The 114,463-nt window shown below is 55.3% G+C and carries 104 protein-coding genes and 2 pseudogenes (2 of these 106 only partly in view); 48 read left to right on the top strand and 58 right to left on the bottom strand.

The window, feature by feature from the left end; genetic code table 11:
* The 5 genes in view from Q7C21_RS07630 to Q7C21_RS07650 are tightly spaced (at most 32 nt apart) and all read left to right on the top strand, a layout consistent with a single transcriptional unit that may run on beyond the window.
* Nucleotides 1-237, top strand: partial view of a substrate-binding domain-containing protein gene (locus tag Q7C21_RS07630; protein WP_003853575.1) — the 3' portion only. Its footprint begins 804 nt before the window's first position; the window shows 237 of its 1,041 coding nt (coding positions 805-1,041); its start codon lies off the left edge, out of view; the stop codon is at nt 235-237.
* 15 nt (nt 238-252) lie between these two features.
* A complete protein-coding gene (locus tag Q7C21_RS07635; RefSeq protein ID WP_008925180.1) occupies nt 253-1,755 on the top strand; it encodes a sugar ABC transporter ATP-binding protein in 1,503 nt (500 codons plus the stop codon).
* Between the two features lie 32 nt (nt 1,756-1,787).
* Entirely contained in the window at nt 1,788-2,759 is a 972-nt protein-coding gene (locus tag Q7C21_RS07640; RefSeq protein ID WP_003853579.1) for an ABC transporter permease, read from the top strand.
* Nucleotides 2,759-3,616, top strand: coding sequence for a MurR/RpiR family transcriptional regulator (locus Q7C21_RS07645; protein ID WP_008925181.1), 858 nt, complete (start codon nt 2,759-2,761; stop codon nt 3,614-3,616). Before Q7C21_RS07640 ends, Q7C21_RS07645 begins: the two co-directional genes overlap by 1 nt.
* A 2-nt stretch (nt 3,617-3,618) precedes the next feature.
* On the top strand, nt 3,619-4,479 hold the full coding sequence (locus Q7C21_RS07650) for a PfkB family carbohydrate kinase (protein ID WP_140033449.1): 861 nt from the start codon (nt 3,619-3,621) through the stop codon (nt 4,477-4,479).
* A 58-nt stretch (nt 4,480-4,537) separates the two neighbouring features.
* Here Q7C21_RS07650 and Q7C21_RS07655 read toward each other — a convergent pair whose 3' ends face one another.
* Nucleotides 4,538-5,569, bottom strand: a complete 1,032-nt coding sequence (locus tag Q7C21_RS07655) for an NADP-dependent oxidoreductase (protein WP_003853584.1) — start codon at nt 5,567-5,569, stop codon at nt 4,538-4,540.
* 319 nt (nt 5,570-5,888) lie between these two features.
* On the opposite strand from Q7C21_RS07655, the gene Q7C21_RS07660 reads away from it, so the two are divergent.
* Both Q7C21_RS07660 and Q7C21_RS07665 read left to right on the top strand, forming a co-directional pair.
* Entirely contained in the window at nt 5,889-6,287 is a 399-nt protein-coding gene (locus Q7C21_RS07660; RefSeq protein WP_003853586.1) for a VOC family protein, read from the top strand.
* Between the two features lie 126 nt (nt 6,288-6,413).
* Nucleotides 6,414-6,932: a glutamate racemase gene (locus Q7C21_RS07665; protein ID WP_375150616.1), complete on the top strand. Its 519-nt coding sequence runs from the start codon at nt 6,414-6,416 to the stop codon at nt 6,930-6,932.
* Here Q7C21_RS07665 and Q7C21_RS07670 read toward each other — a convergent pair.
* Nucleotides 6,925-7,674, bottom strand: coding sequence for a DeoR/GlpR family DNA-binding transcription regulator (locus Q7C21_RS07670; protein ID WP_375150617.1), 750 nt, complete (start codon nt 7,672-7,674; stop codon nt 6,925-6,927). The two genes, Q7C21_RS07665 and Q7C21_RS07670, sit on opposite strands and share 8 nt — an antisense overlap.
* 83 nt (nt 7,675-7,757) lie before the next feature.
* On the opposite strand from Q7C21_RS07670, the gene Q7C21_RS07675 reads away from it, so the two are divergent.
* Nucleotides 7,758-8,342, top strand: a complete 585-nt coding sequence (locus tag Q7C21_RS07675; RefSeq protein ID WP_003853592.1) for an NUDIX domain-containing protein — start codon at nt 7,758-7,760, stop codon at nt 8,340-8,342.
* 42 nt (nt 8,343-8,384) lie between these two features.
* On the opposite strand, the gene Q7C21_RS07680 is transcribed toward Q7C21_RS07675, so the two are convergent.
* Entirely contained in the window at nt 8,385-9,485 is a 1,101-nt protein-coding gene (locus tag Q7C21_RS07680; RefSeq protein ID WP_003853594.1) for an NADH:flavin oxidoreductase/NADH oxidase, read from the bottom strand.
* A 249-nt stretch (nt 9,486-9,734) separates the two neighbouring features.
* A pseudogene (locus tag Q7C21_RS07685) lies at nt 9,735-10,019 on the bottom strand (SDR family NAD(P)-dependent oxidoreductase); the annotation flags it as partial.
* Here Q7C21_RS07685 and Q7C21_RS07690 point away from each other — a divergent pair.
* Nucleotides 10,004-10,795, top strand: a pseudogene (locus Q7C21_RS07690) (LysR substrate-binding domain-containing protein); the annotation flags it as partial. The pseudogenes Q7C21_RS07685 and Q7C21_RS07690 overlap by 16 nt on opposite strands.
* A gap of 16 nt (nt 10,796-10,811) precedes the next feature.
* On the opposite strand, the gene uraH reads toward Q7C21_RS07690, so the two are convergent.
* Nucleotides 10,812-11,234 carry a hydroxyisourate hydrolase gene (uraH, locus tag Q7C21_RS07695; RefSeq protein WP_003853600.1) on the bottom strand — a complete coding sequence of 141 codons (423 nt, stop codon included), beginning with the start codon at nt 11,232-11,234 and terminating at the stop codon, nt 10,812-10,814.
* Between the two features lie 490 nt (nt 11,235-11,724).
* On the opposite strand from uraH, the gene Q7C21_RS07700 reads away from it, so the two are divergent.
* Complete coding sequence (locus tag Q7C21_RS07700; RefSeq protein ID WP_375150578.1) at nt 11,725-12,744, top strand: alpha/beta hydrolase; 1,020 nt, start codon at nt 11,725-11,727, stop codon at nt 12,742-12,744.
* A gap of 389 nt (nt 12,745-13,133) precedes the next feature.
* Here Q7C21_RS07700 and Q7C21_RS07705 read toward each other — a convergent pair whose 3' ends face one another.
* Nucleotides 13,134-14,459 (bottom strand): type II toxin-antitoxin system HipA family toxin, encoded by a 1,326-nt coding sequence (locus tag Q7C21_RS07705; protein ID WP_375150579.1) that lies wholly within the window; start codon nt 14,457-14,459, stop codon nt 13,134-13,136.
* 4 nt (nt 14,460-14,463) lie between these two features.
* Complete coding sequence (locus Q7C21_RS07710; RefSeq protein ID WP_008925195.1) at nt 14,464-14,760, bottom strand: helix-turn-helix transcriptional regulator; 297 nt, start codon at nt 14,758-14,760, stop codon at nt 14,464-14,466.
* Between the two features lie 307 nt (nt 14,761-15,067).
* Here Q7C21_RS07710 and Q7C21_RS07715 point away from each other — a divergent pair, with 307 nt between their 5' ends.
* Nucleotides 15,068-15,403: a gamma-glutamylcyclotransferase family protein gene (locus Q7C21_RS07715; protein ID WP_003853609.1), complete on the top strand. Its 336-nt coding sequence runs from the start codon at nt 15,068-15,070 to the stop codon at nt 15,401-15,403.
* Nucleotides 15,404-15,742: 339 nt separating this feature from the next.
* Here the strand turns inward: Q7C21_RS07715 and Q7C21_RS07720 are convergent, their stop codons facing one another.
* The 5 genes from Q7C21_RS07720 to hipB form a co-directional block, all read right to left on the bottom strand.
* Nucleotides 15,743-17,788 carry an FUSC family protein gene (locus Q7C21_RS07720; RefSeq protein ID WP_375150580.1) on the bottom strand — a complete coding sequence of 682 codons (2,046 nt, stop codon included), beginning with the start codon at nt 17,786-17,788 and terminating at the stop codon, nt 15,743-15,745.
* Nucleotides 17,789-17,902: 114 nt separating this feature from the next.
* Entirely contained in the window at nt 17,903-19,285 is a 1,383-nt protein-coding gene (locus Q7C21_RS07725) for a M24 family metallopeptidase (protein WP_375150581.1), read from the bottom strand.
* A gap of 301 nt (nt 19,286-19,586) precedes the next feature.
* A complete protein-coding gene (locus tag Q7C21_RS07730) occupies nt 19,587-19,793 on the bottom strand; it encodes a type II toxin-antitoxin system MqsA family antitoxin (protein WP_003853616.1) in 207 nt (68 codons plus the stop codon).
* A gap of 101 nt (nt 19,794-19,894) precedes the next feature.
* Nucleotides 19,895-21,205 carry a type II toxin-antitoxin system HipA family toxin gene (locus Q7C21_RS07735; protein ID WP_375150582.1) on the bottom strand — a complete coding sequence of 437 codons (1,311 nt, stop codon included), beginning with the start codon at nt 21,203-21,205 and terminating at the stop codon, nt 19,895-19,897.
* Nucleotides 21,205-21,453, bottom strand: a complete 249-nt coding sequence (gene hipB, locus Q7C21_RS07740; RefSeq protein WP_003853619.1) for a type II toxin-antitoxin system antitoxin HipB — start codon at nt 21,451-21,453, stop codon at nt 21,205-21,207. The genes Q7C21_RS07735 and hipB overlap by 1 nt, the downstream gene beginning before the upstream one ends.
* Before the next feature lie 176 nt (nt 21,454-21,629).
* Here hipB and Q7C21_RS07745 point away from each other — a divergent pair, with 176 nt between their 5' ends.
* Nucleotides 21,630-22,067 (top strand): GNAT family N-acetyltransferase, encoded by a 438-nt coding sequence (locus Q7C21_RS07745; protein WP_375150583.1) that lies wholly within the window; start codon nt 21,630-21,632, stop codon nt 22,065-22,067.
* 29 nt (nt 22,068-22,096) lie between these two features.
* Here Q7C21_RS07745 and Q7C21_RS07750 read toward each other — a convergent pair whose 3' ends face one another.
* The 4 genes from Q7C21_RS07750 to Q7C21_RS07765 all read right to left on the bottom strand — a co-directional run bounded on the left by Q7C21_RS07750 (nt 22,097) and on the right by Q7C21_RS07765 (nt 27,309).
* A complete protein-coding gene (locus Q7C21_RS07750) occupies nt 22,097-22,891 on the bottom strand; it encodes an inositol monophosphatase family protein (protein WP_008925202.1) in 795 nt (264 codons plus the stop codon).
* Between the two features lie 23 nt (nt 22,892-22,914).
* Entirely contained in the window at nt 22,915-23,976 is a 1,062-nt protein-coding gene (locus tag Q7C21_RS07755) for an ABC transporter ATP-binding protein (RefSeq protein ID WP_003853623.1), read from the bottom strand.
* Nucleotides 23,973-26,198, bottom strand: a complete 2,226-nt coding sequence (locus Q7C21_RS07760) for an iron ABC transporter permease (protein ID WP_187512603.1) — start codon at nt 26,196-26,198, stop codon at nt 23,973-23,975. The genes Q7C21_RS07755 and Q7C21_RS07760 overlap by 4 nt, the downstream gene beginning before the upstream one ends.
* Before the next feature lie 88 nt (nt 26,199-26,286).
* Nucleotides 26,287-27,309 (bottom strand): ABC transporter substrate-binding protein, encoded by a 1,023-nt coding sequence (locus tag Q7C21_RS07765; RefSeq protein WP_008925204.1) that lies wholly within the window; start codon nt 27,307-27,309, stop codon nt 26,287-26,289.
* A gap of 223 nt (nt 27,310-27,532) precedes the next feature.
* On the opposite strand from Q7C21_RS07765, the gene Q7C21_RS07770 reads away from it, so the two are divergent.
* Nucleotides 27,533-28,567, top strand: a complete 1,035-nt coding sequence (locus tag Q7C21_RS07770) for a LacI family DNA-binding transcriptional regulator (protein ID WP_003853628.1) — start codon at nt 27,533-27,535, stop codon at nt 28,565-28,567.
* A gap of 263 nt (nt 28,568-28,830) precedes the next feature.
* On the top strand, nt 28,831-29,724 hold the full coding sequence (locus Q7C21_RS07775) for an SDR family oxidoreductase (protein WP_003853629.1): 894 nt from the start codon (nt 28,831-28,833) through the stop codon (nt 29,722-29,724).
* Between the two features lie 143 nt (nt 29,725-29,867).
* Here the strand turns inward: Q7C21_RS07775 and Q7C21_RS07780 are convergent, their stop codons facing one another.
* The 5 genes from Q7C21_RS07780 to Q7C21_RS07800 form a co-directional block, all read right to left on the bottom strand.
* Nucleotides 29,868-30,338, bottom strand: a complete 471-nt coding sequence (locus Q7C21_RS07780; protein ID WP_003853630.1) for an RES family NAD+ phosphorylase — start codon at nt 30,336-30,338, stop codon at nt 29,868-29,870.
* Nucleotides 30,338-30,790 carry an antitoxin Xre/MbcA/ParS toxin-binding domain-containing protein gene (locus Q7C21_RS07785; RefSeq protein ID WP_003853631.1) on the bottom strand — a complete coding sequence of 151 codons (453 nt, stop codon included), beginning with the start codon at nt 30,788-30,790 and terminating at the stop codon, nt 30,338-30,340. Before Q7C21_RS07785 ends, Q7C21_RS07780 begins: the two co-directional genes overlap by 1 nt.
* 89 nt (nt 30,791-30,879) lie before the next feature.
* Nucleotides 30,880-32,031: a class C beta-lactamase gene (ampC, locus tag Q7C21_RS07790; protein ID WP_182629795.1), complete on the bottom strand. Its 1,152-nt coding sequence runs from the start codon at nt 32,029-32,031 to the stop codon at nt 30,880-30,882.
* Between the two features lie 31 nt (nt 32,032-32,062).
* Nucleotides 32,063-32,308 (bottom strand): hypothetical protein, encoded by a 246-nt coding sequence (locus tag Q7C21_RS07795; protein ID WP_003853633.1) that lies wholly within the window; start codon nt 32,306-32,308, stop codon nt 32,063-32,065.
* 91 nt (nt 32,309-32,399) lie between these two features.
* A complete protein-coding gene (locus Q7C21_RS07800; RefSeq protein WP_003853636.1) occupies nt 32,400-33,557 on the bottom strand; it encodes a glycosyltransferase family 4 protein in 1,158 nt (385 codons plus the stop codon).
* A 619-nt stretch (nt 33,558-34,176) separates the two neighbouring features.
* Between Q7C21_RS07800 and hpxO the strand changes: the two genes are divergently transcribed.
* On the top strand, nt 34,177-35,334 hold the full coding sequence (gene hpxO, locus Q7C21_RS07805; RefSeq protein WP_008925208.1) for an FAD-dependent urate hydroxylase HpxO: 1,158 nt from the start codon (nt 34,177-34,179) through the stop codon (nt 35,332-35,334).
* A gap of 40 nt (nt 35,335-35,374) precedes the next feature.
* Here hpxO and dcp read toward each other — a convergent pair whose 3' ends face one another.
* From dcp to guaD, 5 genes are all read right to left on the bottom strand, one after another.
* Nucleotides 35,375-37,420 (bottom strand): peptidyl-dipeptidase Dcp, encoded by a 2,046-nt coding sequence (dcp, locus tag Q7C21_RS07810; protein ID WP_039660219.1) that lies wholly within the window; start codon nt 37,418-37,420, stop codon nt 35,375-35,377.
* A gap of 62 nt (nt 37,421-37,482) precedes the next feature.
* Complete coding sequence (gene xdhC, locus Q7C21_RS07815) at nt 37,483-38,259, bottom strand: xanthine dehydrogenase accessory protein XdhC (protein WP_375150584.1); 777 nt, start codon at nt 38,257-38,259, stop codon at nt 37,483-37,485.
* On the bottom strand, nt 38,246-40,612 hold the full coding sequence (gene xdhB / locus Q7C21_RS07820; protein ID WP_187512598.1) for a xanthine dehydrogenase molybdopterin binding subunit: 2,367 nt from the start codon (nt 40,610-40,612) through the stop codon (nt 38,246-38,248). Before xdhB ends, xdhC begins: the two co-directional genes overlap by 14 nt.
* Nucleotides 40,602-42,044 (bottom strand): xanthine dehydrogenase small subunit, encoded by a 1,443-nt coding sequence (gene xdhA, locus Q7C21_RS07825; protein ID WP_187512597.1) that lies wholly within the window; start codon nt 42,042-42,044, stop codon nt 40,602-40,604. The genes xdhB and xdhA overlap by 11 nt, the downstream gene beginning before the upstream one ends.
* On the bottom strand, nt 42,041-43,369 hold the full coding sequence (gene guaD / locus Q7C21_RS07830) for a guanine deaminase (RefSeq protein WP_039660214.1): 1,329 nt from the start codon (nt 43,367-43,369) through the stop codon (nt 42,041-42,043). The genes xdhA and guaD overlap by 4 nt, the downstream gene beginning before the upstream one ends.
* Before the next feature lie 401 nt (nt 43,370-43,770).
* Between guaD and ydfG the strand changes: the two genes are divergently transcribed.
* Nucleotides 43,771-44,517, top strand: coding sequence for a bifunctional NADP-dependent 3-hydroxy acid dehydrogenase/3-hydroxypropionate dehydrogenase YdfG (gene ydfG, locus Q7C21_RS07835; protein WP_187512596.1), 747 nt, complete (start codon nt 43,771-43,773; stop codon nt 44,515-44,517).
* A 31-nt stretch (nt 44,518-44,548) separates the two neighbouring features.
* On the opposite strand, the gene Q7C21_RS07840 is transcribed toward ydfG, so the two are convergent.
* Nucleotides 44,549-44,875, bottom strand: a complete 327-nt coding sequence (locus Q7C21_RS07840; protein WP_033743086.1) for a YnfA family protein — start codon at nt 44,873-44,875, stop codon at nt 44,549-44,551.
* Between the two features lie 273 nt (nt 44,876-45,148).
* Here Q7C21_RS07840 and Q7C21_RS07845 point away from each other — a divergent pair, with 273 nt between their 5' ends.
* Both Q7C21_RS07845 and Q7C21_RS07850 read left to right on the top strand, forming a co-directional pair.
* Entirely contained in the window at nt 45,149-45,472 is a 324-nt protein-coding gene (locus Q7C21_RS07845; RefSeq protein WP_003853649.1) for a DUF1283 family protein, read from the top strand.
* 45 nt (nt 45,473-45,517) lie between these two features.
* Nucleotides 45,518-45,814 carry a DUF1161 domain-containing protein gene (locus tag Q7C21_RS07850; RefSeq protein WP_078804413.1) on the top strand — a complete coding sequence of 99 codons (297 nt, stop codon included), beginning with the start codon at nt 45,518-45,520 and terminating at the stop codon, nt 45,812-45,814.
* Between the two features lie 39 nt (nt 45,815-45,853).
* Here Q7C21_RS07850 and Q7C21_RS07855 read toward each other — a convergent pair whose 3' ends face one another.
* Nucleotides 45,854-47,320, bottom strand: coding sequence for an MDR family MFS transporter (locus Q7C21_RS07855; RefSeq protein WP_140915605.1), 1,467 nt, complete (start codon nt 47,318-47,320; stop codon nt 45,854-45,856).
* Nucleotides 47,321-47,712: 392 nt separating this feature from the next.
* Here Q7C21_RS07855 and Q7C21_RS07860 point away from each other — a divergent pair, with 392 nt between their 5' ends.
* Genes Q7C21_RS07860 through osmV form a run of 4 tightly spaced genes read left to right on the top strand, consistent with a single transcriptional unit; the run spans nt 47,713 to nt 51,151 of the window.
* Nucleotides 47,713-48,429, top strand: coding sequence for an ABC transporter permease (locus Q7C21_RS07860; RefSeq protein ID WP_003853657.1), 717 nt, complete (start codon nt 47,713-47,715; stop codon nt 48,427-48,429).
* A gap of 17 nt (nt 48,430-48,446) precedes the next feature.
* On the top strand, nt 48,447-49,358 hold the full coding sequence (locus Q7C21_RS07865) for a glycine betaine ABC transporter substrate-binding protein (protein WP_039660211.1): 912 nt from the start codon (nt 48,447-48,449) through the stop codon (nt 49,356-49,358).
* Between the two features lie 9 nt (nt 49,359-49,367).
* Complete coding sequence (osmW, locus tag Q7C21_RS07870) at nt 49,368-50,015, top strand: osmoprotectant ABC transporter permease OsmW (protein WP_003853661.1); 648 nt, start codon at nt 49,368-49,370, stop codon at nt 50,013-50,015.
* Nucleotides 50,015-51,151 (top strand): osmoprotectant ABC transporter ATP-binding protein OsmV, encoded by a 1,137-nt coding sequence (gene osmV / locus Q7C21_RS07875; RefSeq protein ID WP_003853663.1) that lies wholly within the window; start codon nt 50,015-50,017, stop codon nt 51,149-51,151. Before osmW ends, osmV begins: the two co-directional genes overlap by 1 nt.
* A gap of 301 nt (nt 51,152-51,452) precedes the next feature.
* Here the strand turns inward: osmV and Q7C21_RS07880 are convergent, their stop codons facing one another.
* From Q7C21_RS07880 to Q7C21_RS07895, 4 genes are all read right to left on the bottom strand, one after another.
* The gene (locus Q7C21_RS07880) at nt 51,453-52,829 is read right to left on the bottom strand and encodes a nucleobase:cation symporter-2 family protein (protein WP_375150585.1); all 1,377 of its coding nucleotides are present in this window, start codon (nt 52,827-52,829) and stop codon (nt 51,453-51,455) included.
* A 180-nt stretch (nt 52,830-53,009) separates the two neighbouring features.
* Nucleotides 53,010-53,708 (bottom strand): dethiobiotin synthase, encoded by a 699-nt coding sequence (bioD, locus tag Q7C21_RS07885; RefSeq protein ID WP_192377593.1) that lies wholly within the window; start codon nt 53,706-53,708, stop codon nt 53,010-53,012.
* Nucleotides 53,709-53,821: 113 nt separating this feature from the next.
* The gene (locus Q7C21_RS07890) at nt 53,822-55,039 is read right to left on the bottom strand and encodes an ROK family transcriptional regulator (protein WP_003853668.1); all 1,218 of its coding nucleotides are present in this window, start codon (nt 55,037-55,039) and stop codon (nt 53,822-53,824) included.
* 130 nt (nt 55,040-55,169) lie between these two features.
* Nucleotides 55,170-56,063, bottom strand: coding sequence for a LysR family transcriptional regulator (locus Q7C21_RS07895; RefSeq protein WP_154926272.1), 894 nt, complete (start codon nt 56,061-56,063; stop codon nt 55,170-55,172).
* Nucleotides 56,064-56,158: 95 nt separating this feature from the next.
* Between Q7C21_RS07895 and Q7C21_RS07900 the strand changes: the two genes are divergently transcribed.
* The 3 genes from Q7C21_RS07900 to Q7C21_RS07910 all read left to right on the top strand — a co-directional run bounded on the left by Q7C21_RS07900 (nt 56,159) and on the right by Q7C21_RS07910 (nt 59,298).
* Entirely contained in the window at nt 56,159-57,409 is a 1,251-nt protein-coding gene (locus tag Q7C21_RS07900; RefSeq protein WP_039660206.1) for an MFS transporter, read from the top strand.
* Nucleotides 57,410-57,566: 157 nt separating this feature from the next.
* The gene (locus Q7C21_RS07905) at nt 57,567-57,827 is read left to right on the top strand and encodes a hypothetical protein (protein ID WP_375150586.1); all 261 of its coding nucleotides are present in this window, start codon (nt 57,567-57,569) and stop codon (nt 57,825-57,827) included.
* Between the two features lie 286 nt (nt 57,828-58,113).
* Nucleotides 58,114-59,298: a sugar transporter gene (locus tag Q7C21_RS07910; RefSeq protein WP_003853676.1), complete on the top strand. Its 1,185-nt coding sequence runs from the start codon at nt 58,114-58,116 to the stop codon at nt 59,296-59,298.
* A 77-nt stretch (nt 59,299-59,375) separates the two neighbouring features.
* On the opposite strand, the gene Q7C21_RS07915 is transcribed toward Q7C21_RS07910, so the two are convergent.
* Complete coding sequence (locus tag Q7C21_RS07915) at nt 59,376-59,633, bottom strand: DUF1471 domain-containing protein (protein WP_003853679.1); 258 nt, start codon at nt 59,631-59,633, stop codon at nt 59,376-59,378.
* A 37-nt stretch (nt 59,634-59,670) separates the two neighbouring features.
* Entirely contained in the window at nt 59,671-59,928 is a 258-nt protein-coding gene (locus tag Q7C21_RS07920; RefSeq protein WP_003853680.1) for a DUF1471 domain-containing protein, read from the bottom strand.
* A 308-nt stretch (nt 59,929-60,236) separates the two neighbouring features.
* On the opposite strand from Q7C21_RS07920, the gene Q7C21_RS07925 reads away from it, so the two are divergent.
* On the top strand, nt 60,237-60,887 hold the full coding sequence (locus Q7C21_RS07925; protein WP_003853682.1) for a TetR/AcrR family transcriptional regulator: 651 nt from the start codon (nt 60,237-60,239) through the stop codon (nt 60,885-60,887).
* Nucleotides 60,888-60,921: 34 nt separating this feature from the next.
* Here the strand turns inward: Q7C21_RS07925 and rhaM are convergent, their stop codons facing one another.
* The 4 genes from rhaM to rhaB are packed head-to-tail and all read right to left on the bottom strand — an operon-like array spanning nt 60,922 to nt 64,800.
* Nucleotides 60,922-61,236, bottom strand: a complete 315-nt coding sequence (gene rhaM / locus Q7C21_RS07930) for an L-rhamnose mutarotase (RefSeq protein WP_003853684.1) — start codon at nt 61,234-61,236, stop codon at nt 60,922-60,924.
* Nucleotides 61,226-62,068, bottom strand: coding sequence for a rhamnulose-1-phosphate aldolase (gene rhaD, locus Q7C21_RS07935; protein WP_008925223.1), 843 nt, complete (start codon nt 62,066-62,068; stop codon nt 61,226-61,228). Before rhaD ends, rhaM begins: the two co-directional genes overlap by 11 nt.
* A gap of 10 nt (nt 62,069-62,078) precedes the next feature.
* Entirely contained in the window at nt 62,079-63,335 is a 1,257-nt protein-coding gene (locus tag Q7C21_RS07940; RefSeq protein WP_003853686.1) for an L-rhamnose isomerase, read from the bottom strand.
* A complete protein-coding gene (rhaB, locus tag Q7C21_RS07945; RefSeq protein WP_375150587.1) occupies nt 63,328-64,800 on the bottom strand; it encodes a rhamnulokinase in 1,473 nt (490 codons plus the stop codon). The genes Q7C21_RS07940 and rhaB overlap by 8 nt, the downstream gene beginning before the upstream one ends.
* Before the next feature lie 291 nt (nt 64,801-65,091).
* Between rhaB and rhaS the strand changes: the two genes are divergently transcribed.
* Together rhaS and rhaR are read left to right on the top strand one after the other, a co-directional pair.
* The gene (rhaS, locus tag Q7C21_RS07950; protein ID WP_003853688.1) at nt 65,092-65,913 is read left to right on the top strand and encodes an HTH-type transcriptional activator RhaS; all 822 of its coding nucleotides are present in this window, start codon (nt 65,092-65,094) and stop codon (nt 65,911-65,913) included.
* A gap of 11 nt (nt 65,914-65,924) precedes the next feature.
* Nucleotides 65,925-66,791, top strand: coding sequence for an HTH-type transcriptional activator RhaR (gene rhaR / locus Q7C21_RS07955; protein ID WP_008925224.1), 867 nt, complete (start codon nt 65,925-65,927; stop codon nt 66,789-66,791).
* Nucleotides 66,792-67,100: 309 nt separating this feature from the next.
* On the opposite strand, the gene rhaT is transcribed toward rhaR, so the two are convergent.
* Nucleotides 67,101-68,135 (bottom strand): L-rhamnose/proton symporter RhaT, encoded by a 1,035-nt coding sequence (gene rhaT, locus Q7C21_RS07960; protein WP_039660203.1) that lies wholly within the window; start codon nt 68,133-68,135, stop codon nt 67,101-67,103.
* A gap of 359 nt (nt 68,136-68,494) precedes the next feature.
* Between rhaT and Q7C21_RS07965 the strand changes: the two genes are divergently transcribed.
* Nucleotides 68,495-68,818, top strand: coding sequence for a hypothetical protein (locus tag Q7C21_RS07965; RefSeq protein ID WP_003853693.1), 324 nt, complete (start codon nt 68,495-68,497; stop codon nt 68,816-68,818).
* A 43-nt stretch (nt 68,819-68,861) separates the two neighbouring features.
* Entirely contained in the window at nt 68,862-68,960 is a 99-nt protein-coding gene (locus Q7C21_RS07970) for a YoaK family small membrane protein (RefSeq protein ID WP_008925225.1), read from the top strand.
* Nucleotides 68,961-68,963: 3 nt separating this feature from the next.
* Here Q7C21_RS07970 and Q7C21_RS07975 read toward each other — a convergent pair whose 3' ends face one another.
* Nucleotides 68,964-69,230, bottom strand: a complete 267-nt coding sequence (locus Q7C21_RS07975; protein WP_003853696.1) for a DksA/TraR family C4-type zinc finger protein — start codon at nt 69,228-69,230, stop codon at nt 68,964-68,966.
* Nucleotides 69,231-69,425: 195 nt separating this feature from the next.
* On the opposite strand from Q7C21_RS07975, the gene aldA reads away from it, so the two are divergent.
* Nucleotides 69,426-70,862 (top strand): aldehyde dehydrogenase, encoded by a 1,437-nt coding sequence (aldA, locus tag Q7C21_RS07980; protein WP_375150588.1) that lies wholly within the window; start codon nt 69,426-69,428, stop codon nt 70,860-70,862.
* 76 nt (nt 70,863-70,938) lie between these two features.
* Here aldA and Q7C21_RS07985 read toward each other — a convergent pair whose 3' ends face one another.
* Both Q7C21_RS07985 and Q7C21_RS07990 read right to left on the bottom strand, forming a co-directional pair.
* A complete protein-coding gene (locus Q7C21_RS07985; RefSeq protein WP_375150589.1) occupies nt 70,939-72,207 on the bottom strand; it encodes an MFS transporter in 1,269 nt (422 codons plus the stop codon).
* Nucleotides 72,204-73,625, bottom strand: a complete 1,422-nt coding sequence (locus Q7C21_RS07990; protein ID WP_375150590.1) for a M20 family metallopeptidase — start codon at nt 73,623-73,625, stop codon at nt 72,204-72,206. Before Q7C21_RS07990 ends, Q7C21_RS07985 begins: the two co-directional genes overlap by 4 nt.
* Before the next feature lie 140 nt (nt 73,626-73,765).
* Here Q7C21_RS07990 and Q7C21_RS07995 point away from each other — a divergent pair, with 140 nt between their 5' ends.
* Nucleotides 73,766-74,680: a LysR family transcriptional regulator gene (locus tag Q7C21_RS07995; RefSeq protein ID WP_375150591.1), complete on the top strand. Its 915-nt coding sequence runs from the start codon at nt 73,766-73,768 to the stop codon at nt 74,678-74,680.
* A 43-nt stretch (nt 74,681-74,723) separates the two neighbouring features.
* Here the strand turns inward: Q7C21_RS07995 and Q7C21_RS08000 are convergent, their stop codons facing one another.
* Nucleotides 74,724-76,319, bottom strand: a complete 1,596-nt coding sequence (locus tag Q7C21_RS08000; protein ID WP_375150592.1) for an ABC transporter substrate-binding protein — start codon at nt 76,317-76,319, stop codon at nt 74,724-74,726.
* Nucleotides 76,320-76,446: 127 nt separating this feature from the next.
* Here Q7C21_RS08000 and pepT point away from each other — a divergent pair, with 127 nt between their 5' ends.
* From pepT to Q7C21_RS08015, 3 genes are all read left to right on the top strand, one after another.
* Nucleotides 76,447-77,673: a peptidase T gene (gene pepT / locus Q7C21_RS08005; protein ID WP_375150593.1), complete on the top strand. Its 1,227-nt coding sequence runs from the start codon at nt 76,447-76,449 to the stop codon at nt 77,671-77,673.
* A 294-nt stretch (nt 77,674-77,967) separates the two neighbouring features.
* Nucleotides 77,968-78,501, top strand: coding sequence for a hypothetical protein (locus Q7C21_RS08010; RefSeq protein ID WP_375150594.1), 534 nt, complete (start codon nt 77,968-77,970; stop codon nt 78,499-78,501).
* 401 nt (nt 78,502-78,902) lie between these two features.
* On the top strand, nt 78,903-79,382 hold the full coding sequence (locus Q7C21_RS08015; protein ID WP_375150595.1) for an Hcp family type VI secretion system effector: 480 nt from the start codon (nt 78,903-78,905) through the stop codon (nt 79,380-79,382).
* A 79-nt stretch (nt 79,383-79,461) separates the two neighbouring features.
* Here Q7C21_RS08015 and Q7C21_RS08020 read toward each other — a convergent pair whose 3' ends face one another.
* Both Q7C21_RS08020 and Q7C21_RS08025 read right to left on the bottom strand, forming a co-directional pair.
* On the bottom strand, nt 79,462-80,238 hold the full coding sequence (locus Q7C21_RS08020) for a transporter substrate-binding domain-containing protein (protein WP_003853710.1): 777 nt from the start codon (nt 80,236-80,238) through the stop codon (nt 79,462-79,464).
* Between the two features lie 60 nt (nt 80,239-80,298).
* Nucleotides 80,299-81,465: a methionine aminotransferase gene (locus Q7C21_RS08025; RefSeq protein WP_375150596.1), complete on the bottom strand. Its 1,167-nt coding sequence runs from the start codon at nt 81,463-81,465 to the stop codon at nt 80,299-80,301.
* Between the two features lie 125 nt (nt 81,466-81,590).
* On the opposite strand from Q7C21_RS08025, the gene Q7C21_RS08030 reads away from it, so the two are divergent.
* Nucleotides 81,591-82,472, top strand: coding sequence for a LysR family transcriptional regulator (locus tag Q7C21_RS08030; protein ID WP_105099151.1), 882 nt, complete (start codon nt 81,591-81,593; stop codon nt 82,470-82,472).
* Here the strand turns inward: Q7C21_RS08030 and Q7C21_RS08035 are convergent.
* The 4 genes from Q7C21_RS08035 to Q7C21_RS08050 all read right to left on the bottom strand — a co-directional run bounded on the left by Q7C21_RS08035 (nt 82,430) and on the right by Q7C21_RS08050 (nt 89,007).
* A complete protein-coding gene (locus Q7C21_RS08035) occupies nt 82,430-84,094 on the bottom strand; it encodes a methyl-accepting chemotaxis protein (RefSeq protein ID WP_105099150.1) in 1,665 nt (554 codons plus the stop codon). The two genes, Q7C21_RS08030 and Q7C21_RS08035, sit on opposite strands and share 43 nt — an antisense overlap.
* A 217-nt stretch (nt 84,095-84,311) precedes the next feature.
* A complete protein-coding gene (locus Q7C21_RS08040) occupies nt 84,312-85,832 on the bottom strand; it encodes a carboxylesterase/lipase family protein (protein WP_039660193.1) in 1,521 nt (506 codons plus the stop codon).
* A gap of 429 nt (nt 85,833-86,261) precedes the next feature.
* Nucleotides 86,262-87,605, bottom strand: a complete 1,344-nt coding sequence (locus Q7C21_RS08045; protein ID WP_375150597.1) for a VOC family protein — start codon at nt 87,603-87,605, stop codon at nt 86,262-86,264.
* A 67-nt stretch (nt 87,606-87,672) separates the two neighbouring features.
* On the bottom strand, nt 87,673-89,007 hold the full coding sequence (locus Q7C21_RS08050) for an MFS transporter (RefSeq protein WP_375150598.1): 1,335 nt from the start codon (nt 89,005-89,007) through the stop codon (nt 87,673-87,675).
* A gap of 320 nt (nt 89,008-89,327) precedes the next feature.
* Between Q7C21_RS08050 and Q7C21_RS08055 the strand changes: the two genes are divergently transcribed.
* Nucleotides 89,328-90,248, top strand: a complete 921-nt coding sequence (locus Q7C21_RS08055; protein WP_003853723.1) for a LysR substrate-binding domain-containing protein — start codon at nt 89,328-89,330, stop codon at nt 90,246-90,248.
* Here the strand turns inward: Q7C21_RS08055 and smrA are convergent.
* Nucleotides 90,245-90,811 (bottom strand): DNA endonuclease SmrA, encoded by a 567-nt coding sequence (gene smrA / locus Q7C21_RS08060; RefSeq protein WP_003853725.1) that lies wholly within the window; start codon nt 90,809-90,811, stop codon nt 90,245-90,247. The two genes, Q7C21_RS08055 and smrA, sit on opposite strands and share 4 nt — an antisense overlap.
* A gap of 316 nt (nt 90,812-91,127) precedes the next feature.
* Here smrA and Q7C21_RS08065 point away from each other — a divergent pair, with 316 nt between their 5' ends.
* Both Q7C21_RS08065 and uspE read left to right on the top strand, forming a co-directional pair.
* Complete coding sequence (locus tag Q7C21_RS08065; RefSeq protein ID WP_003853727.1) at nt 91,128-91,880, top strand: FNR family transcription factor; 753 nt, start codon at nt 91,128-91,130, stop codon at nt 91,878-91,880.
* 117 nt (nt 91,881-91,997) lie between these two features.
* The gene (gene uspE, locus Q7C21_RS08070; protein WP_003853729.1) at nt 91,998-92,954 is read left to right on the top strand and encodes a universal stress protein UspE; all 957 of its coding nucleotides are present in this window, start codon (nt 91,998-92,000) and stop codon (nt 92,952-92,954) included.
* Nucleotides 92,955-93,003: 49 nt separating this feature from the next.
* Here the strand turns inward: uspE and pntB are convergent, their stop codons facing one another.
* Together pntB and pntA are read right to left on the bottom strand one after the other, a co-directional pair.
* Nucleotides 93,004-94,392: a Re/Si-specific NAD(P)(+) transhydrogenase subunit beta gene (gene pntB / locus Q7C21_RS08075; RefSeq protein WP_375150599.1), complete on the bottom strand. Its 1,389-nt coding sequence runs from the start codon at nt 94,390-94,392 to the stop codon at nt 93,004-93,006.
* A gap of 3 nt (nt 94,393-94,395) precedes the next feature.
* Nucleotides 94,396-95,928 carry a Re/Si-specific NAD(P)(+) transhydrogenase subunit alpha gene (gene pntA, locus Q7C21_RS08080; protein ID WP_375150600.1) on the bottom strand — a complete coding sequence of 511 codons (1,533 nt, stop codon included), beginning with the start codon at nt 95,926-95,928 and terminating at the stop codon, nt 94,396-94,398.
* Nucleotides 95,929-96,467: 539 nt separating this feature from the next.
* Here pntA and ydgH point away from each other — a divergent pair.
* Entirely contained in the window at nt 96,468-97,421 is a 954-nt protein-coding gene (gene ydgH / locus Q7C21_RS08085; RefSeq protein WP_003853736.1) for a DUF1471 family protein YdgH, read from the top strand.
* Nucleotides 97,422-97,624: 203 nt separating this feature from the next.
* Nucleotides 97,625-99,016 (top strand): basic amino acid/polyamine antiporter, encoded by a 1,392-nt coding sequence (locus tag Q7C21_RS08090; protein ID WP_375150601.1) that lies wholly within the window; start codon nt 97,625-97,627, stop codon nt 99,014-99,016.
* Between the two features lie 133 nt (nt 99,017-99,149).
* Here the strand turns inward: Q7C21_RS08090 and Q7C21_RS08095 are convergent, their stop codons facing one another.
* Nucleotides 99,150-99,563, bottom strand: a complete 414-nt coding sequence (locus tag Q7C21_RS08095) for a hypothetical protein (RefSeq protein WP_375150602.1) — start codon at nt 99,561-99,563, stop codon at nt 99,150-99,152.
* A gap of 178 nt (nt 99,564-99,741) precedes the next feature.
* Between Q7C21_RS08095 and rstA the strand changes: the two genes are divergently transcribed.
* The 5 genes from rstA to Q7C21_RS08120 all read left to right on the top strand — a co-directional run bounded on the left by rstA (nt 99,742) and on the right by Q7C21_RS08120 (nt 105,066).
* Nucleotides 99,742-100,467, top strand: coding sequence for a two-component system response regulator RstA (gene rstA, locus Q7C21_RS08100; protein WP_003853741.1), 726 nt, complete (start codon nt 99,742-99,744; stop codon nt 100,465-100,467).
* A complete protein-coding gene (rstB, locus tag Q7C21_RS08105; RefSeq protein WP_003853743.1) occupies nt 100,464-101,765 on the top strand; it encodes a two-component system sensor histidine kinase RstB in 1,302 nt (433 codons plus the stop codon). Before rstA ends, rstB begins: the two co-directional genes overlap by 4 nt.
* 18 nt (nt 101,766-101,783) lie before the next feature.
* On the top strand, nt 101,784-103,271 hold the full coding sequence (locus Q7C21_RS08110) for a carboxypeptidase M32 (protein WP_375150603.1): 1,488 nt from the start codon (nt 101,784-101,786) through the stop codon (nt 103,269-103,271).
* Nucleotides 103,272-103,430: 159 nt separating this feature from the next.
* Nucleotides 103,431-103,961, top strand: a complete 531-nt coding sequence (asr, locus tag Q7C21_RS08115; protein WP_003853747.1) for an acid resistance repetitive basic protein Asr — start codon at nt 103,431-103,433, stop codon at nt 103,959-103,961.
* A gap of 295 nt (nt 103,962-104,256) precedes the next feature.
* Nucleotides 104,257-105,066, top strand: coding sequence for a serine protease (locus tag Q7C21_RS08120; RefSeq protein ID WP_003853749.1), 810 nt, complete (start codon nt 104,257-104,259; stop codon nt 105,064-105,066).
* A 56-nt stretch (nt 105,067-105,122) separates the two neighbouring features.
* Here the strand turns inward: Q7C21_RS08120 and hrpA are convergent, their stop codons facing one another.
* Complete coding sequence (gene hrpA / locus Q7C21_RS08125) at nt 105,123-109,025, bottom strand: ATP-dependent RNA helicase HrpA (protein ID WP_375150604.1); 3,903 nt, start codon at nt 109,023-109,025, stop codon at nt 105,123-105,125.
* Nucleotides 109,026-109,280: 255 nt separating this feature from the next.
* Here hrpA and azoR point away from each other — a divergent pair, with 255 nt between their 5' ends.
* Nucleotides 109,281-109,880: an FMN-dependent NADH-azoreductase gene (gene azoR, locus Q7C21_RS08130; protein WP_039660180.1), complete on the top strand. Its 600-nt coding sequence runs from the start codon at nt 109,281-109,283 to the stop codon at nt 109,878-109,880.
* 63 nt (nt 109,881-109,943) lie between these two features.
* Here azoR and Q7C21_RS08135 read toward each other — a convergent pair whose 3' ends face one another.
* The 3 genes from Q7C21_RS08135 to Q7C21_RS08145 are packed head-to-tail and all read right to left on the bottom strand — an operon-like array spanning nt 109,944 to nt 113,109.
* On the bottom strand, nt 109,944-110,282 hold the full coding sequence (locus Q7C21_RS08135) for a YdbL family protein (protein WP_039660490.1): 339 nt from the start codon (nt 110,280-110,282) through the stop codon (nt 109,944-109,946).
* An 11-nt stretch (nt 110,283-110,293) separates the two neighbouring features.
* Complete coding sequence (locus tag Q7C21_RS08140; protein WP_003853757.1) at nt 110,294-110,482, bottom strand: YnbE family lipoprotein; 189 nt, start codon at nt 110,480-110,482, stop codon at nt 110,294-110,296.
* Nucleotides 110,479-113,109: a YdbH family protein gene (locus Q7C21_RS08145; RefSeq protein WP_140915443.1), complete on the bottom strand. Its 2,631-nt coding sequence runs from the start codon at nt 113,107-113,109 to the stop codon at nt 110,479-110,481. The genes Q7C21_RS08140 and Q7C21_RS08145 overlap by 4 nt, the downstream gene beginning before the upstream one ends.
* 146 nt (nt 113,110-113,255) lie before the next feature.
* Here Q7C21_RS08145 and Q7C21_RS08150 point away from each other — a divergent pair, with 146 nt between their 5' ends.
* Nucleotides 113,256-114,248: a 2-hydroxyacid dehydrogenase gene (locus tag Q7C21_RS08150; protein WP_003853762.1), complete on the top strand. Its 993-nt coding sequence runs from the start codon at nt 113,256-113,258 to the stop codon at nt 114,246-114,248.
* A 45-nt stretch (nt 114,249-114,293) separates the two neighbouring features.
* Here the strand turns inward: Q7C21_RS08150 and Q7C21_RS08155 are convergent, their stop codons facing one another.
* A protein-coding gene (locus Q7C21_RS08155; protein ID WP_003853763.1) for a DUF333 domain-containing protein crosses the window boundary here: on the bottom strand, nt 114,294-114,463 show its 3' portion. Its footprint extends 106 nt past the window's final position; only the last 170 of its 276 coding nucleotides appear in the window; its start codon lies off the right edge, out of view; its stop codon occupies nt 114,294-114,296.

A 114,463-nucleotide genomic window follows, 5' to 3' on the forward strand; every position in this document is an offset into this window, starting at 1 on the left:
ACTGACGGCATTTCGGATGCGTACGCCTCAATCAAGCGCGGCGAGCTGACCGGCACGGTGGACAGCTTCCCGGTGCTGACCGGTGAAGTGGCGATGGACGTCATGATCCGGCTGATCAATGGACAGAAACTGTCGCGCGTTATCTCCACGCCACAGGCGTTGATCACTAAAGAGAACGTCGACGCGTTCTCGACCAAAGACAACAACCGGTTGCGTGAGCTGCTGGCTCAGCAATAGTCGGCGGAGGCGGGTATGGAACAGTTTCGCTTAATGATGCGCGGCATCAACAAAAGTTACGGTAACGCCGCCGCACTGCAGGAGGTCGATTTTTCAGTGCGACCCGGCGAGGTGCATGCGCTGATTGGGGAAAACGGCGCGGGTAAATCGACACTGCTGAATATCCTCTCAGGCGTGCGCGGCGCTGACAGCGGAGAGATCAGCGTTAATGGCAACAGAGTGCAGATTCGCAGCCCGCTCAGTGCACGTCAGGCCGGTATCGCCATGATTCACCAGGAGTTGCAGCATGTTCCTGAGCTTTCCGTGGCGCAGAACATGTTCCTGGGTCGCCCGCTGACCCGTGCCGGTGGCTGGTGGGTGGATAAAAAAGCGCAGCTGGCGCGGGCGACGCTGATTCTGAAGACGCTGGATCCCACTATCGATCCCGATACGCCGATCAGAAATCTCAAGGTGTCGCAGCAGCAGATTGTTGAGATCGCCCGTGCGCTGCTGGATGACGCAAAAATCATCGCCATGGATGAGCCGACTTCCAGTCTGACGCCCCGCGAGTTCGACCGGCTGGCGGAGCTGATAGGCGATCTGAAGTCGACCGGCGTCTCGCTGATCTATGTGTCGCACAAGATGAATGAGATTTTCCGGGTCTGCGACCGCGCCACCATTATGCGTGACGGAAAGCAGGTGGGTGTGGTCAACATCAGTGATGAGGATGAAGAGAGCATTGTCGCCAAAATGGTCGGACGGAAGATCGACAAACTCGACCATCAGGCGTTTGTCAGCGAACGCGAGGTGCTGCGGGTAGAGGATCTGACGCGGGGCAATGACGTGGTAGCCGCCAGTTTCAGCGTGCGAGCTGGTGAAGTACTGGGCATTGCCGGGCTGGTGGGTGCGGGGCGGACCGAACTGCTCAAGCTGATTGCCGGCATCGACAGGCGTACCGGTGGCACGGTGAGCGTCAACGGCACCGCAGTGCAGAACCACAACGTGCGTGCGGCGATCAAAGCAGGTATTGGCCTGGTGCCGGAGGATCGCAAGAAAGAGGGCATCATTAAAGAGCGGGCGGTGAAGATGAACATGGCGCTGCCGTCGATGCACCGCTTCACGCTGGCGGGGCTGATGAACCATGCCCGGCTCGACCGTGAGGCGCTGAGGGTGATGGGCGACCTCAAACTGCGTCCGCTCGACATTGAGAAAACCATCGGAACGCTGAGCGGCGGCAATCAGCAAAAAGTGATTATTGGCCGCTGGGTGGCGGCGGATGCCAACGTGTTTCTGTTTGATGAGCCGACGCGTGGCATCGACATTGGCGCTAAGTCTGAGATCTATCACCTGATTGAGAAACTGGCGCAGGCGGGTAAAGCCATTGTCGTGGTGTCGTCAGAGATGACCGAGATTATGCGCATCTCTGACCGGGTGCTGGTGATGCGCGAGGGGCGTATCACCAAAGAGCTCACTGGCAGCGCGATCACCGAAGAGAACATTGCCCGCTATGCCATTAAAGATATCGACCAGACCGCCTGACCGCTTACCTGACACTATTTAAGGTTAATATTATGACGACTCAGACCTCCACCGCGCCAGGTACCCGACCCGCGCTGCGGCTTAAATTTAACGTGCGTGATGCCGGTACTTTAATTGGCCTGTTGATTATCGTGGTGACATTTTCGTTTCTGTCGCCGGTCTTTTTCACGCTGCCAAATCTGCTGAATATATTGCAGCAGTCTTCGATCAACGCCCTGATTGCTCTGGGCATGACGCTGGTGATTATCTCCGGCGGGATTGACCTTTCGGTTGGCCCCACCGCGGCGCTCTCAGCGGTGCTGGGTGCCACGCTGATGACCCTGGGTGTGCCGGTGCCGCTGGCGATTCTCGCGACGCTGGGCGTCGGCGCGATGTGCGGGCTGTTCAGCGGTTCGCTGATTGCCTATGCCGGGCTGCAGCCGTTTATCGTTACGCTGGGCGGCCTGTCGCTGTTCCGGGCTATCGCGCTGATTTATACCGGCGGCAATCCGGTCTTTGGCATTCCGCTGGCGTTCCGCAGCCTGATCAATAGCACGGTGCTGGGTATTCCGACGCCGATTGTGATTGTGGCGGTGATTGCGCTGCTGCTCTGGACGGTGATGAATAAGACCCCGCTGGGGGAATATATTCTGGCGATCGGTGGTAATGAAGAGGCGGCGCGGGTCGCTGGTGTGCCGGTGAAGCGCACCAAGGTGACGGTTTACATCTTCTCCGGTCTGCTGGCGTCACTCGCTTCGCTGATTCTGATTGGTCGTCTGGGCGCTGCCGAGCCGACTATCGGCAACCTGTGGGAGCTGGACGCTATCGCGGCGGCGGCCATTGGCGGTGCATCATTGATGGGCGGCAAGGGCAGTATTTTCGGCACGCTGATTGGCGTGGTGATCCTCGGGGTGTTACGTAATGGCCTGACCTTACTGAACATTCAGGCCTTTTACCAATTGCTCGCTACCGGCCTTATTATTATCATAGCGATGTTGATTGACCGGGCGACCCGAGGCAAGTAATGAAGCAAGATCCGCGAGCCATTGGCGCTCAGATTCGTATGCGTTTGCCCCAACTGACGCCGTTAGAACGCCGTGTGGCGGAGGCGATAATTGCCCGAACCGACATGACTGAGCAGTCGTCTTTAAAGGAGATTGCGCAGGAGAATAATGTCTCTGAAGCGATGATCGTTAAGATTACAAAAAAACTTAACTTCACCGGCTTCAGGCATTTCAGAAGTGGTCTGATCTATTACAACCAGTCTGAAGTGGCGGGACTGCATGCGGAAATTGAGCCGGATGATTCGTCGGAGCAGTTGCTGGCCAAAGTCTTCAGAACCTCTATCCAGGCCATCGAAGAAACATTATCGATTCTGGATGTCTCTGAATTCAATCGTGCGGCGGATATCATCTTTAAAGCGCGTCATATCGATCTCTATGCTGTCGGCGGCTCTGCCGCTGTGGCGCGGGACCTGTCGCACAAGATGCTGAAGATTGGCATCAAGTCGACCGCCTATGACGACGCCCACATCATGCTGATGTCAGCCGCCGTGTTATCTGATGACGATGTGGTTATCGCCATCAGCCATTCGGGTGCGACACGTGCAGTGAACGATCCGGTTAAACTGGCGGGAAAGAATGGCGCGAAAGTGATCGCCATTACTAACTACGCCGAATCCCCGATCGCGCAGAGTGCGCATGTGGTCCTCAATTCAACCTCTCAGGGATCGCATCTGTTGGGTGAAAACGCCGCGTCACGCATCGCCCAGCTCAATATTCTGGATGCGCTGTTTGTCGCTATCGCCAAGAAAGATCTGAAGCGGGCGGAGAAGAACCTGATGAAAACCCAGCATGCGGTTCAGGATCTGCGGGAATTCTAGCTATGAGCAAAATTGCAGTCACCGGCAGTCTTCATTACGACATTATGCTGGACGCACACCATCGCCCGGAGAAAGGCGAAACGGTGATGGGCAGCGCCTGTCACTATAAGTTCGGCGGCAAGGGCGGGAATCAGGCGGTCGCGGCGGCCCGTGCGGGCGCAGCAGTGCGTTTTGCCGGGTCGGTGGGGCGCGATCAGCAGGGGAAATTCCTGCTGGATCATCTGCAGCAGGCCGGTGTCGATTGTACGCAGGTGAGTGTGACCGATGCGCTTCCCTCCGGCATGAGCGTGGCGATTACCGATGCTGAAGGGGATTACGGCGCGGTAGTGGTCTCTAATGCCAATCAGCAAATCCCGCTGGCAACCTTTGCACAGCCAGGCTTCTGGCAGGATGTTTCGCTGCTGGTGCTGCAAAACGAAGTCCCGGAGGCGGTAAATCTCTGCGCGGCACAGGCGGCACGGCAGCGGGGGATTACGGTCTGTGTGAATGCTGCACCTGCCCGGACATTGTCGGCGGGGTTTGAGGGCTGTATCGATCTGCTGGTGGTGAACGCCATCGAAGCGCGCGATATGTGCGGGATTAACGTGCAGGATCTGACTTCAGCGCGTGCTGCTGCGGCATCGCTGGCGGGACGCTTTGCCCGCGTGGTGGTGACAGCAGGTGAACACGGAGTGGCTTACAGCGAGGCAGGAGAGACGCACACGCTGGCGGCGCAAAAGGTGACGCTGGTCAGTACACACGGTGCCGGGGATTGCTTTGTCGGGGTGTTGTGTCAGCGCCTGAGTCTTGGCGCAACGCTGGGAGAGGCGGTCAGTGACGCTAATCGTGCGGCTGCCGAACACGTTTCACGACAGCCGCATTGATTCATCGCGTTGATTAATAGATAGCGTGCCACGTCACTGACGCGGCACGCTAACGCGATTACTCGCTGACTTTCACCACGGTTTTACCGAAGTTTTTGCCATTCAGCATGTCGATAAACGCCTGTGGTGCATTCTCTAATCCCTCAATCATATGCTCGCGATAGTGGATTTTTTTGCTCTCCACCAGCGGGCTCATTGCTTTGAGGAACTCAGGATAACGGTCACCGTAATCCTGGAAGATGATAAAGCCCTGCATACGGATACGACGCTTAAGGATACCTGCCATGATCAGCGAGGTTCTGTCCGGACCGTCCGGCAGCTCACGCTGGCTGTACGCGGAGACCAGACCACAGACCGGCACGCGTGCCGCGGTGTTCAGCAGCGGGAATACGGCATCAAACACTTTGCCACCGACGTTTTCGAAGTAAATATCGATGCCATCCGGGCAGGCGTTTTTCAGTTGCTCTTCAAAGTCTGCGCTGTGGTGATCGAGGCAGGCATCAAAACCCAGCGTATCGACCGCATAACGGCATTTTTCTTCGCCACCGGCGACACCGACTACGCGGCACCCTTTCTGTTTGCCCAACTGACCGACCGTTGCGCCCACTGGACCGGTTGCGGCGGCAACCACCAGGGTTTCGCCCGCTTTCGGCTGACCGATATCCATCAGACCCATATAGGCGGTAAAGCCAGGCATACCGAGAATGCCCAGCGCCCATGAAGGATGTGGCATATCGTTGTCCAGCTTCGCAATCTCTTTGCCATCGGAAACGGCATATTCCTGCCAGCCGCTCTGCGCCAGCACCCAGTCACCGGTTTTAAAGTTGCTGTTTTTCGATTCTGCAACCTGACAGACGGTGCCGCCCACCATTGGCTCATCCAGCTCTGCGGGCGCAGCGTAGGATTTACCCTCATCCATCCGGCCACGCATGTAGGGGTCAAGCGAGAGGTAGATGGTTTTCAGCAGCACTTCACCCTCTTTGATTTCCGGAACGGGCTGAGCCACATGGCGGAAATTCTCTTTGGTCGGCTCACCGTGAGGGCGTGATGCCAGTAACCAGGCGTGGTTCTGGGTAGCGTGTTCAGTCATATTGTCTTCCTTTTATAGCCAGGCAATGCACAGGACATTGCCGTATGAATACCGGGAAAGTGTAGATGACCGCAGCGGGAATGCGTTTAGCGCTGTGAGCGGTAAGGTGATTTTCCGGATAACCGGAACAGGGTGCCGACCGCAGCGGCACGCCGACTGCAGAGCGATTTCAGGGTCAGGACTGCGCGGAAGGGTATTCACATCTTTTTGCAAAAAACGGTGGTTTGATGGAAGTGCCGGGGAAGTGGTTACGCATCCAGCGTCACGGGAAGCTCAGAGGATTGTGATAAATATCAGTGAACTCAACAAGGAGAGAAGCATGACTATCCCGCATCTGCGTATTGCCCGTCCAGTGACTGACCTGACGCAAAGCTGCCAAATCTATTGCCTTGGGCTGGGGTTGCAAAAAATCGGTGAGTTTACTGACCATCAGGGGTTCAGTGGTGTGATGCTGGGCGCTGACGGGCTGGCCTGGCATCTCGAATTCACGCTCTGTCACACGCATCCCGTCCGGCCATCGCCAACGGATGACGATCTGCTGGTGCTCTACATCCCACAACAGCCTGACTGGCTGGCTCGCTGTAACAGCATGGATGAGGCAGGCTTCCGGCGGGTGCCATCATTTAATCCCTACTGGGATCAACGGGGCGTGACATTTATGGATGGGGATGGTTATCGTGTCGTTATCCAGCAGGCCGCATGGTCGCCCGCACGCTAACTTTATGAAGAACCGGAGCTCACCCTGAACATTCTTTGCTTCCATACCGCCGCCAGTAATATCGCGATTTTTGATGATGCCGCCCGCGCACTGGCTCTTGATATTCTGCCCCTGAATCATCTGGTGATGCCTGCGCTGCTGACTGAGGCGGAGCGCAGCGGCGGGATGACAGTGGAATTACGCCGACGTATTGCACAGCTGATTGAAACACTGCTGCCGCAGTTTGATGCGGTTCTGATCACCTGTTCGACGCTGGGGCCGGTTGCTGATGATTTCAGTACGCATGCTGGGGTAATGCGCACTGACCGGATGTTAGCGGAGACACTGCGGCGTCTTACGGGGCCGACGGTGGCGCTGTGTGCAGCAGAATCGACGCTGGCTGCGACACGGACACTCTTCTGTCATCCAGACAGTCAGATCGAGGTCATGCTGGTGGAAGATGCGTGGGCAGCGTTTAAAGCGGGAGATACAGCACGCTATTTTGCCCTGATTGGGGCAGCAGCAGAGCAGGCTTATCAGCAGGGCGCGGTTGCCGTTGCCCTGGCACAAAGTTCAATGACGCCCGTTGCACAGCAGTTTCCCCCTGCGCAGAGACCGCTGACCGGCCCGTATCTTGCGCTGCAGGCTTGCTGCGATCTCAGATGATCGTCACACCATGCTGGCTGAGCGCCTTTTTCAGCGCCTCGTCCGGCTCTGTTTCCACTACCAGCGTACTCGTAAGTGACAGATCGCCAATGGCAAATGCCGACGCTGAATTGAGCTTTTCGGCGGACGCCAGTACCACGGTTTCTGCTGCGCGTCCTGCCAGCGCCCGCTTCACCGTCGCTTCTTCAAAATTCCCGGTTGTCAGGCCCGCCGCCGGATGCACACCGGTAACACCCATAAAAAAGAGATCGGCGTTAATGCGGTTTATCGACTCCAGCATGGCTGCGCCTACCGCCACCACCGAATGCTTATAAAGTTGCCCGCCAATCAGTATAACCTCCACGAGTGGGTGATCGGCTAACGCCAGCGCCACGCTGGGACTGTGTGTCACGGCGGTAAAGCTCAGCGTTGTCGGCAACTGTCGTACCAGTTCTGCGCTGGTGGTCCCGCCATCAATCAGCACAATCTGGCCTGGCTGGATCAATGAGGCCGCTTTTCTGGCGATAATCTGTTTAGACGCCGTCTGCACGCTTTTTCGTGTTTCAAAGGTGCCCAGTGCAGCGGATACCGGTAACGCACCGCCATGCACCCGTTGCAGTAATCCTTCCGCCGCCAGTTCACGCAGGTCACGCCGGATAGAGTCTTCGGAGAGACCAAATCGCTGGCTCAGGTCGCGCGACTGAACCTGTTTTTCCTGGGCGAGCAGGGCGAGAATTGTCTGTTTTCGTTGGCTGGATAGCATCATTCCATTCTGCATGTTTTTTCTTGAATTTGCACGATTGTGCATGATAGCGTGTGGGCTGTCCACTTATCCTGGAGAGTATCATGCAGCAGAATCATCCCCGCGTACGCATCATCAACGAGCAGTTGCTGTCAGATAACTGGTATACCCTGAAGAAGTACACCTTCTCGCTACTGCGCAGCGATGGACGCTGGCAGGAGCAGAGCCGTGAAGCCTACGATCGGGGAAACGGCGCGGTGATTCTGCTCTATAACCGTGATAAACGCACAGTCGTGTTGACCCGGCAGTTTCGCTTTCCCATTTTCCTGAACGGGCATGATGGCTTTCTGATTGAAGCGGCAGCTGGTCTGCTGGATAACGCCTCGCCTGAGACGCGTATTGTTGCCGAAGCGGAAGAGGAGACGGGCTTTCGCGTCAGTCGCGTAGAAAAGGTTTTTGAGGCTTTTATGAGCCCCGGTTCAGTGACGGAAAAACTCTACTTCTTTATTGCTGAGTATGACGATCAACAGCGCAGCGGTGAAGGCGGCGGAATAGTTGAAGAGGGCGAAGATATCGAGGTACTGGAGATCGGTTTCGACAAGGCCTTACAGGCGATTGATCAGGGTGAGATCGTGGATGCCAAGACCATTATGCTGCTCCAGCATCTGCGGCTGAAAGGCATTCTTTAAAATCGCGGGCAGACCACGGTAACGCGGCCTGCCCGTTAACGCTTACTGATCCTGCGTCAGGATGCCTTTGACATCGTGCGGTTCAGAACGCAGATACTGCGGCGGAACCTGCACTTTGCCATCCAGTGCGGCGGCGGCGTGCCACGGCCAGCGGGGATCATAGAGAATGCCGCGCGCCAGCGCCACCAGGTCAGCGTCGCCCTGTTGCAGAACACCTTCTGCCTGCTGAGGTTCAGTAATCAGGCCAACAGCAATCACCGGGATTGACACCTGCTCGCGAATATCGCGGGCGAAAGGCACCTGATAATTGGGTCCGACGCTGATTTCCTGTTTTTCCGACAAACCACCACTGGAAACATGAATATAGGCGCAGTTAAGCGCTTCCAGCTCACGTGAGAGGGCGATCGACTGCTTGATTTCCCAGCCGCCTTCCACCCAGTCCGTCGCGGAAATACGCACACCCACCGGAATGGCAGCGGGAACGGCTTCACGGACGGCTTTGAACACCTCAAGCGGGAAACGCAGTCGGTTTTCCAGCGAGCCGCCATATTCATCACTGCGCTGATTCGAGAGCGGTGACAGAAACTGATGCAGCAGATAGCCGTGCGCGGCATGCACTTCAATCAGTTGAATACCCAGGCGCACTGCACGGCGGGCACTCTCAACAAAAGCCTTTTTTACCCGCTGCAGATCGTCAATGCTCATGGCAACCGGTTTAACTTCATCCGCGCTATAGCTCAGTGCCGACGGGGCTACGGTTTGCCAGCCGCCTGCATCGGGTGCAATCTGCTTACCGCCTTCCCAGGGAACCGCACACGACGCTTTACGTCCCGCATGGCCCAGCTGCATACCAATCGGGATAGAGGAGTAGCGGCGCACATCATCCAGAACTGTTTTTAGTGCGGCTTCATTATCATCATTCCACAAACCGAGATCGCCGGGAGAGATACGGCCAATGTCCTCAACGGCAGTGGCTTCAATAATCATCAGACCGGCGCCGGAAAAGGAGAGCTGGCCAAGATGGATCCGATGCCAGGCGGTCGCATTGCCTGCTTCAGCGGAGTACTGACACATCGGGGCAATCACAATGCGGTTATCCAGCGTAAGTTCGCCGAGCGAGACAGTGGAAAAAAGTTGGCTCATGTTATCTCCATGGTGTTATGACGGACGTGACAGGCAATAACTATAGCGGGGGATTTACCGGACGGGATGACTGCAACGTGACATTTTATGACTGCGTGCCGGACGACGGAGAGATCGCAGCTTTTCCTTCGGGTTATGAAACAGGGAGTGACTGGCTAGCGGTCAGCCAGCCAGCCAGGCTGTGCTGGTCTGGCTGAACCGGGATTTCGGGTTATCACTGTTGTGGCAGCGTTCAGGCTGGCTTAAACCTCAGACCTGTGCCATGCCGCCATCGACAAACAGCTCTGTCGCGTTAATAAAGCTGGCGGCATCAGACGCCAGAAACGCAACGGTACGGGCAACCTCCTGTGGTTCACCCAGACGGCCAAGCGGTATCTGTGCCGCCAGCGCATCAAACAGACCCTGACGCTGCTCTTCACTCACCAGATCACCCAACCCAGGCGTGCGAACCGAGCCAGGACTCACGACATTAACCCGGATGCCGCGATCTTTCAGATCCAGCGCCCACGAACGGGCAACATCTCTCCGTGCGGCTACTGCAACGCACCACCCGGCGCGTGACCGTCACCGCAGAAGGGCAGGAATACTATGAGAAAGCACTGCGTATCCTGCACAATCTCGAGGATATTGATGCCTGTTTTAATGCGCGGCGCAGTAAACCGCGCGGGCAGTTACGCGTTGATATCGGCGGGTCTACCGCACGGGATATTCTTATTCCGCTGCTGCCCGATTTCTTTGCCCGCTATCCGGACATTACGCTGGATCTTGGCGTCTCGGACCGCCCGGCTAATCTGATTAGCGACAACATTGACTGTGTCATTCGTGGCGGTCCTTTGGCCGATTCCTCACTGGTGGCGAGTCTGATAGGGCACGCCACGCTGATCACCTGCGCGACACCCGCCTATCTCAAAGCATTTGGGATTCCTGCTTACCCTGATGAACTGCGCAACGGACACCGGCTGGTGAGTTATCTTTCGCCGCAAACCGGCAAACCGTTTCCGCTAAAGTTTGAACGTCAGGGTGAGAAAATAGAGATCACCAGCGCGCATCGCATTGGCGTTAATGAAAGTAATGCACACCTGGCGGCGGGTCTGGCCGGGCTGCGGATCATTCAGACGTTCAGTTATTCACTGTCGTCGATTCTGCGGCAGGGCGATATGGTGGAGATACTGCGCGACTGGCGGCCTGCGGGTTATCCGTTTCATCTGGTTTATCCGCAAAACCGGCACGTAACGCAACGGCTGCGGGTGTTTATCGACTGGCTGGTGGCGTGTTTTCCGGCTCGCGTCGCGGGGGAATCCGGCACCTGAGTGCCGGATTAGCAGATTAGTTGCCGCGATAGGTTGAGTAACCAAACGGGCTCAGCAGTAACGGGATATGGTAGTGCTCGCCACTGGCTTCCATGTTGAATTCAACCGGAATCTCCGGGAAGAAGGTTTTCTGGTTGGTTTTTTTGTAGAAGTCACCGGTTTTAAACACCACACGGTAGCTGCCCGCACTGGCCATCTTGTCCTGCGGGAACAGGGCGCTGATACGACCGTTATTGTCGGTAACGCCTGAGGCCAGTTTTACCCAGTTATCCTGCTGCTTTTGATCCAGCTCGACTTCGATGCCCGCTGTAGGCTGACCGGTTTGCAGATTAAGAACGTGTACGCTCAGCGGATTTTTAGCGGCAGCGGGCTGAGCTGCGATAGCGGACGCGCCAGAGGTCATCAGTAATGTTGCGATCAAAGCGTATGATGTTTTCATCAATGTTTCCTTTATTGATTGGTTGAAGTCGTGTAGCAGTGCAGAGAGAGTAAAGGGCCTGAGACCAAAGCGAAAATCAGCCGCGGTAAATGTGAAATTTCTGAGGGAATTAATCTATTTAGTTACATCATACAAAAGTTGTTTTTTTAATTAATAGTCCGGCATTTGTGCGATAAAAGTTGATCAGAGAAAAGTGCCGCCAGGTTGAATTCACCGGGATTGGCAGCCAAAGCAGGGCACCAGGAGTTCAGTGCTGAGCAGAGAGCTGGATCAATTCAGGATTTTTCCGCTTCTGAAATGTCGCGCTCAATGACTGCAATTCGATACAGATAGCTGCAATTTGCCACGTTAACCCCGATGATTTCCAGGAAGACTGGTTCTGCCATTTAAATGGCGCGCTATTTAGTTGTTTACAATGAAGAGGTGCCGTGTCATTGTCCGGCCAACCAGATAGCACACTATTAAATAGCAAGTTAATCGGAGTCCTGTAATGAAAATGAAACTGATCGCCAGTGCATTACTGTTAAGCAGCCAGATAAGTAGCGCGTTTGCTGCGCCAACTGAAAACAGCCCGCAACCGACCGTAGGTGTTGCCGCCTTTCTGAAAGCGCTCAACAGCGGAACGGGTAAACCAATTGAGCAACTCTCTGTCAACGATGCCCGGGAAGTATTGACCGGAGCACAAAAGGGCGCAGAACTGCCGCCGGCACAGATTTCACAGAAGATCATTACTGTACTGGGCAAGCCTCTGACGCTGACCATCGTTAAACCTGAGCACGCCAGCAGCACATTGCCGGTGTTTATGTTCTTCCACGGCGGCGGATGGGTGCTGGGCGATTTTCCAACCCATGAACGTCTGGTTCGTGACATGGTGAATGCATCCGGTGCTGCAGCGGTATTCGTTAACTATCAACCTTCGCCAGAAGCCCATTTCCCGGTGGCAATCACTCAGGCCTATGAAGCCACTAAATGGGTCGCCGACCATGGTGCTGAAATTGGCGTTGACGGAAAACGTCTGGCGCTGGTTGGTAACAGCGTTGGCGGTAACATGGTGGCGGCAGTTGCGTTACAGGCGAAGCAGTTTAAAACGCCAGCTATCCGTTATGATGTGATGCTATGGCCGGTTACCGATGCGCGTTTCGACACGCCGTCATATGAGCAGTTTGCTGACGGACATTTCCTGACGAAGAACATGATGAAGTGGTTCTGGGATAATTACACGACGTCGGAAAAAGATCGTAATAACATTCTGGCATCGCCGTTGCGCGCCAGCACTGAACAGCTGAAGGGGTTACCGCCAACGCTGATTCAGACTGCAGAGCTGGATGTATTACGGGATGAAGGTGAAGCATTCGGTCGTAAGCTGGATGCAGCAGGCGTGCCGGTGACCGTTACACGGTACAATGGCATGATTCATGACTTCGGTTTGCTGAACGCCTTGAGCCAGGAACCGACAGTCAGAACAGCCATTGACCAGGCGGGTGAAGCACTGCGTTCGCATCTGAAATAATCTGATGACAAACCCCGGACTGCATCGTTGTTCGGGGTTTTCAGGCGATCTGTTTGAAGGCATCACTATGAAGGTGCAGGGCAGTGGCAGTAACGTAACTGCAGGTCGGAAGTACAGGAATGAATGACGCAGTATCACAGCGATAAGTGCACTGTTAATCTCTTATTTAACATAATATACATTATGCGCTCTTTGGTCAGGTGTCTGTCTTATCCTGTTTTCCACCTTTCCCAGGGAATCTCTGCGGATGCCTGATGATTCTGTCTGACAATGAATCTCTCCGTCTTTTCATCATTCAGGCTGTAATCGATAAACATCTGCGTTGCCGTGTTGCACCTCTCAGCCTGTTCTCTTCTGACACTGTGTTCAGTGGGAAATTTTAATCGGCGCTAATTTCCGGCCAGACGCCTGCATTGCTGCGTTATGCCATCAAACACGCGTTCTGCCAGTTCTGACGGGAACTGATCTGGCAGTTGCGCGCGAACACGCTCGATGACGTCCGGTGCGTCAGAAATTATTTCATCCATCATCATCTCAACCTGCTTTTTACTCAGGCCGGTCTGCTCACCGTGGTTAATCCAGTGCCGTCTTTGTATTCTGTAGAGTTTGTAATAGTTGTTGCTGCCGCGAGCGGCCATCGCCAGTTTGCATTTTTGCCAGGCTATCTGATTATTGCCATTTCCGATGAGCGGCCATGCCGATAAAACATCATAAAGTGGCGTAAGGCAATAATGCCCCTGAGGCCCTATCGCAATACTGAAATTTTTAGCATGGCCATCTGTGGCCGCCAGTACCCAGAAAATTATCTGCGCTTTAAAGAAATGCAATCTGTCCTGTTCTGCGTGATCTGAATGACTCAGAATCTCCATAATTTCAGAGATACCTGGCCCGCCGTCGGCCTGATATTTGCGTAATGGTGACATCCCCGCAGCCTGACACATATCTTCCTGAGGTAAACGAATGATCCAACGCTGATCACCTGACCATTTGCGGTCAAAACGTTCAACCACCAGGACTTTCTGATCTTCGAATTGAGCGATTTCTGTTCTTGCGACCGGGATGCCGAATTGTTCAAGTAGCAGCGAACAGAGCCATTCGTTTTCCACGGATGTACTCATATCAGCTTTCATATTGCCGACCAGGCCAAGCGGCAACTTGAAAATATGCGTCGTTGGCGTATTCCCTTCAGGCCTGCACCACCGATCGTCATGCCATAATAACGCTGTTTTTTCCTGCGCACCGGCAATGGATAGCCGTAAGTCGCCTGTATCACTCTGTCTGCCGGGTAATGATGCCGCCGTGGTATTTCGCAATGTCATTGCGATCTCTGATTCAGAGAGCGGCCGATATTTTACGCAATATAAATCCGTGGGTTCATCGCCCTCTTTCAGTAACTGTATCGCGCCTACGCAATCTTTTCCCAGCTCGGTCAACAGGTCAAAAGGGTCGAGACTTTCTGCCTGATACCGCATTGCCAGACGCCTGCGAATCCCTTCACTATCCGGTAATAAATTATCAAAGTAGTCACGTACCACATTTCCGCGCCAGATTTGATCGCCGGGGGTAAAAGGCAAAGAGAGCGATAACGGTCTTCCTTGCGCGTCGGCACTCCATTCAGGAAGATATTGCAGCGTATCTTCTCCTTTGCTTTTGTTCCAGAATCCAACCTGGATACCGTTCATCCATATCACTAAACGCTGCTGTCTCCGGCTCATAGCGTCACCATTTCTCCCGTCTCGCAGGTGAATTTTCTAATGTCCCCTTTTCTTCTGTCTGCTTTCCTGCGGATGAGCTTATTCCCGAAGAGAGAGTCATCTCCACGCCCAGCAGTGTGAAGATTTTGAAGAGGCGTTCAATGCTGGCTCTGGCCGGGTTGGCTTCCAGACGCGCATAAGTCTGCTGAGTGACGCCTAATCGTTCAGACAGATCTTTTTGCGTCAGTCCATTTGCTTTGCGAAAACCAATAAGCAAAGGACGCAACTGGCTGAGTGTTTTTATCGGATAGACATTTTTCATCGTGCGCTGACCGCTTTAACAGGTGATACAGCCTGTACGCTGTTTAATCAAAATACACTCTAAAAGCTGTTAAAGCAATATAACAGCTTAAAAGCTGTAATTTGCTAATACAGCCTTCAGGCTGTTAACGTCGGCTTTCCTGTTTTACATGCGTACTCCAGGGCCGGGATGCGTGCGCTAACTGTAGAATTTTTGTGCTCCGCAGGCGCTGCTACGTCAATTCTGAATAACTGGCGTGACGTCAGGGCTGCAGAATTTATCACAACGCGTTAAAGTAACCGGCTTTGAGTCTGGAAAACGAGGAAAAATGGAACGCTTATTTGTCTATGGCACGCTCTGTCCGGGCCGGGAGAATGCCCATATTCTTGAAAACATTAGCGGCGAATGGCTGGCCGGCTCGGTAAACGGCACCTTCTATGAGCGTGGCTGGGGTGCAGCGGCTGATTTTCCTGGCATTGTTCTGGATGAACATGGCCCCGCTGTACCAGGATACTTGTTTATCTCTGAGCAGCTGGATGCGCACTGGCCAATGCTGGATGCGTTTGAAGATGGCTATGATCGCGTCGAAGTTCGCGTAACTGCCGGGGATAACCAGTATTACACTGCGTGGATTTATCAGTTACAGCCACAGGTAAACAGCTAATTCTCTCAGCCTGTAATGCGCCAGGCGCACCCTGCTCTTATTGCGGGTTTCAGCCGCTGCGTGATGCGAATTTGACGAATCCCCAAATGACGGCAACAGTGTCAGGCTGACATGAAAAAGTATGCAACACACTGATTTTAAATGGGTATAATTTCCGCTTTACTCAGCAATCCACCCCAGCGTTTTCCCATCATCCCGGCTCGTGTTACTGTAAGACATGACAAACAGGCACCCTGTCTGACATCTGTTTTAGATTAAGATCTTATGTATGATGTAACTAAAAGGTATTCTCTTTACTACACTTCAATCCCGGTTCGAAACACCACCAGCCAGCCCCTGTTACTCCGGCCAGCGCTGATGGGGAAAAAGTGATACCCGAATATTAAAAAGATGGATTAATGGCGCGACAGCTGCACTCTCCTCGCGGGCAATTCTTTCTATCCGCAGCAGTAACAGATCCAGTTCATCCAGCAGATCCTGATGCGGCGCTAATTGCAGTGACTTCATTTTGCGTTTGAGATAAAGCGCCAGCTCGTGAAACATCTGACCGCTATCAATCCGATGGCTCTCCAGCACTTCCCTGTATCGTGCGTAAAAGTCATAACAGTTGGCACCCAGCCAGGTTTCGGTAATCAGATACCCACCCACCACGATATCCGGCACCGGATCGAGACGCTTACGCGGCAAAATAATGTTCACCCTGTCGAGCATTCGGGCAATAAATTGTTGCCGTGACAGCAGCGTGGCGGAATTACGTTCCACCATTTTGATAAATCCTAACAGGTCGCGCAGTCCCCGTTGCACCGCTCTTCTGGCAATCCAGGAGGGCCGCTTATTGCGAATCAATGCCGTCAGCACCACAGCAAACATAATCCCCACCATTGAGGAGATGGCCGCGTTCAGCGTGACGATCAGGTTTGGCACATAGTGATGGCTTAAGCCGATAAAGCCGGGGATCTGAATAGCGACACTCAGCCCCACCATATTGGTTGCCGGATTAGCGATCACCAGACTTAGCAGCATCAGGCCAGGCAGCAGACAGATCATCAACGCCTGTAAGGTATTGGCCTGTGGAATCAGGAACGCGATATAAAACAGGCTGACCACCAGTGCAATCACCACCCCTTTCACGAAGAGCTTCATCGGCGTCACCGGGGAATCAACACCCGCGAAAAAAGAGCTGATAATCGCCGCCATCAAAGGCGCATTCGCCCCATCAGCCCAGCCGCTGCCAATCCAGAACAGGCTGGAGAGAAAGGTGGCCAGAAAAGCGGTCAGCGCGGACAACCGCAGCAGGCCTTTATCAATATGACGATGTTCCCGGATATTGCGGATCGCCGCCCCATCCCCGTGGCTGTAGAGATCCCCGGCTCGCGCGCTGACATTTTCATAGGCATCGGCAATACGTACAAAGTTAGCCAGCCGCTCCAGCAGACCAATCAGCAGCAGACTCTCTTCAGTTGGCAGACGCCCTGCCCGCCATTCCTCTTCCAGCGTCGCCTGACTGGAGGCAATCGCCTCACGCAGTCCGGCAATATCGTTAATACGGTCATGATGCAGCCACAACAGAAATTCCTGAAACACGTCGGTGACGCACGGCGGAAAACGAATGTTCAGTTCGGCCAGTACGCCCAGCCGTGACTCAATCGCGGTCAGCGTCGGCAGCAGATAACTCAGATGCTGATACTGCACGCTGACCAGACGGATGACATTACCCGCCGCTTCGCCCTCATAAACACAGTGTGTCAGCAATGTTTCAACATTCAGCGGATAGCCCGCCATCTGAATCAGGATATCTTCCCGCTCCAGCGATTTGTTCTTCGCCATTCCGCTGATCAGTTCATCACAGAGTTTGCGCGCGTTGAGAAACCAGTGATTAACGCTCTGCCCCAGCAGATGGTGCATCGAAACCGGAAATACCAGCCGGTGAACCAGCGTACTGCAGAGGATACCCAGCGTAATCTCCTCAATACGTGAAATGACGGTATTAATAATCGCCGACGGCGTATCCACATCAGGAAAGCCCATTATCGCCGCACTGTAACCCGCCAGCATAAAGACATAACTCTTCGGCGTGCGGTCATGCAGAGAAAGATAAAGGCAAACCGTTACCCACAGTGACACACAAAGACTGAACAATACGGGTGACTGCACGGTTTCAGGATAGATCAGCAGAATGAAGATGCCGCCCAGCAGCGTGCCCATCAGACGAAACAGTGATTTCGAGACGGTCGATGCCGCATAAAGCTGTGACGTGACAAAAACGGTGGTCAGCGCCCAGGCGGGTTTTTCGAAGTTAAGAAAGAGTGCGACAGAGAGTGCGATAAACGCGGCAAGAGAGGTTTTGCAGGCAAACAAAACCGCGTTTTTGGTAAACCATTTCATCGAATGAGAGCAACCAGGAACTTTCTGAGGCGCGTATCCTGACAGATGCGCCTCTGTTTTACTCTCAGTTAAATTTTACAAATTATTACCGGCCTCGTCAGGCCGGGTAATCGTCTACTGACGCACCAGCGCGCGGCGCTTATCCAGTAAAAAAGGGCGTAAATACCCTACCGTATTTGAGAGCAAAATCACCTCTTCCGGCAACCGGATCCTCAGCACCTCCGCCAGGTAGGTTTTGCGCTGCGTCATACGCTGCCAGACATCCGGATAAGCGCGCGCCAGCTCATCACGCAATGCCGCATCTGCCAGCCCGACCGTATCCTCAATACTGCAGCCTCCGTAACCCGGCACCGACGGGATGATATCAATCTGCAGCAGCATACCGCTCTTTAGTGTCACGGCAGAGTCGGGATAGACAGGTGAGCTTAACCACTCCTCGTCAGCCACCAGATGCCCCGGATTCAGATGCCAGCCATACTCTGCTTTGGGCAACACGCTCTCAATAAGTGAATAGAGTTCGCCGCCGGTCATACCGATGTGCAGATCTTCCAGCCAGCTGACCACCGCATGATAATAGGGGATCGCCAGACGGGTTAACCAGTCCGAAACGTTACACTGTAACTCAGAAGCCTCGCTGACTACATAAGCGGAACGACTTGTCAGCCCGCCTTTATAGCCGGTAGTAAGAGAAAGCTTATCGCCAGTGACGAGCTGTTTATCCGATGGATAAAGCCGGGCATGCGCAAAACGATCGCCGGTTGCCGCAATCGTCATCACCGTATTAGGCTGACCTTCTGCGTTAAGCTGTGCGCCTAACGCCTTCTCCGTGTTGCCTAGCTCTACGCTATCCAGCGCAGCCAGCATGGCGGTTGACGCAAGATTTGCCCCAGCCTCATAAAACGCCACTTCATCGGCGCAATTCACGCAGCGCGCACCGTTATCCGGCGAAATAAACAGCCCGGTCGCGTTAACCAGCAGCGCATCACTGCCCGTCGCCTGCGCCGCTGCAGCGTAAACGAACTGCGGCAAATCACACATTCCTTGTTGCCTGCCGGTAAACAACTTCCAGCCCACCAGCCCGGTGCGTTCTCCCGCGACAATCCCGGCCTCATTTAACAGCTGATCCAGTGGCTGCTCACCGCGCATCGGCTGATTAGGCAACGAAAAGAGCGGCGCATGCAGACAGCGCCCCGGATTGCGGGCAAAAGGCACCAGCTTTAGATTCTCATTACCCATGATATAAGTGAGAGCGCCCTGCTGATTCACCACCAGCAGCGCCTCCTCGAAGCGAGGAATGAATCCCGCCAGATACTCAAAATTGCTGCCGTGCTCTTTGTCGGCATAGATAATCAGCTGTGCAATCTTCTGCTCCTGCATGCGCTGAATAATAGCGGCCAGACGACGATGCAGCGTTTCATCAGACAACACAGGACTGGCGACACCGGGAAACACCGGCGGTGAAGCAATGACTTCCAGGGCATAGCGATTGGCATCCATAACGCACTCCAGTGTCCGCATTGACAGAGTCAGGTTCCCGTTCCCAGGGTAAACCTAATGTTTCTCCTGTAGGGTGCCACCATCACACAACTTACTCGTTGCGTGTTATCAAAAGATGGACATTCCCTTATAACGATTTGCCTGCCTTGTGCAGGCTTTTTTATGGGTGATTCGTCGCAGGAAACATTGTTCGCCGGGACCGGCGACAAAATGGTCAGCGACGCAGGACCCAATAAGAGTGAGCCGATCAGAAGAGTACATAAAGCGATAAGCAGAGCCCGCTTTACGCGGGCTCCTGATATTATTTGATGGGAACGCCGGCATTCTCCAGCGCTTCAGCCTTTTCGGGATACTGCTCTGCCGTGCCGGCATTCATGATCACAGCCCCGCAACGGATGCAGTGATCGCCCTTCACATCGTGCACAACATCATCCGGATTACCGGTATTGAGACTGACATCACGCGTGGCGTAAACAAACGCCTCTCCTTCACATCCCGGACACTTCATACCCATACTCCTTTGTTATGCCTGTCAGATAAGCATAGCTGACCCGCTTTTAACGAGACATGGGCAGACTGGCTTTTCAGCATAGTGCCAGCTCCGTGCCCTCACTCTCCATGCCGTAACCGCTCCAGCATAATCAATGCATGGCTGAAAATGGCGTCGGCGATATGCTGAGGAAAGTCGGGCGGCAACGCATCACGCACCAAAACGATTGCCTGGGGAAGCGCTTTAATGAAGAAGTCAAAGATCTGCTGCAGGCTGTCACGATCAAAACTCACCTGCTTCGCCGTGGCGATAAAATGGCGCGGGTAAATTTTGTCGATCTCCGTCCTCTTCTCCTGAGTGGCACCCAGCCCCATCGCCAGTGTCAGCGTTTGCGTGTTCATGCCGGAACCCGACTGCACCGGGTACGCGGAGATCACATCATAAAAAGGGGTCAGACGGTAACTGCCGCCGCGCTCAATAAACAGTGAGAAATTCCTGGCGTGACCGTCGGTGGCACCAATCAGCCACTGAAATACCTGGAACATCATAAAGCGATAGCGATCTTCAATGGCGTGACGTGATCCCATCAGTATCTGCATGATCTCTGCGATGCCCGGCCCGCCATCCGATTCATATTGGGTTGACGAGGTCAGTCCCAGCGCCTGACAGAAATCCTCCTGTGGCAGGCGAATCAGCCGGGTTTTGTCACGTGACCAGCGGCGATCAAAGCGTTCAACGGCGAGGGCGCGCATCTTTCCGGCCCGGATAATGGTCGCCTGCGGCACATTGATAGCGAGTGCGCGGGCCAGCGTCAGACAAAGATACTCATTCTCTACGCTTTCACGCATATCCAGCGTAGCGGTCGGCTGTTTAATCTCACCGACTGGCAGCTTAATGATGTGTGAGGCAGACGTGCCACCGGCAGGAATGCTCCAGCCTTCCTGCGTCAGCAGCAGCGCGGTTTTCTCCTGTGCACCCGCAACTGAGAGGCGGAAATCGGGCTCCTCATGCAACATTCCCAGCGGAATATCGTACCTGGCCGACAGTACGCTTTCGAGCCGGGCTTCATCCAGCACCTCATAACGAGCCTGCACGGCAGGCAATGGCCTGTCGGGCGGCAACAGCATGATTGCTCCGACGGTGTCACGTCCCACCTCCTGCAGTAAATCAAAGGGCTCACAGGATTGAGTCTGGTAACGCGCTGCGATTCTCTCACGAATCAGTGGGCTGTCCGGCAGCAGGTTATCGAAGAAGTTAATCACAGCGTGTGATGTGATCGCCTTAACCTGCAATGGCATTGAGAGTGACAGCGGCCGGGAGAGCGGATTACTCAGCCAGCCGGTATCATACTGAAACGCATGGGTGCCGTTTCGCTGCCGTGTCAGTACACCCACCCGTTCGCCGTTCATCCACGCAATCAGCCTTTGCATTACCACTCATCCTCATCATGCAAATGAGTCGCCGTGACCGCCTCTTTTTCCTGAACGGCCAGACTCACTTCCAGCGCCTGTAACAGCTTAAACAGCGTGGCCAGTGAGGTGCTGTCAGGCGCATTTTCAAAATGAGAAATGGTAGCCTGTTTCAGGCCGACCTTTTTTGCCAGCTCACTCTGCGTCCAGCCATTGCGCTGGCGGATAAACTTGAGCTGGTTTGCCAGCTGTATCGGGCTGTATATCATGGGGTGACTCCTTAAGGATCACAGGCTGTCAGCATAACGCAGATGCATTATCCTTTACAGGGGATAAAAAGAGATTATACCCGCAAAGGGATAATCAGTCATTTATACCCCATAGAGGATAATCGCCCGTATATCCCCTGCAGGGGATAAAAACACGCAAATAGAAGAGGAACAGAATGCGCACATTTACCCTTACCCATCAGGAAAACGATAATGATCGGGACGCGTTGCTGACAGGATTAGGCGCTTACAACCGGCAGTTTATCAGCCGCGAGAACTGGGGCCCGCTGTCGGTTTATCATAAAGATGCAGAAGACGTGTTGCGCGGTGGAGTCATCGCATCGCGCAAAGGCAACTGGCTCTGCATTGATTTTCTCTGGGTGGACGAAACTGTGCGTGGCAGTGGTCTGGGTCGCGCGCTGATGGAAGCCGCGGAACAGGAGGCGGCTAAGAGGGGATGTCTCTTTGCGCTGGTGGATACCTTCAGCTTTCAGGCTCTGCCGTTTTATCAGAAGCAGGGGTATCAGCAGCAGATGTCCCTGCCCGACTTTCCAGAGAACGGTATGCAGCGTCACTATCTGACGAAAACGCTCAGGGTAACAGACTCACGCTGACCGCCATTAAAGCAGTCAGCGTGACAGGGTCACAAACCCGCAATACGCCGAAGGTCTGCTTCGGCGCCGGGAGCAACGGCCAGAACCTGCGCCCCTTTGATGATGCGGTCGCCTTCGGTATTGAACGGGTGGTACCAGCCGCCCGCCTCTTTCACCAGACAGTAACCCGCCAGGCAATCCCAGGCGTGCATATAGGGTTCGTAATATCCCACAACCCGACCGGCGGCGACCCACGCCAGCATCAGCGCGCCCGAACCAATGCGGATAAAGTTACCGCCCGCCGACAGCAGCGCCGCCACAATCTCGCCAACCTGCTGCGGACTGACATAACTGTTAGCGCCAAAGCCGGTAACATGGTTTTGCAGTGTGCGGGTGGGATCAACCTGCAGACGACGACCGTTCAGCGTCGCGCCCTGCCCCAGTGCCGCCACATAGCACTCCTCATAAGTGGGTGCGAAAATCACACCGATAACCGGCACATCGCCACGCAGCACTGCCACCGAAACGCACCAGCTCGGCATCCCATTGAGAAACGGGCTGGTGCCATCGATCGGATCAACCACCCAGGTGTAGTCAGAGTGTCCCGCCTGCAGCCCCGACTCCTCACCCAGAAAGCCATCATCGGGAAACGCATCCTTTATGCGGCTGGCGATCAACTGCTCTACTTCACGGTCGGCAATTGACACCACATCCTGCAAATCGTACTTGGTCTCTACCACCAGCGTGTCGCGACGGTTAAACCAGCCTAGCGCGGTCGCGCCACCTTCGCGGGCCACAGCCTCCGCTAAAGCCAGTCGCGCCATTATTTCATCATGCGATGCCATGCAAACTCCTCGGGTTAATCAGATTAACGGGCAATCAGGGCAAGGCCCTGCGGCTTAAAGTTGACGCCTACCAGGGTGGCGAGAGGCAGACGCTGTTCCATCTGCGGATCGATAATGAACAACGCGCCCAGCTCGGTCGCGACTTCATATTCAATATGGTCACCCAGCCAGGTGCTGTGGATCACTTCACCCTGCAACGCGCCCTGGCCATCGCCAGACAACGTAATAAACTGGGGTCTCACCGCCAGCTGGGCACTGCCGGTTTTAGCGCCCGCACCCCGCACCCGAAAGCGCTGGTTACCCAGACGAACCAGTGCGTCATCTGCATCCGCCTGCTCCACTTCACAGGGCAGAATATTGGCTTCCCCCATAAAGTCCGCAATAAAGACCGAGTTGGGCGAATGATAAAGCGTCTCCGGCGCGCCCTGCTGGGCAATATCCCCCTCTTTCATGACAATAATCTTATCGGAGACTGCCAGCGCCTCTTCCTGATCATGGGTGACATAGACCGCCGTAAATCCGAGCCGCTGCTGCAAATCACGGATATCGGTGCGCACCCGACGGCGCAGACGCTCATCAAGGTTCGACAACGGCTCATCGAGCAGCAGCACCTGCGGTTCCAGCACCAGCGCACGCGCTACCGCAATACGCTGCTGCTGTCCGCCAGAAAGTTCAGACGGCAACCGCTCTCCCTGACTCTCTAACCCCACCAGCTTCAGCCCCTCACGCGCCCTGTCCTGCGCTTCGCGTTTGTTCATGCCCGAGGAGAGCAGCCCGTAAAGAATGTTGTCGATAGCGTTCATGTGGGGAAACAGCGCGTATGACTGAAACACCATCGCCACATCCCGTTCGTTAGCGGGCAGATGCGTTACCTCTTTGCCGCCAATCAGAATCCTTCCCGAGGTGGGATGCTCCAGCCCGGCCAGTAGCCGCAGCGTGGTAGTCTTGCCGCAGCCGGACGGCCCGAGCAGCGTCACCAGCGTGCCTGGCTCTACGGTGAGCGACAGATCCGGCACGGCGGTAAAACCAGCAAAACGCTTCGCGACATGTTCAAACACCACCGATCCGGCGTTAATGGTCGTCATAGGGCTCTCTCCTGAGTCAGTGTGGAGGCAGAAGGTGCGGTAACCATCACCGCCGGTTGGGTTGTACGGCGCAGGCGACGTTCGCCCACCAGCAGCTGGAACAGGCCTATGATTAGCAGCATCACGACAATCAATACCGACGAGTAGGCAATGGCGACGCCATACTCACCGTTCTCCACCAGCCCGACGATGTAAGAGGTCGCCATGTTGTACTGGGCGCTGACCAGGAAAATCACCGCGCTGATCGAGGTTATCGCCCGCACAAAGGCATAGACCAGCGCGGCGCTGATCGCCGGTTTCAGCAACGGCAGCACGACTTTGCGCAGCGTCCGAAAACTGTTAGCGCCCAGCGTCAGTGAGGCTTCATCCAGGCTTTTATCCAGCTGGCTCATCGCCGCAATCCCGCCACGCACGCCGACCGGCATATTACGGAAGACAAAGCAGGCGATCAGGATCATCGCGGTACCGGTCATCTCCAGCGGCGGCAGGTTATAGGCCATGACATAACTCACGCCGATGACCGTACCGGGAATGGCAAAGCTCAGCATCAGCATGAATTCAAAGGTCTGACGGCCGGCAAACTTCTGCCGCACAATCAGCCAGGCCGTCAGCAGCCCCACAATGGCCGTGAGCGGCGCAGCGATCAGGGCAATCTCCAGCGTGGTCCAGAAGGAGTTCCAGGCGACGCCGCGCCAGACCAGTTGCCCCTGATTGACGCTGACGCTGAAGGCGCGAATGTAGTGATCCAGCGTCAGGTTGTTATTCAGCCCCCACGACTGTACAAAGCCGCCAATCATGATCATGCCGTAGATCACCAGCGTGAAGAGTCCCCACGGGATGACCATGCCATAGACGCTGTAGCGCACCGGACGCGGCAGCATCACGTGACGGCCACCGTCGCCTTTGCCGGTGACGGTGGCAAAGCTTTTTCCGGCGAGCCAGACGCGCTGCACCAGAAATGCAGTCAGCGTAAAGCCCAGCAGGATCATCGCCAGCACCGCCGCGCGGCTCGGGTCGTTCTGTGCGCCGACCACAGAGAAGAAGATTTCGGTGGAGAGCACGCCATGACTGCCACCCAGCACCATCGGGTTACCGAAATCGGCCATGCTTTCGATAAAGCTGATCAGGAAGGCGTTGGCCAGACCGGGCGCCATCAGCGGCAGCGAGATGCGGGAGAAGGTGCGCCAGCGACTGGCGCGCAGCGTCTGAGAGGCCTCTTCCAGTGACGGACTGACACCCTCGACCACGCCAATCAGCACCAGGAAAGCGATAGGGGTAAACGACAGCACCTGCGCAATCCAGATGCCGGTCAGGCCATAGAGCCAGCGGCCCGGTTCGATGCCGAACAGCGTTGCCAGTGATTCTGTTACGACACCGGAGCGGCCAAACAGCAGGATAAGCGCCAGTCCGATAACAAACGGTGGCGTGATAATCGGCAGAATGGTCAGCATCCGCAGCGCTTTCTTGCACGGCAGCGACGTGCGCGTAGCCGCCAGCGCAAACGCCAGCCCCAGCAGCGTCGAACCGCTGGCGGTCATCAGCGCCAGTCCCAGCGTGCGCCAGGCCGTGCCGCAGGTGCCACCGGTGAAACAGGAGAGACTCCAGATCGCAGGGTCCTGCATATTGGCAATCAGCCCATCCGGTTTGAAGCTGCCATCAATATCCTGCACCGAGGCGACAAACAGGCTCAGCACCGGATAGAGCACAAAGGTGGTCACCAGCGCCACCAGCAGTACAATCGACGCCACGACAAAGGCATCACCTTTCAGCACACCCCGCTCCGCCAGGGCAAATGCGAAGATCAGCAAAAACACGGTCAGCAGCAGCAACGCGCCCGCGCCCATTGCTGGCTGGCCCAATGCCTGCGGACCCGCGATATGTTCCAGCCACAGCCAGTTCCAGCCACTGAAACCAATGGCATGCCCTTCCAGCACCAGAAACAGGATGCCCGTGACGCTGAAAAGCAGCAGGAGCGTGCTACGCGTGCGGCCCGGCGGCAGAAAGACGCTGGCCGCAGAGAGCAGCCACAGCGCGACAGCAATACTCAGCCAGCGGCGTAACGCGAGCTGCCCCAGCGCCGGTGCACTGTTCTCATCGGTCCATAAGCTGAACAGCCACTCCCCGCTGAAGAAGCCCTGCTCCAGGCTGTACCAGGGCAGCAGCGTCAGCGCGACGGCGCCCGCCAGCAGCGCCGCGGTTAAGCGACGATTGTGCGCATTCATAAATTACCTCGATCAGGAAGCGGGCATCAGGCTTACGCCACCGCGGTCTGGCAACGGCCCGGCTCAGGCGGCCGGGACAACCCCACTGTTATTGCGCGCTGGCACCAATCTCTTTATCCCAGCGGCCCAGCAGCGCTTTACGTTTTGCCGAATCGCCATAGGTTTTGAAGTCATAATCGATCAGTTTGATGTTCTCGAAACGCGGCGCATATTCAGAGATCTCCGCCTGACGGTTGGAAGGGAGCTGGAACGATTTCGCCTCTTTCATGTGTGATTGCGCCTCAGCGCTCAGCGCCCAGTCATACCAGACTTTGGCATTTGCCAGATTTCGTGCTCCTTTGATGATCGACATTGAACCAATCTCATAGCCAGTGCCTTCACAGGGCGCGACGGGCTTAATCGGGAAGCCATCCACTTCCATCGCTACGGCATCGTGCATAAAGACAATCCCGAGGGTGGTTTCACCGCGCGCAGCGGCTTTGACCGGCGCAGAGCCGGACTTGGTGTATTGCGAGATGTTGGCGTTAAGCTTCTTCAGATAATCGAAGGCTTTGTCTTCACCCATAATCTGCACCAGCGTCGCCAGGGTGTTATAGGCCGTGCCGGAGGAGTTGGGATTGGCGATCTGAATCTCACCTTTAAAACCCGGGTCGAGCAGGTCAGCCCAGCAGGCCGGGACCTTCAGCTTTTTCTCCGCCAGCAGCTTCGTGTTATAGCCCCAGCCCAGCGCACCGGCGTAGACGCCCACGGTGCGATAACCGGAGATTTCCGCCACTTTTTGTGACCAGGGTTGTTGCTGATCGAGCAAAGGGGATTTATAGGCCTGGGTTAAGCCCTCTTCGGCAGCCTGCATGTGCGGATCCCCGGTGCCGGCCCACCAGATATCGGTACGGGGATTGCGTGCTTCACTGCGGATACGGGCATAGGCTTCACCGGCAGAGAGCCGCACCATGCTGAGTTTGATATCAGGATGGCTCTGGCTGAACAGCGTGGTCATCTGTTCACACACCACCACATCCGCTGAGCAGATCATGTTAAGGCCGGCCGCCGAGGCAGCAAACGGCATCATAGGGCAGACAATGACAGCAGCGAGCAGAGAGGAATAACGCATGATGTTCTCCTGGGGCTGGATGACGCAGGTGCGCCAGCTATTGCACATGTGTGCAAACGTATGCGCAAAGTAGTACGGCGAGCTGTTGACACTGTCAATTCGGTTGTTACGCAATTGTCAGGCGCTGTCACAAATTTGAAACACTTTACGTGCAGCCATGTTTTGCACAGCCTTGCAATTTCAGGCAGACTCAGTGCAGACAACGGTGGGACGGGGAAATAAGATGCAGCAGCTTAAAGCGGTGGTAAGCGCACAGGATGTCGCAGACCGGGCGGGCGTTTCCCGTTCAGCGGTCTCCCGCACCTTTACGCCAGGTGCCAGCGTGTCGGAGGCCACCCGTCAGCGGGTGATGAAAGCGGCAGAAGAGCTGGGCTATCACGTCAACCATCTGGCACGGGGTCTGGTTCGCAACCGCAGCGGCATTGTCTGTTTAATTGCCTCCGAAGTGGATACGCCCTACCGTGCCAGCCTGGTGCGCTGGATGACCCAGTACCTGCAGGAAGCGGGAAAAGTGGCGATGCTGATTAACACCGACCGCTCGGATGCGCGCGTTTCCGCCGCGCTGCAACAGGCGATTAATTTTCGCGCCGACGCCTCCATTATTCTTTCAGGTATGCCTGACAGCGGCATTACCCGCCTCTGCTACAAACATGGACAGCACCTGGTGCTGATTAATCGCGATGAGTCTTTGCCCGGTACGCTCAATATTAATCTCGACTCCGGCCCGGCAGCGGAAATGGCGGTCAACGCATTTGTGCGGGCGGGCTGCAACCGCATCGCTTTCGTGAATTCGCTGGCGGGAACACCCAGCCTGCTGAAGCGCGAAGCCGATTTTCTGGCCGCGGCGCAGAAAGCGGGCGTCGCGGTTCAGGTCGAGCGGTTCGGCTCCACCTCCTATGAAAGCGGACAGATTCTGGCTCAGCGTCTGCTGACCCGAAAAGTTCGCCCTGACGCGGTTTACTGCGCCACCGACCTGCTCGCCTGTGGCTTTATGGATGAAGCGCGTCACCGCTTTGCGCTGCGTATTCCGGAGGATCTCTGCATCATGGGGCACGACAATATTCCGCAATCAGGCTGGTCCTCTTACAACCTCACCACCTTCGCGCAGCCGGTGGAGCAGTTCGCCCGCGATGCGATTGCCTGGCTGGTGGAGACGGAAGCGCAACCGGAGACACTGATGCCGAAGAATGAACAGCAGCAGGAGCGCAGAATATACCCGGTGGATGTCGTCTGGCGGGGTTCAGTACGCGGCGGATAACCGCCTTTTTTTATTTTCTGCCGATGCGCTTTATTCGCTGTAATAATGACCAAAACCCGCCACGCTTCGTTTTAAATATCCCCTTCCCGCGCAGAAAAATAATCGGAGGCTCCGGCACAGTTTTCTGATTTCATGACTACGCTTTATCAGCATTATTAATTTCTTCTGGTTTTACCTGCTCAATGAATCAGCAGTCAGATGTGACAAATATCACATTTGTGCCAGGCTTAATGTCTCAGATAACGTTGTTCAAGGAGCATACAATGGCGACACCCACTAACAAGACGCTCGATCTGGATCAATTCCCTAAACCTCCTTTTGAGGATCAGCCACAACAGGCACCAGGCCTGGCCAGCAAAATGATCCCGGTTCCCGATCACGGTGAAACCAGCTATCGCGGCACAGGCAGACTGACTGGCCGTAAGGCGCTTATCACCGGCGGTGACTCCGGCATTGGCCGCGCGGTAGCTATCGCTTATGCCCGCGAAGGCGCAGACGTAGTGATCAATTACCTGCCTGAAGAACAGCCCGACGCTGATGAAGTGGTTAAATTAATCGAAGCGGAAGGCCGTAAAGTTTTCGCTATTCCGGGCGATATTCGTTCTGAAGAATTTTGTCAGCAATTGGTTAAAGACGCAGCCGATAAATTAGGCGGTCTGGATATTCTGGTGAATAACGCCGGTCGTCAGCAATTTAATGAGTCCATCCGTACCCTGAGTACGGAAGATTTTGATGCGACGTTTAAAACTAACGTGTATGCCATGTTCTGGATCACCAAAGCGGCGCTGGAATATCTGCCACGCGGTGCATCCATTATTAATACTTCTTCGGTTCAGGCGTTTAAACCCAGCGATATTCTGCTGGATTATGCGCAGACCAAAGCCTGCATTGTCGCCTTTACGAAATCACTGGCTAAACAGCTGGGTGGCGAGGGTATCCGGGTCAATGCTGTTGCCCCAGGTCCTTACTGGACGCCGCTGCAGTCCAGCGGTGGACAGCCAATGGAGAAAGTGAAACAGTTTGGCGCCGATTCACCGATGGGTCGCCCGGGCCAGCCGGTTGAAATCGCCCCGCTCTATGTCACGCTGGCCTCAACCGAAAGCAGCTACTCTTCCGGTCAGGTCTGGTGCTCTGATGGCGGTACCGGCACGCTGTAACAATATCCCGATGGCCGCGTTATGCGGCCATTTTTTTGTCCCGCTTTCTTTCGTTTCGTTACCCAGCCGCCACGGTGGCAACCGAATGGCATTGGTGTGCCTGTTCAGATTGCGCGAGGTGACCGGGAAAGCCTGTTAGCGCCCTACTGCAGCCGGAAGCGGGGATCGAAGAAAAACGGCTCCACCACCACCTTGCTGACGATGCCGGCCGCCGCCGGATGACGGGGATTGAACAACGCATTCCACTCACCGGTCAGCGTGCTGGGCACCTTGAGCACCAGGCCGTTGTCCGGGCTGGCGAGCCAGTCGTCTCCAATCTGCCGTGTAGAGGCGGGTGCAGGATCGGTCTGCCAGTCGTCGGGCAATGCCGACAGCGAGAGCTCGGTGATCAGAGCCTCTGGCACACTAATCGCCAGCATAGCGTAGTCATGCGCCAGATCCTGAATGGTGAGATGCACTAAGGCCTCCAGCACACACAGCGCCCGGCTCGATCCCATATAAACACAAACCGTGCCCACAGAGTTCCAGCGCCCGCCATAAGTACGGGCACCAAACCCATCAAAAGCGGTCATTGCATATTCACGCTTCACCAGACGGTAAAAAGGCACCGCCATCAGGTAATCACGCCATGCTCAAGCTGACCAATCAGGTTAATGACCGCTTCTGCACCCGCTACCGTGGTGGTCATTTCCGCCGGTTTTTTACCTCCCAGCGCTTTAGCCGGCGTTTCCAGCCACTGCACCAGGCGCTGCCTGTCGTCGCGGAACAGTTTACTGGCGGCAGAGAGAACACGAATCAGCATGTAGATGCGTCCGCTCTGGTCGGGCGAAAAGGTCTGATCAGGATCTTTCACTTTGCGGTTATAGGTGGTGCGGTCAATGCCCGCCAGACGGCATAGCCAGCCTTCGTCAAAGGTGGACAATGACGCCGTGCGTTTCAGCACGCCGCTGCTGAACCCCACTGCAATTCGCTGGTGCGCATCGGGCAGCGTATCCGGCAGGTTCAGTGCATGCAGCAACGACGTATCGCGACGATGCTGAGCGGGTGTATAGATGGCGATGGACATAGCAGCCCTCCTGTTCATTTGATTTTTATTTTAGCTCAAATGAACAGGAGGTGCCAGCCTTACCCCGTCGCAGAGTAAGCAGATAGGTATTAAGGCGTGCCCTGATGTAACGCCTGCAGAATCTGCCAGGCGGCCTTTATGCGCAGCGGATTGGGGTAATTTTTGTTGGCGAGCATCACGATGCCGCTGTTCTGCTCAGGGATAAACGCGATATAAGCACCGAATCCATTGGTGGCACCGGTCTTATGCACCCAACTGGCGTTCAGTGAAGGCCCGACCGGATTTAGCAGGGTCGCTGGCCGCGGTTGTAACGCAACACCATTGTCACTGTCGCTGATGATGGTGTCGGCAGTGGCAGGCAAATCATAGATCTCCCAGCCCAGTCCCTGCCAGAAACTGCCGATTTTGAAATAGCGCGACTGTGCGGTGCGGATAGCATTACGCAACACAGTGTTGCCCGAGGAGAGGCGATTAGGATCGACGTTGGCCTGCATAAAGGTCAGCATGTCACGCGCGGTGGATTTAACGCCGTACGCTTCGGCATCCAGCATGCCGGGGGAAACCCGAACCGGCTGACCATTTTTATAGCCCCACGCGTAGTCCAGCATCATTGAGGGCGGCACGGTGATATAAGTGCGCGTCAGCCGCAGCGGCTGAAACACATTGCGCGCCATCGCCTGCTCATAATCCCCCTTCACCATCAGCGAGCCAAACAGACCGATACTGGCGTTAGAGTACTGACGAAGCGTGCCTGGTGATGCTTTTGGCTGCCATTCCTGATAAAAGCGCAGCAGTGAGGCCTGATCGGTAACCTCATCCGGCAGCTGTAAAGGTAAGCCACCGGCGGTATAGGTCGCCAGGTGCAGCATCCTCACCGGACGCCATTGTTCACCGGTCAGCTGCGGCCAGTATTTCTGTACGGGATCATTGAGGCGAATGTCACCGTTGCGGATCAGGATACCTGCCAGCGTACCGGTAAACGTTTTGCTCACCGAACCCAGCTCAAACAGCGTATTTTCCGTCACCTGGCGGCCTGATGCGAGATCGGCCACGCCGAGGTTCACAAACTGCGCCCGGCCCTTGTAAAGCACCGCCACCGACATGCCCGGGATCGCCTGCTGCTCCATCAGCGGTTCGATCGCGGCTTTAACCAGAGAAGTGACCTGCTGTGAAGAGAGATCGGCGGCAACACAGCTGGCAGAAAGAGACAGTAAAGCAAAATAAAACACAGACTTTTTCATTGGCAACTAAAGGCTTCTTCACTGAAATGAATTATTTACACTGGCTGGCACACGCCTGTACGCACATCTGCGCCTCTGAACTGCAGGCACCGTTTTCACGGGTGTTGCAGTGTGACTGTTCGACGTAGCAGTTGGTCTGACAGGCGGAGACATCACAGCGGGCTGCCGCAGGGGTCAGCTGAACCAGAGGCGCGCGGGCCGGAAAAACCGGTGCGGGCTGAGCGAAGGCGCTGCTGCCCAGTAATCCGGACAGCAGCAGAGTGAGGATAATTTTCATAAGAGTTCTCCAGTGGGACGCTGCGCTAAGTATGGCTAGTCTGGCGCGCGCCGTCAGAGAAATCTAATCAAATTGAGACACCAGGAGGATGTTAAGTGGCATTCACTACGCCACGACGGTAAATATCGTTGAGCCGGGCAATGTAGCGCCCGGTATCATGCTGCTCTTTGATGCGCAGAATCGCCGCCTCGCCTTTCTCCTGCAGCATCTCAGGCCGTTCGATGATGGCGAGCAGCGTGGATTTAAGCCCTTCCACCAGGGACTGTCGCAGCTGCGTTTTCTGCTCTGTTGACGTAATGCTGTATTCACGGTCCGCGTTCAGCGGACTCGCCAGCACCCAGCCCGCGCTATCCGGGTTAATTTCTGGCAATGCACGCACGTTGCTGGTGATCACCGGGCAGCCATTAGCCTGCATTTCCAGTACAGAAAACCCGTAGGTTTCCTGCCAGGTCGGTAACAGGCCGGCATCGCTCTGGCGGAACAGCTGCATTAGCGCACTGTTTTCCATCTGGGTATGATGCGTAAAGCAGCGATGGCGTTTGATGCGATTCTCAATGTCGCGGTAAAAAGCCTCGTCATCCTGGAACTGGCGGTGAGCAACGTTGCGGCGCTTAGCGAGATCACCAATCAGCTGCACATCCAGCTGCGACGCATCCAGCCGCTTCTCTTCAATCAGCTCACTGATAGCCAGCACCACTTCGGCTCCGCCTTTGCGGTAGAACTCGTTACCGGCAAAAATCAGCCTGAGCGTACCTGACTGGCGTGGCGCTTTTTGCTGAACAAACAGCGTCTGTGGCGGATGCAGCACCACGGTTTTACGCTGAATCTGCCGGGCGACATCCGCTTTGAACAGCTTCATCTGAATGTTCAGCGTGGCGTCGGAAATGGCAATCAGCCCCAGGCAATTGTCTTTTAACAGATAGGGGATCAGGCGTTGCAGCTCAGGGTTATCCTGCTTGGCTACGCCAGCCACCGGCAGCACGCGCGGCAGCTCAGTCTCAAATGAGGCGACCCACTTCTGTCGGGTAATCGCAACCTCATTAAACAGATGCAGGATGTCAGCCCGCGCTGCCCCTGAAAAAGGCACAGGCTGAAAGACAAAGGTTTTGTTTTTCTTGAGCAATCGGGTTCGTAACGGGTTGATAAAATAGAAAAGATTGCTCTTTTTCAGATTGATGTACTGGTTTTCCGGATTAACTAAAATATTACGTTGCTCCGGATACTGGTTATTCGTGATTCCAACTTTCATGGTCGTTTTCCAGAGTCCTTTATGTCCAGAGTGATCTATATCACGCGATCGTGCCAGATGCGTTTGAGCAATATCCTAAAAGACCGTTTCGCCTCGAAATAATTAACTTTACTAATCATTAAAAGCCATAACCGGAAGGCCTTCGTCGTGCCTGCGCGCCTGTACTGAACAAGGCTTTCTGATAACGTCACAGCGCATTATTGTCCGATAAAGAGGCAAAGCCACGGAAAAGGGTGTGCTGTGTGTCATGAGAATATGACGCTGCCCGGGCGGGCTGATTTCAGGGAAGCGGGTGATTTAGTTTATAATTTTTAAACAAATTAAAACGGGTATAAGGCTAAGCCGCCGACAATGCACGCTGAAGGATAAATGGCTCTGAAACTGACCGACTGCACCTGATGAATGATGAAACAATCGATGCAGAAAAAATGATCACTGCACCCTTTTGATTCGACCTTTTGCCACATTTAAGTGCATGAGGTCAGCAATCAGACGACGCAGCCACCTCAGAGATTATATGTCAACGTACTGATTAACCTGTTTTTTCTACTCACTCTCCCTGTAGGCCTCCCTCTGGTACAAAAGTTGCAGGAAAAGTCTATGCAGACAGGAGAGCATTATGAAAGCAATCGTGATTGGTGGCGGTATTGGCGGAATGAGCAGCGCCATTGCGCTGGAGAAAGCCGGAATTGACGTGGAAGTTTACGAAGCGGTGCAGGAAATGAAGCCTGTCGGCGCGGCGATTTCCATCTGGCCCAACGGCGTTAAATGCCTGAATGCGCTGGGAATGAAAGCCGCGCTGCGTGAGCTGGGCGGTAACATGGCCTTTATGGCTTATCACGACGGCGCGACCGGCGTACCTCTGACCCGCTTCAGCATGGCGCCGTTGGTTCAACAGGTTGGTGAATACCCTTATCCGGTAGCGCGTGCAGAGCTGCAGGCGATGCTGATTGATACCTTTGGCCGTGAACGGGTGCAGTTTGGTAAGCGGGTGATCCAGGTTGAACAGACCGCAGACGGCGTGATCGCCACCTTTTCTGACAACAGTCAGGCCACCGGCGATTTTCTGATTGCTGCCGATGGCACCCATTCGGTGATTCGTGAATATGTGCTGGAAGAGAAGCTGGAGCGCCGTTACGCCGGTTACGTTAACTGGAATGGGCTGGTCACCATTGACGAACGGATTGCACCCGCCGATCAGTGGACTACCTTTGTCGGTGACGGCAAACGCGTTTCGCTGATGCCGGTCAGCGGTAATCGCTTCTACTTCTTCTTTGATGTGCCGCTGCCGAAAGGTCTGCCGCAGGATCGCAGCACCGTGAAAGCCGATTTAACCGGCTACTTCCAGGGCTGGGCGGAGTCGGTACAGCAGCTGATCGCGGCGATTAATCCCGACACCACCAACCGGGTTGAGATCCACGACATTGAACCCTTTAGTCGCTTTGTGAAAGGACGCGTTGCTCTGCTGGGTGATGCAGCCCACAGCACCACCCCCGATATTGGTCAGGGCGGCTGCGCGGCGATGGAAGATGCTGTGGTGCTGGCGTCGACGCTGGCCTCACATTCGCTGGGCATCGAAGATGCGCTGCTACGCTATCAGGCGCGCCGCGTTGAGCGGGTCAAAGATCTGGTGCTGAAAGCGCGCAAACGCTGTGATGTCACCCATGCTCGCGACCCGGCGGTCACGGCAGAGTGGTATCAGTCACTGAAAAACGAAACCGGTGAGCGGGTGCTGGCCGGAATGTGCGAAACCATTGAAGGTGGCCCGCTGGGCTAGCCCCAATAACAAAAGGGCTGTCATGGTGACAGCCCTTTTGTTATGAATCCGCCAGACCGCGATTTTTCAGCATCGGCTCAAGCTGTGGGGCCGCGCCCCGCCAGCTTTCATACAGCGTTTTAAGATCGCTGCTGTTCCCACGTGACAGAATTTTCTGTCGGAAGATATCGCCGTTCTCACGCGTCAATCCGCCATGCTCCGCAAACCACTGATAGCCATCGTCGGCGAGCATCTGCGTCCAGATATAGGCGTAATACCCTGCGGCATAACCGCCGCCCCAGATGTGCTGGAAATAGCTGGAACGATAGCGCGGCGGCACCGCTGTCAGCGCCATATTGTCGCTCTGCAACGCCTGCTGCTCGAATCCCTCCACGCTTTGCGGCGCGGCATCACGGTTAAGGCTATGCCAGTGCAGATCCAGCAGCGCGGCAGCCAGCAACTCGCTCATCTCATAACCTTTGTTGAACGTTGCGGCCCGGACAATCTTTTCATGCAGCTCAGCGGGCATCAGCTCATGCGTCTGATAGTGGCGAGCGTAGTTGCGGAACACCGCCGGCTCGCTGGCCCAGTGCTCATTGATCTGCGAAGGAAACTCGACAAAATCGCGCGGGGTCTCCGTGCCTGACAGGCTCGGATAGCGCTGGCTGGCAAACAGGCCGTGCAGCGTGTGGCCGAATTCATGAAACATCGTAATGACGTCGTCCCAGCTCAGCAGCGCCGGTTCACCGGCGGGCGGTTTGGTGTAGTTACAGACGTTATAGATCACTGGTTTGGTGTCGAGCAGCGTCGACTGGTTGACGAAGTTGCTCATCCAGGCACCGCCGCCTTTGCTGTCACGCTTAAAGAAGTCGGTATAGAACAACGCCAGCGGCGTCTCGTCCGCATCGAAAATTTCATAGACCTGCACGTCAGGATGATAAACCGGCAGATCCTGTCGCGGGGTAAAACGGATGCCATAGAGCTGTGTCGCCGCCCAGAATACCCCGTTCTGCAGCACCGAGTTAAGCTCAAAGTAGGGCTTAATCTGGCTCTCATCGAGGTCATAGCGTGCGCGCCGCACCTGTTCAGCATAAAAACGCCAGTCCCAGGCCTGCAGGGTAAAGCCGCCCTGCTGCTTATCGATAGTCTGCTGGATAGCCGCGGCTTCGCGTTCGGCACGGGCGCGCGCAGCGGGCACGATGTTGTGCATAAAGGCCAGCGCTGCTTTGGGGGTTTTGGCCATCTGATCCTGCAGTTTCCACTCCGCATAGCTGGCAAATCCCAGCAGCCGGGCCTGCTCCGCCCTGACCTGCGCCAGCCTTAACACCAGCTCGCGGGTGTCGTTTTCATCCCCTTTTTCCGTGCGCGTCACGCCCGCCTTAAACAGCGCTTCACGGGTTGCGCGATCGGCGAGACTCTGCAGCGCCGGTTGCTGCGTGGTGTTCTGCAGCACCAGCAACCCGCTTTTTTCCAGCCCGCGCGCCTGCGCTTCCGCCTGTGCTACGGCCAGATCGGCCGGCGACAGACCCGCCAGCTGCTGCAAATCATTGACGACAAGTCCACCCGCTTTGGTGGCAGCCAGCAGTCTGTTGGTGAAGCGCGTACCGAGGCGTGCGGCCTCCTGATTCAGCGCTTTAAGCTGCTGTTTTTGCGCCTCAGGCAGATTGGCCCCCGCCAGCTGGAAGCGCTGCCAGATCACTTCAACCAGACGTTTTGATTCAGCATCCAGTTTAGCGCGCTGCAGATAGACCGCGTCGAGCCGTGAAAACAGCGGCCGGTTCAGCATGATGTCATCGTTGAGCGCGGTAAGCTGGGGCGCTATCTCCTCATCCACCTGCTGCAGATACGGGCTGGTATGGGCCGAGGTCATGGCACCAAAGACCAGATTGACCCGGTTAAGCAGCTGTCCGCTCTTCTCCAGTGCTTCAAAGGTGTTAAGAAAGGTGGGCGCTTCGCTATTCAGGGCGATCGCCTCGATCTCCTGACGCTTCTCTTCGATGCCCGCCTGCAGCGCAGGCAGGAAATCCTGCTCCTCTATCTGGTCAAAAGGCGGAGCATGATAAGGCAGTGTGCTGACGCTAAAGAAGGGATTCTGACGGGCGTTCATGGTTCGCTCCTGATGGGGCATCGCAAAGTCTTATCCTGACAGGTTGCCGCGCAGGCCACAACTCAGGTGATATGTTGCTGATAAACGCAGATAATTTCACCGGCAATCGCCACCGCAATCTCGGCGGGTAGCTTGCCTTTAACATCCGGCAGACCAATCGGGCAGCGCAGGCGCGCCAGTGATTCGCTCTGAACGCCCCTGCCTGCCAGCCGGTAGCGAAAACGCTGGTTTTTCGTCGCCGAACCGATTAATCCGGCATAGCGGAAATCCCCGCGTTTCAGCACCGCTTCACACAGTTCAAAGTCCAGCGGATGATGGTGGGTCATGATAATAAAGTAGCTGCCCGCAGGCGCCTGCGCCACGCAATCGAGCGGATCATCGGGCTGCCAGGTCACTACGCCCGCAGGGACGCTGGAAAATTGCGCCGGACGGCTGTCAATCCAGTTTATGTGACAGGGTAACGTCGCCAGCAGGTTAACCAGTGCCTGTCCGACATGACCTGCACCAAACAGAAATATCTCCGGCTGCGCCTGCAGCAGCGGCTCAAACAAAATCTTCGTTTTGCCACCACAGCATTGTCCAAGCCGCGCGCCGAGGCTGAAATCTTCGGTATGGGGCGCGGTCGCCCCATCCTGCAGCATCGCCCTGGCCTGGGCGATACACGCAAATTCCAGATGACCGCCACCGATGGTGAGAAAGCTCTCCTGCTGTGTGACGACCATTTTGCTGCCGCTGTCACGGGGCACCGAACCGTGCTCGCTAAGCACGGTAATCAGCACGCAGCTTTGCCGTTTTTCACGCAACTGGTGAAGCACGCCTATCCAGTCATGATAGATCATCAATGGCTCCCGACAGACGCTGCACGCCCCAGAAAATGCGCTCCGGTGTAGCGGGCGCATCCAGCAACGGATGCTGGCGGTAATCCGCCACGCTGGCGACCGCATCCTGCAGCGCACACCAGGCGGCTATCCCTAACATAAACGGCGGTTCGCCAACGGCCTTGGAGTGGAAGACCGTGTCTTTCGGGTTTTTGCGGTTCTCCATCAGTGTGACCCGCAGATCCGCCGGCACGTCACTGATGGCGGGAATTTTATAGCTCGCGGGACCGTCGGTCAGCAGCTGACCTTTGTCATTCCACACCAGCTCTTCGCAGGTGAGCCAGCCGACACCCTGGACAAAGCCTCCTTCGACCTGACCGATGTCGATGGCCGGGTTCAGCGAGGCACCAACGTCATGCAGGATGTCGGCGCGCAGCAGGCGGGATTCGCCGGTTAAGGTGTCGATGACGACCTCGCAGCAGGCCGCGCCATAGGCGTAGTAATAGAATGGCGTGCCGCGCCCGGCAACGCGGTCGTAATGAATGCCTGGTACGCGATAGTAGCCGGTGGCAGAGAGCGGCACCTGATTCAGCCACGCCAGTTTCGCCACCTCAGCGAAGGTGTAATGTTTTTCTCCGGCACGTACCACGCCATTGCGGAAGCTCACCGCCGCAGCGTCGCACTGATGCAGTTCGCAGAGCATGGCGGTCATGCGATCGCGCAGGATTTCAGCCGCATTCTGCGCCGCCTTACCGTTGAGGTCAGCACCGCTGGAGGCCGCTGTTGGCGAGGTATTGGGCACTTTACCGGTGTCGGTGGGGGTAATCTGGATTTTATCGGTCTCTATCTGCAGTACTTCGGCGACAATCTGGATCACCTTGGTGTTCAGGCCCTGGCCCATCTCGGTGCCGCCATGATTCAGCTGCACCGTGCCATCGGTGTAAATCAGGATCAGCGCGCCCGCCTGATTAAGGAAGCTGGAGGTAAATGAGATGCCAAATTTTACCGGCGTCAGCGCCAGACCGCGTTTCAGCAGCGAACTGCGGGCGTTAAACGCCGTGATTTCCGCGCGACGCGCCTGATAGTCGCTGCTCTGCTCCAGCTGTTCGGTAATCTCATCCAGCAGATTGTCCTCGACCTGCTGGTGGTAATGGGTGATGTTGCGATCCTGCTTGCCATAATAGTTACGCTTGCGCAGCGCCAGCGGATCCAGCCCACGGTGGCGGGCGATGTGATCCATGATCTGTTCAATCGCCACCATACCCTGCGGTCCGCCAAAGCCGCGATAGGCGGTGTTGGAGGCGGTATTCGTGCGGCAGCGATAGCCCGTGACCAACGCATCGCCGAGGTAATACGCATTATCGGCGTGGAACATGGCGCGATCGACAATGGATCCGCTCAGATCCAGCGAATAACCGCAGTTACCGGCCAGATCGATTTTGATGCCACACAGCCGGCCATCCTCCTCAACGCCTGCCTCGTAACGCACAAAGAAAGGATGGCGCTTGCCGGTCACGCGCATGTCGTCGCGGCGTGAGAGTCGCATCTTTGCCGCCCGCCCCGTCTGACGGGCTACGATGGCGCAGAGACAGGCGACACCGGCGGCCTGCGTCTCTTTGCCACCAAAGCCGCCGCCCATACGGCGCATATCTATCGTCACCTTATTCAGGCTGATGCCCATGACTTCCGCCACCAGCTTCTGCACTTCCGTGGGGTTTTGGGTGGAAGAAAAGACCTGCAGCTGCTGATCTTCGCCAGGAATGACCATTGCCGTCTGGGTTTCCAGATAAAAATGCTCCTGACCCCCGATATGAAACGACCCGCTCACCCGATGCGGCGCACGCGCCAGTGCCGCGTCCACATCACCGCGCTGATGGATGTGCGGTTCCTGTACAAAGCTGCCCTGCGCCAGCGCCTGCTCTACATCCAGCAGCGGTTCCAGCACCTCATATTCGATCACCGCTGCGGCCGCGCCAAGACGTGCAGCGTCAGGGGAGTCCGCCGCGACGGCAATCACGATCTGCCCCAGGTACTCGACTTTGTCATGCGCCAGCAGCGGATCGCCCGGCTCCAGCGGCCCGACATCATTGATGCCCGGCACATCCTGCCAGGTTAATACGCTGACGACACCCGGCACGGCATAACAGGGCTGCACATCAATATTCACGATGCGCGCATGCGCGTGTTCACTCAGACGCGGGCAGAGATGCAGTAAACCCGGCAACTCCGGTTTATCGTCGATAAAATGCGCCTCGCCAGAGACATGTTTCTCCGCGCTTTCATGGCGGTTACTCCGGCCTACGCCGCTCTGTAAATCGGCGGCATACTGGGCCTTGATGACCTCTTCGTTGAGTTCCGGGCGGTTATGAGACATAGCGAGAGACCTCAAGGCAGGTGATTTCGCCGTTATGGCGATGCCAGTAGCGGCGAAGCAGGTTACGGGCGACCTGCAGACGGTAGTCACTGCTGGCGCGAAAATCGGAAAGCGGCTGGAAATCAGACGCAAGCGCGGCAGCGGCACGTGACACCGTCACGGAATTCAGTGGCTGACCCATCAGCGCCTGTTCACAGTGGTGGGCGCGTTTTGGCGTCGCCGCCATACCGCCAAAGGCGATGCGGGCACCACTCACCACGCCCTGTTCGATTTGCAGGTTAAAGGCAGCGAAGACGGCGGAGATATCATCATCCAGCCGTTTGGAGACCTTCCAGGCGACAAAATCAGGTGACACCGTCACCTTATCAATGCGAATTGCGCGGATAAACTCCCCTTTTTCCAGCTGTGTCTGCCGATAGCCGGTAAAGAACTGGTCCAGCGGCAGGCTGCGTTGTTCTTCACCGCGCTGCAGCAGCAAACTTGCATTGAGGGCCAGCAGCACCGGCGACGCATCGCCTATCGGGGACGCATTAGCGATATTACCGCCCAGTGTGCCCTGCAGACGAATTTGCAGTGAGGCAAACCGCTGCAGCATCTCGCTGACACCAGGAATGCGGGTGGCAAGAAACTCACTGACCTGCTGCAGTGAGGCACCTGCACCCAGCAGGTAATGATCGTCAAATTCACTGCAGACCTTAAGCGCGGCCACCTGCTCCAGCGCAATCAGCAGCGGTATTCTCTTATGCTGCTGGGTAATCTGCAGGCTGAGGTCGGTACCACCGGCAATCAGTTTCGCATCGGGATGCGCCAGGTAGATCCCTGCCAGCTGAGCCGGCGTTTTGGGCAGGAAACAACGGCGGCCTTCACCGTCTATCTCCTGCATGTCCGGGGTAGCCAGCGCCTCCAGCCGCTGCACGGTGGCGGCGGCACTGTGATCGAACTGGTCAGTAACCGGCTGGGAGCAGAGCTGTTCTGCGGCAGCCATAATGGGCCGGTAGCCGGTGCAGCGGCAAAGATTACCGGCCAGCGCCGTTTCCGCCTGATGGCGATCCCAGCCCGCTGCGTTTTTTTGCAGGCTGAACAGCGACATGACAAAACCCGGCGTGCAGAATCCGCATTGTGAGCCGTGGCAGTCGACCATCGCCTGCTGCGCCGGGTGCAGTGCACGACCGTGACGCAGATCCTCTACGGTGATCAGCTGTTTACCCTGTAATGACGAGACCAGCGTCAGACAGCTATTGACCGTTTCATACTGCATCTCACCCCTGACGGCTTTTCCCAGGGTGACACTGCAGGCGCCACAGTCACCAGAGGCGCAGCCCTCTTTGGTACCAGGACGATGCTGACGGGTGCGCAGATAGTTGAGCACCGTAAGATTGGGGTCAAGTGCCTCTTCCCTGACCAGCTGGTTGTTTAACAAAAACTCAATCATGCGGCTTGCTCCTGTGCGTCGCGCTGCCAGACCGGACGACCATTTACCCAGGTCTGGGCAATATTGCGATCGTCGCCTAGCGTCATTAATACAAACAGCTTTTCCCAGATATCTTTGCTATTGCCAATACGCAGCTGCTGCAGCGCAGAGACTGCCGGATCGAGCACGACAAAATCGGCTTCTTTGCCGATGTTAAAATTTCCGATGGCGTGGTCGAGATCCAGCGCACGCGCTCCGCCCAGCGTGGCGTGATAAAAGGCTTCAGCGGCACTGAGCCGGTAGTGCTGCAACTGGCCTACTTTGTAAGCCTCACCCAGCGTCTGCAGGATATTAAAGGTGGTGCCCGCGCCGACATCCGTGCCGATTCCCACTTTCACGCCCTGCTGCCAGCTGCGTTTAATGTTAAACAGGCCGCTGCCGAGGAAGAGGTTTGAGGTTGGGCAAAAAGCAATTGAAGAATCAGTATCGTGCAGACACTGCCACTCTTTATCCTCCAGATGCAGACAGTGCGCGAAGACGCTGCGACGCCCGGTTAGCTGGTGATGATGATAAACATCCAGATAGCCCTCACGCTCCGGGAACAGCGCTTTTACCCAGGCCACCTCCTGTGGATTTTCGCTGAGATGGGTATGCAGCCAGGTATCCGGAAATGCCTGGCGCAACTGCTGCACTTTTTCCAGCAGTTGCGGGGAGGAGGTCGGCGCAAAACGCGGCGTCAGGGCGTAGCTCAGCCGTCCACGATTATGCCAGCGCTCAATCAGCGCCCGTGTCTGCTGGTAGCTCTGCTCCGGGGTTTCGGTAAGATTGTCGGGCGCATTGCGATCCATCATCACCTTCCCGGCAATCAGTCGCATGTTCAGGGCTTCTGCGGCACTGAACAGCGCCTCCACCGATTGTGGATGGACAGTACCAAACACCAGTGCGCTGGTAGTGCCATTTGAGAGCAGCTGATGCAGGAAAAAGGCGGACATTTTGGCCGCATGGTCAGGACAGTGATACTGCGCTTCAACCGGAAAAGTGTAGTGATTCAGCCACTCCAGCAGCTGTTCACCAAACGCACCAATCATCTCTGTCTGTGGATAGTGAATATGCGTATCGACAAAGCCAGGTACGATCAGTTTGCCGCGCAGATCGGTAATCGGATGGCCTGCCAGCATCGCCTCGCTGTTCTCCCAGCTATCCAGCCCTGCTACGCGTCCGTCACGCAGCAACAGCACCGCATCTTCCAGATAGCGCGCCTTACCGGCCAGGTCGTCGGGCTGATCCACGACACCAGTAAAGTCAAAGAAGCTGGCGCGAATCGCCGTGTCGGTTGCTGATAGCATGGGTTGTCCTTTCTGAAAGCGCGATAGAATAGTTGCAGGGAAATCTCCTGTTATAGCCTTGCAACCTGCGTGCCAGAACTGGTGAGCCGTAAAATCCTTATAAATCAATCAAATAAATCATTCACTGCCTGTTGCGCAACATAAATCACCATAGATGGCTTAGCAACCGTTTGCGGAACGGAGGCAAACGGTTGCGCCTCAATTTTATGTAAACTGATCATACTGAGTATGGCCTGCCGGAGGGAAACGTGCCCTTTTTAGGTGCAGCCTGCCCTGAAAAGGCGCAGTCAGTTAACCGGTAAATTCCATTTACAGGCCTGGCGATTTTTCAACGCGCAGAAGCGGAAATGAAATGCTATGGTGAAGTCATCGACTCTGAAAATGGCATAAGGAACAGTGAGATGATTATTTTTGTCACCGGCGCGACCGCCGGTTTTGGTGAAAGCATCACCCGCCGCTTTATTGAGAATGGTCACAAAGTCATTGCCAGCGGACGCCGCGCCGAGCGTTTAAAAGCGCTGAAGGAGGAGCTGGGCGAGAATCTTTATACGGTGCAGCTGGATGTGCGTAACCGTGCAGCCATTGAAGAGATGGTCATGCACTTACCGGCAGAGTGGCGCAATATTGACGTACTGGTTAACAACGCTGGTCTGGCGCTGGGGATTGAACCTGCGCACAAAGCGAATGTTGAAGACTGGGAAAACATGATCGACACCAACACCAAAGGCCTGGTTTACATGACCCGCGCCCTGCTGCCCCACATGGTAGAGCGCGATATCGGCCACATCATCAACATTGGCTCGATTGCCGGTAGCTGGCCTTATGCCGGCGGCAACGTGTATGGTGCAACCAAAGCGTTTGTCCGTCAGTTCAGCCTTAACCTGCGAACCGATCTGCACGGTACGGCACTGCGCGTCACCGATATCGAGCCCGGCCTTGTCGGCGGCACGGAGTTTTCCAATGTGCGCTTTAAAGGCGATGATGACAAAGCGGGCCAGGTCTATGAAGGCGCAAAGGCTTTAACACCCGAAGATGTGACAGAAGCGGTCTGGTGGGTTGCCACGCTGCCTAAGCATGTCAACATCAACAGTCTCGAAATGATGCCGGTCAGCCAGACGCTGGCAGGCCTGAAAGTCCATAAGCCTTAAGCCTCTGCAGCGCCAGTCCGTCCGGCTGGCGCTACCCGCGTCCCCAGCCCATAACGATGATCAGCATGCCGCTGAAGGCGATCACTGCCCCGCTCCAGTCCCAAGCGCTTAGCTTCACGCCATCCACTACCCGCAACCAAAGCAGCGCAGTCAGCACATAGACGCCACCGTAAGCAGCATAGACCCGTCCACTGGCGGCAGGATGCAGGGTCAGTAGCCAGACAAACAGCGCAAGACTCGCCGCTGCAGGCAGTAACAGCCAGGCTGAGCCCCCCTTTTTTAGCCATAACCAGGGCAAAAAACAGCCGATGATCTCCGCCAGCGCGGTAATAAAAAACAGCAAGGCGGTTTTAATCAGCACCCTAACCTCTCCTGAACGTAAACAAATGACTCACCACTGGTGAGCGAAGAAACGGCGATGATATAATAAGAATCTCTGTCATCGGGCTATTTTATTTTTAGCCTGAACCCGGGCAGTGCTCACCATCACCACGCGTATATGCCGGATTGCTTCGCGCTTTCCCTGTCCGGACTTACAGCAACAATGACGGCTGGTGGGCCAGGCTTAAAGCATACCCGCTGCAACAGACGTCCCGGAAGGCGATGTTTGCGTTAACTTAAGGATATTGTGATGAAAAAAATGATCCCTGCCGTGCTGTTGGTTCTGATCTCCTCTGCGGCATTCACTGCCAGTGCGAATACGAATCGTCTGATCATTGAAGATGGCAGCACCGCGCTGGGCAATGAAGCGGCGCGCCAGGATAAAGAGCAATGGAATGACACGCGCATGCTGCGTAACAAAGTGAACACCCGCGTCGAAAAAGAGTTTGATAAGGCCGATCGCGCCTATGACACCCGCGACAAATGCGAGCAGAGCCTTAATCTCAACGCTTACTGGGAACCCAACACCCTGCGTTGCCTGGACCGCCGTTCAGGTCGCCCGGTTGCGCCTTAATTTTGAGCTATAGTAATGACGGACGACTAACATAAGGAAGACGTGATGAAGATACAGAGGGTTTTGTTAAGCGCGGCGTTTTTAGCTCTGCCGCTGATGGCACAGGCATCCTGTGAGTCGGTGAAAGCCGATATCAGCCAGAAAATTATTCAGAACGGTGTGCCTGAGTCAGGTTTTAGTCTCGACATCGTCGCCAACGATCAGGTTGATCAGGCGGGCGGTCAGGTCGTCGGACATTGTGAAAACGACACACAAAAGATTGTTTATAAGCGTACAGGCCGTGACGACGAAGCCAGTGTCCCCGCCAGTGCAGGCAGTTCACAGGACTCGCCTGCTCAGTAGTCAGCGTCAAATCAGGGCGACATCCTGTCGCCCTGCCTGCTAGTCCGCCTGTTCCGGCCGCTGACGTGGCATCATCCAGGCCACACCCACCGCAAACAGCGCAATCACCAGTGCCACCACAAATACCCAGTGCAATGACGTCGCGATGGACGCAACCATCTGTTGCAGCGTTTCCGGCTGCAAATGCTGACGACTGGATTCTGACATAATCTGCTGCACCGGATCCTGTACCTGTGGCAGTCGCCATTGCAGATTCAGATTCAGCACTGCGCCCATAATCGCCGTTCCCACCGCCGAGCCGATCATCCGGCTGAACATGATTGAAGCGGTGCAGATGCCACGAATCTGATAGTCCGCCTGATTCTGCACAGAAACCAGGAACGTGGTGCTGGTCATCCCCATGCCAGTCCCGATCAGAAACGCCGTAAAGCCCGCCTGATAGAGAGAGCTTGCGGGCTGTAAGAACAGTAGCAGGGCGCTGCCCGTCACCAGCAAGAGCGCGCCAAGCTGGGCGGTAAAGCGGTAGGAGGTGTGCAGCATCAGTCTGCCGCTGAGGGTACTGGCCAGCGGCCAGCCAATCGACATCATCGCCAGCACACTGCCCGCCTGCAACGGTGAGCCGCCGCGGATCCCCTGAATCCATGTGGGTAAAAACGCGCTGATGCCCATCATGGCCGCCCCGATAATCAGATTGCCCGCATTACCCGCCACGATAAGCCGGCTGCGCCAGATGATCAGCGGAAACAGCGGTGCTGCTGAACGTTGCTCATGGCGTTTAAGCTGCCAGCCCGCAAACAGCGAGAACATCAGAAACGGCACCAGCCAGATGCCCAGCTGTTCTGCCTGCAATAGCGCCACCAGCAGGGCCGTCACGCAGAGCATCAGCCAGCCGCTTCCTGCCAGGTTCAGCGGCTGTGATTTCTCCTCCTTCTGGTGCGACGGTAGCCAGCGCGCCAGCATCAGCATGCTCATCAGGCCAATCGGCAAGTTAACCCAGAAAATCACCGACCAGCTAAAGTGCTGCACCAGCCAGGCCCCGGTCAGTGGCCCGACGATGGCCGCCACACCCCAGACGCTGGAGAGCCAGCCCTGCACGCTGGCCCGTTCGCGCGGTGAATAGATATCCGCCACGATGGTCGAGCTGAGCGGCATAATCGCGCCCGCGCCCAGGCCCTGAAATGCCCGGAACAGGATCAGCCAGGTCATCGTATGGGCAAACCCACACAGCACCGATCCCATCAGGAAGATGGCGGTCCCGACAAAAAACATCGTTTTGCGCCCCACCATATCCGCCAGCCGCCCATAGAGGGGTACGCTGACCGCCTGAGTCAGCAGATAGATGGAGAAGACCCAGCCAAACTGCGAAAAACCGCCAAGGTCAGCAATGATAGTGGGCATTGCGGTAGCCACAATCGTCACTTCAATGGCCGCCATAAACATCGCCAGCATGCAGGCAATTAAGATCCAGTGGCGATGTCCGGTCTGGAGTTGTGCGCTTTCAGTCATAGGGTTCCTTTTTTTATCTGCAAGGCTAGCTCAAAAACAGCCAGTGCAGTTTCCCGCGCGTGCGCATCTTTTGCGTCATCTGTGACGTTGTCACCAAATGTCGATGAATTTTTTTTATTGTCGCATTAACCCAGCGGCTATGCGGCTTTAACACCATTTTAACCTGTTTCTATCTGCCTGATATATGGCTTAAAAGCTGGCTTGTGCAAAAAAGGCCTGCTATAGCATTACCCCATCTTATTCGGTATTCGCTGAAAAAGAGTGGGTAAACAGTCATTTTATCTACATTTTATCGCAGTTTCGGTTTTGGGTGCGGTGGCAGTTTTTGTCGCGCCTGTCGGACTGTTTATGGTTGTTATAACAAATGAGATCGTCATCAGGGAGATTCTCCTATGCAAAATGCTTCACTGGCCCAACGCGCCGGTCTGGCAGTGCTTGCAGTGGTCGCGGTGATCGCAGCACTGATCTGGGGCTTAGGCTGGGATCAACTGGTCGCACGTAAAGTCGATCTGCTCTATCTCGGGCAGCAGCACCTCTTCTTAGTTTTCTGGTCAATGTTATTCGCTCTGCTGGTCGGTATTCCCAGTGGCATCCTGCTCAGTCGCCCGTTTGCGCGTCGCTGGGCCGAATATGTGATGCAGATTTTCAATGTGGGAAACACACTGCCACCGCTCGCGGTGCTGGCGCTGGCGATGGTAATCATCGGCATTGGCGATCGTCCGGCGCTGATTGCGCTGTTTCTGGCGTCATTGCTGCCCATCGTTCGAAACACCTTCTCTGGCCTGAGCGCGGTTCCTCCGTCGCTGATTGAGGCCGCCAACGGCATCGGCATGACCAAATGGCAACGTCTGCGTCAGGTTGAGCTGCCCAACGCCCTGCCGGTCATTCTCGCAGGCGTGCGCATCGCCACCGCCATCAACGTCGGTACTGCTCCACTGGCCTTCCTGATTGGTGCCAGCAGCTTTGGTGAGCTGATCTTCCCGGGCATCTATCTGAATGACTTTCCGACGCTGATTCTGGGCGCCGTTGCCACCGCACTGGTGGCACTGGTTCTGGATATGCTGCTGGCCGCACTGGGCCGCTTTCTGAGTCCGCATGCTGCGGCCTGACCACAAGGAGCTTTGTAATGCTAACGAAGTGGATTAAGAAAAGCGTTGTCGCGCTGACTGCGACGCTGCTGCTAAGCCAGACGGCGCAGGCTGCCACCCCGCTGGTGATGGCAACCAAAAGTTTTACCGAGCAGCATATCCTGTCCGCGATGACGGTGCTGTGGCTGCAGAAGAAAGGCTTTGAGGTGGTCCCTAAACGTAATATCGCCACTACTATTGGTCGTAATGCACTGCTGAACAAGCAGATTGATATGACCTGGGAATATACCGGCACCTCACTGATTATCTTCAACCATATCAACAAGCCGATGTCTTCGCAGCAGGCCTATGAAACGGTCAAAAAGCTGGATGCAAAGCTGGGACTGGTGTGGCTTAATCCGGCACCGATGAATAATACCTATGCCTTTGCCATGACCCGTGAGCGGGCCGAAAAAGAAGGCATCACCACCCTCTCGCAGCTGGTTGCGAAAATTGAGCAGGTGCGGAAATCTGACCCGGATCATAACTGGCGTCTGGGGCTGGATCTGGAGTTCGCCGGTCGTTCTGACGGCCTGAAACCCCTGCAGAAAACCTATAACCTGGCGCTCGATCGGCCGCAGATCCGCCAGATGGACCCGGGTCTGGTTTACAACGCCATTCGCGATGGATTCGTCGATGCCGGTCTGATCTACACCACCGATGGACGGGTTAAGGGCTTCAACCTGAAAGTGCTGGAGGATGATAAACACTTCTTCCCGAGCTACAACGTGACGCCGGTCGTGCGTCAGGATGTGCTGGCGAGCCATCCGGGGCTGGATACCGCGCTTAATCAGCTTTCTGCTCAGATCACTGATGAGGCGATCACAGAGCTGAACAAGCGGGTCGATATCGATCATGAGTCACCGGAAACCGTGGCGCGTGATTTCCTTCAATCCAAAAACATGCTGTAAGGAGGCACTGTGGATACCCTTCACTACATCATGGATAACTGGAGCACCCTGCTCACCCTGAGCTGGCAGCACAGCTGGCTGGTGCTGGTGGCGGTCGGCCTGGCCATTGTGATTGGCGTGCCGCTGGGCATTCTGATCGTGCGTGTCAGATGGCTGGCAACGCCGATACTCGGTATCGCTACCGTGGTGCTGACCATTCCTACCATTGCGCTGTTTGGTCTGATGATTCCGGTCTTTTCGCTGATCGGTCAGGGCATCGGCGCGCTGCCAGCGATCACCGCGGTGTTCCTCTACTCACTGCTGCCGATTGTGCGCAACACTCACACCGCGCTGGAGAATCTGCCGGATGGATTGCGTGAAGCGGGCCGTGGCATCGGCATGACCTTCTGGCAGCGTCTGCGCTGGGTTGAAATCCCGATGGCGCTGCCGGTGATTTTTGGCGGCATCCGTACCGCCGTGGTGATGAACGTTGGCGTGATGGCGATTGCTGCCGTCATTGGCGCGGGCGGTCTGGGCCAGTTGCTGCTCGATGGGATCAGCGGCAGTGATATTCGTATGTTGATTGCCGGGGCACTGATGATTTGTCTGCTGGCTATTTTTCTTGACTGGCTGCTGCACCGTTTGCAGCAGGCGCTGACTCCAAAGGGGATTCGATAATGATTACGCTGGAAAACCTGACGAAAACCTTTACCCAGAAAAACGGCACTACTAACAAAGCCGTCGATAACGTCAGCCTTCACGTACCCGCCGGTGAGATGTGTGTACTGCTGGGGCCATCGGGCTGCGGTAAGACTACCACGCTGAAAATGATTAACCGTCTGATCCCCGCCACCAGTGGCCGCATCCTGATCAACGGCGAAGATACCAGTACCCAGGACACCACCACTTTGCGTCGCAACATTGGCTATGTCATCCAGCAGATAGGTCTGTTCCCCAACATGACCATTGAGGAGAACATTACTGTAGTGCCACGCATGCTGGGCTGGGACAAGAAGCAGTGTCGTGAACGTGCCACTGAGCTGATGAGCATGGTCGCGCTGGACCCGACTAAGTTCCTGCATCGCTATCCGCGTGAAATGTCCGGCGGTCAGCAGCAACGTATCGGCGTGATTCGCGCCCTGGCCGCGGATCCACCGGTGCTGCTGATGGATGAGCCGTTTGGTGCCGTTGACCCGATTAACCGCGAAGTGATCCAGAACGAGTTCCTCGACATGCAGCGCCAGTTGAAGAAAACCGTGATGCTGGTGAGCCACGACATCGATGAGGCGCTCAAGCTCGGCGACCGCATCGCCGTCTTTGGTCAGGGTAAAATCGTGCAGTGCGCCAGCCCGGATGAGTTGCTGGCGACTCCGGCCAATGATTTCGTTGGCTCGTTTGTGGGTCAGGACCGCACGCTTAAGCGTCTGTTACTGGTGCAGGCGGGAGACGTGACCGATCAGCAGCCGACCATCACCGTGCGCCGCTCAACGCCACTGGATGAAGCCTTTGGCACCATGGATGAGAACGATATGCGGTCGATTACCGTGGTCGATGAGGATGGTAAGCCGCTGGGCTTCGTGAAACGACGCGAGGCGCGTAACGTGAGTGGCCGTTGTGAAGAGAAGCTGCACACCTTTAAGGTCACCGGTAAAGCGGAAGAGAACCTGCGCGTGGTGTTGTCCAAACTCTATGAGCACAATACAGTCTGGATGCCAATAGTCGATGAAGAGGGTCGCTACAGCGGGGAGATTTCGCAGGATTACATCGCGGATTACCTCAGCTCGGGTCGAACCCGTCGTCGTCTGAATCCATAATGTCGTAATAGTGATATAAGTCAGAAAAAGGGCCGCTCTGGCCCTATTCCCCTCGCCGACTCCATATTAAAGCCAGTTAAGTCACGGCGTATTATGACTGTTAATTTATTACCAGCTCAGGGAGCATACGCCCTCCACAAAGACGCAAACCACGCCATCCCTGGCGGGCTCAGCGCGGCCCATCCCTGGTCCGCGATGCTTTGCTACTGGCGTATGCTCCCATCGCTTTGAATTTCTGAGCCGTCTGTCAGAGCAACTTCAGCGGTTGTGCGTTATTCAGCGGTTGTGCGTTATTCAGCTTTTAACTTTCAGTCAGTGTTTCCGCCTCAACCTCTTCCACGGCAGATGCCTCGTCTGGCAGTACCAGATTGAGCATAATCGCCAGAATACCGCCGGTCGTTACCGCATGACCAAACAGACTGTTAATCAGCGGTGGGAACTGCTTCAGTACCTCCGGCACCGCTTCCACGCCAAGACCAATCCCGAATGAAATTGCGACAATCAGCATCTCACGGCGGCCCAGCGGCGTCTGTGTCATCACCCGGATACCCGCAGCGACGACGCTGCCAAACATCACAATAGTGGCTCCGCCAAGGACTGGCGGCGGGATCTGCTGCAGCAGCGAGCCAACAAAAGGAAAAAGCCCCAGTAGCGCCAGCATAATGCCTAAGAGCATGCCTACGTAACGGCTGGCAACGCCCGTCATCTGGATAACCCCATTATTTTGCGCAAACGTGGTGTTAGGAAAGGCGGAGAAAACCGCCGCCAGCACACAGCTCAGGCCATCAGCGACAATACCGCCCTGCAGCCGCTGCTGAAAAGGCTTGCCAGCGATGGGCTGCTGTGAAATCAGGCAGTTGGCCGTGAGATCCCCAACGGCTTCAATTACGGCGATGACCGACACGAGTGCAATCGGCAGAAAGATAGTCCAGTCAAAGGCGAAACCAAACCGGAAGAAGGCTGGCAGTACCATCCAGCTGCTCTCCGGCGCGGCGTGCAGTTGTAAATGTCCGGTTAAGATTGCCGCAACGCATCCCACCGCGATGCCGGCCACCACTGCCACCAGCCTTGCCCAGCGGTTGCGCGAACGGTTAAGCGCCACAATCACCAGCAGCGTCAGCGCTCCCAGCGCCAGATTCCCCGGCGAACCAAAATCTGTGGCGTTGTGACCGCCAGCCCAGTCGGTGATGCTCACCTTGATCAGGCTGATGCCGATGAGAGTAATCACTGTGCCGGTCACAACCGGCGTCAGGACTTTGCGCAGTGAGCCCACACAGCGGCTAATCAGAATCGGAATCAGCGCTGCCACCAGGTTGCAGCCAAACAACATCGCCATAATCTCTTCTGGCGATCCGCCGCGCCCTTTCACCATCAGCCCACCGGAGAGAATCACACCGAGAAACGCGAAACTGGTGCCCTGCAGGCAGATCATGCCCGCGCCAATGCCATAAAAGCGTCTGGCCTGCATAAAAGTGCCTAACCCTGAAACAAACAGCGACATGCTTATCAGATAAGGAATGTAGGCATTTAATCCCAGAACTGAACCAATAATCAGCGGTGGCGTGATAATCCCCACTACGCTGGCGAGCAGATGTTGCAATGCGGCCAGAAACGCCGGGGCGGGACCAATGCGGGCCTCAAGCCCATATAACAAACCTTTCTCGTGCGAATGCGACATGATGATACTCCGGCTCACTGTGATAAGCGGAGTTAATGCATTTTTTGCGCCATGACGTTGTTGTTTCGCGTTAACTGCGTCAGGCCATTCAAATATAAACAGAAATTTTTGCAGAGAGTCGAAAACGAGCCTGAAACTTTAGGATCACTTCCGACTCAGATGACTTGTTTTGTTTCATAATCAGGCGATCTTTGCACTCACAGCGTGCAAACTGTCCGGATCCAGCAGGGAAATATCGATATAAGGTGTGAGATCGCGTTGTTCGGCACGCGGTAAATAAGGCAGTTCGCCCAGCAGCGGGGCGCCGATTTTTTCGCGCAGAATCCCGATAATGTCGCTGTAGTGCGCCAGTCCTGGGTTAATTCGATTGCCTACCCAGCCCAGCAGCGGGAGACCATCCTGCGCAATCGCTTCTGCCGTCAACAAGGCGTGACTGATACAGCCCGACTGGATGCCGACCACCAGCACCACCGGCAGTTGCTGCTCAACGACCCAGCAGGAGAGCGGACGTCCATCGTTCATCAGGCTGCGCCAGCCGCCTGTGCCCTCAACGACCACGCGACTGGCCTGCTGCATCAGGCGGGTTAAGCCCTGAGTCAGCAACCCATAGTCGATGATCTGCGTGGGATGGGTGCAGATCTCCTCTTCCTGGAAAACCAGCGGATTGATCGCCTGATAAGGCAAGTCGATGGAGGACGCGCTTTGCAGAACCTGTGCATCTTTGTTACGCAGGCCATCCGGGGTTTTAACTGCACATCGTGCAATAGGCTTATAGCCGACTGCACTGTGTCCGGTCTGTATAAAACTCTGTAACAGGGCGCGTGACACCACCGTTTTGCCCACTGCGGTATCGGTGCCAGTAACAAATAATCTGTTCACTCAACTTCTCCTCTAAAACCGTTGCGATTAATCAGGGATTAACCTTGCTGCGAAACGGCATTTTAAGGAATGAAGGAGGGGAACAGATTGCGTTAGCGCAAGTTCAGGTCTGCTTAACCTTGCAACAACTTCACTAACAGATGTCCGTTATAGAGGGCGTCTTTGATTAGTGCGGCACCGCCCAGTGTTCCCGGCTCGCTAAATTCAGTGGGGGCCAGCTCAATACTCGCGCTGTAAGCGGGCAGTGACTGCTGCAGAATCGTATTGCTGACCGCCGGAAACAGCACATCAGCGGCGGCATTGAGCGGAGAACCGATAAGAATATGTTGTGGATTGAAGATGTTGACCATCATCGCCAGGATCCGGCCAACGTGGTGCCCGACGCTGGCAATGGTGTCGCGCGCCAGACGGTCGCCCGATTGCGCCGCCGCGCACAGTGACTGAAGCGTCAACGGCTGGTTATTTAGCAGGCTGTCCGGCTGGGCTGGCAGACGCTGCGCTGCCAGCGCGAGCAGACTGCCGGTACTGGCTACTGTCTCCAGACAGCCATGATTACCGCAGTAGCACTGCTGACCATAAGGGTCTATCTGGGTATGGCCGATTTCGACCAGTGCCCTGCCACTTTTGTGCAGCAGCTGACCGCCACTGATCACGCCAGCACCGACGGTTTCATCAATCACAATCTGAATAACGTCCTGCGCACCGCGTGAGGCGCCAAACAGCGATTCCGCCAGCGTCCAGGCTGAAATGTCGTGCTGCACAAACACCGCTAAGCCGGTTCGCGCTGCCAGCGCATCGCCCAGCGGCATATCGCGTACCGCATAACCTGGCAAACGATGCACCACGCCGGAGGCGGCGTTAATCAGTCCTGGCAGGGTGATAGCGATAGCCGTCAGGCGTTCCAGCTTCTTTTGATGACGAATGAAAAAAGCATCGACCTGTTCTATTAGCGCGGAGAGTAATGGCTGAGCAGATTCATCAGGCAGCGGCAGGCTGTCTTCTGCCAGCGCCCGACTGCTGAGATCGCGCAGCGTGAAGGTCATTGCGCCGCGATGCAACCGAATCGCCAGATAGTGCCAGGCATCGGTGTCCAGTATCAGGCCAATCGCCGGACGGCCACGACTGCCGGGGTCCTGGTACTCGGTCTCCTGCACCAGATGCGCATCCAGCATTTCACGCACAATTTTGGTGATGCTGGCCGGCGCGAGCTGGGCACGGCGGGAAAGTTCGATACGCGAAATGGGACCGTAGCGATCAATTAATCGATATACGACACCTGCATTGGTCTGCTTAATCTGGTCAATGTGGCCAGGTTGACTGTCCGGATTCACAACCCTGCTCCCGGTTATTTTCGCGCTTCTAAATAAACATGCGCCATGGTGAGACAGATCAGGCAACAGCGTCAAATATTTGATTAGAAATGTGATTTGTCGCACAAATTGATGCGGTGACAGGCAGGGTTCAGCGCTGCTTCTCCTGCAGCAACGCCATCATGTTCTGCATCTGGGCATTTAATTCACGTCCGGCAGACCAGACCAGCCACAACTCTGAAATGGCATCCTCTTCCGTTAACGGTAGCCAGACCACATCTGACAGCCGCGCCCGACGAAACGAGGCAGGCAAAATAGAGACACCCAGACCGGTTGCCACCAGCCCCAGAATAGTCATCGCCTCACCGACCTCCTGAGTGATATAGGGCTTAATGTGATAGCGATGCAGCAGCGCCAGAATATCGCTGTAAAGCGCGGTGCCGCCCTGAGGATCGAAGAAGACAAAGGGTTCGGCCGCCAGCGCAGTCACCGAAATTTTTTCGGCGCCCGCCAGCGGATGGGCCTTATGCACCACGGCATAGAGCGGCTCACTCAGCAGCAACTGATGCCGCAAATCGGCCGGCAGCGGCGTATTGCGCATCACACCCAGATCAAGCTGTCCTTCGTGCAACGGGACCAGTTGCTGACGGGTGTTGATCTCCTGCATCTTTATATGCACCTGTGGCCAGCGCTGACGAAACCGGAACAGTGCATCTGAGACCACCGCGGTAAACGGCGCCGAAGAGGTAAAACCAATTCTTAACTCTCCCTCTTCGCCACGATGCAACCGGGCTGCGCGGTCAGACGCCTGCTCAACCTGTAAAAGAATCGCGCGAGCATCACTCAGTAATTGCTCTCCGGCTGCGGTCAGTTGCACGCTGCGGTTGGTGCGATTAAATAGCCTGGCACCTGTTTCCGTTTCGAGCTGCATTATCTGCTGGCTGAGCGGCGGCTGAGAGATATTCAGACGCAGGGCTGCCCGCCCGAAATGTAACTCTTCGGCGACCGCAATAAAGTAACGCAGGTGACGCAGCTCGATATTCATATTTTAAACGTCTTATTTGAGATTATTAATATATTAGACATCATAATTCCACTTTCCTATGCTGACCACTGGTTTTCTGACTGAAAGGATGATGTGTGAGTCGCTCAATACAGGCTGCCGTGGATGAGAGTGCGGTGTCTGCACCGCCAGAATCTGCGGCAGCTTCAGGATACATTCGCCGCGGAACGCCCGCGTTTATGCGCGTGACGCTGGCACTCTTCTCGGCCGGACTGGCCACCTTTGCCCTGCTCTATTGTGTGCAGCCGATTCTGCCAGTCATGTCACAGCAGTTTGGGGTTTCTCCGGCGACCAGCAGCCTGTCGCTCTCCATCTCTACCGGTCTGATGGCGCTGGGCCTCCTCGTCACCGGCCCACTCTCTGATGCTATCGGGCGTAAATCGGTGATGGTGACCGCCCTGATGCTCGCCGCCATCTGTACGCTGATCTCGGCCACGATGACCAGCTGGCACGGCATTCTGATCATGCGTGGGCTGATGGGCCTGTCGCTTAGCGGCGTTGCGGCGGTGGGCATGACCTATCTCAGTGAAGAGATAGATGCACGGGTCGTTGCCTTTTCCATGGGGTTGTATATCAGCGGTAATTCCATAGGCGGAATGAGCGGGCGTCTGCTCAGCGGTGTCCTGACCGACCTCTTCTCATGGCGGATCGCCGTGGCGGTAATCGGCTGTTTTTCACTGGCCTCCGCGCTGATGTTCTGGAAGATCCTGCCCGCATCGCGTCATTTCAGACCCATCACCCTGCGCCCGCGTAATCTGTTAATTAACTTCCGGCTGCACTGGCGCGATCCAGGCCTGCCGTGGTTGTTTGCCGAAGGCTTCCTGCTGATGGGCGCCTTCGTCACCCTGTTCAACTACATTGGCTATCGTTTACTGGACGCGCCCTGGCATCTCAGTCAGGCCGTGGTCGGGTTGTTATCCGTGGTCTACCTGACCGGCTCATGGAGTTCGCCTAAAGCGGGCGCGCTGACCAGCCGCATTGGGCGCGGGCCGGTAATGCTGGGCGCGACAGCCATCATGTTACTGGGCCTGCTGGTAACGGCCTTTAACTCCCTCTGGCTGATCCTGCCTGGGATGATGCTGTTCACTGCCGGTTTTTTTGCTGCTCATGCCGTTGCCAGCGGCTGGATCGGTCCCCGGGCGCGTCGGGCGCGGGGACAGGCTTCCTCGCTTTATCTTTTCAGCTATTACGTGGGTTCCAGCGTGGCGGGTACGCTGGGCGGTCTGTTCTGGCATAACTTCGGCTGGGGCGGTATTACGCTATTTATCAGCGTCCTGCTGATACTGGCGTTAGCGGTTGCCTGGCGCCTGCACAGTAGAAAACTCTGACAGCCTGCACGTTTGCCAGGCCCCGCCGGGTCTGGCAAACCGCCTCCAGAACGTTTGATTCAGATCCACAACAAACAAAGTGTGCGTTTCCCGCTATAATCATTTTATTGTCATAATTCATCTGTTTTGCCTTTCAGCACGGCAACAAGGAACGCCTGTGGCTCTCTACTATTACGTTAATAAACAATCAGGATATAACGATAATCATGTCGTCCATGCTGCGGGTTGCCCTCATCTTCCCGACATGGATAACAGACTGTTTCTGGGCAGTTTTTACCACGTTAACGCCGCTATTCTTCAGGCGAAAAAATATTATGTGGGTGCAATAGGCTGTGAAAATTGCTGTCCGCTCAATCATACGACCCATCCGGCACCTCAGCTCAGTGTGGCCCTGAAGCACACGCCAACGTCGCGTTAAGCGCAGGGCTTTTAACGGTGATGGTGTTCTCTCCGGCGTGCTGCTCCGTCACATTTTGCTTATAGATTATGCTGCTGCACAGGATCTCCTTGCGTTGTCGCGGGTAATAACCTCTGGCTATCGCCCGGTGCCAGGGCGATAAAAAAAATTCAGTATTAAAAGCGCGTTATCAGGTTTCTCTTCCCGGTTTATTGACTACAATAGCGGTTAATTTTGTGACGCAGGTCACTTTCACTGGGTGTGTCTGTCACATCCACATTCGCTATTCTGACTGGCTTGACTCCTCATGCAATCAACAACTGTTTCACGTAAGACTGCCTGGCTACGCGTGGTATTGCTGGCTATTGCTGCGTTTGTCTTCAATACCACCGAATTTGTCCCGGTTGGCCTGCTGTCCGATATTGCCGCTGACTTTTCAATGCCGACGGCTGATGTCGGGATCATGCTGACTATCTATGCCTGGGTCGTCGCGCTGCTCTCACTGCCGCTGATGCTGCTAACCCGTAATATCGAGCGACGCCTGCTGCTGGGCGTGCTATTCCTGATTTTCATCGTCAGCCATATACTTTCAACCGTCGCCTGGGATTTCCGCTCGCTGATGGTGTCACGTGTGGGCATCGCCCTGTCTCACGCGGTGTTCTGGTCGATTACAGCCTCACTGGCGATTCGCGTTGCACCCGCCGGCAAGAAAACACAGGCTCTGAGTATGCTGGCGACCGGTACTGCGCTGGCAATGGTCCTGGGCGTGCCGATTGGGCGTGTGGTCGGTCAGTATCTTGGCTGGCGTACCACCTTCGGCGCGATTGGCCTCTCGGCGCTGGTGCTGATGATTATGCTGGTGCGGATCCTGCCGCGCCTGCCGAGTGAGCATACCGGCTCGCTGAGCAGTGTGCCGATGCTGTTTCGCCGTCCCGCGCTGGTCAGCATGTATCTGCTGGTGACGCTGGTGGTGACCGCGCATTACACCGCTTACAGCTATATCGAGCCGTTTATGCAGAATGTGGCGCACTCCAGCGGCAATTTTACGACCCTGCTGCTGTTGCTGTTTGGTTCAGCGGGTATTGTGGGCAGCGTGCTGTTCAGTACCCTCGGCAATAAATTCCCTTCCGGACTGCTTATTGCCGCCATCGCACTGATAACCCTTTGTATGGGGCTGCTGATTTTTGCTGCCGTCCGACCTGCCGCTATTTCAACACTGTGCGTTGTCTGGGGCATGGCAATGATGATGATTGGACTGGGTATGCAGGTGCGGGTGCTGTCACTGGCACCCGATGCCACGGATGTGGCAATGTCGCTCATGTCAGGGATTTATAATATCGGGATTGGCGCAGGTGCGCTGCTGGGGAATCAGGTCAGTCTGCATCTGAGCATGGCGGAAGTCGGGAACGTCGGCGGGATGATCGGGCTGGTGGCGTTACTCTGGTGTATTTACATCTTCCGTCGTTATCCCCAGTTGCGGAGCAACGGATAAGGCTGTGACTTAAGAATAAAAAAGGCTTCAGATAAGTGGGTTTATCTGAAGCCTGTTTATGAATATTTATCGTGCTTTTACTTATAAAGAATGGCTGTGCCATGCAGGTTGTTGTTGCCAGAGGTCGAAGTGATGCGGAAAGACTTTGCCCCGACATCGCTGGCCTTTTCTGACAGTTGCTGCTCCAGCGAGGTCAGATTAGTACTGCCCGTCGCGCTGATGACACCGATTTTTTGCGCATCAGGCGGTGTACTGCTGACCTGCTGAGCCGCGACACTGGCAAATGAGATGCTGCTTAGCAAAGCCGCTGTCACCATCAAGCTAATACGTTTCATAACAAATCCCCTCTCACTGATTCTGTCGACACCCGATTTACTGATAAATCACTGCCGTGCCGTGCAGTTTGTTCTGGCCGCTGGTTGAGGTGATACGGAACGATTTCGCACCCGCTTCATCCGCTTTAGCACTCAACTGTGATTCAAGGGAGGTCAGGTTAGTGCCGCCCTGTACAGAGATGGTGCCGACTGGCTGCTGATTAGACGGTTCGCTGGTGACGAGGTCAGCGGCATATGCGCCAAAAGTCAGAGTGGTAAGTGCCAGTGCTGCCAGGGTGGTTTTAATGGTTTTCATCATCTTCTCTCTATTCGGTAGTTGAATTTGGTTGGTCTGAATTAGGTTGTCGCTATTTAATTAACGACCGTTAAACAAATGATAGACCCCGCCGGGGCTCGCCGTCAATATTTATTTAATGAGCGTTATTTTAATCGCGAAGTGGCGTGATTATGGGCTTCAGCCCCTTTTCTGACTTAACCATAGGGGCGATAACACTGCGCTGGCGCACAAAATGGCAACCCTGGCCGAGGGCATGCATAGCGGACCTTGCACATTTTTATAATGATCGGTAATTTAATAGGATGTTTTACTGTCAGTGAGGATGTATGAGCCAGGTTCAGGATTGTGATGTAAAGAAATGCCGTGGCCGACCTAAAGTGTTTGATCGTGACGCTGCGCTTGATAAAGCACTCACCCTGTTCTGGACACACGGTTATGAGGGAACGTCCCTGTCCGATCTTGTCGCCGCAACCGGTGCAAAAGCACCGACCCTTTACGCAGAGTTTGTGAATAAAGAAGGGTTGTTCCGTGCGGCGATGGATCGCTATATAGAGAAGTTCAGTGCCTGGCGAGAAGCGGTGTTAGGCGACGATACGTTACCCGTAGATCGCGCAATTGAAGCCTATTTCCGTGCCACCGCCGCCTGCTTTACTGAGCGTGACTCTCCCGGCGGCTGCTTCTTTATCTGCACCTCAACCGCCCTGTCGGCGGCGTCGAAGGAGATTGCCACTATGCTGCAACAGCAGCATCAGTCGCAGGAGCATGTATTAAGCGATTTTCTGCTGGCGCGTCAGCAGCGTAACGAACTGAGCGCGTCAGTCAATGTTCCGGCGCTGTCCCGTTATCTGGGTTGTATGCTGCAGGGCATGTCGGTGCGGGCGCGTGAAGGCGCTGAGCGCGACGATCTTGATAGTATTATTGATACGTTGATGGCGATGTGGCCAACGCTGACCGGCCTGTGTCAGACTAAACGGTAGAGCATCAGGGCGGCGATGCCGCCCTTTCCCTCCACTACTCCAGAAAGAACACCGGTTTCAACGGCTGACTGATTGGGCTGTTATCGGCATTCGACGGCATTAAATCTTTCATTGATGCCCACCAGCGCTGGCACACCTCCGTCTTTGCCACCGCGTGCCAGCGCTCCTCAGATTCAATCTCAACGCTGGCGAAGAGCAGATGCCGTTCGGCGTCCAGCCAGATAGCATAGTTGTGTGCGCCATGCGCTTTCAGCGTCTCAGCCAGTTCCGGCCAGATCGGGGAGTGGCGGCGCTCATACTCTGCATGAGCGTCGGCATTCACCTGCATCACAAAAGCTTTACGCAGCATTAGCAGGCCCCACATCCAGCGCGGGTTGCCACGGCTTCACCCCGAAGCGCTCACCCAATGCGACCAGCTGTTCTGTGGTAATGCTCTGGCGAATCCCGCCCATAGACAGCACTTTGACGATCACTTCGGACGATTTCTCCGCTGTGTCTATCAGACCAAAAGTCTCATCGAGCGTCGGGCCTGTACCAAAGACGCCGTGGAACGGCCACATTACCAACGTGTGCGACTGCATCTGCCCGGCCGTCGCCGCGCCGATTTCATCGGTGCCGGGCACCATCCATGGCAGCACACCCACGCCATCCGGGAAGACCACCAGACATTCAGTGCTGCCTTCCCATAACAGGCGGGTAAAGCGGGCAGAATCCATCTCCACCACATAGCTCAACGCCATAAAGTTGGTGGCGTGACAGTGCATGATCACCCGATCTGCGCCCTTGCTGACCGCTTTACGCACCGCGTGAGACTGGAAGTGTGACGCCAGCTCGGAGGTCGGCAATCCGCCATTCGACAGGCCCCAGTGAATGGTATAGGAGAGCCCTTTGTCATCGACCTGCAGCAGCGCCAGGCAATCCGCCGGATCAAGCTGAACGTTGCGCATGAATTTTCCAGACCCGGTCACCAGAAACCAGTCGTTTGCCAGCGAAGGTGCCGGTTGAGTCAGCTCAATGCAGCGAGGTGCTTTACAGAAGTCGTGGACGAAGGGTTTGACCTCCTCCTCCAGCAGACGCAGGCTGACGTTGCCGCCGTTGCGTTCGTCCCAGCCCTTCAGCCACATATCACTGGTCGCTTTGACCATTCCCTTAACAAACCCGGAAGAAAGAATGTTTTGCATCATGAAATCCTTAACGTTGGCTCAAGATCTGTTGTTCATAGTGACGGACATCACCTAACCAGCTGGCATCAGCCGGGACATCATGGCGCAGGCACCACGCTTCCCATACTGCCTGCCACGGCAGCGATTTTTGCTCTTCCAGCAGGGTCAACCGTGCGGTGTAATCACCGCTGTTTTCGGCCTGCCGCAAACGGTCGGTGGGCTCCAGCAAGGCACGCAGCAGCGCTTTTTTCGTGTTGCGTGTGCCGATAACCCAGGCGGCAATGCGGTTGATAGAGGCGTCAAAGAAATCGAGCCCGATATGGACTTTATCGAACAACTGGTGACGAACGATCTCATTCGCGATCGCCTGAGTTTCATCGTCCAGCAGCACCACATGGTCGCTGTCCCAGCGCACCGGACGGCTGACATGCAGCAGCAGACGCGGCACATAGAGCATCGCGGCAGAAATTTTGTCGGAGATCACTTCGGTGGGATGGAAATGGCCTGCATCCAGGCACAACGCCGTCTGGCGGCTGGCAGCGTAGCCGAGACAAAACTCACTGGAACCTACCGTATAGCTCTCTGCGCCAATGCCAAACAATTTGCTCTCTACCGCATCGATATGGTGCTGCGGGTTGAGTTTTTCTGAGATGACCTCATCCAGTGCGCTCATCAGACGCTGACGCGGAGCCAGTCGATCCACGGTGATATCTTTCATGCCGTCTGGCACCCAGATATTCATCACTGATGGCGAGCCCAGTTGCTCACCAAAATAGGCGGAAATACGGCGACTCGCTTTGCAGTGATCGATCCAGAACTGACGCACGGTTTTATCACTGTGCGACAGCGTAAAACCGTCTGCGCTCATCGGATGCGAGAAGCAGCTGGGATTAAAATCCAGCCCTAAATTGTGCTCTTTCGCCCAGTCAACCCAATGGGCAAAATGGGCAGGTTCAATCGCATCGCGCGTCACGGGTTTGTCGCTTTCCAGATAGATGGCGTGCAGATTCAGGCGTTTTGCACCGGGAATCAGGGACATCGCTTTGTCGATATCTCTGCGGAGTTCATCGGCGTTACGTGCTCGCCCTGGATAGTTACCCGTCGCCTGAATACCGCCGGTCAATGGGCCCTGTGGGTTTTCAAATCCCCGGACGTCATCCCCCTGCCAGCAGTGCATCGAAACCGGGATGCGGTCCAGCTGACGAATAGCCTGTTCAACATCAACCCCCATGTCGGCGTAGCGGTGTTTAGCCAGTTCAAAAGCCTGTTCAATCTGCTTAGTCATAAATGGGTTCCTTAGCGGGTTGAGTCAGCGTCGCGAAGCGTGCCTGACTGGCACTCAAGACGCTGTGAGTTTGCGGTTCGAATTTTTCGAGCGGAAAGTTGTTAATAACGCTGCAGCGAAAATCCGCCACATCCCTCAGCTCGCCCAGCGCAATCAGCTGGCACCCAATATTGCCCAGCGTGGAGGCCTCAACCGGACCGGCCAGCACCGGAATCTGGCAGGCATCGGCGCAAAGCTGGTTCAGAAAACGATTCTGACTGCCACCACCCACTACGTGCAGCTGGCTGAAAGATTTGCCACGTAGTTGTGCAAGTTCGTGAATCACGTCGCGATAGAGGAGTGCCAGGCTGTCAAAAATGCAGCGCGCCAGCGCAGCGGCAAATTGCGGCACCGGCATGTCCTGCTCTGCACAGGCATTCTGAATTTCGCTTACCATGCTGTCGGGATTAATAAAGCGGGCATCGTTGGGATTGATCAGTGAGACACAGGCGGGCTGGCGGGCTGTTTCTTCAATCAGCGCGTTAAGATCGTCAATCTGCAGTTCGGCACAGATGCGCTGCAACAGCCACAAGCCCATAATGTTTTTAAGTACGCGATAACCCTCTGCGCCCCCCTCATTGGTGATATTGGCGCGCAGCGCGGCGTCGCTGGCATAGGGCTGCAGACTTTCAAAGCCCATCAGCGACCAGGTCCCGGAGCTCAGATAGGCGGCGTCATCCTGCATCAGCGGCGTTGCCAGCACTGCGCTGGCCGTGTCGTGCGTGGCGACCGCGATGACCGGAACCGGTATGCCTGCGCGGTTAATCCAGTGGCCGACGGTATTGCCCGGTGCCTGCGGCTGTCCGAACCACTGCGCATCCACCCCCGCCCAGGCGAGCAAATCACGATCCCACTCGCCGCTGTGAATATTGAGCATCTGCGTGGTAGTGGCGTTGGTGTATTCCCAGTTAAGGTTGCCGGTCAGACGAAAATGCAGGTAATCGGGAATCATCAGTGCATGTACTACGCGGGCCTGCCAGTCGGGCTGTTGCAGATGCAGGGCGCGCATCTGATAGAGCGTGTTAAATGGCAGAAACTGAATGCCGGTGCGGGCATAGATAGCACTGCGGCCCAGTTCCTGATGCGCCTGCTCCATCACACCGTGAGTGCGCGCATCGCGGTAGCTGACCGCCTCACCCACCGGCTGGCCCTGTGCGTCCAGCAGCACCATATCAACGCCCCAGGTGTCGATGCCGAGACTGTCCGGCACAATGCCTTCTTCATCTAACTGAGCCAGCCCGGCGCGGATCTCCTGCTCCAGCAGCATCAGATCCCAGCAGTCATAACCGGCACGATGTTGACGCGTATTGTTAAAGCGCCGGACCTCACGCAGCATCAGCTTGCGCTGCGCTGCCTCCCAGCTGGCGAGCATAACCCGTCCACTGGAGGCGCCGAGATCGATAGCAACAAAACTTCTCCTGGTCATAGCGGCGGTTTCCTGTGATTGCGTCGTCACAGCGTAAAAATCTTAGGGGTTTCACACCTTCCCCGGAGTGCCAGCGGCGGACAGGCCCTGGCAGACTGGCAAAGAACTTCGTGAGAGAGATCACAGAGGCGGCAGTGAGGAGGATGTGACCCCTGCCGCAAAATGATTAACTGCTGAGGATATCTTGAAAAATCAGCGTGATTCCTGCTGAGTCAGGATGAAAATTCAAGGTAAGGTGTTGGCGGGCTGATTAGACTGCGTTACGGTTTTGTAAAGTAGCGAGAGAAGATCATGACCATTTTACACAGTGCGGATTTCTTCCCCGAAGGTGATTACGCCATAGCAATTGAACCCCGACACCCGCAGGCAGCCTTTCCGGAACATCATCATGACTTCCATGAGATTGTGCTGGTTGAACAAGGCGCCGGCATTCATGTATTCAATGGTCAGCCACAAACGCTTTGCGCGGGGTGCGTCTGCTTTGTTCGGGATCACGATCGTCATCTCTATGAGCAGACAGATAATCTTTGCCTGACCAACGTGCTCTATCGCAGTCCCGGCGCGTTTCGCTTTCTCTCCGGGCTACAGGCCTTACTGCCCCGCGATCAGGATGGGCAATATCGCTCTCACTGGCGCATCAATCACAAAGTGATGACGCAGGCGCTGTGTGTGGCATCGCAAATGCAGCCCGATGAGAGCTGGTCGCTGGAGAAGCAGGCACGACAGGAGCAGCTTTTTTTACAGCTGCTGGTGCTGTTGCGAGAAGCATGCATTGACGGACAGAGTCAGGATCTGGAGGCACGGTTGCATCGCCTGCTTGACTGGCTGGGTGATCACTACAGTGACGAGATTGTCTGGGATGAGCTGGCCGATCGCTTCTCACTGTCGCTGCGTACGCTGCATCGGCAAATGAAGCAGCAGACCGGCAGCACGCCGCAGCGCTATCTTAACCGTCTGCGGCTATTACAGGCCCGTCATCTGCTGCGTCACAGTGATATGCGCATTACTGATATTGCCTTCCAGTGTGGATTTGGTGACAGCAACCATTTCTCAACGCTGTTCAGGCGCGAATTTGGCTGCGCACCGCGAACGGAGCGTCAGCAAATGCTGTAATGGAGGCGAACATGGCGTTGATACTCAGTCGGGATGACTATTTTCCCGCCACTACTTTGCCGGTGGCGGTGGCTGAAAGGATGCCACAACCCTCTTTCCCGCCGCACCGACACACGTTCAGCGAAATCGTGATTGTCTGGCGCGGCAACGGCCTGCATATCCTCAACGATCGTCCCTGGCTGATAACCTGCGGCGACGTTTTTTACATCCGCGACAGTGATTGCCACAGCTACGACAGCGTCAATGATTTGGTGCTGGATAACATCCTCTATTGCCGCGATCGCTTTGGTCTTGCCCTTGACTGGAACCAGTTGCTGCCGCAACAGGGCGCGGATGAACCGGGCGGCTGGCGGCTGACCACGCGAGGGATGGCGCTGGCACGGGGCGTGATCAGCCAGCTGGAACGAGAAAGCCGCAAAAGCGATCCGCTGTCCGTGCAGCTCTCAGAGGCGCTGTTTTTACAGCTGGCGCTGATTCTGCGTCGCCACGGCTACGCCGCTGACCGTCCATGGGCGTTACCGGAGGGTGAACAGCTGGATCTGCTGATGTCGGCTTTACAGGGTGCGATTGCCCGCCCCTTCGATCTGGCGGCGTTTTGCCAGCAGAATCGACTCAGCGAACGGGCGCTGAGGCAGCTTTTCCGTCAGCAGACCGGCATGACCATCGGTCATTACCTGCGTCAGCTTCAGCTCTGTCAGGCAAAATATCTGCTGCGCACCCAGGATTGTCTGATTAGTGAGGTCGCCGCCCGCTGCGGTTTTGATGACAGTAACTATTTTTCTGTCGTCTTCACCCGTGATACCGGGTTAGCGCCCAGCGCCTGGCGCCAGCGATTTATCGCGCCCCGGCAGGCACTGAAGAGTGCCGAGTCTGACTAAAAAGGGCCTGCATAGCAGGCCCTTTCAGGTTACAGACAAAAGCAGCCCTGCATTGTTGTGAAACAGTGTTTTTACAGGGAACAGGATCAGACTGGAAAGACGCTAGAGCCGTGATCCGTGACATGCCCGGTCCGCGCGATTACGCACCTCATGGATGAGGTGCGCCCGTGGCCGGGCCAACGCGTTGCGTTGTTCAAAAAAGCTCCCGGCGTTTTTGTCCAGGGCGGCGGGACGCTTTCCTCTTCTGACCCCGTCTCCTGCACGTTCTGCTAATAGGTTGCTGTAACTTAACTCCGACGGAGTGAGCAATCAGGCCGCCATGCCCAGACCGACTATATTGGCGGCAATGATAATCACCACACAGCCGAGCGACAATACGCTCACCGGGCGACGTCCCGCTGACTTCCACTCTTTCAGCAGCAGCCCAACCAGCCCCCCACATAAGACATAAAGACTCATGTGCAGCATCCAGCTGACATAGTCATACTGTGCCGGGATTCGCGCATGTCCCCAGGCGTAGAAGAAGAACTGCAGATACCACATGGTGCCGCCAAGCACGGCAAACGCGGTATTCGCAATCAGCAGTGACTTCCCGACGGAAAAGTCTTTATGCACTGACAGCTCCGGCCGGGTGGCCAGCCGCCAGAAACAGAAGCCCAGATTGACCAGCGCCCCGCCGCCCATGATGACCACGTAACTGGGTAAGGCCACATAAAGCGGATCGATGCCGAGATTAGCGGCAGCCTGATGCATCGGTTTCGCCGCATCCATCGCAAACGACATGCCTGCCGAGAAAATGCCGCACATCACCGCCAGCACCAGTCCCTTTTTGAGATTGAATTCCTCAGCGTTGATCCCCAGCGCGCGCTCCTTTAACAACCCGGCGCGTGTCACAATCCCCACACCAATCAGCGCCACCATGACACCCAGTAGCGTTAACCGGCCACCCGACGAGGCGAACAGCTCACCAAAGCGCCCTTGCAACAGCGGCGTCATCAGCGTACCAACCACCAGGGTGATGCCAATCGCGATACCAATACCCATCGACATCCCGAGATAGCGCATGGTCAGACCATAGTTGATATTGCCTATTCCCCACATCGCGCCAAACAGAAATACCGGCGTGAGTTGCGACAGCGTAAAACTGCTGTAATAGGCCATAACGTTCGGCAGCAAAATGGCACTCACCGTCCAGGGCAGGATTAGCCACGACATCAGGCCGCCAATTGACCACATGGTTTCCCATGACCATCTTTTCACCTGTTTAAACGGCGCATAGAAACACGCCGCGCTGGCTGCGCCGACAAAATGCCAGAAGATACCCGCAATAATGGCACTGTTCATTGTTATTCCCCGGTTTGGTTGAGGCCTGTCGGAAACCTGTCTGCTTCCGCTCAGCAGGCAGTCTACGTTTTGCAGGAATTCCTCAGCCTTTGGATAAATGCCGGAAACCGCAGCAGCGTGGCAATTTCTGACCGTTATTCCTGTCAGGGATCACAATTTCACAGTTGTTATAAAACTGGACCAGCGCAAAGGTAACTTACTTATTATTCACTGTTTTTTACTGTTCTGCTGTGTAGCGCAGCACAATTCTGTTATGGCTGCCATAAAGGCTGATGGAGTGGCAAGTCTGCAAAGAAGCCTTTTATAAACCCAGCCAGGATTGTATAAACTGGGGAAAATTGATCGGATCAGGGATTGGGATGACATCAAAATGGTTAACACTGTTTCTTTCGCAGTCAGTCAGCCGGGTGATGCTGGATGACATCAGGGCAATATTACCCGCAGATGCGATAAAGGTGTTTGTGAATGGCCTGGATGAAACGCACTATGCCACCATCGAGTGTCTGCAGTCAGAACAGCATTGCGCTCTCATCGCTTCAGCGATTGTAGTCTGGCGCCAGCTCGGCCATGTGCATCATATTGTCTATAAAAAAGGGGAAGTGTTGCGCGAAGAGAGTGATGCAACGCAGTTTCAGCTCTTTACCCTGCTGAAAACCCATCGCGCCGTTCTCCAGATCTCATGATAAGATCGTGGTCCCTGAAAACGCTGTTTGCAGCAGGTTGAATATGAGAATTGGAATTTTGTTTCCGATCGCCATCATTGTGGCGGGTGTAGGGTTTCTGGCATGGTTTATTGGCAGCGGCCTGGCGATGCCAGGCTCCTGAGGGTTAGCGCAGCTGACTATCTTTACTGCCCCGACGATTATACAGGCTGGTGCTCTGCTGCTGTTTGTCGATTTTTTCCTGACACGCCACGCAATAGTGCACGCCTTTAAGTGCCTGACGACGTGCTTCAGGAATTGGCTCGCCGCAGAGTTCGCATTCTGTGGCGCTTTCGCCCTGCCCGATTGACTGCCTTACCCGCTCAATACCGTCGTTCACGGTGCTATCAATCTGTTCCTGTACTGCGCCTTCTGCAGCCCATCCGCTTGCCATTATTTAACCCCTTTTCACGACTTCACTTCTTTAAATCTACAACAGATTAACGTTTTTGCCTCAGAACTCACCGATATCTGTGATTGGCTGCCAGCCGATTACGGCACCTGGCACTCAGCTAAAGGTCACGCTTAACGATCTGTTTCACTCTGCGATTACATCACTGCAACATATCGATAGCGGAGAGCAAAGCGAATGACAACACATCATCAACATTACATTAATGGCGAGTTCGTCGCCCATCACGGTGACCAGTGGATTGAGGTGATCAACCCGGCCACTGAGGCGCTGCTGTCACGTATTCCCGAAGGCACTCGTCAGGATGCCAGCCGTGCCATCAACGCCGCAGAAGCGGCTCAGCCAGCGTGGGAGGCTCTGCCTGCAGTGGAGCGTGGCACCTGGCTGCACAAAATCGCGAGCGCCATCCGCGATCGGGAGCCTGAACTGACGGCAACGATTGTGGCCGAGGGTGGAAAAACCCAGGGACTGGCGAAGACCGAAGTGCTGTTCACCGCCGACTACCTTGATTACATGGCAGAGTGGGCGCGGCGTTACGAAGGTGAGATCATCAACAGCGACCGACCCAATGAAAACATCTTTTTGTTCAAAAAAGCGATTGGCGTTACCACCGGGATTTTACCGTGGAACTTCCCCTTCTTCCTGATTGCCCGCAAAGCGGCGCCTGCCCTGATTACTGGCAACACCATCGTGATTAAACCCAGTGAACTGACGCCAGACAATGCGGCCATTTTTGCCGACATCATTCACACGCTGGGTCTGCCAGCGGGCGTGATTAACATTGTCTACGGTCTGGGTCCGGAAGTGGGACAGGAGCTGGCGGCAAACCCCAAAGTCGGGCTGGTGAGCCTGACCGGTAGCGTCGGCGCAGGTATCGCTACCATGGAAGCCGCTGCTAAAAATGTCACCAAAGTGTCGCTGGAGCTGGGCGGCAAAGCCCCGGCTATCGTGATGGATGACGCCGATCTCGATCTGGCGGTTCAGGCAATTGTCAGTTCGCGGATGATCAACAGCGGTCAGGTCTGTAACTGCGCAGAGCGTGTCTATGTGCAGGAAGGCATCTACGCGCGCTTTATCAGCGCGCTGACCACGGCGTTTCAACAGGTTACGTTTGGCGATCCCGCCGAACGCAGTGATATCGACATGGGGCCACTGATTACGGGCGCGGCAAGGGATCGGGTTGAGCAGAAAGTAGCAGACGCCGTCGCCGCCGGCGCCAGAGTGGTGCTGGGCGGCAAGCGAGCCGGCGATAAGGGCTTCTTCTTTGAACCGACGCTGCTTACCGATGTGCGTCAGGAGATGGCGATTATGCAGGAGGAAATTTTTGGCCCGGTGCTGCCGGTGATGAAGTTCAAAACGCTGGATGAGGCGATCGCTTTGGCTAACGACTGCGAGTATGGGCTGACTTCTTCGATTTATACCCGGAATATCAATACCACCATGACCGCGTTGCGAAAGCTGAAGTTCGGCGAGACCTATGTTAATCGTGAGAACTTTGAGGCGATGCAGGGCTTTCATGCCGGATGGCGCAGGTCGGGTATCGGCGGTGCCGATGGGAAACATGGCCTGGAGGAGTATCTGCAGACCCATGTTGCTTACCTGCAGTTCAGTTAAACGCAGGCTCGATCTTACCGCCTCCCGTTCCTGACGTTGTCAGTCACAAAATGGGCCAGCTAACCGGCCCATTTTGCTATGCCACCCGCTTACTGCAGCGCAGCAGCGCGATGCCACTTAGCACTGCCACCGCCATCAGGTAGTAGCCTGGTGCCAGACTGCTGCCGGTAGCGGCAATCAGCATGCTGCAAATCAGCGGCGCAAACCCGCCAAATACTGTCACCGCCACGTTGTAACTGATCGCCATACCGCTGGCGCGGGTGGTCGCCGGAAAGAGATCGGCCATCACCGACGGCACCGTCGAGAAATAGACTGACTTGAGCAGCGCCATCCAGGCCACCAGCAGGATTAACGTAGTGGGCGTGGTGTGATCGACCATCCATTTAAACGCAGGATAGATGGTAGCCATTAATAGCAGCAGCGATCCCCACATCAGCGGCAACCGGCCAATCCGCTCTGCCCACAATCCCATGATGGGCGTCACGACCGTCAGGATAATGCCCGCAATCAGTGTGGCGGTGAAGGCGACCGATCCCGGCAGATGCAGCGTTTTGGTGGCGTAAGTCGGTATGTAGTTGAGCATGTAGTTTACTGCAGTCGAAATCACCATCACGCCTATCGCCAGGGTGATTAGCGCTTTCTGCCGCCCGAACAGCGTCTTCAGCGGCGCGGATTCCTTCTCCTGCGAGGCAAAGCTGGCAGGTTCCTGCACATGGCGGCGAATGTAGATACCCAGCGGGCCAATCAGCAGGCCGAAGGCAAACGGAATGCGCCAGCCCCACGCCTGAATATCACTTTCGCTTAGCCAGTGCGTCAGCCCCAGCCCGAATGCGGATGCCATCAGCGTGCTCGCCCCCTGAGTGGCGAACTGCCAGCTGGCAATAAAGGCTTTACGTTCGGGAAAGTGCTCCACCAGAAAGGCAGTGGAACTGCCAAACTCGGCCCCGGCAGAGAAGCCCTGAATCAGACGCGCCAGAATGATCAATAGCGGTGCGGCCAGACCGATAGTGGCGTAGCCCGGCATAAACGTAATGATCGCCCCGCCCAGCATCATCAGGTTAATCGACAACAGCAGCGCCTTTTTGCGCCCATGGCGGTCGGCATAGTTGCCCAGCACAATGGCGCCCAGCGGACGGATCAGAAAGGAGATACCGAAGCTGCCAAAGGTCAGCAACAGCGACACTGACGGATCGCTGACCGGAAAGAAAACGTGCGCGATGTAGCTGGCAAAAAAGCCATAGACCGCGATGTCGAACCACTCCAGCGCGTTACCAATGCAGGTGGCGAACAGTGTTTTGTGCAGGCTCGGTTTCACCTGCGAGGTCGTCTGCGCGATGCTGCTCATTGTTCACCTCTCCGCCACTGATGGTGGCGCGTCATCAACTGTTCGCCCTCTTCGCCCAGTTGCCAGAAAAGCCGCGTCATAATCGCCAGGCCTTCACGTGCAATGGAATTGAGCATGTGTTCGTTAACGCCATGCTGGCCGCAGGCGGGATAGGAGTGCGGCACCCACAACGTTGGCAGACCCAGGATATCGGCGAAGACTTCATTGGGCAGTGAACCGCCAAGATTGGGTAACAGCGCAGGTTTTTTACCGCTGCTACGCGCCAGCGTGTCCAGTGCCCAGGCCACCAGCGGATCCTGAGGATCGAGCCGCGTCGCCGGTGAGCCGCGCAGAAACTCCACGCTGACGTTATCGAAGCCGTGCTGACGCAGGTGACTTTCGACATGCTGCACCAGGTTTTCCCAGTCAGTGCCGACCACAAATCGCAGCTGACACACCGCCGTGGCGCTGCCCGGAATCGCGTTCATGGGGCGCGCCGGATTGCCGGTTTCAAAGGCCAGCACTTCCAGCGTGTTCCAGCCATAAAGGCGCTCTGCAGACGTCAGACCTGGCTCACCCCAGCCTTCTGCAAGCGCCGGATCGCCCGGCATACCGCCGACGTCAATATCACTCAGGATTGCACGCACGGCCCTGGTCAACGAGTCCGGTTTTAGCGCAGCGACCTGCAATACGCCCTGCGCACTCACCAGGCAGGCGATCGCATTGGCCAGTTGCGTACCGGGATTACTGAGCAGTCCGCCCCAGTTGCCGGAGTGATAGGCGTTGTCACGCGCCCGAATGGTCAGCCGAAAGTTCGCGGCACCACGCGAACCCAAAAACAGCGTTGGTCGCACTGCGTTGAGCCGTGGGCCATCAGAGGCGATAAAGAGATCGGCTTTTAACAGCGCCTGCTGCTGCTGGCAGATCGCCGCCAGTCCCGGCGAACTGATCTCTTCGCCCATTTCAAACAGGATTATGCAGTTAAAGCCCAGCTTTCCACCGCGCGTCTGCCACACCTGTTCCAGCGCCGCGAGGTTGATGCAGTGCTGACCTTTGTTGTCCGCGCTGCCACGTCCATACAGGCGATCATCTTCAGCTGTGAGTTGCCACGGCGATAAGCCTTCGCGCCAGTTTTCATCGTCGCCGAATACCACATCACCATGGCCATAGCAAAGCAGCGTCGGTTTTAGCGGATCTTCAATGCGGGTGGCAATCAGAAACGGCGGGCTGCCTGGCTTGGGATTTTCAAATGGATGTAACGTAAATCCCATCTTCGTCAGTTGCGGGCCAATTTCCTGCTGCAGATAGTGGTCCAGCTCCGCGCCTCTGCTGGCCTGCTGGCTTTCGGTCACACAGGCGACACGCCGTGCCAGCAGTTGCTGAAACTCACCGCTATCGAAATAGTGCATCGCCTGATCAACGGCCTGTTGCTCTGTCATGTTTGCCCTGCCTGTTTTTTTTATCGTGCTTTATCTTTGACAAACTTCTCTCTTTGCCACAATTATTAATTTATCGAGTGAGCGTTGCTTTTAAAGCAATGCATGACTGCCCTTTTATGATGCGTTTTGACGGAGTGGAGATGATAAGCAGCGAGATCCGTTATTTCCTGGCGGTTGTTGAGAGCGGCTCGTTGAGCGCCGCCAGTGAACAACTTTTTGTTGCGGTGTCGGCGATCAGTCGTCAGATTCAGCGGCTGGAGGCACAGGTCGGGGTGCCGCTGTTTGAGCGTCATGCGCGCGGCATGGTGCTGAATGAAGCAGGTGAGATTTTTGCGCATCACGTGCGTAAGAGTCAGCTTGATATGGCGTATGCGCTGGCAGAGATTAAGGGATTGAAAGCGATACGCCGCAGTTTGATCCGCATCGCCTGCACGGATGGTATGGCGTTTAGTCTGCTGCCTGGCCTGCTGGCGGCGTTTCGCCTGACAAACCCGGGCGCGCTGTTTGCGATTAACGTGACGCACTCGCAGGGCGTGGCCGCATGCGTCCGGGCGGGAGAATGCGATGTGGCGCTGCAGTTTAGTCTGCAGCCGGAGCGCAGCGTTGAGGTGCTGGGTTCCTGGCCTGCACCGGTGTTGCTGGCGATGCATGCTTCACATCCGCTGGCGTCACGTGAGGTGACGCTGGGCGATCTGCCTCGCTGGCCGCTGGCACTGCCCGGTCATCACACCACGGTGCGGCAGCTGTTTGATCTCTCCTGTCAGATGAACGACTGCGTGGTGGAGCCCGTGCTGACCTGCGACTATTTCGCTACGCTTTATCACTTTTTGCTGCATACGCCGCAGGCAGTAACCATCTGTAGTGCCTTTACCCTGTTGTTCGAGCGCGATACGCAAAATCTGGTGTTGCGGTCAATGGGAGTGGATCAGTTGAGTCAGCGCACATTGCAACTTCAGACGGTGTCGGGACGTCAGCGCAATGCGGCTTTGACGCTATTTCTGGCGTTTTTGCAGCAGCGGCTGACGGAGATGGATCAGCAGGTGAGGATGGGATAAGAGGCCCACGGATGTGTGGGCCATTGACGTTAACTGCCACGAGTTACTGCTTAATATCCACCTGATAGAAGATATGCTTGCCAAACGGATCGACCTGATAGCCGCTGACCGATTTGCGCACCGGCTCGAAGATAGTGGAGTGCGCAATCATCACGGCAGGCATCTGGTCATGCATTATCTGCTGCGCCTGCAGATAGAGCGCGGTGCGTTTGCCCTGATCCGGCTCGGCGCGGGCTTTGGTGATTAACTTCTCGAACGGCTGGTAGCACCATTTTGAGGAGTTAGAACCGCCCTGTGCAGAAGTACAACTGTACAGCGGGCCGAAGAAGTTATCCGGATCGCCGGTCGCCGTCGTCCAGCCCATCAGCGCCGCCTGATGCTCGCCACTGCGGACGCGCTTCAGGTATTCGCCCCACTCATAGCTGACGATATTGGCTTTGATGCCAACTTTAGCCCAGTCCGACTGAATCATCTCCGCCATGCGGCGCGCATTCGGGTTGTAAGGCCGCTGAACCGGCATCGCCCAGAGCGCAATTTCGGTACCCGGTTTGACGCCAGCCTGTTGCAGCAACGTTTTGGCCTTCTCCGGATCGTAGTCGTAATCCTTCAGATCTTTGTCAGCACTCCAGACGCCCGGCGGCAGGATATTCTTCGCGACCGTGCCGGTGCCTTTGAATATCGCCTCAATGATCGCTGGTTTGTTGATCGCCATCGCCAGCGCCTGGCGCACTTTGACGTTGTCGGTTGGCGCTTTAGTGGTATTAAACGCCAGGAAGCCGGTGTTCAGACCCGCCTTCTGTTCCAGGGTGATGTCCGGATTGGCGCGCATTTTGTCCAGATCGGCGGGGTTCGGGAATGGCATTACCTGACACTCGTTCTTCTCCAGCTTGGCATAACGCACGGAGGCATCAGGCGTAATGCTGAATACCAGCCGATCGAGCTTCGCCTTACCCTGCCAGTAGTCCGGAAACGCTTTGTAGAGGATGCGGGAATCTTTCTGATACTGCACCAGTTCAAAGGCGCCGGTGCCAATCGGGTTCATATCGACCTTCTCCGGCGTCCCTGCTTTCAGCATCGCGTCTGCATATTCCGCCGAGTGGATTGAGGCGAAGTACCAGGCGAGATCGGCAAGGAATGGCGCTTCCGGATGAGCAAGCGTGAAGCGCACGGTATGGTCATCAACCCGGTCGATACGTTTAATCAGCGTGGAGAGTTCAAGACTTTCGAAGTTGGAATAGGTGCCGCCAGAAACATTGTGGTAGGGATTTTTCGGGTCCATCTGACGCATAAACGAGAAGATCACATCATCGGCGTTGAAGTCGCGGCTGGGTTTGAACTGTTTATTGCTCTGGAACTTCACATTTTTGCGAAGATGGAAGGTGTATACGGTGCCATCCGGGCTGATCTCCCAACTTTCCGCCAGGCTCGGGACCAGATTGGTGGTGCCGGGCGTGAAATCCACCAGCCGGTTAAAGACCGGTACGGCACTGGCGTCAACACTGGTTCCGGAGGTATAGAGCTGAGGGTTAAAATTCTCTGGCGATCCCTCAGAACAGTAGACCAGCGTTTTGGCGTTTACGCTGCCAGCCAGCGCTATCCCAGCAGTAACAAGCGCTAAGGTGGCTATCTTGATTTTCATTATCATCCTCGCTTTGTATTGACTTCCGGTGATCACAATATCTAAATGAATCATTCAGATGCTTCATTGATAGCACGATTCGGCACCATAGCGAACCCCGCCAGTGGCTGACTAATAAGGAATAGTGATGACAGACAAACTTGAGTCGCAACTCACCGAACGTTTTTTCCGTTACCTCGCCGTCAGCAGTCAGAGCGATGCCAAATCAACCTCCTTGCCCAGCACCCCGAGTCAGCACGCCATGGCAAAACTGCTGGCGGATGAGCTGCGCGATTTGGGTCTGGATGAGGTGGTGATTGATGAACATGCCACAGTGACGGCAGTAAACCGCGGTAACCGTCCTGACGCACCGCGCATCGGGTTTATTACACACATCGATACCGTTGATGTCGGTTTGTCGCCTGATATTCACCCGCAGATCCTCACCTGGCAGGGCGAAGATCTCTGTCTGAATGCAGAGCAGGATATCTGGCTGCGCCGCGATGAACATCCTGAAATCGCGCCCTATGTGGGTCAGCAGGTGATTTTCAGCGACGGGACCAGCGTGCTGGGCGCTGACAACAAAGCGGCGGTTACTGTAGTGATGACGCTGATGGCCAATCTTAAAGGCGACCACGGCGATATCGTGGTGGCCTTTGTGCCGGACGAAGAGATTGGCCTGCGCGGGGCGAAAGCACTCGATCTGGAATCGCGGTTTAATGTCGATTTTGCCTGGACCATCGACTGCTGCGAACTGGGTGAAGTGGTATATGAAAACTTCAATGGTGCTGCTGCAGAGATTGTGTTTACCGGTGTGCCCGCACACCCCATGTCGGGCAAAGGCGTGCTGGTCAATCCGCTGCTGATGGCGCATGACTATATCAGCCTGTTTGATCGCCAGCAGACGCCGGAGCACACCGAAGGTCGCGAAGGCTATATCTGGTTTAATGAGATTCAGGCCAACGCCAGCAAAGCCACGCTAAAGGCCTCCATTCGTGATTTTGACCTCACCAGCTTCGCCGCACGCAAGCAGCAGTTGCAGCAGGCAGCGGAAAAACTCGCAGCGCGTTATCCCACCGGCGACGTGAGCATCACGATCAGCGATATTTACAGCAATATCAGCAATGCACTGGGTGAGGATCGTCGGGCGATTGATTTGATCTTCAGTGCGTTTGCCGCACTGGAAATTGAGCCAAAAGTCATTCCGATGCGTGGCGGCACGGATGGGGCTGCGCTGTCAGCCAAAGGGTTGCTGACGCCGAACTTCTTTACCGGCGCACACAACTTCCACTCACGCTTCGAGTTTCTGCCGATTACGTCCTTCGTGAAATCCTATCAGGTGGCGGAAAAACTCTGTTATCTGGCGGCGGGTTAACAGTTTTATTAATGCTTATATGTACAGGGCTGAAATGGGAAATTCAGCCCTGATTTTTGATACAGCCAGTGAAACCTAATCAGCGAATTTTCCACATTAAACGTGCGTTTTATTAAGGCCAGAACCTGCGTTATTCCGTCACTATTATAACTTCACCTCCCAAAAGCACCCTCCTTTTATCCGGTTTATTTTGATCGCGCGCATTAATGAGCACTTAAGCGGATTTACATACATCTTAATGCTCTTTATCTTCAATGAACATTTAAATACGGGGATAATTTAAGGGGTTCAGTTATGCAACACGCTGATGAAATAATCAATTATTTACAGGCGAACGAAATTTTAGCAAAAAAGTTAGATCGGGCCTTTAATGGGGTTAGTGATGCATTATCACATCAGATTGAACACATAGGTTCAGGCGTGCAACGTGCGCTTTATTACACCTCCTGCTTCACAGAAAAATATCAGGAGGTTTGTCAGAAGCAAAAAGTCGAGGACGTAAGATTTGCAAAGGGAGTATATCAACAGCTTAGCCATGGTAATGTTGTGATCGATATGCTTAAGATATATTTCGATGGATTATTCAGATTTAAGACAGATCGCCAGCTTGAATGGATAAAAAAATCTCTCATGGCCATCAATATACACATTGCCGCCAGTCATCTCACCCAACACGGTTTTTCTTCCGCCGTTACGGCAGCAGTTACAGTCGGTATGAAAGTGAACCTTGATATGAGCGCGCTAATTGGCGAAGGGCTGGCAGTGCACTTAGAATTGCTGGAATTTATGGAGTCATTCAGAAAGCAGCAGATTGCGCCAACCGGTTAAATTACACTTTACCGGCATATTATGCAGCACTCTATGAAAAAGAACTTGAAATGATGTATTTCCTGATTGACGCGTTATTTGTTAACTCGGGAGCCCTCAAAAACACGTCCCCATCCGATAATGAAATTTCAAAAATAATCACGACTATGATTCGATAGCCAAATGATTAAAAATATTATATACCGGATTTTTTAAAGAATATTCAAATCAATGATTGAGGTTTATGCACCCCTATTTCTTATTCTTACTTTCGCAGTCATCTTCGTGCAGATTTTTCCAGAAGGTCCTTTATGGCCCATTGCAGTCTTTGCCTTAATTGTAATAATGGTTTTTCCACGAATATTCAAATAGCAATGCTAAACATCAGATAATGTCAGAAACCTCAATAAGGAAATAAAATTATGTCTGTACCCGCTCATCTATGGCTTGACGATGAAAACGGTTCACCCATCGTGGGGAGCTGCCAGATGCCACGTCGACTCGGTTCAATAGAGTTAAAATCGTTCGCACACCACATCACCATTCCTGTTGATCCCGCCCGGGGAAAACTAACCTGTACGCGTGTTCACAGCCCGATTACTATCGTCAAAGAGTTCGATCAGACAACGCCCGTTCTTTATCGCGCAATCTTTGAAGGACGAATACTTAAAAATGGCACAATAAAAATGTACAGAATTGTGGAGTCAGGCAGTGAGGTTGAATATTTCAATATTATGCTGGAAGGGATAAAGCTCACTACCGTTTCTCCCTATCTTGCCCCTAACGGACTAAGCAGCACGCACCTGGAAACACTGGAATTGCGGTATCAGGCTATTACCTGGAAATATACGGACGGAAACATTATCTATCGGGATGAATGGAATAACTTTGCAAAGGCTTAAATCTAAGAACTGTTTGATAAAAATGAAGGCTGACATAATCAATCGGAGAGAATCGGGCGCAGAGTGCGCCCGATTCTGTTTATGGCTTCGCGCTCACATCAATGCCCGGGAAGTATTTTTCAGCCAGCTTTTTGATGGTGCCATCGCCCTGCACTTTGGCGATCGCCGCATCAAGAGACTGCTTCAGCTGGGCGTCATCTTTGCGCAGGCCGTAGCCGATGCCCGAGCCAAGAATCGCGTCATCTTCGACCGGCTTGCCGACAAAGCCAAAGCCTTTACCCTGGGGCTTATCAAGGAAACCGGACTGACCGGCAGCAGACATCACCAGCGTGCCATCAAGGCGGCCCGCGACCATATCGTTGTAAACCTGGTTCTGATCCTGATACGACGTGACCGTTACGCCCTGCGTCTCCCAGTGCTTCTTCGCATAGGTTTCCTGAATAGAGCCCTGCAACACGCCGATGTTTTTACCTTTGAGACTGTCGGCGGTCGGTGCCAGATTTTCACCGTTTTTCGCCACAAGCATGGTCGGAATACGGTAGATCGGCTGCGTAAACGCGATGCTTTTGGCGCGCGCTTCGGTGATATTCATCGCCGAGTTGATGGCATCAAATTTTTTCGCCTGCAGCGCCGGGATCAGCGCATCAAAGCTGCTCTCGACCCAGTGGCAGCTGAAATTGCCGGCCTTACAGATAGCGTTGCCCAGCTCAATATCAAAGCCTTCCAGCTCCCCTTTGGCATTGCGGCTTTCAAATGGCGGATATTGTGACTCTACGCCGTAACGTAAATCCTGTGCCAGTGCCTGTACCGATGTCATCATGCCCAGAGCAAGAAAAAGCGCGTTCAGTTTCTTCATTATTTACCCCGAAAAGTCCTGGTTACCTGTTCCCGGTGCTGCCTCACGCGGTGGCGTGATTCAGTGAGAAAAAGCAGATAGCGCCGCTGCGCCAGCCTCTAGTGTCGCCTCGTCTTTCGCAAATGAGAGACGAATCAGTTTGTTGTCTGTGCCATCCATATAAAACGCCGACAGCGGTATGGTGGCCACACCGTGATCGACGATGAGACGTTTTACCATTTCACTGTCCGGCTCGTCACTGAAATGTCCATAGCTGGCGAGCATAAAGAACGAACCGGCACTCGGCAGCAGCTGGAACGGCGAATTTTGCATCAGGGTGATCAGGCGATCGCGCCTCTGCTCATAGAAGGCGCTGAGCGACAGGTAGTTCTCCGGCCGCTGCAGGTAGTGTGCGAAACCCACCTGCATCGGCGTGTCGGCGGCGTACATCATAAACTGATGCACTTTCACCAGTTCGGTCATCAGCGCTGCCGGCGCCAGGCAGTAACCCACCCGCCAGCCCGTGACGTGGAAGGTTTTACCAAACGAGGAGACGATGACGCTGCGCGCCGCCAGTTCCGGGTGCGTTGCCATGCCACAGTGAGAGTGACCATCAAACACCATATGCTCATAGACTTCATCGGAGAGCACCACGATATCGGTATTGCGAATCAATGCTGCCAGCTGATTAAGGTCATCAGGCGTCAGTACCTGTGCGCTAGGGTTATGTGGCGTATTAATGATGATCATGCGGGTGCGCGGTGTGATCGCCGCCCGCAGCGCATCCCAGTCGATGGCAAATGACGGCACCTGCAACTTCAGGCCTATCGGCGTACCGCCCTGCAACCGTACCACCGGAGCATAGCTGTCAAATGCCGGTTCAAAGAAGATCACTTCATCGCCCTGATGCACCAGCGCGGTAATCGCCATATAAAGCCCCTGGCTGGCGCTGCCAGTGATCAGCACTTCACGGGCAGGATCATATTTCTGGCCATAGAGCGCCTCCACTTTACTGGCGAGCGCCTCGCGCAAGGCCGGCAGGCCCATCATGGCGGCATACTGATTATGACCCTCCAGCATCGCGCGACTGACAGAGTCGACCAGCACCGGATCGCAGGGGAAGTTGGGCGCACCCTGCGACAGGTTGATCGCCTGATGCTGCGCCGAGAGCTGGCCAATCACGCTGAAAATAGTGGTGCCGACGTCCGGCAATTTTGAGTGGATAGCGACAGGCGTTTTCAGGGACATAGTCTCTCCGTCAGGGGCATAACCGATCAGATGCGGTAAAACGCTATTCAACGGGCTGCCACTTGAGTCGGCAAGCGAAATGTCGTCATAATAGCCATGAAAAAAATGCATAGCTGAGGTTCACTGTGTCACGCTTATCGCTGCCGCTTAATGCCATTCACACCTTTCTGGTGACCGCCCGTCATCTCAATCTGACCCATGCAGCCCGTGAGCTGTGTCTGACTCAGGGTGCCGTCAGTCGCAAGATCGCCGCACTGGAGCAGTGGCTGGGTGTCACACTGTTTGATCGCCACGCGCGCGGCCTGCGGCTCACGCCACAGGGCGCCGCGCTGCTACCCGAATTGCAGCAGGGTTTTGAACTGATGCTTAAGGCCAGCGAAAAGGTCCGCCGCAGTCAGGTCAGCATTCGCCTGAAAGCGCCGACCTGTGCGATGCGCTGGCTGGTCCCCAGGCTGATGGCGCTGGAACAACAGCGCCCTGAACTGCATGTGGCCCTGACGACAACGCTGGATCATGCTACGCAGCTTGAAAATTTTGATGCCGCGATTGTCTATGGCAAGCCGCATCCCGAAGGCGTCTGCCTGTTCTGTGAGTCACTGACACCGGTAATGGCAGCGAATCAGCCCTGCCCGGACTCTCCGGCGGCGCTGACTGCAATGACCTTTTTGCATCCCACCGCAGACACCCGTGACTGGCAGTGCTGGCTGAAAGCGCAGCAGGTCACACTCAGCATGAAGCGAAACCAGCATTTTGCCACGATGGATTTAGCGATCAGTGCAGCGATTCAGGGATTTGGCGTGGCGATTGCCGACAGCAATCTGGTGGAGAGTGATATCGCCAGCGGCAGGCTGATTAAGCCGTTCGCTGGCGAGGTTAAAACGGGCGCCGTTTACAGTCTACTGCAACGGCCTGCGCAGGATGCGCCACCGTTCCTGGCGGAACTGGTGGCGTGGCTTAGCCGGGATCAGAAGGTGACCCAGTCGCCATTATCAGCAGGTTTGTCCTGAGGCGCACTTAGCACCGGGGCTTTTGGCGCAGCCGGTTTATTGCCGGTGACAGGTGCGCTCTTGCGTTCACTGGAAAGACGGAACTTCGACACAGAGGCCTGCAGCGCTTCTGTCTGCAGCGCCAGCGCGCTTGCGGCGGCGGAAACCTCTTCAACCAGTGAGGCGTTTTGCTGCGTGACACTGTCCATTTCTGTGACTGCTGTTCCCACCTGAGAAATGCCTTTGCTCTGCTCTTCTGAGGCGGAGGCGATCTGTTTCATAATCGCATCCACATCCTGTACCGATTTCAGAATATTATTCATGGTGCCGCCGGTGGTGCTCACCAGCTCGGCGCCTTTACCCACACGCTGAACGGACTCTTCAATCAGAGTCGCGATCTCTTTGGCCGCATTGGCACTGCGCTGGGCAAGGTTACGTACTTCAGACGCCACTACAGCAAAACCCCGACCCTGTTCACCGGCACGAGCCGCTTCAACGGCGGCGTTCAGCGCCAGAATATTGGTCTGGAAAGCGATACCGTTAATCACGTTGGTGATCTCAGCAATTTTCTTCGAACTGCCTGAAATGCCATCCATGGTGCTGACCACTTCGCTGACCAGCTGGCCGCCTCGCTGTGCCGTCGTGGTGGCGGTTTCAGCCAGCAGGCTGGCCTGACGGGCGTTATCAGCGTTGAATTTCACCGTAGCAGTCAACTGCTCCATGCTGGCTGCAGTCTGCTCCAGCGCAGCGGCCTGCTCTTCAGTGCGTGATGAGAGATCATTGTTACCTGCAGAAATTTCTGCCGCCCCACGCGAGATATTCTCAGTACCGCTGCGAATGGCGCTAACCGCTTCACGCAGGCTATCCTGCATGGCGCTCAGCAGCGGAACCAGTTTACCCACACAGTTGCGACCGAATTCATTGACCGGCTGGCTGAGGTCACCCGTGGCAATCACGGCGAAATGGGTGCGAATGCTTTCCAGCGGACGAACCAGCATCGTTACCAGATAGCGGTCGGTAAACAGCAGAATAAACAGACCAATGATGACCGTGATGGTAATTATTGTTTTCGTCGTCGCGGTGAGGTGATCAACTTCAACGCGGGTGGTATCCAGCTTTTGAGCTGCACCCTGACTGAATTTCTCTGCGCTGACGCCAAACGCGCGGCTTAATGCCGGAGTGACGTTGTTCGCCTGCTGGCGATAAGCATCAGGTGTTGGCTGACGCGCCAGCTGAAATTGTGGCGTTACGCCTTCATCCAGCAGCTTCTGCCAGCTCTGAATCACACCATCCACGACTTCCGGGTTCATCGGACCGGGGGCGAGCTGTTTGAAGCGTGCCAGTTGCTGGGTCATACCATCCAGCGCCTGTTGCACCGGCGCGTACGATTCGTCGGTCAGGGTTTTACCTGCCGCTTTGCTTTCCATCACACGGGACAAGCGCGTGACAACACGAAAATATTGATCGTTTCCTTTGCTCAGCACCGTCATTTGCTCAACCAGATGACGGTCAACCTCGTTGCCTTCGCTGAGCGCGCCAAGAGAGTGGATGCTATACAGCCCGACGCCGGTCCACAGTAAGCAAAACAGCCCCAGAATCGTGAGCATCACTGCGCGAATGGTAAAATTTTTGAGCATTCCCATACCAAAATCCTATACACGTTGACCCGCAAGCGTCGGGCATAGGAGGTTTATCGGCACAGGAAGGTGAAAATGTAACTGTTTTGTTACCTATTATTTTACAGCGTCAAATAGGATTTAACGCTGTAAACATCTTAAATTTTAATACCTTACAGTTAATTAAGCAGATTAATTTCATTTGAAAAATTTAATGATTAGCAGGCTAATCTTAATGGCACACCTACAGCCTGACCAGATGCGTCATTAATAATCTGAAGAGACGCATTCGGGCGCGCATAAAGTTTCGCTTCAGAACCAATCCGCTTTTATGCTCCTGACCAAGTGACATTGTCACATCCTGCCCCGGATGCCAGGCGGGCCAGACGACCTCGCCTTCCAGCTGGTGCTTATATTCTGTGGCATCACGGGCGAAGGTAAACCAGTAGTCACTGACCTGCTCAGCAAAGGCCCGATCGCTATCACTGAACGGACGATTTTCATTGGGATCGGGCATCTGGCTCAAGGTATTCAGCACATAGGGCACTTCATTACCGTGCCAGGTGCCGTGTGGATAGAGATCGTGCGCATGCTCTGAAACATAATCAAACCAGTAGCGCCAGCCCGGCATGCCAGCATTGTGCTGCGCCCGCATCACCAGCCATGGCACCAGCGTGAAAGCCATATCGCGTGCCACGGCGCGTCCCAGTAGCTGATCGTCATGGATGTCATACATCCATTTAAGCGTACGGTAAGTGAGTCGATTTTTGTCGCGTAACTGCTGCAGCACTGCAGTAGCATCAACACCAAAATATTCCAGAACGCTGGCTTCATCGCTGTTACTGCCGGCCATCAGCGGCAGACGGTGCTGTTTTGCCGCCATAAAGGTTTTCAACATGGGCTCAGGCAAAACGGCGTCACCGGCAATGGGTACCGGCGGAATCGCCAGTGGGCCGTCCAGCGACCAGAAGGCGTCAGCGGGCAGTGCGCGCAACGCCTCTGCGCTGACATCGGCTGGCAGTCCAAAATGGCGGGCTACAGCGACGCCCTGCTGACGCGCTTTTTTCAGCGGCGTGTCCGGCAGGCTATAGGCGCTCTGTACGATGCCTTTGTGAAACAGCCCTTCGGCCAGTGGTGAACAGCAGAGTGACAGCACACTGCGCGCACCAGAGGATTCACCGAAAAGCGTCACATTGCGGCGGTCGCCGCCGAATGCAGGAATGTTGCGCTGCACCCACTGCAGTGCGGCAATCTGGTCAAGCAGACCAAAGTTGTTTACCGTGCCCGCGGCAGGATACTCAGCGTCCAGGGCCGGGTGTGAGAAGAAGCCGAGATGACCCAGCCGGTAGTTAAGGGTGACCACCACTGCGCCCCGGGACGCCAGCGGTTTGCCGCTGTACGGTGCCAGGCCGCCCGCACCAATGGTGTAGCCTCCTCCGTGCAACCACACCATCACCGGCAGCGGCGTTGACGGTTCGACATCGGGTGTCCAGACATTCAGGTAGAGACAATCTTCACTAAACTCACCGGGATCGCCGCCGCCCACAGCCTGGCAATACGTGCGATTTTGCCAGGCAGATGACCCGAACGCCGTGGCATCGCGCACATGCTGCCACGGTATCACTGGCTGAGGCGGGCGCCAGCGTAGTGCGCCCTGCGGTGCCGCCGCATAAGGTATGCCTTTAAATACGAAAAGGTCATCATCCATGCCTCCACGTAACTCTCCCTCAGCAGTCATGATCCTCAGACCCGTTTCGTTTTTCATTCCTGTTTCCCTGTCTAAACGTTCCTCCATTATTTGCAGGCACGCCAGTATTGTCCAGGTACGGAGGGGATTTGCAGAATATGCCGAAGCGAGAGATGCAGGGGCTAGCATGCCCATCAACAGGTTCAGAGCGTCAGTGATGACCAGGGATTAACGTTGTTTACGTTTCGCCAGCACGTGAATGCGTTGTCAGCGCCGACGATATCCACATTTCTCACGCATCCCACGCGTTTTTACTGCAAATAATTAGTCAGTTTTCTAACACATCAGGATACTCACGCCGCTAAATTTTCGCTGGATGGTGAAGCGTCTTTTTTTCCAGGTGAACTGAACAGGCCTGATCGATTACCTTCCATCAGGACCATCCGCTTAACAGGGCTGTGGTGAAGAGAGCAACGCGGGCAACGTAGACGTTGCCCGTAGACACTGTCAGGCCTCGCGCAGGCCGCACTGCGCCAGTGAGCGCTGCTGGCGCTCTTCATATAACGCCATCTCATCCAGCACAGGGGTACCCAATGCGGCTTCAAACGCCTGCCGGCTCGCCTGTCCCGCCGAACGAACCTGCGCCCGATCGCCAAGGTTAGACTGAAAAATGCCTGCCGCGCTCACGGGAAGAAAATCCTCATAGGTGATGGGGTCAGCCAGTACACGCCCTTCTTTGATAAGGGTCTCCAGCGATTCCCCCTGGGCAGGCGGCGTAGCAATACCCTTTTCGCTCAGGCGATAATGAAACCACGCCAGTCCCTGCTGGCGCAGCGTGGTTTCGTCGTCCGGAAAATCGCGGAAAATCGTCGACAGATGTTGCTGGTGTTGCTGATTATCCTGACCGCTGCCCGCCTCGCTCAGTAATCGATCGTAGAGTGCGCGTCCTGCGGGCGTCAGCGCTGCCCCGCGCTGCTCAATTTCTCCGAAGCGCGCCGTATGCGTTCCCTGATGACCTTCTTTAAAGATGATCGGCTCTTCCAGCGCTTTAAAGCTGGTTTGACGTAACAGGATGGGGACCTGACGACGAGGCGGTCCCTCGATCAGGGTTTTCGGATCGATACCGCGCGACGGCATCAGTTGCTGGACACGGTCGATATCCAGTGTGCGCGGCGTAAGATGGTTGATGTGACAACCGGGAAAGCAGACTACATCCGCAATCAGCCGGTGCTGCTGGTTCAGCGCCTGATAGGTCTGGCTGTCTACACTGCTGTGAGCATGCCAGCGGAAGGTTTCCAGCGCTTCAGTCACAAATTCACCGGCCTGCTCCTCCGTTAATCCGCCCTGCTGCTGATGCAGTTGCAGTAACGCCCGGCAACGGGGAGTGAAAATGTCGCGCGCAGAGAGAATCTCCGCCGCTTTTTCACGCAGCGCCGCATCGTCGATCAGTTCAGGGCGTAACAGCGAGGTAAAGACCCGGAAGGGATTGCGCCGCAGTGCCGCATCAGTTACTGGCCGGAACGCGGTGGAGTGCACCGGCACCCCTGCCTGAGAGAGATCGTAATAGCCAACCGGATGCATTCCCATCACTGCAAACAGCTGTCGCAGTGTGGCGAGTTCGTCTGCGGTGCCGACACGGATCGCGCCATGGCGTTCAACATTAAGTCGGCCTATTTCATCAGCAGCCGTAAGGCGATCTTTCAGCGCACTATCCGCTTCCAGTACGCGTTCATTAACGGTAGCGACCAACTGCATCAGCGTGCCATATTGCGGCACTTCCTGCTGATACATGGCTGACATTGCCTGAGAGAAACGGGTGCGGATGAGGTCCGCACTGATAAAGTTGTCCATCTTATCCACCTGACACCATGATCGTTGCTGCTAATGTAATGCAACGCGCTGGCGCCAGTGGAAAAAATCACGAATCTGTGATCGGCTTAAAGCCATAGCGGTTTTTTAACAGCAGCATCAGGGTAGTGATCACAGCCGGTATTGCCAGCAGCAGAAAGATAACGCTGAAAGACCAGCCGAGTGACATCATCTCTGCACCGACGAAAGCGCTTAAAATCGCACCAATGCGGCCCACACCATGCATCCAGCTGGAGCCAGTGGCGCGTGCGTGCGTGGGATAGTAGCTGGCGGATAAGGCATTCATGCCGGTGTTAGCGCCGTTGAAACAGAAGCCACTGCAAAAAGCGATTGCGCTCATCATGCCCACTTCGGCTGGCGAAAAGCCAAGGGCCACGATAAACAGCCCGCCACAGCCGTAAATCGCTGCCAGCGCCAGATTGGCATTAAAGCGATCCATCATCCAGCCTGCAAACAACGATCCCAGCGTCCCGCCAGCCTGATACATCGCGGTGATAATCGCCGCTTCGGTGACAGACATGCCCAGCGTGTTGACCAGTGATGGCAGCCAGCTGCCAATCAGGTAGACCATGAACAGTCCCATAAAATAGCCACCCCACAGCATCGTGCTGCCAAACAGATAGCGGCGTGACAGGACGGTGCCGATCGCGCCACCCGCCGGCACGCTGACTTCCGGCGCGTGAAACGCACAGTCTGGTCGGGTTTTGCCCGGCATCATCCGATCAAGGATGGCGTGAATGCGGGCAGCCGGTGCACCACGACTGATGAGGAATCGCACGGATTCCGGCAGGCCACGAATCAGTAATGGCAGCACCAGCAGCGGCAGTATGCCGCCCAGTAGCAGCACAGAGTGCCAGTTATAGCGCGGTAGCAGCCATGAAGCGGCAAATCCCCCGCTGGCCGCGCCAAAGGTGAAGCCGCAGAACACAACGGTGATAAGAAACGCCCGCCGCCGTTCAGGCGCATACTCCGCCACCAGCGTACCGACGTTGGGCATTGCGGCACCCAGGCCCAGCCCGGTCAGGAAGCGGAACAGCATCATCTGTTCAATATTTTGTGACAGCGCGGTTGCCAGCGTCCAGAGACCAAAAAAGAAAACGCTTAAGATAATCATCATGCGACGGCCATAGCGGTCAGCCAGCGGCCCCGCCACCATCGCACCCAGCGCAAGACCGATTAAGGCGGCGCTGATGACAACGCCAAGCTGATGATTTGTTACGCCCCACGCGGCTTTAAGCGTCGGCGCAATAAAACCCATAATCGCAATGTCCATGCCATCGAGTGCTACCACGATAAAGCAGAGAGCAATGAGCCGCTTTTGCCTGGGGCTCAGTTGCTGCTGGTTGATAAGCTGGCGGACATCTACCGCCTCGATGCTGGTCAATGAACACTCCCTGAGTAAAGAAATCTGGCATCAGTTTAAGTAAAAAAAACGGCGTTTATGATAGCCGATCGTTAACCTTAAGCGGTCAGATTTTTGTTTGATAGTGAGAATCATTCATATTCATGCAATTAAGTCGTTGATTTCTCTTTAACCAGAGAATGAACGCATCACAACCGTTTTAAGATGAATGCTTGAAAATCATGGCGTTAAACAGCGAAGCGGTCATTCCCGTGCTTTTGTTAAAAAAAATTTGCAGCAAAGTTAACAGAATTCATTTTTAACAGTTGCCTCACGCCCTTCATTCTCATTAAGTTTAGGATATGGAAAAAAATATCCTTTTCAATCAGCGCATTCGCTTGCGCCACTTACACACCTTTGTTGCGGTTGCGCAGCAAGGTACGCTGGGCCGGGCGGCTGAGACGCTTAGCCTGAGTCAGCCTGCCCTGTCTAAAACCCTGAATGAGCTGGAGGAACTGACCGGCGTTCGTCTGTTTGAACGTGGCCGTCTGGGCGCGCAACTGACCACCATGGGGGAACAATTTCTGACGCATGCCGTGCGTGTGCTCGACGCGCTCAATCATGCCGGTCAAAGTTTTAATGAGCAGCCAGGCGATGCGCCGGTGATTATCCGGCTGGGTGCGCTGACCACCGCCGCAATGGGGATGCTGCCACGCATTCTTGATCGTTTTCATCAGTTACAACCCAATACCACTATCCAGGTGGCAACGCTGCACAACAATGTGCTGCTGGCGGGATTACGCGGCGGTGAGTTTGATATCGGCATTGGACGGATGGCGGACAGCGACATGATGACCGGTCTGACCTATGAGCTGCTTTTTCTGGAGTCGCTTAAGCTGGTGGTAAGGCCGGAACACCCGCTTTTAAGTGACAACGTCACGCTGTCACGGGCAATGCAGTGGCCGGTGGTGATTTCGCCCGAAGGCACTGCACCGCGCCGGATTGCACAACAGATGCTGGATGAACAGGGATGTACGTTGCCACCTCACTGCATCGAGACCTCATCGACCTCACTGGCACGCCAGCTGGCTCTCCGCTACGACTATATCTGGTTCGTTCCTTCCGGCGCGATTAAAGAGGATCTCAGCCACAACGCGGTCTGTGCGCTGCCGATCAACTCATCCGGCCCGGGCGAGCCAGTGGGCATCATTACGCGTACCGGCGCAGAGCTCAGCCTGAGTGCCGAAGTGCTGATGTCTACCATTCGTAAATTTCACAGCTAGCGGCTGCGTTTCGCATGTCGCTCGCGGTTTTCAAGGCGCGCTTTATCGGTTTTACGTAAACCCACGTAGAGCGCACCGCCTCCGCCATGGCGGGTCTGTGCCACGCAAAAAGTCTGTACGTCGTCAAACTGCTGTAACCAGCGCGCGAGATAGCTTCTTACGATATTGGCATGTGACTCGTTATCACGTCCTTTGCCGTGAATGATCAGCAAATTTCGTAATCCCTGTTTGTGTGCCTGCATCATAAAATTGAACAGCGCCTGACGGCAGGTTTCCACCGGTTGCCGTAACAGGTTGAGACTGGCATCCAGCTTGTATTCACCCCGACGGAGTTTATCCAGAATACCCTGCTGGATGCCGTCGGCTTTATATTCCAGCTGCGTATTAAGTGGGATAATCTCCAGGTCACCCCGGGTCAGGAAATTCTCCAGCTCAGATTCGCCCGGCGGTTTGCGTGGTGCTTTGGTTGAAGGGGCTTTCAGCCACAGGGTCGTGGTGGTGTCTTTCAATGGCGTGACATCGCCCATGGCATCCCGAAAAAGATCGTTATCATCAAGGTTCATGGTTTTCTCACACCGGGTTAAATTGATCGAATGTGTCAGACAGGCTTTAACAGTTAGCGTAGCAAAACCTGGAATTACCGGACCACCCGCCTTTTCCCACCCTAACGGGCCGTAGAGAATCGTGCAACAGATCACATAAGCGGAAAGTTATCGTGACAGCGGTCTCTACCCGGGTACTGAAAAGCCCGTCACAGCGGCCTTTGACGCCGTGTAACTCATCCATAATGTTTGTGGGTGTAAAACTGCTCGGATGAGTTCCCTTCAGCACAAAAAATGTTAAAATTGACCCCAGTCACTTATCGTCGAGCAAACCATTATGATCCCTGAAAAACGCAGCATACGTCGTATTCAGTCGGGCGGTTGTGCCATTCACTGCCAGGATTGCAGCATCAGTCAGCTCTGCATCCCCTTCACGTTAAATGAACATGAGCTGGATCAGCTCGACAATATCATTGAGCGTAAAAAACCGATTCAGAAAGGGCAAACCCTTTTTAAAGCGGGAGACGAACTCAGGTCTCTGTATGCCATTCGTTCCGGCAGTATTAAAAGCTATACCATTACCGAACAGGGTGATGAACAAATTACCGGTTTCCATCTGGCGGGTGATTTAGTTGGCTTTGATGCCATTTTAAATGCCAGCCATCCCAGCTTTGCGCAGGCGCTGGAAACGGCCATGGTGTGTGAAATTCCTTTTGAAACGCTGGATGACCTGTCAGGTAAAATGCCGGCACTGCGTCAGCAGATGATGCGTTTAATGAGCGGTGAGATTAAAGGCGACCAGGATATGATTCTGCTGTTGTCGAAGAAAAATGCTGAGGAGCGACTGGCGGCGTTTATCTGGAACCTCTCACGCCGTTTCGGCCAGCGCGGCTTTTCACAGCGTGAATTTCGCCTCACCATGACCCGCGGTGACATTGGTAATTACCTGGGCCTGACGGTTGAAACCATCAGTCGCCTGCTGGGCCGTTTTCAGAAGTCCGGTATGCTGGCGGTGAAAGGCAAATACATCACGATTGAAAACCACGCCCTGCTGGAAGAGTTAGCGGGCCAGAGTCACCAGGCCGCCTGATTCAAAGCCGGATCAATAAATCTTATTTTATTGATCCGGCAATAACTTTTTCACTTCTTCCGCTGTACAACATAGGCTATCTTTACTCCAGTCGCTCTGGTTTAAGGAGAACGCCTCATGTCCCAGTACCAAAATATTCTGGTCGCCATTGATGCCCAGCAAGACGATCAGCCCGCGCTGCGACGTGCGGTCTATCTGAATCAACGTATCGGCGGAAGAATCAAAGCCTTCCTGCCTATCTATGACTTCTCATATGAAATGACCACCCTGCTTTCGCCGGATGAGCGCGCGTCTATGCGCCAGGGTGTCATCAGCCAGCGTACCGAATGGATCCGCGAGCAGGCCCGCGCTTATCTTGATGCCGGTGTCGACATTGATATCAAAGTGATCTGGCATAACCGCCCCTTTGAGGCCATCATTCAGGAAGTGCTCGCTCATCAGCATGATCTGGTGCTGAAAATGGCGCATCAGCATGACCGCCTGGAGTCCGTGATTTTCACCCCAACCGACTGGCATCTGCTGCGTAAATGCCCTTGCCCGGTCTGGATGGTCAAAGATCAGCCGTGGCCGGAAGGCGGTAAAGCCATTGTCGCCGTCAATCTTGCCAGCGAAGAGCCGCATCACGATGGCCTGAATCAGAAGCTGATTCGTGAAACGATGAAGCTGGCGGAAAAGGTGAATCAGACCGAAGTCCACCTTGTCGGTGCCTACCCGATTACCCCAATCAATATTGCTATCGAACTGCCCGATTTTGATCCCAGCGTCTACAACGATGCTATCCGGGGTCAGCATCTGGTGGCCATGAAAGCACTGCGCCAGAAATTCTCAATTGGTGAAGAGTTCACCCACGTGGCTAAAGGCTTGCCGGAAGAGGTTATCCCCGATCTGGCCGCGCATCTCGGTGCCGGCGTAGTCGTGCTGGGCACCATCGGAAGGACCGGACTATCAGCGGCGTTCCTGGGCAATACGGCGGAACAGGTGATCGATCATCTGCGTTGCGATCTGCTGGCGCTTAAGCCTGACGATTTCAAGTCGCCGATTGATCTGGATGATGAAGAGGACGAGGAGGATTAACGTCTCCTCGTAAAGAAAATGGGCGGCTGATTAGCTGCCCATTTTTTTATTACAGCGCTTTGAGAATCGCTTCCACGCTGGCTTTGGCATCGCCAAACAGCATCTGGCTGTTCTCCTTAAAGAACAGCGGATTCTGAACGCCGGCATAGCCTGTGTTCATTGAGCGTTTGAACACCACCACGTTGTGCGCCTTCCACACTTCCAGCACCGGCATTCCCGCAATCGGGCTGCGGGGATCATCCTGCGCTGCCGGGTTGACGGTATCGTTAGCACCAATCACCAGCACCGTGTCGGTGTCGCTGAAGTCATCGTTGATTTCATCCATCTCCAGCACCACGTCATAAGGCACTTTGGCCTCGGCCAGCAGCACGTTCATGTGCCCCGGCAAACGCCCCGCGACCGGATGAATGCCGAAGCGCACTTTGATGCCAAGCGCGCGCAGACGTGCCGTGATTTCCGCTACCGGATACTGCGCCTGCGCCACGGCCATGCCGTAGCCTGGGGTAATAATCACCGAGCGGGAGGCTTTAAGCATCTCTGCGGTCTCTTCAGCGGTAATTTCACGATGCTCTCCCGCTTCCTGCGTTTCGTCACCACGACTGACTTCAGTACCGAATCCACCCGCGATCACGCTGATGAACGAACGGTTCATCGCTTTACACATGATATAGGAGAGAATCGCACCGGACGAACCCACCAGTGCACCGGTCACAATCAGCAGATCGTTGCTGAGCATGAAACCGGCGGCGGCGGCGGCCCAGCCTGAATAGGAGTTCAGCATCGATACCACGACCGGCATATCGGCACCGCCAATCGACGCGACCAGATGCCAGCCAAACGCCAGTGCAATCACCGTCATCAGCAGCAACGCAAAGACCTGCGCAGCGGTGCTGCTGGTGTTAACAAACCACAGCAGCAGCAGGAACGAGACCAGCAGCGCCAGCAGATTGAGCTTGTGACGATGCGGTAACGCCAGCGGTTTTGAGGAGATTTTGCCGCACAGCTTGCCAAACGCCACCAGCGAGCCGGTGAAGGTGACGGCACCGATAAAAATACCGATAAACACTTCACTGAGATGGATATTTTCCATCACTGCTGGCAGGCCAGGTGCATGGTCGATATAGCTGTTTATGCCGACCAGTACCGCGGCCAGGCCAACAAAGCTGTGCAGAATCGCGACCAGTTCCGGCATTTCGGTCATTTCGACTTTCTTTGCCATGCGGATACCAATAGCGCCGCCAATCACCATCGCCAGCAGGATCCAGACCACGTTACCGCTGTCCGGACCAAAAATGGTGGCGACCAGCGCAATCGCCATGCCGCTGATACCGAAACTATTACCCCGCTTAGACGTCTCGTGACGCGAGAGACCGGCAAGGCTACAGATGAAGAGAATTGCAGCAACAATATAGGCTGCAGTGACTAATCCGCCAGACATGTCTTACCCCTTACGAAACATTTTCAGCATGCGCTGGGTGACGGTAAAGCCACCAAAGATATTGATGCTGGCAATCAGCACGGCAATAAAGGAGATAAAGGTGACCCAGCCACCGTGCCCCATCTGCAAGACTGCCCCGATCACGATGATGCCGGATATGGCATTGGTCACGGACATCAGCGGCGTATGCAGCGCATGACTGACGTTCCAGACCACGTAATAACCCACCACACAGGCGAGCGCGAACACGGTAAAATGGGAGAGGAAATCGGCAGGCGCCACGTTGGTCAGGCTGCCAAACAGCACGATGGCCAGAGCAATAAGCAGATATTTTCGCCACGGTGAAACAGGTTTCACCTCAATCTTCACTGCCGGTTTCGCGGTTGCCGGTGCAGCCTGAGGTGCAGCGGACACCTGAATCGGCGGTGCCGGCCAGGTGACTTCCCCCTCGCGCACCACAGTCACGCCCCGTACGACTACATCGTCGAAGTCGACCTGGATTTCGCCATTCTTCTCTTTGCACAGCAGCGTCATCAGGTTGACCAGGTTGGTGCCATAAAGCTGGGAGGATTGCGTTGCCAGACGGCTCGGCAGGTCGGTGTAGCCAATGATTTTGACGCCGTCAGGTGTCACAGTAACCTGATCCGCGACGGTCAGCGCACAGTTGCCGCCAGTCTGCGCGGCCAGATCCACAATCACACTGCCGGGCTTCATGCTGGCAACCATCTCTTCGGTGATCAGTTTCGGTGCCGGTTTGCCAGGGATCAGCGCCGTGGTGACAATGATATCGACTTCTCTGGCCTGACTGGCAAACAGGGCCATCTCCGCTTTAATGAACGCCTCGGACATCACTTTGGCATAGCCATCACCGCTGCCAGCTTCCTCTTTGAAGTCGAGTTCAAGGAATTCGGCGCCCATACTCTGCACCTGCTCTTTGACTTCGGGACGGGTATCAAACGCCCGGACAATCGCGCCCAGACTGCCCGCTGCACCAATTGCTGCCAGCCCGGCCACACCTGCCCCAATCACCATCACTTTTGCAGGTGGCACTTTGCCCGCCGCCGTGATCTGCCCGGTAAAGAAGCGACCAAATTCATGCGCAGCTTCCACAATCGCACGATAACCGGCAATGTTTGCCATGGAGCTCAGCGCATCCAGCGACTGCGCCCGTGAAATGCGCGGCACCGAGTCCATTGCCATGACAGTGACCTGACGTGCGGCCAGTTTTGACAGCAGATCGGGATGTTGCGCGGGCCAGATAAAGCTAACCAGCGTGCTACCCGCGCGGGTCAGTGCAATCTCTTCGTCATCGGGTGCATTTACTTTCAGCACGATGTCGGACTGCCAGACCTGATCTCTGTCGCTGAGCGTGGCGCCAGCGGCGATATAGCTTTCATTATCGAAGCTGGCGCGTTTACCTGCGTCACGCTCCACGGTGACACTAAAACCCAGCCTGATAAGTTGTTCCACGGTCTTTGGCGTGGCGGCCACGCGCGACTCGTTTGGCAACCTTTCCTTGGGTATTCCAATTAACATAGTGTTTCCTTTCATCGGTTAAGGATGATGGCCCGTATCTGCACCACGACTGCGCAACTGAAACGCCGTTTCGGTTACTTATAGACGAAATGCATGTATTTCAAAGTGTTTATAACCTACTGAAAATGTGACCAGCGATCTATAGCGTCTGTACAGAGTGATGACATTCACTCAATTATTCAGCGTTCTGCTTAAAAATCGGTGTTAACCCACTGCAAAACAGCCTGACAGGCAAATATTCTGCCAGAGATAATTATGAGCGGGCGAATTAAGCATCAATAAAAACCTATAATTAACAATGCATTAACTGTTTAACCGATATTAGTTATCGCTTTTAGTGATAACCGTGGCTAAAACGGGCCATAACTGCGTTTGATGACAATTAAATGAAAAAATGATGGTTGAATAACGCGATCTGACACAAAAAATCGCTGCGACAGTCTGTTTATAACATGCAATAATCAGCGGCTAATCTGTTATACATCAAGAGTCCAGCACGTTTTCGTACTCATTTTTGCGTAAGGCGAAGGATTATTTTTATGAAGCTGAAGAACACTATTCTGGCGTCCACTTTGTTGTCCCTGCTGGCAGCCAACGCATTCGCTGCGCAGGAGTTAACGCCAGAAAAAGCGGCAGCGTTGAAGCCATTCGAACGTATTAATATCACCGGCCGTTTCAACGCGATCGGCGACGCTGCCGATGCCGTCTCTAAGCGTGCAGATCAGATGGGCGCTGCCTCTTATTACATCCAGGCAATCAACGACAGTAACGGCAACAGCGGTAACTGGCGCGTCACGGCTGACCTCTATAAAGCCGATGCGCCGGCAGCTTCAGCGTCAACAACGTATCGTCGCTTTAACGGCGTTAATGAACTGCCAAAAGCAGAAGCCTACAGACTTGAACCGTTTGATACCGTTTCGGTCAGCGGCTTCTTTGCCAGCCAGCCGGATGTTAACGACGCTATTTCAAAAGCCGCGAAAGAGAAAGGTGCCGCATCATTCTTTATCGTGCGCCAGATTGATGCTAACAGCGGTGGCAACCAGTACGTCACCGCCTATGTCTACAAAGCGGATGCTAAAGAACGTACAGTGCAGACACCAAACGCCATCCCAGCCGATTCAGAAGCAGGTAAAGCTGCGCTGGCAACCGGTGGCGCGGCAGCCGCTAACGTAGAGATTCCTGGCGTGGCCTCATCTGAAACGCCAAGCAACAAAGTGGGCCGTTTCTTCGAAACACAAAGCTCTACCGGTAAGCGCTACACGGTGAATCTGCCTAACGGTAAATCGGTGCAGGAAGTTAACGCGATTACCGCCGCGCAGATGCAGCCGTTTGATACCGTGACTTTCACGGGCCACTTCGGTTCACCTACTGAGGTTTCAGAAGAAGTGGCGAAGCGTGCTTCAGATAAAGGTGCCAAGTTCTATCACGTGACTCGTCAGTGGCAGAACCAGAGTGGCGGTAACCTGACCGTGACGGCTGACCTGTTTAAGTAATCCCTCACAGGGCGGCACCCGCCGCCCTGCTGTTTGCAAACCTGCTTTGTTTTGCATAGTTATGCATTGCCATCCCCTGCCACACTCCGTAAAATCCCCCGCCTGTTTTACCGGATATTGTCCCTGGATTGTGCCATTGGTCTGACATAACCCAGCGATATAATCCGATTTACCCAGCCATATATGCTAGCGGGAAGGTTGTTTTGGAGAAAAAATTAGGTCTCGGTGCGCTGACAGCACTGGTGCTCAGCTCAATGCTGGGTGCAGGTGTGTTCAGTCTGCCGCAAAACATGGCTGCAGTGGCCGGTCCGGCTGCTCTGCTGCTGGGTTGGCTGATCACCGGTGTCGGCATTATCTTTCTTTCGCTGGCGATGTTGCTGTTAACCCGCCTTAAACCCGAACTTGACGGCGGCATCTTTACTTACGCCCGCGCCGGATTCGGCGAACTAATGGGGTTCTGCTCTGCATGGGGCTACTGGCTGTGTGCTGTTATCGCCAATGTCTCCTATCTGGTAATTGTCTTCTCGGCCCTGAGCTTCTTCACCGATACGCCGGACCGGATTATTTTTGGTGATGGCAACACCTGGCAGGCGATGCTGGGCGCATCCGTGCTGCTGTGGCTGGTTCACTGGCTGGTGCTGCGCGGTGTGCAGACAGCAGCCAGCATCAATCTGATGGCCACGCTGGGCAAGCTGGTGCCCTTACTGCTGTTCATTGTGCTGGCGGTGATGGCGTTCAATTATGATCGCTTTCGCTTCGATTTTTCCGGCGTCACGCTGGGGCAACCGCTCTGGGAGCAGATCAAGCAAACCATGCTGATCACTCTTTGGGTCTTTATCGGGGTTGAGGGTGCGGTGGTGGTTTCTGCGCGTGCACGTCAGAAAAAGGATGTGGGCCGTGCAACACTTTTTGCCGTTCTGGCTGCCTTACTGGTCTATTTGCTGGTAACCCTGCTGTCGCTGGGCGTGGTTCCGCGCGCTGAACTGGCTGAAATGCGCAATCCGTCCATGGCGGGATTGATGACAAGACTGATGGGCAACTGGGGCGATGCGGTGATTGCGATTGGCCTGATCGTCTCTGTCTGTGGTGCCTACCTGAGCTGGACGATCATGGCTGCTGAAGTGCCGCTGATTGCTGCGCAGCAGGGGGCGTTTCCTCGCATTATCGCCCGGCAGAACCGACACAACGCGCCGGCCGCCTCGCTGTGGATGACCAACGGCAGCATTCAGCTCTGCCTGATCCTGATTGCCCTGACCGGTGCTAACTACAATAACCTGCTGACCATCGCCTCAGAGATGATTCTGGTGCCCTATTTACTGGTGGGGTTATACCTGATCAAAGTGGTGCGCGGACAGAATAAACTCATGGCGATGGCGGTGGGTGTCGGCGCCAGTCTGTATGGCATCTGGCTGCTCTACGCGTCGGGGCCAATGCACCTGATGGCGTCAGTCGTGCTCTACTCCCCAGGCCTGCTGTTGTTTCTGTTTGCCCGACGCGGCGGCCGCGCTGATGTTGCGCTGACCTCGCTGGAGCGGATTGCAATGGGATTACTGATTGCTGCGACGCTGCCCGCTGTGTGGCAGCTGACCACATAGCGCCGGATCCATCGGGCGTCATTGTTGCAGAGAGTCTGGACACGGGTAGCGCAGGACACGCAGGCGTACATGAGGATAATGAGCGCTGCCCGGTGTCAGACTGACTGATTTACTAGCCTGGTGAGAGAGGTGCTTAGTGTGGCTGCACCGGGATCGACACACACAGCAGGTCATCCTGCTGGGTGAGATTCAGCGGTTTTGAATATTCATGATGGATCGCGTCCAGCTGCTCCGCAGAGAGCGGATAAGGGAGCTGAATATCAAAACGGCTTATCTGCTGCTGTTCTGCGAGCGTAATCAGGCGTGCGATGTTAATTTCGTCGCTGACCTGAGTAGAAATGATTTGTAATGCTAATTCTTTTAACGGGTCGTCACTGCCCTGTAAACGGTGTGCTGATTTACGTGTCACCATGCCAAAGATCGGCATTACACCATAAATAGCATCAACGAAGCTCCAGCGCTTTTTGCAGGAAGCGGAAAGAAAGTCACTATAATTGAAGCAGATGCGGTCGGGGTATATGGCTGATGCCAGCTCTTTATCAGACACACTAACGCTCCTCATGATAATCATCGATATCCCAAACCTGGCGCAAAAATGCCGCGCTAATGATTGCACATATTGACGGTTATATACCAGCAAGCCACGGATATTTCGTGCGATAACGTAGAGCTCAGGACCAGGACAAGATATGATTTCTCTCACGTCTGTTTCTGCTTTGTGAACTATGAACAAAATTGTTTATGTTGAAGATGAACCTGAAGTGGGTTCGCTGATTGCAGCTTACCTGGGTCGTCATGATATTGAGGTGATTGTCGAGACGCGCGGTGATCGTGCTGAAGCGGTGATAGCGGAACAGCAGCCGGATCTGGTGATGCTGGATATCATGTTACCCGGCAAGGATGGCATGACCATCTGCCGCGACCTGCGGGCCAACTGGCAGGGACCGATCGTGTTACTGACGTCACTGGACAGCGACATGAATCATATTCTGGCCCTCGAGATGGGTGCGCAGGATTACATTCTGAAAACCACCCCGCCTGCTGTGCTGCTGGCTCGCCTGCGCCTGCACCTGCGTCAGTCCCATCAGGGACAGCCGGAAGATACACCGAGCGCACCTGCTGCCAACCGTATGCTGCGTTTTGGCTCGCTGACCATTGATGCCCTGAACCGGCAGGTCACGCTGTTTGAGGAGCAGATCGCCCTTTCTACCGCAGATTTCGATCTGCTCTGGGTGCTCGCAAGTCATGCGGGCCAGACACTGAACCGGGATGCGCTGCTGAAAACATTGCGTGGCGTCAGCTATGATGGTTTAGACCGCAGCATCGACGTGGCGATCTCGCGGCTGCGTAAAAAGCTGCACGACAGCGCCACCGAGCCCTTCCGCATCAAAACTATCCGCAACAAAGGCTATCTGTTTGCACCTCAGGCCTGGGATACCCGCGGACTATGAGAAAGCTTTTTATTCAGTTCTATCTGCTGCTGTTTGTCTGCTTCCTGGTGATGGCCTTACTGGTGGGGCTGGTTTATAAGTTCACCGCTGAACGGGCAGGCCGCCAGTCGATGAATGACCTGATGGCCAGTTCGCTCTACCTGATCCGCAGCGAACTGCGCGAGATCCCGCCGCGCGACTGGAATAAGACCATCAAGAGTCTCGATCTTGGTCTCTCATTCGACCTGCACATCGAGCCGATGAACAAATATCAGCTTGATGAAGGCAACATGCGTCGGTTGCGTGCCGGAGAGATTGTTGCGCTCGATGACCAGTACACCTTTTTACAGCATATTCCGCGCAGCCACTATGTGCTGTCAGTCGGACCAATTCCCTATCTTTTCTACCTGCATCAGATGCGGCTGCTGGATATTGCCCTGCTGGTGTTTATTGGCATGTCTCTGGCACTGCCGGTGTTCATCTGGCTTCGTCCCCACTGGCAGGAGATGCAGCGACTGGAAAAAGCAGCGCAGCGTTTTGGCCGGGGTGAGCTGGATGTACGTACCCATTTTGACAGTACCTCCAGCCTCTTTCGGCTTGGTATCGCCTTTAACCAGATGGCCGAGAATATCAATACGCTGGTAGCCAGCAAAAAGCAGCTGATTGATGGCATCGCCCATGAGCTTCGAACGCCGCTGGTGCGCCTGCGTTACCGGTTAGAGATGAGCGACAACCTGACGGATGGTGAACGGGTGGCGCTGAACCGCGATATCGGCCAGCTTGAAAGCCTGATAGAGGAACTGCTGACCTATGCACGACTTGATCGGCCACGCGTCGATCTCAATCTTAAAACACTGGATCTCGCCAGCTGGCTGAGCGAGCGGCTTGACGATTTTCGCACCATCAACCCGGACATACGGCTCGACCTTGATCTGCCACAGCGTGAAAACATCGGCGTTTCTGATACCCGCCTGATGGAACGAGTGCTGGATAACCTGGTGAACAATGCGCTGCGTTATGCTCAGCAGCGGCTGCGTGTCAGTTTATGGTTTGATGGCGCGATCGGGTGTCTGCAGGTGGAAGATGATGGTCCCGGCATTCCGCCGGAAGAGCGTGAACGGGTTTTCGAACCCTTTGTCCGACTTGACCCGAGCCGCGACCGCGCCACAGGCGGCTGCGGATTAGGCCTGGCAATTGTCTACTCTATTGCTCAGGCGCTCAGCGGCAAGGTGACGATTGAGTCCAGCCCGCTGGGCGGCGCCAGCGTTCGCTTTTGCTGGCCGGTTGATCTAACCTTGCGCGAAATTGCGCAGCGTTAAAACCACAAGGAGTCTTACGTGACCTCAGCGTATCAACAACTGACCAAAACTTTCCAGCGCCTGTCCCGTTTCAGTCACGTCACGGCGATTGCCGGATGCGACATGCAGACCACCATGCCGCCGGGCGGCAGTCAGGCTCGCGGTGAAGCACTGGCTGAAATGAGCGTGCTGCAACACCAGATTCTGACTGCCCCTCAGGTCGGTGAGTGGCTTAAGGCTGCTGAGCAGCAGTCGCTGAACGATGTCGAGCGGGCCAATCTCAACGAGATGCAGCGCGCATATCACCAGGCAACGCTGCTGCCTGATGATTTTGTTGAAGCCAAATCGATCGCCGGTTCGGTCTGCGAACATGCATGGCGCACTCAGCGTCCCGCCAATGACTGGCAGGGTTTTGCCGCCAACCTCAAAGAGGTGGTCCGCCTGAGCCGTGAAGAGGCCCAGCGCCGCGCCGACGCCAGTGGCTGTTCCCGTTACGATGCGCTGCTGGATCTCTATGAACCAGGTATGACCCGGGCCCGACTGGATCAAACCTTTGGCGAACTGAAAACCTGGCTACCTGAGCTCTTACAGCAGGTCGTGGAAAAACAGGCACAGCAGAAGGTCATAACGCCGCAGGGGCCATTCGCCGTGCCTGCGCAGCGGCAGCTCGGTCTGAGCATTATGGAGACGCTGGGTTTCGACTTTAACCACGGTCGTCTGGACATCAGTGCACATCCCTTCTGTGGCGGTGTGCCGGAAGATGTGCGCATTACCACCCGTTACAATGAGAATGAGTTTCTCAGTGCCATGATGGGCGTGATTCACGAAACCGGCCATGCTCGCTATGAACAGAATCTGCCGAAGCAGTGGCGCGGTCAGCCGGTAGCACTGGCGCGATCAACGGCTATCCACGAATCACAAAGCCTGTTTATGGAGATGCAGCTTGGTCGCAGCCGTGAATTCCTGCAGCGCATTCTGCCGCAGGTGATCGCCACCTTTGGCGATCAACCCGCCCTGCAGGCGGATAATTTCGTGCGCCTGACCCAGCGGGTTTTGCCTGGCCTGATCCGGGTTGACGCTGACGAGCTCAGCTATCCGGCGCATGTCATTTTGCGCTACGAAATTGAGCAGGCGTTGATCGAAGGGGACATTGAGGTTGAAGATATCCCGGCGCTGTGGGATGAGAAGATGATGCAGTCGCTGGGGCTGGATACGCGGGGTAACTACCGCGATGGTTGTATGCAGGATATTCACTGGACCGACGGCGCCTTCGGCTACTTCCCCACCTATACGCTGGGCGCAATGTACGCCGCGCAGCTGTTCCAGTCGTTACAGAAGGCTATTCCTCAGCTCAGTGAGCTGATTCAGCATGGTGAGCTGCAGCCGGTGTTCGACTGGCTGCAACAGAATATCTGGCAGCACGGCAGCCGTTTCCAGACCGACCAGTTGCTGATCAACGCCACTGGCGAAGCGCTGAACCCGGCTTTCTTCCGCCAGCACCTTGAACAACGTTACCTTAATAGCTAAGCTTTCGGGCGGTCATCTGACCGCCCTTTCCCGCCTTTGTACAATCGGTTACACGCCGATACCAAACACCCACGGACACCGTTCATTGATTTCCCTATAGTCTCTTCACCGGCCCCGCAGTGGGCTACACATGAAAAAATAGTCTCCGAGGGATTTGCGATGAAAAAATTATTTGCACTGGTTGTCGCCGCTGCTATGGGTATGTCTTCTGTTGCTTTCGCTGCTGACACCACAGCTGCTCCAGCTGCTGCGCCAGCCGCAACAACTACTACTCCTGCCGCTGCAGCACCGGCTAAAACTGTTCACAAGACTGCGCACAAGAAACACCATAAAGCTGCTCAGAAAGCCCAGGCTGCTAAGAAACACCACAAAAAAGCGGTGAAAAAAGATGCAGCGCAGAAAGCGCAGGCTGCTAAAAAAGTTCACCACAAAAAAGCGGTAAAACCTGCTGCACAGAAAGCTCAGGCCGCTAAAAAAGTTCACCACAAAAAAGTAACTAAACCAGCCGCTCAGAAAGCGCAGGCTGCTAAAAAAGTTCATCACAAAAAAGTAACTAAACCAGCTGCCCAGAAAGCTCAGGCTGCTAAAAAAATGCACCACAAAAAAGTAACTAAACCAGCTGCCCAGAAAGCGCAGGCTGCTAAGAAAATGCACCACAAAAAAGTTGTGAAACCAGCAGCTAAAAACTAAGGTCGCCTTCAGCGCACGGCCACGAGATGATGAATAAAAACACCCGGTTCTGCCGGGTGTTTCTTTACTGGAGTGGATGAAATGACGAGAGTGGATGAAATAGTGCGTCGCTATCGCTTCGAAATTATTCTGCTTGTTATGATCCTGTGTGGCATTGTTGCAGCCAGCTTTTTTATTTAGACGCTGTAGCGTACTGATTAACCAATAAAACTCCCTTTTTCAACGCTCACCGACTATAGTTACCGTACTTACGTAATAACAATAACGTTAATTTTTTCTCGCCATTGAGATTTCTATGCGCCTGGCTACCTTGTTAATGGTTGGACTCTTCAGCTTTGCCACCACGGTTCATGCCGATGATGACGATGACTCACCTACTCCTGCTGAGATTAAGATGCTGTTCTTCGGCAAGGATCATCGCCAGGCAATCACCGATATTACTGCTGCCCCCTGGGATGCCATTGGCCAGCTGGAAACCGAAAGTGGTAACCTCTGTACTGCCACGCTCATCTCTCCCCATCTGGCCCTGACCGCCGGACACTGTCTGCTTTCCCCGCCCGGGAATTTCGATAAGCCGGTTGCGCTGCGATTTATGGCCAGCGATAAAGGCTGGCGCTACGAGCTTCATGATATTGATGCGCGGGTGGAACCTTCGCTGGCGTCAAAATTAAAAGCGGATGGCGAAGGCTGGATCGTGCCGAGCAGTGCAGCACCCTATGATTACGGCATCGTGATATTACGCAATCCGCCTTCAGCGATTACGCCCATTCCCTTGTTTGATGGCTCACGCAGCGATCTCACGGCGGCGCTGAAGCTGACCGGACGTAAAGTGACGCAGGCAGGCTATCCGGCCGATCATCTGGATACGCTCTACTCCCACAGCGATTGCCTGATTACCGGCTGGGCGCAACGTGCGGTGCTGTCGCATCAGTGTGACACGCTGCCGGGTGACAGTGGTTCACCGCTGCTGCTTAAAAGCGATAATGGCTGGCAGTTAATCGCGGTACAAAGCTCTGCGCCCGCAGCGAAAGATCGCTATCTGGCTGACAACCGCGCAATTTCGGTCACCTCGTTTAAAGACAAGCTGGAATCCCTCGCGCAGTAACCGCACTGACGCTTTACCATTGGGTGCGCGCCTGTTAAGACGCGCACCCTGGCTTTTTAAGCCGCTATCTGTTCCATCGTCTGCAGGATGCGCTTATCTGAAATGGGATAAGGTGTGCCTAACTGCTGAGCAAAGTAACTGATACGTAGCTCTTCAATCATCCAGCGGATGTTCTGAACCTCTTCATCATCCTGACGCTGCGGCGGCAACTTATTACGCCACGCCTGATACGCCTGTTCCACTGCCTGCACTTTTAACATGCGCGCCCGATCGCTGTGCGGGTCAGCAGGCAGCTTTTCGAGCCGCCGTTCAATACCATTCAGATAACGCAGCGTATCGGCCAGTCGCTGCCAGCCATTGCCGGTGACAAAGCCGCGATAGACCAGACCATTTACCTGCGCCTTGATATCCGATAATGCCAGCGCCATGGTCATATCAACCCGGCCTTTCAGACGCTTATTGATGTTGAAGACGGCCGTGAGGATCTGCTCAACCTGTTGTGCGATCGTCACAACGGTCTCATTGAGTTCACCGCGCACTTTGTCACGCAACTGCTCAAACGCGCCCTGGTCCCAGGCCGGACCGCCCGCTTCACCTATCAGCTTATCAATACCACAGGCGATACAGTCGTCGATGAGCTCCAGCACTTTGCCATAAGGGTTAAAGTAGAGTCCGAGCTTGGCTTTGTTCGGCAATTTCTCGTGCAGATATTTAACCGGAGACGGCACATTCAGCAGCAGCAAGCGACGCTGACCGCGCCACATCATTTTTTGCTGCTCCTGCTCGCTGTCAAACAGGCGAATGGCGACGCTCTCTTTCTCATCGACCAGCGCAGGCCAGGCTTTGACCTGATAGCTGCCGCGCTTCTGTTCATAGCTGCGCGGCAGATCGCCGAAGCTCCAGATGTGCAGTCCGCTCTGCTCCAGCCCGTCATCCGCCACTTTCGATAGCGTTTCCTGCACTTTATCTTTCAGCTGCGCCTTGAGCGCGGTGAGATCTTTACCTTCCAGCAGTTTACGGTTGTTCTCGTCTACCACGCGGAACGTCATTTTCAGATGATCGGGCACCTGTTCCCACTGCCAGTTTTCACGTTCCAGCGTGACACCGGTCATGCGGCGAAACTCACGCGACAGCGCATCAAGCAGTGGCATCTCCATCGCCTTCACGCGTCCCAGAAACGCTTCAGCGTAGTTGGGAGCTGGCACCAGATTACGGCGCAGCGGTTTGGGCAGCGACTTAATCAGCGCGATGATCAGCTCACGACGCACGCCTGGGATCTGCCATTCAAAGCCGCTATCCTCAACCTGATTCAGCAGCGGCAGCGGAATATGCACCGTGACGCCATCCGCATCGGCACCTGGCTCGAACTGATAACTCAGCCTGAGTTTGAGGTTGCCCTGATGCCAGAAATTGGGGTAGTCGAGCTGGCTGACTTTATCCGCGCCTTCTTTGATCAGCATCTGCTTGTCGAAGTTCAGCAGCTCGGCGTTTTCACGGCTGGCCTGCTTCCACCAGCTGTCAAAATGCTTCGCCGACACCACCTCTTTGCCAATGCGCTGGTCATAAAAAGCAAACAGCGTTTCGTCATCCACCAGGATGTCGCGGCGACGGGATTTGTGTTCCAGATCTTCCACTTCACTACGCAGCTTCTGGTTAGCCCGGAAGAAAGCATGACGCGTCTGCCAGTCGCCTTCCACCAGCGCGTGGCGGATAAACAGCTCACGGCTCAGTGTAGGATCGATGCTGCCATAGTTCACTTTGCGAGCGGCCACAATCGGCAGACCATAGAGCGTGACTTTTTCAGCGGCCATCACCGCGCCCTGCGATTTCTCCCAGTGCGGTTCGCTGTAGTTGCGCTTAATCAGATGCTGCGCCAGCGGCTCAATCCACTCTGGCTCAATGCGCCCCGCCGTGCGGCCCCACAGGCGGCTGGTCTCAACCAGCTCCGCGACCATGGCCCACTTCGGCGGCTTCTTAAACAGCCCGGAGCCAGGGAAGATGGCGAAGCGGGTGTTGCGTGCCCCGGTATACTCCTGCTTATCGGCATCTTTCTGACCGATATGCGACAGCAGACCGCTTAACAGCGCGCAGTGAACGGGCTGCAGCTCAGCCGGTTCGCTGTTCACCGGAATCCCCAGTTCCCGCACCACCTGCCGCAGCTGGGTATAGATATCCTGCCATTCCCGCACGCGCAGATAGTTAAGGAAGTCGGTTTTGCACTGACGACGGAAAACATTGCCGGACAGCGCTTTCTGCTGATCCGCCAGATAGTTCCAGAGATTCACGTAGGCAAGAAAGTCGGAGTCTTTATCAGCAAAGCGTCGATGCTTCTCATCCGAAGCCTGCTTTTTATCTGCCGGACGCTCACGGGGATCCTGAATCGACAGGCCTGCGGTGATAATCATCACTTCGCGCACGCAGCCAAATTTCTGCGCTTCCAGCACCATCCGCGCCAGGCGAGGATCCACGGGCAGCTGCGCCAGCTGACGCCCGGATCCGGTCAGCTTGTAGTGACCGTTCTCTTCATTCAGCGTCAGCGCCCCCAGCTCTTCCAGCAGACGGACACCATCCTGAATATTGCGTTTATCGGGTGCTTCCACAAACGGGAAGGCGGCAATATCGCCCAGACCCAGCGAGGTCATCTGCAGGATAACCGACGCCAGGTTGGTGCGCAGGATTTCAGGATCGGTAAAGGCCGGACGACTCAGGAAGTCATCTTCTGCGTAGAGGCGAATACAGATACCGTCTGACACACGCCCGCAGCGCCCTTTACGCTGATTGGCAGACGCCTGGGATATGGGCTCAATCGGCAGACGCTGCACTTTGGTGCGGAAGCTGTAACGGCTGATACGCGCCGTGCCGGGATCGATCACATATTTAATTCCAGGCACCGTCAGTGAGGTTTCCGCAACGTTGGTCGCCAGCACGATGCGACGACCGCTGTGCGACTGAAACACCCGATTCTGCTCAGCATTGGACAGCCGGGCATAGAGTGGCAGCACTTCGGTGTGCGGAAGATCGCGTTTGTTGAGCGCGTCGGCGGTATCGCGTATTTCGCGCTCGCCGCTCATAAAGATCAGGATATCGCCACGGCTTTCCCGTCCCAGTTCATCCACCGCATCAAAAATCGCCTGCAGCTGATCACGGTCGCCATCATCCGCCTCTTCGACCACCGGACGATAGCGCACTTCAACAGGATACGTGCGGCCAGAAACTTCAATCACCGGCGCATTATTGAAATGACGGGAGAAGCGCTGAGGATCGATGGTAGCGGAAGTGATGATAACTTTCAGATCGGGGCGGCGTGGCAACAGCTCACGCAGATAACCGAGCAGGAAGTCGATATTCAGGCTGCGTTCATGGGCTTCATCAATGATGATGGTGTCATATTGCATCAGCAGGCGATCCTGCTGGATTTCCGCCAGCAGAATCCCGTCAGTCATCAGTTTAATCTGCGTCAGATCGCTGACCTGGTCGTTGAACCGCACTTTGTAGCCGACACAGCCGCCCAGTGAGGTGCTGAGCTCATCGGCAATGCGGTTCGCCACGGTCCGCGCGGCCAGACGGCGCGGCTGAGTATGGCCAATCAGCCCGGTAACACCGCGTCCCAGTGCCAGACAAATTTTCGGCAACTGGGTGGTTTTACCTGAACCGGTTTCACCAGCGACAATCACCACCTGATGATCGCGAATCGCCTCAGCAATATCCTGCTGCTTCTGACTCACCGGCAGATTGTCCGGGAACGTAATCGCTGGGGTAGCCGCGCGGCGCTGGGCCACGCGCTGTTCGGCGGCGACGAACTCCAGCGCCAGCTCGCTGGCAATGCCCTGCTGCGCCTCAGGATTTTTGGTTTTTCTGGCTCCCTGCAGGCGGCGCTGTAGCCGCTGGCGATCGCGCAGCATTAAACCGTCGAGCCGTGACCAGAGCGCTGCCAGTGGGGAAGTATCGGGTGATGACATAATTGTGACGTACCTTACTCAGACGGTGTCGCTACGTAAAGCAGCGCCCTGAAGCCGGGGTAACCAGCTGATTCAATAAAATAATTGCGCGTATCATAGCACATTCTGAACTGTTCAGGCGGCAGCTCCCGGTTACGCTTATTCAATAAATTCGAACATGGGTCTCGAAATATTGCGCTTTCACCGCGCCATCGATAACCGTAGAGTGTAAACCATTGAGCGGAAAGTCTTCCGCGTAACAGACAGGAAACCACCATGAGCACAGTTTTAGTTCTGAAATCAAGCATCCTTGCAGGCTACTCACAATCAAGCCAGCTCGCTGACTTCTACATTGAACAGGCAAAGGCACAGGGTAAAGAAGTTACTGTACGTGACCTGGCGGCTAACCCGATTCCGGTTCTGGATGGTGAGTTAGTGGGTGCAATGCGTCCTTCTGATACGCCACTCTCCCCGCGTCAGCAGGAAGCACTGGATCTGTCCGATGAACTGATTGCAGAACTGCAGGCTCATGATGAAATCGTCATTGCCGCGCCAATGTACAACTTCAACATCCCTACGCAGCTGAAAAACTATTTCGACCTGATTGCCCGTGCTGGCGTGACGTTCCGCTACACCGAAGCAGGCCCGGAAGGTCTGGTTAAAGGCAAAACCGCAGTGGTTATCTCAAGCCGTGGTGGCATTCACAAAGATACCCCAACTGACCTGCTGACCCCTTACGTCAAGCTGTTCCTGGGCTTCATCGGCATCACTGATGTTGAGTTCGTGTTTGCTGAAGGCATCGCCTACGGTCCGGAAGTGGCCAGCAAAGCGACCGCTGAAGCGAAAGATGCTATCACGCAGATCGTGACCGCATAATTCTCAGCCATCTCAGGATGACGCTGTCAAAGACCGGGCCTGTGCCCGGTTTTTTTTCGCCGGTTAGTTGCTGCTGTCTGCCTCTTTTCTCAGCCATTGACCATTAATGCCACGCACGTACTCTCCCGCTGCAGCACGGCTCACCAGCTTCTGTCCGGCAATGCTGGCCACATCGGCCGTGGAGAGATTGTTCTGCCCGGCCAGCCGCTGATACTCCTGCTGACGCCCGGCATTAATCCGCTGCACCAGCGCCAGCGTTTCACTGTCCTGCGAACGTGCCGCCAGATAGCCGGAGAGCGTTTCACCTGCACGGCCTGATTGCCTTGCCTCGTCGAGCGTCAGTGCCCAGGCAGGGTGCGCCATCGTCAGGGCAAGTAACAGCGCCGCGCTTATGCGTTTCATCATGGCTCTCCTCAGAACAGTCCGCTCTGGTTTTTCAGTAACGCTTCCACGTCTTTATCAACTTTGATGTGGATCTCATGCTCGATTTTTACATTCATATTGATGGTGATAGGGTCTTTGGGTGCCGTGACTTCAATGCGTGGCACGCATCCGATGCTCAGCAGTCCGGCTGCCAGAACCAGTAATGGCCTCAGGCTCATGGTGAAGTGTCCTTGTTCGATGGCAAAGTCGCATGTTGCTCTAACCAGGATTGCAAATTATCGCCAAAGCGCAGGCTGCGCCAGAGCTGAAACAGGTTTTCCTGATGACGATAGTTAAGATTGACCGTCTGACGACGGTTACTGAACTGGCTGACGCCCTGTACCTGCGCTTCCATAGTGAGGTCGCCGAGGTTATTCAGATTGATTGTCGCCCAGCTGCGGGAGACTTCCATATAGCGTAACCAGTCAAGCGCTGCGCCGGTCGCTACGTTGTTGCGGGTAATTGCATCCGCCATATCTTTATCCAGCCGGAAAGTCAGCGGACCGCTGTTGGCAATCCACCCTTTTTCCACCAGCCAGCGTGGATTATTCAACCACAGCGGCAACTCACCGTTAACCTTACCCGACATGGCAAACTGTTTAGGCTTCAGCGCCGTCACCAGCTCGCTGAGGCTGATATTACGCAGCGACACCCGGGCGGGATCATGTTGCGGCATACGCAGGGCTGGCAGCGTAATCTGTCCGCCAAGCAGGTCAAGACTGACATCCTGTAAAGTCAGGGGGGATTGTTCAGACCACGGCCAGTTACCCTGCAGATCGGCCCGAATATTCTGCATGGCAAACTGGTTCTTCACCTCGGCAATGCGGAGTGAAACCGGGCCATGCTGACCAAACTGCCATTGCTGCTCATGAAACCTGAACGGCAGCGAGAAGTCGATACCGTTCACCTGACTGTCCGGCGTCCAGACACTGCCCTGTTTGACCGTCCAGTGGCCTCCCGCCTGGAAGCCCTGTTTACTGGCAGCGGAGAATGCGACCTGTGCCTGCAAACTGCCGCCTTGAATCTGCATTTTCATGTCGGGGCTGAGCAGCGGCTGAAACACGGTCAGCGACTGTGCCGGCCACCAGGCCTGACCGCGTAACCGTTCACCGTCCCAGCGGCCATTCACCCGCAGCGGGCCAACCCTCCCCGCTTTTAACTCGCCCCGCCAGAGGAAATAGCCGGGATCACGGCCTTTCGCCTCAAAGTCCAGCGTGGAATCAGCCAGACGGCCGCCATAGGTGAAGTGGGTCTGGCCCGCCTGCAGTCTGAAATGGCCTTTGAAGGAAGGTTGCGCCACATCGCGCTGCCACTTAACGGGTTCGGTCAGTGTCAGGCGCGGTTTTGCGACGCTAACGCTGCCATAAGCCAGCTGATTAAATCCGGTGGAGAGCGTATCAAGGTGGATCAGCGTGTCGTGCCAGCCGCCAGTGCCTTTGACATCCCAGCGTGCCTGCAGCGGCAGCATCTCGCCCCCGCCCCAGTAGCGCCAGTCCCACTCGCCCTTATCGGGCCAGAAATTTGTGGCGCGACCATCAAGATGCAGCCGGAAGCGGCCAAAGCTGGCATCGTGCGCGTTGAGAATGGCCTGCAGGCGGCCATCAATACCCTGCGAGGAGAGTCGCACGCCGGCCAGCGGCCAGCGCGCTTCGTCCACTTCCAGCGTGGAGAGCAGTCGCCCCCGCAGGCGCAGCAGCGATTTAGGTTGCAAAACTAACTGAGGATCGAGCAGCGAGCCGTTGAGCACGCCGGGAATAGAGCCGAAAAGTTGCAGATCGGCCAGCTTGCTTTCACCGGTCAGCTGAAACGGCAGGTGGCTATTGGTCAGACTCAGGTTGCCGGGACCGACGCCCAGTACCACGTTACCTTTACCGCCACGTCCCTGAGTCAGCAGGTTAACGCGCCCCGTGATCTGGCTGTTTTCAAGACCTGACTGCCAGTTATCCAGCGTCAGGTTAATAAATCCAGACAGTGGCTGAGCCGCCAGAGGCCAGAAATACTCGCCCTTTTCGATCCGAATCTGATCGCGGCTGATTTGCCACGGCAGTCTGAGAAGCGGCCTTTTCTCATCCATCATCCCCACGCGCAGCTCGCCCTGCTGCTGCTGCCAGCTGAGCGTTAACTGCAGCGGATGCGGTAAGGCATCCAGCGCCAGTTGTCCGTCCACCTCGCCATTCACCGGCAGATCGGTGGCGAAAGCAGGTAACTCAAGATGACCACTTAGCGTAATGGGTTCAGGCAGCGCAGGATGGGTAAGCGTCAGGCGACTGATCGCGAGCTGCTGACCGGTCAGCGTCGCCGCCAGTTGCAGGTTGTCGCCCTGATAATTAAGTTGCTGGCGATCTTTTTCCAGCGTCAGGTCCAGCACGCCCGCATAGGCCTGCCAGGGTGCCACGACAAGTTTGTTCAGATGAACATCGGCACCCGGTAGCATTGCCTGCCATTCGGCCAGCGTTTTGGGGGCTGTCGTTCTCTCGTCACTGGCGGGTAATTTTTGCAGGCAGGTGCTCTCCACCACCAGTTCGTCCGCATCCAGCTTCCAGCGCGACTGATGCCAGCCCAGTGACACTGCCTTTACGGTTGCCAGTGAGCAATCGCCGGCGAGGTAACGAATCTGAGGCAGCCACAGGCCGCCCTGCCGCCAGCGCGGTGCACCCGTCAGTTCAATGCGGGTATCCTCAGGCAGCCAGATGCCGACCAGCCTTGGCAGCCATTGCGTCACAGTCAACATCAGGCCGAGCAGCAGGAGAATCAGCGCAAGTACGGCCGCCAGCCGTCGCCGGAACATCCGTGGCATAAAAGCCATAATCCTTTTCCTTACAGTATCCTGACAACGATGATGGCATGTAATCTGCCAGAGGTGAAGGCGTGCACGGGACGCAAATACGCAGTTTCAGCAAAGTCGGTCAGAAAACGTTATCCTTGGTTTATCACCTCTGCAGGAGCACAACGATGAAAATCGCGGTTTACAGCACTAAACATTACGATCAGAAATACCTTGAGCAGGTTAACCAGCAGTTTGGTTTCGAACTGGTATTTTTTGACTTTTTACTCTCAGAGAGCACGGCCAAAACCGCAGTGGATTGCGATGCCGTCTGCATTTTTGTTAATGATGACGGCAGTCGCCCGGTGCTGGAAGAGCTGGCCGGGCTGGGTGTGAAATACATCGCGCTGCGTTGTGCTGGCTTCAATAATGTCGATCTGGCTGCAGCGAAAGAGCTGGGTCTGGAAGTCGTACGGGTTCCGGCCTACTCACCGGAAGCGGTGGCGGAACATACGATCGGCCTGATGATGACCCTCAACCGCCGTATTCATCGCGCGTATCAGCGTACCCGTGATGCGAACTTTTCGCTCGACGGACTGACCGGCTTTAACATGTACAACAAAACGGCGGGCGTTATCGGCACGGGTAAGATCGGCATTGCGACCATGCGGATTCTGAAAGGGTTTGGTATGCGGCTGCTGGCGTTTGATCCCTACCCAAGTGAGCAGGCGCGTGAGCTGGGCGCAGAATATGTTGATTTAAAGACGTTGTTTACAGAATCCCACGTCATTACACTGCACTGTCCGCTGACCCCGGAAAACCATCATCTGCTGAATGCCGACGCGTTTCGTCAGATGCGCGATGGGGTGATGATCATCAACACCAGTCGTGGCGGGCTGATTGATTCACAGGCAGCGATTGATGCGCTGAAACAGCAGAAAATCGGCGCGCTCGGCATGGATGTGTATGAGAATGAACGTGGCCTGTTCTTTGAAGATAAGTCGAATGATGTGATTCAGGACGATGTGTTCCGTCGTCTTTCAGCGTGCCATAACGTACTGTTTACCGGTCATCAGGCATTTTTAACGGCTGAAGCGCTGACGGCCATTTCCGAGACGACACTGAATAATCTTAGCCAGCTCGATCGGGGTGAAGAGTGCCCGAACCGACTCTCAGCCTGACGATTCTCTGCTAATGATGCGGGCCGGTGCTATCCGGCCTGTTCATCAGCGCGCGCAGTTCCCGCCAATTAACGCCTGCTCATCGCAGCGACGGCCATTCACTAACTGACACATGCCCACACGTGATCCATCCAGCTGATGTGAAAACGCCAGCGTTCCGCCTGCGTTCGAACAGGTGCTTTCTGCCAGGGAAGACATCACCACACGAGGCTGGA

Origin of the sequence: Pantoea sp. ANP04, assembly GCF_041982285.1 — a bacterium.
Lineage (GTDB): Bacteria > Pseudomonadota > Gammaproteobacteria > Enterobacterales > Enterobacteriaceae > Pantoea > Pantoea eucalypti.

Excerpts from the sequence above, each read along its gene's own strand:
- rstA (WP_003853741.1), top strand. The coding sequence starts at position 99,742 with ATGAACAAAATTGTTTATGTTGAAGATGAACCTGAAGTGGGTTCGCTG.
- Q7C21_RS07705 (WP_375150579.1), bottom strand. The coding sequence starts at position 14,459 with ATGAGCCGGAGACAGCAGCGTTTAGTGATATGGATGAACGGTATCCAG.
- xdhC (WP_375150584.1), bottom strand. The coding sequence starts at position 38,259 with ATGATCTATCATGACTGGATAGGCGTGCTTCACCAGTTGCGTGAAAAA.
- hpxO (WP_008925208.1), top strand. The coding sequence starts at position 34,177 with ATGAAAGCAATCGTGATTGGTGGCGGTATTGGCGGAATGAGCAGCGCC.
- Q7C21_RS08040 (WP_039660193.1), bottom strand. The coding sequence starts at position 85,832 with ATGAAAAACGAAACGGGTCTGAGGATCATGACTGCTGAGGGAGAGTTA.
- asr (WP_003853747.1), top strand. The coding sequence starts at position 103,431 with ATGAAAAAATTATTTGCACTGGTTGTCGCCGCTGCTATGGGTATGTCT.
- Q7C21_RS07635 (WP_008925180.1), top strand. The coding sequence starts at position 253 with ATGGAACAGTTTCGCTTAATGATGCGCGGCATCAACAAAAGTTACGGT.
- rhaR (WP_008925224.1), top strand. The coding sequence starts at position 65,925 with ATGGCGTTGATACTCAGTCGGGATGACTATTTTCCCGCCACTACTTTG.
- Q7C21_RS07745 (WP_375150583.1), top strand. The coding sequence starts at position 21,630 with ATGCGCACATTTACCCTTACCCATCAGGAAAACGATAATGATCGGGAC.
- Q7C21_RS07880 (WP_375150585.1), bottom strand. The coding sequence starts at position 52,829 with ATGTCGCATTCGCACGAGAAAGGTTTGTTATATGGGCTTGAGGCCCGC.
- Q7C21_RS07995 (WP_375150591.1), top strand. The coding sequence starts at position 73,766 with ATGATAAGCAGCGAGATCCGTTATTTCCTGGCGGTTGTTGAGAGCGGC.
- Q7C21_RS07770 (WP_003853628.1), top strand. The coding sequence starts at position 27,533 with ATGCAGCAGCTTAAAGCGGTGGTAAGCGCACAGGATGTCGCAGACCGG.
- Q7C21_RS07845 (WP_003853649.1), top strand. The coding sequence starts at position 45,149 with ATGAAAAAAATGATCCCTGCCGTGCTGTTGGTTCTGATCTCCTCTGCG.
- Q7C21_RS08120 (WP_003853749.1), top strand. The coding sequence starts at position 104,257 with ATGCGCCTGGCTACCTTGTTAATGGTTGGACTCTTCAGCTTTGCCACC.
- Q7C21_RS07725 (WP_375150581.1), bottom strand. The coding sequence starts at position 19,285 with ATGGATGCCAATCGCTATGCCCTGGAAGTCATTGCTTCACCGCCGGTG.
- ampC (WP_182629795.1), bottom strand. The coding sequence starts at position 32,031 with ATGAAAAAGTCTGTGTTTTATTTTGCTTTACTGTCTCTTTCTGCCAGC.
- Q7C21_RS07735 (WP_375150582.1), bottom strand. The coding sequence starts at position 21,205 with ATGCAAAGGCTGATTGCGTGGATGAACGGCGAACGGGTGGGTGTACTG.
- Q7C21_RS07800 (WP_003853636.1), bottom strand. The coding sequence starts at position 33,557 with ATGAAAGTTGGAATCACGAATAACCAGTATCCGGAGCAACGTAATATT.
- Q7C21_RS07910 (WP_003853676.1), top strand. The coding sequence starts at position 58,114 with ATGCAATCAACAACTGTTTCACGTAAGACTGCCTGGCTACGCGTGGTA.
- Q7C21_RS07850 (WP_078804413.1), top strand. The coding sequence starts at position 45,518 with ATGAAGATACAGAGGGTTTTGTTAAGCGCGGCGTTTTTAGCTCTGCCG.
- aldA (WP_375150588.1), top strand. The coding sequence starts at position 69,426 with ATGACAACACATCATCAACATTACATTAATGGCGAGTTCGTCGCCCAT.
- rhaD (WP_008925223.1), bottom strand. The coding sequence starts at position 62,068 with ATGCAAAACATTCTTTCTTCCGGGTTTGTTAAGGGAATGGTCAAAGCG.
- Q7C21_RS07940 (WP_003853686.1), bottom strand. The coding sequence starts at position 63,335 with ATGACTAAGCAGATTGAACAGGCTTTTGAACTGGCTAAACACCGCTAC.
- Q7C21_RS07700 (WP_375150578.1), top strand. The coding sequence starts at position 11,725 with ATGAAAATGAAACTGATCGCCAGTGCATTACTGTTAAGCAGCCAGATA.
- Q7C21_RS08020 (WP_003853710.1), bottom strand. The coding sequence starts at position 80,238 with ATGAAGAAACTGAACGCGCTTTTTCTTGCTCTGGGCATGATGACATCG.
- xdhA (WP_187512597.1), bottom strand. The coding sequence starts at position 42,044 with ATGATTGAGTTTTTGTTAAACAACCAGCTGGTCAGGGAAGAGGCACTT.
- Q7C21_RS08010 (WP_375150594.1), top strand. The coding sequence starts at position 77,968 with ATGCAACACGCTGATGAAATAATCAATTATTTACAGGCGAACGAAATT.
- Q7C21_RS08000 (WP_375150592.1), bottom strand. The coding sequence starts at position 76,319 with ATGAAAATCAAGATAGCCACCTTAGCGCTTGTTACTGCTGGGATAGCG.
- dcp (WP_039660219.1), bottom strand. The coding sequence starts at position 37,420 with ATGAACGCCCGTCAGAATCCCTTCTTTAGCGTCAGCACACTGCCTTAT.
- rhaS (WP_003853688.1), top strand. The coding sequence starts at position 65,092 with ATGACCATTTTACACAGTGCGGATTTCTTCCCCGAAGGTGATTACGCC.
- Q7C21_RS07660 (WP_003853586.1), top strand. The coding sequence starts at position 5,889 with ATGACTATCCCGCATCTGCGTATTGCCCGTCCAGTGACTGACCTGACG.
- Q7C21_RS07795 (WP_003853633.1), bottom strand. The coding sequence starts at position 32,308 with ATGAAAATTATCCTCACTCTGCTGCTGTCCGGATTACTGGGCAGCAGC.
- Q7C21_RS07985 (WP_375150589.1), bottom strand. The coding sequence starts at position 72,207 with ATGAGCAGCATCGCGCAGACGACCTCGCAGGTGAAACCGAGCCTGCAC.
- Q7C21_RS07710 (WP_008925195.1), bottom strand. The coding sequence starts at position 14,760 with ATGAAAAATGTCTATCCGATAAAAACACTCAGCCAGTTGCGTCCTTTG.
- Q7C21_RS07780 (WP_003853630.1), bottom strand. The coding sequence starts at position 30,338 with ATGGCGGTGCCTTTTTACCGTCTGGTGAAGCGTGAATATGCAATGACC.
- Q7C21_RS07920 (WP_003853680.1), bottom strand. The coding sequence starts at position 59,928 with ATGAAAACCATTAAAACCACCCTGGCAGCACTGGCACTTACCACTCTG.
- Q7C21_RS07665 (WP_375150616.1), top strand. The coding sequence starts at position 6,414 with ATGCCTGCGCTGCTGACTGAGGCGGAGCGCAGCGGCGGGATGACAGTG.
- rhaT (WP_039660203.1), bottom strand. The coding sequence starts at position 68,135 with ATGAACAGTGCCATTATTGCGGGTATCTTCTGGCATTTTGTCGGCGCA.
- pntB (WP_375150599.1), bottom strand. The coding sequence starts at position 94,392 with ATGTCTGGCGGATTAGTCACTGCAGCCTATATTGTTGCTGCAATTCTC.
- Q7C21_RS08135 (WP_039660490.1), bottom strand. The coding sequence starts at position 110,282 with ATGAAACGCATAAGCGCGGCGCTGTTACTTGCCCTGACGATGGCGCAC.
- Q7C21_RS08065 (WP_003853727.1), top strand. The coding sequence starts at position 91,128 with ATGATCCCTGAAAAACGCAGCATACGTCGTATTCAGTCGGGCGGTTGT.
- hrpA (WP_375150604.1), bottom strand. The coding sequence starts at position 109,025 with ATGTCATCACCCGATACTTCCCCACTGGCAGCGCTCTGGTCACGGCTC.
- Q7C21_RS07655 (WP_003853584.1), bottom strand. The coding sequence starts at position 5,569 with ATGACTGAACACGCTACCCAGAACCACGCCTGGTTACTGGCATCACGC.
- Q7C21_RS07765 (WP_008925204.1), bottom strand. The coding sequence starts at position 27,309 with ATGCGTTATTCCTCTCTGCTCGCTGCTGTCATTGTCTGCCCTATGATG.
- Q7C21_RS07860 (WP_003853657.1), top strand. The coding sequence starts at position 47,713 with ATGCAAAATGCTTCACTGGCCCAACGCGCCGGTCTGGCAGTGCTTGCA.
- Q7C21_RS07670 (WP_375150617.1), bottom strand. The coding sequence starts at position 7,674 with ATGCTATCCAGCCAACGAAAACAGACAATTCTCGCCCTGCTCGCCCAG.
- xdhB (WP_187512598.1), bottom strand. The coding sequence starts at position 40,612 with ATGTCTCATAACCGCCCGGAACTCAACGAAGAGGTCATCAAGGCCCAG.
- Q7C21_RS07865 (WP_039660211.1), top strand. The coding sequence starts at position 48,447 with ATGCTAACGAAGTGGATTAAGAAAAGCGTTGTCGCGCTGACTGCGACG.
- Q7C21_RS07730 (WP_003853616.1), bottom strand. The coding sequence starts at position 19,793 with ATGAAGTGTCCGGGATGTGAAGGAGAGGCGTTTGTTTACGCCACGCGT.
- Q7C21_RS08145 (WP_140915443.1), bottom strand. The coding sequence starts at position 113,109 with ATGGCTTTTATGCCACGGATGTTCCGGCGACGGCTGGCGGCCGTACTT.
- Q7C21_RS08045 (WP_375150597.1), bottom strand. The coding sequence starts at position 87,605 with ATGGACAACTTTATCAGTGCGGACCTCATCCGCACCCGTTTCTCTCAG.
- Q7C21_RS07775 (WP_003853629.1), top strand. The coding sequence starts at position 28,831 with ATGGCGACACCCACTAACAAGACGCTCGATCTGGATCAATTCCCTAAA.
- Q7C21_RS07965 (WP_003853693.1), top strand. The coding sequence starts at position 68,495 with ATGACATCAAAATGGTTAACACTGTTTCTTTCGCAGTCAGTCAGCCGG.
- Q7C21_RS08025 (WP_375150596.1), bottom strand. The coding sequence starts at position 81,465 with ATGTCCCTGAAAACGCCTGTCGCTATCCACTCAAAATTGCCGGACGTC.
- Q7C21_RS07975 (WP_003853696.1), bottom strand. The coding sequence starts at position 69,230 with ATGGCAAGCGGATGGGCTGCAGAAGGCGCAGTACAGGAACAGATTGAT.
- smrA (WP_003853725.1), bottom strand. The coding sequence starts at position 90,811 with ATGAACCTTGATGATAACGATCTTTTTCGGGATGCCATGGGCGATGTC.
- rstB (WP_003853743.1), top strand. The coding sequence starts at position 100,464 with ATGAGAAAGCTTTTTATTCAGTTCTATCTGCTGCTGTTTGTCTGCTTC.
- uraH (WP_003853600.1), bottom strand. The coding sequence starts at position 11,234 with ATGAAAACATCATACGCTTTGATCGCAACATTACTGATGACCTCTGGC.
- Q7C21_RS07675 (WP_003853592.1), top strand. The coding sequence starts at position 7,758 with ATGCAGCAGAATCATCCCCGCGTACGCATCATCAACGAGCAGTTGCTG.
- Q7C21_RS07750 (WP_008925202.1), bottom strand. The coding sequence starts at position 22,891 with ATGGCATCGCATGATGAAATAATGGCGCGACTGGCTTTAGCGGAGGCT.
- Q7C21_RS08150 (WP_003853762.1), top strand. The coding sequence starts at position 113,256 with ATGAAAATCGCGGTTTACAGCACTAAACATTACGATCAGAAATACCTT.
- Q7C21_RS07785 (WP_003853631.1), bottom strand. The coding sequence starts at position 30,790 with ATGTCCATCGCCATCTATACACCCGCTCAGCATCGTCGCGATACGTCG.
- Q7C21_RS07640 (WP_003853579.1), top strand. The coding sequence starts at position 1,788 with ATGACGACTCAGACCTCCACCGCGCCAGGTACCCGACCCGCGCTGCGG.
- Q7C21_RS07760 (WP_187512603.1), bottom strand. The coding sequence starts at position 26,198 with ATGAATGCGCACAATCGTCGCTTAACCGCGGCGCTGCTGGCGGGCGCC.
- Q7C21_RS07990 (WP_375150590.1), bottom strand. The coding sequence starts at position 73,625 with ATGACAGAGCAACAGGCCGTTGATCAGGCGATGCACTATTTCGATAGC.
- Q7C21_RS07755 (WP_003853623.1), bottom strand. The coding sequence starts at position 23,976 with ATGACGACCATTAACGCCGGATCGGTGGTGTTTGAACATGTCGCGAAG.
- Q7C21_RS07915 (WP_003853679.1), bottom strand. The coding sequence starts at position 59,633 with ATGAAACGTATTAGCTTGATGGTGACAGCGGCTTTGCTAAGCAGCATC.
- uspE (WP_003853729.1), top strand. The coding sequence starts at position 91,998 with ATGTCCCAGTACCAAAATATTCTGGTCGCCATTGATGCCCAGCAAGAC.
- Q7C21_RS07715 (WP_003853609.1), top strand. The coding sequence starts at position 15,068 with ATGGAACGCTTATTTGTCTATGGCACGCTCTGTCCGGGCCGGGAGAAT.
- ydfG (WP_187512596.1), top strand. The coding sequence starts at position 43,771 with ATGATTATTTTTGTCACCGGCGCGACCGCCGGTTTTGGTGAAAGCATC.
- pepT (WP_375150593.1), top strand. The coding sequence starts at position 76,447 with ATGACAGACAAACTTGAGTCGCAACTCACCGAACGTTTTTTCCGTTAC.
- rhaB (WP_375150587.1), bottom strand. The coding sequence starts at position 64,800 with ATGACCAGGAGAAGTTTTGTTGCTATCGATCTCGGCGCCTCCAGTGGA.
- Q7C21_RS07855 (WP_140915605.1), bottom strand. The coding sequence starts at position 47,320 with ATGACTGAAAGCGCACAACTCCAGACCGGACATCGCCACTGGATCTTA.
- Q7C21_RS08015 (WP_375150595.1), top strand. The coding sequence starts at position 78,903 with ATGTCTGTACCCGCTCATCTATGGCTTGACGATGAAAACGGTTCACCC.
- Q7C21_RS07895 (WP_154926272.1), bottom strand. The coding sequence starts at position 56,063 with ATGAATATCGAGCTGCGTCACCTGCGTTACTTTATTGCGGTCGCCGAA.
- hipB (WP_003853619.1), bottom strand. The coding sequence starts at position 21,453 with ATGATATACAGCCCGATACAGCTGGCAAACCAGCTCAAGTTTATCCGC.
- ydgH (WP_003853736.1), top strand. The coding sequence starts at position 96,468 with ATGAAGCTGAAGAACACTATTCTGGCGTCCACTTTGTTGTCCCTGCTG.
- Q7C21_RS07925 (WP_003853682.1), top strand. The coding sequence starts at position 60,237 with ATGAGCCAGGTTCAGGATTGTGATGTAAAGAAATGCCGTGGCCGACCT.
- Q7C21_RS07680 (WP_003853594.1), bottom strand. The coding sequence starts at position 9,485 with ATGAGCCAACTTTTTTCCACTGTCTCGCTCGGCGAACTTACGCTGGAT.
- Q7C21_RS07650 (WP_140033449.1), top strand. The coding sequence starts at position 3,619 with ATGAGCAAAATTGCAGTCACCGGCAGTCTTCATTACGACATTATGCTG.
- osmV (WP_003853663.1), top strand. The coding sequence starts at position 50,015 with ATGATTACGCTGGAAAACCTGACGAAAACCTTTACCCAGAAAAACGGC.
- pntA (WP_375150600.1), bottom strand. The coding sequence starts at position 95,928 with ATGTTAATTGGAATACCCAAGGAAAGGTTGCCAAACGAGTCGCGCGTG.
- Q7C21_RS08140 (WP_003853757.1), bottom strand. The coding sequence starts at position 110,482 with ATGAGCCTGAGGCCATTACTGGTTCTGGCAGCCGGACTGCTGAGCATC.
- Q7C21_RS07970 (WP_008925225.1), top strand. The coding sequence starts at position 68,862 with ATGAGAATTGGAATTTTGTTTCCGATCGCCATCATTGTGGCGGGTGTA.
- Q7C21_RS07645 (WP_008925181.1), top strand. The coding sequence starts at position 2,759 with ATGAAGCAAGATCCGCGAGCCATTGGCGCTCAGATTCGTATGCGTTTG.
- Q7C21_RS07720 (WP_375150580.1), bottom strand. The coding sequence starts at position 17,788 with ATGAAATGGTTTACCAAAAACGCGGTTTTGTTTGCCTGCAAAACCTCT.
- guaD (WP_039660214.1), bottom strand. The coding sequence starts at position 43,369 with ATGCTATCAGCAACCGACACGGCGATTCGCGCCAGCTTCTTTGACTTT.
- azoR (WP_039660180.1), top strand. The coding sequence starts at position 109,281 with ATGAGCACAGTTTTAGTTCTGAAATCAAGCATCCTTGCAGGCTACTCA.
- rhaM (WP_003853684.1), bottom strand. The coding sequence starts at position 61,236 with ATGCTGCGTAAAGCTTTTGTGATGCAGGTGAATGCCGACGCTCATGCA.
- Q7C21_RS08055 (WP_003853723.1), top strand. The coding sequence starts at position 89,328 with ATGGAAAAAAATATCCTTTTCAATCAGCGCATTCGCTTGCGCCACTTA.
- Q7C21_RS08035 (WP_105099150.1), bottom strand. The coding sequence starts at position 84,094 with ATGGGAATGCTCAAAAATTTTACCATTCGCGCAGTGATGCTCACGATT.